At 68.5% G+C, this 115343-nt stretch carries 96 protein-coding genes (2 of these 96 running past the window's edge); 54 read left to right on the top strand and 42 right to left on the bottom strand.

What is annotated here, in order from left to right; genetic code table 11:
- Positions 1-404 carry the 5' end (the start) of a major royal jelly family protein gene (locus HLH27_RS05960; protein WP_246375519.1) on the bottom strand. Its footprint begins 736 nt before the window's first position, so the window shows 404 of its 1140 coding nt (coding positions 1-404); it begins with the start codon at positions 402-404; its stop codon lies beyond the left edge, outside the window.
- Positions 405-558: 154 nt separating this feature from the next.
- On the opposite strand from HLH27_RS05960, the gene HLH27_RS05955 reads away from it, so the two are divergent.
- Positions 559-1875, top strand: coding sequence for a DUF6056 family protein (locus HLH27_RS05955; RefSeq protein WP_182948633.1), 1317 nt, complete (start codon positions 559-561; stop codon positions 1873-1875).
- An 18-nt stretch (positions 1876-1893) separates the two neighbouring features.
- Here the strand turns inward: HLH27_RS05955 and HLH27_RS05950 are convergent, their stop codons facing one another.
- Positions 1894-3390 carry a carboxypeptidase M32 gene (locus tag HLH27_RS05950; RefSeq protein WP_182948631.1) on the bottom strand — a complete coding sequence of 499 codons (1497 nt, stop codon included), beginning with the start codon at positions 3388-3390 and terminating at the stop codon, positions 1894-1896.
- Positions 3391-3468: 78 nt separating this feature from the next.
- On the opposite strand from HLH27_RS05950, the gene HLH27_RS05945 reads away from it, so the two are divergent.
- A complete protein-coding gene (locus HLH27_RS05945) occupies positions 3469-5352 on the top strand; it encodes a tetratricopeptide repeat protein (protein WP_182948629.1) in 1884 nt (627 codons plus the stop codon).
- Between the two features lie 24 nt (positions 5353-5376).
- Here HLH27_RS05945 and HLH27_RS05940 read toward each other — a convergent pair whose 3' ends face one another.
- From HLH27_RS05940 to HLH27_RS05905, 8 genes are all read right to left on the bottom strand, one after another.
- Positions 5377-6690: an MFS transporter gene (locus tag HLH27_RS05940; protein WP_182948628.1), complete on the bottom strand. Its 1314-nt coding sequence runs from the start codon at positions 6688-6690 to the stop codon at positions 5377-5379.
- A 183-nt stretch (positions 6691-6873) separates the two neighbouring features.
- The gene (locus HLH27_RS05935; protein ID WP_182948626.1) at positions 6874-8244 is read right to left on the bottom strand and encodes an NAD-dependent succinate-semialdehyde dehydrogenase; all 1371 of its coding nucleotides are present in this window, start codon (positions 8242-8244) and stop codon (positions 6874-6876) included.
- A gap of 103 nt (positions 8245-8347) precedes the next feature.
- Positions 8348-9559 (bottom strand): chromate efflux transporter, encoded by a 1212-nt coding sequence (gene chrA / locus HLH27_RS05930; RefSeq protein WP_182948624.1) that lies wholly within the window; start codon positions 9557-9559, stop codon positions 8348-8350.
- 17 nt (positions 9560-9576) lie between these two features.
- Positions 9577-10272, bottom strand: a complete 696-nt coding sequence (locus HLH27_RS05925) for a VIT1/CCC1 transporter family protein (protein ID WP_182948623.1) — start codon at positions 10270-10272, stop codon at positions 9577-9579.
- A gap of 239 nt (positions 10273-10511) precedes the next feature.
- Positions 10512-13412, bottom strand: a complete 2901-nt coding sequence (locus tag HLH27_RS05920; RefSeq protein WP_182948621.1) for a [protein-PII] uridylyltransferase — start codon at positions 13410-13412, stop codon at positions 10512-10514.
- 214 nt (positions 13413-13626) lie between these two features.
- The gene (gene mutS, locus HLH27_RS05915; protein WP_182948619.1) at positions 13627-16281 is read right to left on the bottom strand and encodes a DNA mismatch repair protein MutS; all 2655 of its coding nucleotides are present in this window, start codon (positions 16279-16281) and stop codon (positions 13627-13629) included.
- Positions 16282-16370: 89 nt separating this feature from the next.
- Positions 16371-17939 (bottom strand): murein biosynthesis integral membrane protein MurJ, encoded by a 1569-nt coding sequence (gene murJ, locus HLH27_RS05910; protein WP_182948617.1) that lies wholly within the window; start codon positions 17937-17939, stop codon positions 16371-16373.
- Between the two features lie 84 nt (positions 17940-18023).
- A complete protein-coding gene (locus HLH27_RS05905) occupies positions 18024-18509 on the bottom strand; it encodes a glutathione peroxidase (RefSeq protein WP_182948615.1) in 486 nt (161 codons plus the stop codon).
- 171 nt (positions 18510-18680) lie between these two features.
- Here HLH27_RS05905 and HLH27_RS05900 point away from each other — a divergent pair, with 171 nt between their 5' ends.
- Positions 18681-19922 carry a NupC/NupG family nucleoside CNT transporter gene (locus HLH27_RS05900; protein WP_182948613.1) on the top strand — a complete coding sequence of 414 codons (1242 nt, stop codon included), beginning with the start codon at positions 18681-18683 and terminating at the stop codon, positions 19920-19922.
- Between the two features lie 304 nt (positions 19923-20226).
- Entirely contained in the window at positions 20227-21618 is a 1392-nt protein-coding gene (locus HLH27_RS05895; RefSeq protein WP_182948612.1) for a M20/M25/M40 family metallo-hydrolase, read from the top strand.
- 32 nt (positions 21619-21650) lie between these two features.
- Here the strand turns inward: HLH27_RS05895 and HLH27_RS05890 are convergent, their stop codons facing one another.
- The 3 genes from HLH27_RS05890 to tsaD are packed head-to-tail and all read right to left on the bottom strand — an operon-like array spanning position 21651 to position 24578.
- A complete protein-coding gene (locus HLH27_RS05890; protein ID WP_182948610.1) occupies positions 21651-22613 on the bottom strand; it encodes an NAD(P)H-dependent glycerol-3-phosphate dehydrogenase in 963 nt (320 codons plus the stop codon).
- Between the two features lie 4 nt (positions 22614-22617).
- Positions 22618-23445: a 23S rRNA (adenine(2030)-N(6))-methyltransferase RlmJ gene (locus tag HLH27_RS05885; protein ID WP_182948608.1), complete on the bottom strand. Its 828-nt coding sequence runs from the start codon at positions 23443-23445 to the stop codon at positions 22618-22620.
- Positions 23442-24578, bottom strand: coding sequence for a tRNA (adenosine(37)-N6)-threonylcarbamoyltransferase complex transferase subunit TsaD (tsaD, locus tag HLH27_RS05880; protein ID WP_408870802.1), 1137 nt, complete (start codon positions 24576-24578; stop codon positions 23442-23444). Before tsaD ends, HLH27_RS05885 begins: the two co-directional genes overlap by 4 nt.
- Before the next feature lie 71 nt (positions 24579-24649).
- Between tsaD and hemC the strand changes: the two genes are divergently transcribed.
- Both hemC and HLH27_RS05870 read left to right on the top strand, forming a co-directional pair.
- Positions 24650-25750, top strand: a complete 1101-nt coding sequence (hemC, locus tag HLH27_RS05875) for a hydroxymethylbilane synthase (protein WP_182948605.1) — start codon at positions 24650-24652, stop codon at positions 25748-25750.
- Entirely contained in the window at positions 25740-26513 is a 774-nt protein-coding gene (locus HLH27_RS05870) for a uroporphyrinogen-III synthase (protein WP_246375517.1), read from the top strand. Before hemC ends, HLH27_RS05870 begins: the two co-directional genes overlap by 11 nt.
- 43 nt (positions 26514-26556) lie before the next feature.
- On the opposite strand, the gene HLH27_RS05865 is transcribed toward HLH27_RS05870, so the two are convergent.
- Together HLH27_RS05865 and secB are read right to left on the bottom strand one after the other, a co-directional pair.
- Entirely contained in the window at positions 26557-27876 is a 1320-nt protein-coding gene (locus HLH27_RS05865) for an MFS transporter (protein WP_246375515.1), read from the bottom strand.
- 646 nt (positions 27877-28522) lie between these two features.
- The gene (secB, locus tag HLH27_RS05860; protein WP_182948601.1) at positions 28523-29041 is read right to left on the bottom strand and encodes a protein-export chaperone SecB; all 519 of its coding nucleotides are present in this window, start codon (positions 29039-29041) and stop codon (positions 28523-28525) included.
- 221 nt (positions 29042-29262) lie between these two features.
- Between secB and HLH27_RS05855 the strand changes: the two genes are divergently transcribed.
- The 5 genes from HLH27_RS05855 (at position 29263) to HLH27_RS05835 (ending at position 34260) form a co-directional block, all read left to right on the top strand.
- Positions 29263-29946, top strand: coding sequence for a Tim44/TimA family putative adaptor protein (locus HLH27_RS05855; RefSeq protein WP_182948808.1), 684 nt, complete (start codon positions 29263-29265; stop codon positions 29944-29946).
- A 69-nt stretch (positions 29947-30015) separates the two neighbouring features.
- Positions 30016-31173 (top strand): murein transglycosylase A, encoded by a 1158-nt coding sequence (gene mltA / locus HLH27_RS05850; RefSeq protein ID WP_182948599.1) that lies wholly within the window; start codon positions 30016-30018, stop codon positions 31171-31173.
- On the top strand, positions 31173-32027 hold the full coding sequence (locus HLH27_RS05845; protein ID WP_182948597.1) for a DNA-methyltransferase: 855 nt from the start codon (positions 31173-31175) through the stop codon (positions 32025-32027). The genes mltA and HLH27_RS05845 overlap by 1 nt, the downstream gene beginning before the upstream one ends.
- Positions 32028-32122: 95 nt before the next feature.
- Positions 32123-33547 (top strand): cytochrome-c peroxidase, encoded by a 1425-nt coding sequence (locus HLH27_RS05840; protein ID WP_338029850.1) that lies wholly within the window; start codon positions 32123-32125, stop codon positions 33545-33547.
- A 122-nt stretch (positions 33548-33669) separates the two neighbouring features.
- The gene (locus tag HLH27_RS05835; protein ID WP_338029849.1) at positions 33670-34260 is read left to right on the top strand and encodes a Smr/MutS family protein; all 591 of its coding nucleotides are present in this window, start codon (positions 33670-33672) and stop codon (positions 34258-34260) included.
- Between the two features lie 71 nt (positions 34261-34331).
- Here HLH27_RS05835 and HLH27_RS05830 read toward each other — a convergent pair whose 3' ends face one another.
- The gene (locus HLH27_RS05830; RefSeq protein ID WP_182948594.1) at positions 34332-35423 is read right to left on the bottom strand and encodes a hypothetical protein; all 1092 of its coding nucleotides are present in this window, start codon (positions 35421-35423) and stop codon (positions 34332-34334) included.
- A 159-nt stretch (positions 35424-35582) separates the two neighbouring features.
- On the bottom strand, positions 35583-36485 hold the full coding sequence (gene hemF, locus HLH27_RS05825) for an oxygen-dependent coproporphyrinogen oxidase (protein ID WP_182948592.1): 903 nt from the start codon (positions 36483-36485) through the stop codon (positions 35583-35585).
- A 330-nt stretch (positions 36486-36815) separates the two neighbouring features.
- Between hemF and HLH27_RS05820 the strand changes: the two genes are divergently transcribed.
- The 3 genes from HLH27_RS05820 to HLH27_RS05810 are packed head-to-tail and all read left to right on the top strand — an operon-like array spanning position 36816 to position 39740.
- Positions 36816-38054: a cytochrome b gene (locus HLH27_RS05820; protein WP_182948590.1), complete on the top strand. Its 1239-nt coding sequence runs from the start codon at positions 36816-36818 to the stop codon at positions 38052-38054.
- A gap of 59 nt (positions 38055-38113) precedes the next feature.
- Positions 38114-38833 (top strand): cytochrome c1, encoded by a 720-nt coding sequence (locus HLH27_RS05815; RefSeq protein WP_182948804.1) that lies wholly within the window; start codon positions 38114-38116, stop codon positions 38831-38833.
- Positions 38823-39740, top strand: coding sequence for an S-methyl-5'-thioadenosine phosphorylase (locus HLH27_RS05810; RefSeq protein ID WP_182948588.1), 918 nt, complete (start codon positions 38823-38825; stop codon positions 39738-39740). Before HLH27_RS05815 ends, HLH27_RS05810 begins: the two co-directional genes overlap by 11 nt.
- 89 nt (positions 39741-39829) lie before the next feature.
- On the opposite strand, the gene HLH27_RS05805 is transcribed toward HLH27_RS05810, so the two are convergent.
- Positions 39830-40498 carry a dienelactone hydrolase family protein gene (locus tag HLH27_RS05805; RefSeq protein ID WP_182948586.1) on the bottom strand — a complete coding sequence of 223 codons (669 nt, stop codon included), beginning with the start codon at positions 40496-40498 and terminating at the stop codon, positions 39830-39832.
- 45 nt (positions 40499-40543) lie between these two features.
- Between HLH27_RS05805 and HLH27_RS05800 the strand changes: the two genes are divergently transcribed.
- On the top strand, positions 40544-40744 hold the full coding sequence (locus HLH27_RS05800; protein WP_182948584.1) for a DUF4169 family protein: 201 nt from the start codon (positions 40544-40546) through the stop codon (positions 40742-40744).
- A gap of 32 nt (positions 40745-40776) precedes the next feature.
- Here HLH27_RS05800 and HLH27_RS05795 read toward each other — a convergent pair whose 3' ends face one another.
- Complete coding sequence (locus tag HLH27_RS05795; RefSeq protein ID WP_182948582.1) at positions 40777-41037, bottom strand: usg protein; 261 nt, start codon at positions 41035-41037, stop codon at positions 40777-40779.
- Here HLH27_RS05795 and HLH27_RS17205 point away from each other — a divergent pair.
- From HLH27_RS17205 to HLH27_RS05780, 4 genes are all read left to right on the top strand, one after another.
- On the top strand, positions 41036-41167 hold the full coding sequence (locus HLH27_RS17205) for a hypothetical protein (RefSeq protein WP_275943891.1): 132 nt from the start codon (positions 41036-41038) through the stop codon (positions 41165-41167). The two genes, HLH27_RS05795 and HLH27_RS17205, sit on opposite strands and share 2 nt — an antisense overlap.
- 140 nt (positions 41168-41307) lie before the next feature.
- Positions 41308-41598: a co-chaperone GroES gene (locus HLH27_RS05790; RefSeq protein WP_114726807.1), complete on the top strand. Its 291-nt coding sequence runs from the start codon at positions 41308-41310 to the stop codon at positions 41596-41598.
- A gap of 53 nt (positions 41599-41651) precedes the next feature.
- Positions 41652-43292: a chaperonin GroEL gene (groL, locus tag HLH27_RS05785; RefSeq protein WP_182948580.1), complete on the top strand. Its 1641-nt coding sequence runs from the start codon at positions 41652-41654 to the stop codon at positions 43290-43292.
- Positions 43293-43616: 324 nt separating this feature from the next.
- On the top strand, positions 43617-43820 hold the full coding sequence (locus tag HLH27_RS05780) for a cold-shock protein (RefSeq protein WP_012225746.1): 204 nt from the start codon (positions 43617-43619) through the stop codon (positions 43818-43820).
- An 8-nt stretch (positions 43821-43828) separates the two neighbouring features.
- Here HLH27_RS05780 and HLH27_RS05775 read toward each other — a convergent pair whose 3' ends face one another.
- Complete coding sequence (locus HLH27_RS05775; protein ID WP_182948578.1) at positions 43829-46783, bottom strand: ATP-dependent DNA helicase; 2955 nt, start codon at positions 46781-46783, stop codon at positions 43829-43831.
- A 108-nt stretch (positions 46784-46891) separates the two neighbouring features.
- Here HLH27_RS05775 and HLH27_RS05770 point away from each other — a divergent pair, with 108 nt between their 5' ends.
- From HLH27_RS05770 to HLH27_RS05760, 3 genes are all read left to right on the top strand, one after another.
- Entirely contained in the window at positions 46892-48514 is a 1623-nt protein-coding gene (locus HLH27_RS05770; protein WP_182948577.1) for a lysine--tRNA ligase, read from the top strand.
- A 42-nt stretch (positions 48515-48556) separates the two neighbouring features.
- Positions 48557-50620: a lysylphosphatidylglycerol synthase domain-containing protein gene (locus tag HLH27_RS05765; RefSeq protein WP_182948575.1), complete on the top strand. Its 2064-nt coding sequence runs from the start codon at positions 48557-48559 to the stop codon at positions 50618-50620.
- Between the two features lie 94 nt (positions 50621-50714).
- On the top strand, positions 50715-51446 hold the full coding sequence (locus tag HLH27_RS05760) for a MarC family protein (RefSeq protein WP_182948573.1): 732 nt from the start codon (positions 50715-50717) through the stop codon (positions 51444-51446).
- On the opposite strand, the gene HLH27_RS05755 is transcribed toward HLH27_RS05760, so the two are convergent.
- From HLH27_RS05755 to thpR, 5 genes are all read right to left on the bottom strand, one after another.
- Positions 51421-52062 carry a uracil-DNA glycosylase family protein gene (locus HLH27_RS05755; RefSeq protein WP_182948571.1) on the bottom strand — a complete coding sequence of 214 codons (642 nt, stop codon included), beginning with the start codon at positions 52060-52062 and terminating at the stop codon, positions 51421-51423. The two genes, HLH27_RS05760 and HLH27_RS05755, sit on opposite strands and share 26 nt — an antisense overlap.
- The gene (locus tag HLH27_RS05750; RefSeq protein ID WP_182948570.1) at positions 52059-52781 is read right to left on the bottom strand and encodes an NAD-dependent deacylase; all 723 of its coding nucleotides are present in this window, start codon (positions 52779-52781) and stop codon (positions 52059-52061) included. The genes HLH27_RS05755 and HLH27_RS05750 overlap by 4 nt, the downstream gene beginning before the upstream one ends.
- An 88-nt stretch (positions 52782-52869) precedes the next feature.
- Positions 52870-54267, bottom strand: a complete 1398-nt coding sequence (locus HLH27_RS05745) for a c-type cytochrome (RefSeq protein ID WP_182948568.1) — start codon at positions 54265-54267, stop codon at positions 52870-52872.
- A 57-nt stretch (positions 54268-54324) separates the two neighbouring features.
- Positions 54325-56532, bottom strand: a complete 2208-nt coding sequence (locus tag HLH27_RS05740) for a PQQ-dependent dehydrogenase, methanol/ethanol family (RefSeq protein ID WP_182948566.1) — start codon at positions 56530-56532, stop codon at positions 54325-54327.
- 361 nt (positions 56533-56893) lie between these two features.
- Positions 56894-57433 carry an RNA 2',3'-cyclic phosphodiesterase gene (thpR, locus tag HLH27_RS05735; RefSeq protein ID WP_182948564.1) on the bottom strand — a complete coding sequence of 180 codons (540 nt, stop codon included), beginning with the start codon at positions 57431-57433 and terminating at the stop codon, positions 56894-56896.
- A 188-nt stretch (positions 57434-57621) separates the two neighbouring features.
- Here thpR and HLH27_RS05730 point away from each other — a divergent pair, with 188 nt between their 5' ends.
- From HLH27_RS05730 to cyoD, 5 genes are all read left to right on the top strand, one after another.
- Positions 57622-58401 (top strand): Bax inhibitor-1/YccA family protein, encoded by a 780-nt coding sequence (locus tag HLH27_RS05730; protein WP_182948562.1) that lies wholly within the window; start codon positions 57622-57624, stop codon positions 58399-58401.
- A gap of 659 nt (positions 58402-59060) precedes the next feature.
- The gene (gene cyoA / locus HLH27_RS05725) at positions 59061-59984 is read left to right on the top strand and encodes a ubiquinol oxidase subunit II (RefSeq protein WP_182948560.1); all 924 of its coding nucleotides are present in this window, start codon (positions 59061-59063) and stop codon (positions 59982-59984) included.
- 5 nt (positions 59985-59989) lie between these two features.
- Positions 59990-61984, top strand: coding sequence for a cytochrome o ubiquinol oxidase subunit I (gene cyoB, locus HLH27_RS05720; protein WP_182948558.1), 1995 nt, complete (start codon positions 59990-59992; stop codon positions 61982-61984).
- A complete protein-coding gene (gene cyoC, locus HLH27_RS05715) occupies positions 61984-62589 on the top strand; it encodes a cytochrome o ubiquinol oxidase subunit III (RefSeq protein ID WP_182948557.1) in 606 nt (201 codons plus the stop codon). Before cyoB ends, cyoC begins: the two co-directional genes overlap by 1 nt.
- A complete protein-coding gene (cyoD, locus tag HLH27_RS05710) occupies positions 62589-62927 on the top strand; it encodes a cytochrome o ubiquinol oxidase subunit IV (RefSeq protein ID WP_182948555.1) in 339 nt (112 codons plus the stop codon). The genes cyoC and cyoD overlap by 1 nt, the downstream gene beginning before the upstream one ends.
- 135 nt (positions 62928-63062) lie before the next feature.
- On the opposite strand, the gene fdxA is transcribed toward cyoD, so the two are convergent.
- The 3 genes from fdxA to HLH27_RS05695 form a co-directional block, all read right to left on the bottom strand.
- Positions 63063-63395: a ferredoxin FdxA gene (gene fdxA, locus HLH27_RS05705; protein ID WP_012225727.1), complete on the bottom strand. Its 333-nt coding sequence runs from the start codon at positions 63393-63395 to the stop codon at positions 63063-63065.
- Between the two features lie 176 nt (positions 63396-63571).
- On the bottom strand, positions 63572-63901 hold the full coding sequence (locus tag HLH27_RS05700) for an RNA-binding S4 domain-containing protein (protein WP_182948553.1): 330 nt from the start codon (positions 63899-63901) through the stop codon (positions 63572-63574).
- Positions 63898-66543, bottom strand: coding sequence for a helicase-related protein (locus tag HLH27_RS05695; protein WP_182948551.1), 2646 nt, complete (start codon positions 66541-66543; stop codon positions 63898-63900). Before HLH27_RS05695 ends, HLH27_RS05700 begins: the two co-directional genes overlap by 4 nt.
- Before the next feature lie 133 nt (positions 66544-66676).
- Here HLH27_RS05695 and HLH27_RS05690 point away from each other — a divergent pair, with 133 nt between their 5' ends.
- The 3 genes from HLH27_RS05690 (at position 66677) to HLH27_RS05680 (ending at position 69311) form a co-directional block, all read left to right on the top strand.
- A complete protein-coding gene (locus HLH27_RS05690) occupies positions 66677-68101 on the top strand; it encodes a leucyl aminopeptidase family protein (RefSeq protein WP_182948550.1) in 1425 nt (474 codons plus the stop codon).
- A gap of 161 nt (positions 68102-68262) precedes the next feature.
- Positions 68263-68670, top strand: coding sequence for a MarR family transcriptional regulator (locus HLH27_RS05685; protein WP_182948548.1), 408 nt, complete (start codon positions 68263-68265; stop codon positions 68668-68670).
- Positions 68671-68846: 176 nt separating this feature from the next.
- Positions 68847-69311 (top strand): hypothetical protein, encoded by a 465-nt coding sequence (locus HLH27_RS05680; RefSeq protein WP_182948546.1) that lies wholly within the window; start codon positions 68847-68849, stop codon positions 69309-69311.
- 32 nt (positions 69312-69343) lie between these two features.
- Here the strand turns inward: HLH27_RS05680 and HLH27_RS05675 are convergent, their stop codons facing one another.
- The gene (locus HLH27_RS05675; RefSeq protein WP_246375512.1) at positions 69344-70396 is read right to left on the bottom strand and encodes a glycosyltransferase family 4 protein; all 1053 of its coding nucleotides are present in this window, start codon (positions 70394-70396) and stop codon (positions 69344-69346) included.
- Between the two features lie 58 nt (positions 70397-70454).
- Between HLH27_RS05675 and HLH27_RS05670 the strand changes: the two genes are divergently transcribed.
- From HLH27_RS05670 to HLH27_RS05655, 4 genes are read left to right on the top strand one after another with little or no spacing between them, the layout of a single operon-like run.
- Positions 70455-72458: a polysaccharide biosynthesis protein gene (locus HLH27_RS05670; protein ID WP_246375509.1), complete on the top strand. Its 2004-nt coding sequence runs from the start codon at positions 70455-70457 to the stop codon at positions 72456-72458.
- A complete protein-coding gene (locus HLH27_RS05665) occupies positions 72455-73600 on the top strand; it encodes a DegT/DnrJ/EryC1/StrS family aminotransferase (protein ID WP_182948542.1) in 1146 nt (381 codons plus the stop codon). Before HLH27_RS05670 ends, HLH27_RS05665 begins: the two co-directional genes overlap by 4 nt.
- 18 nt (positions 73601-73618) lie before the next feature.
- Positions 73619-74101, top strand: coding sequence for a hypothetical protein (locus tag HLH27_RS05660; RefSeq protein WP_182948540.1), 483 nt, complete (start codon positions 73619-73621; stop codon positions 74099-74101).
- On the top strand, positions 74098-74694 hold the full coding sequence (locus HLH27_RS05655) for an HAD-IA family hydrolase (protein WP_182948539.1): 597 nt from the start codon (positions 74098-74100) through the stop codon (positions 74692-74694). The genes HLH27_RS05660 and HLH27_RS05655 overlap by 4 nt, the downstream gene beginning before the upstream one ends.
- A 12-nt stretch (positions 74695-74706) precedes the next feature.
- Here HLH27_RS05655 and HLH27_RS05650 read toward each other — a convergent pair whose 3' ends face one another.
- Together HLH27_RS05650 and HLH27_RS05645 are read right to left on the bottom strand one after the other, a co-directional pair.
- On the bottom strand, positions 74707-75837 hold the full coding sequence (locus HLH27_RS05650; protein WP_182948537.1) for an AI-2E family transporter: 1131 nt from the start codon (positions 75835-75837) through the stop codon (positions 74707-74709).
- Between the two features lie 224 nt (positions 75838-76061).
- Entirely contained in the window at positions 76062-77945 is a 1884-nt protein-coding gene (locus tag HLH27_RS05645) for an ATP-binding cassette domain-containing protein (protein ID WP_182948536.1), read from the bottom strand.
- A gap of 172 nt (positions 77946-78117) precedes the next feature.
- Between HLH27_RS05645 and ndk the strand changes: the two genes are divergently transcribed.
- Positions 78118-78540: a nucleoside-diphosphate kinase gene (ndk, locus tag HLH27_RS05640; RefSeq protein WP_182948534.1), complete on the top strand. Its 423-nt coding sequence runs from the start codon at positions 78118-78120 to the stop codon at positions 78538-78540.
- Positions 78541-78581: 41 nt separating this feature from the next.
- Here the strand turns inward: ndk and purN are convergent, their stop codons facing one another.
- Entirely contained in the window at positions 78582-79220 is a 639-nt protein-coding gene (gene purN, locus HLH27_RS05635; protein WP_338029848.1) for a phosphoribosylglycinamide formyltransferase, read from the bottom strand.
- 6 nt (positions 79221-79226) lie between these two features.
- A complete protein-coding gene (gene purM / locus HLH27_RS05630) occupies positions 79227-80318 on the bottom strand; it encodes a phosphoribosylformylglycinamidine cyclo-ligase (protein WP_182948532.1) in 1092 nt (363 codons plus the stop codon).
- Between the two features lie 128 nt (positions 80319-80446).
- On the opposite strand from purM, the gene HLH27_RS05625 reads away from it, so the two are divergent.
- The 4 genes from HLH27_RS05625 (at position 80447) to HLH27_RS05610 (ending at position 85952) form a co-directional block, all read left to right on the top strand.
- On the top strand, positions 80447-81220 hold the full coding sequence (locus tag HLH27_RS05625) for a P-loop NTPase family protein (RefSeq protein ID WP_408870801.1): 774 nt from the start codon (positions 80447-80449) through the stop codon (positions 81218-81220).
- 86 nt (positions 81221-81306) lie between these two features.
- Complete coding sequence (locus HLH27_RS05620) at positions 81307-83583, top strand: RNA degradosome polyphosphate kinase (protein ID WP_182948531.1); 2277 nt, start codon at positions 81307-81309, stop codon at positions 83581-83583.
- 66 nt (positions 83584-83649) lie between these two features.
- On the top strand, positions 83650-85140 hold the full coding sequence (locus HLH27_RS05615) for a Ppx/GppA family phosphatase (protein WP_182948530.1): 1491 nt from the start codon (positions 83650-83652) through the stop codon (positions 85138-85140).
- Positions 85137-85952 (top strand): CDP-diacylglycerol diphosphatase, encoded by an 816-nt coding sequence (locus tag HLH27_RS05610; protein ID WP_182948529.1) that lies wholly within the window; start codon positions 85137-85139, stop codon positions 85950-85952. The genes HLH27_RS05615 and HLH27_RS05610 overlap by 4 nt, the downstream gene beginning before the upstream one ends.
- A gap of 15 nt (positions 85953-85967) precedes the next feature.
- On the opposite strand, the gene HLH27_RS05605 is transcribed toward HLH27_RS05610, so the two are convergent.
- The 4 genes from HLH27_RS05605 to HLH27_RS05590 form a co-directional block, all read right to left on the bottom strand.
- The gene (locus tag HLH27_RS05605; RefSeq protein ID WP_182948528.1) at positions 85968-87416 is read right to left on the bottom strand and encodes an NCS1 family nucleobase:cation symporter-1; all 1449 of its coding nucleotides are present in this window, start codon (positions 87414-87416) and stop codon (positions 85968-85970) included.
- Between the two features lie 14 nt (positions 87417-87430).
- On the bottom strand, positions 87431-88744 hold the full coding sequence (locus HLH27_RS05600) for an aspartate aminotransferase family protein (protein WP_182948527.1): 1314 nt from the start codon (positions 88742-88744) through the stop codon (positions 87431-87433).
- A gap of 147 nt (positions 88745-88891) precedes the next feature.
- A complete protein-coding gene (locus HLH27_RS05595; protein WP_182948526.1) occupies positions 88892-90160 on the bottom strand; it encodes a Zn-dependent hydrolase in 1269 nt (422 codons plus the stop codon).
- Between the two features lie 171 nt (positions 90161-90331).
- A complete protein-coding gene (locus HLH27_RS05590; RefSeq protein WP_182948524.1) occupies positions 90332-91000 on the bottom strand; it encodes a TetR/AcrR family transcriptional regulator in 669 nt (222 codons plus the stop codon).
- Positions 91001-91155: 155 nt separating this feature from the next.
- Between HLH27_RS05590 and hydA the strand changes: the two genes are divergently transcribed.
- The 14 genes from hydA (at position 91156) to uraH (ending at position 107802) form a co-directional block, all read left to right on the top strand.
- Positions 91156-92604, top strand: a complete 1449-nt coding sequence (hydA, locus tag HLH27_RS05585; protein ID WP_182948796.1) for a dihydropyrimidinase — start codon at positions 91156-91158, stop codon at positions 92602-92604.
- Positions 92605-92770: 166 nt separating this feature from the next.
- Positions 92771-94249: a xanthine dehydrogenase small subunit gene (gene xdhA, locus HLH27_RS05580; RefSeq protein ID WP_182948522.1), complete on the top strand. Its 1479-nt coding sequence runs from the start codon at positions 92771-92773 to the stop codon at positions 94247-94249.
- The gene (gene xdhB / locus HLH27_RS05575; protein ID WP_220790296.1) at positions 94242-96635 is read left to right on the top strand and encodes a xanthine dehydrogenase molybdopterin binding subunit; all 2394 of its coding nucleotides are present in this window, start codon (positions 94242-94244) and stop codon (positions 96633-96635) included. The genes xdhA and xdhB overlap by 8 nt, the downstream gene beginning before the upstream one ends.
- An 11-nt stretch (positions 96636-96646) precedes the next feature.
- Entirely contained in the window at positions 96647-97480 is an 834-nt protein-coding gene (xdhC, locus tag HLH27_RS05570; protein WP_182948520.1) for a xanthine dehydrogenase accessory protein XdhC, read from the top strand.
- Between the two features lie 10 nt (positions 97481-97490).
- The gene (locus HLH27_RS05565) at positions 97491-98462 is read left to right on the top strand and encodes a LysR family transcriptional regulator (RefSeq protein ID WP_182948518.1); all 972 of its coding nucleotides are present in this window, start codon (positions 97491-97493) and stop codon (positions 98460-98462) included.
- Positions 98463-98696: 234 nt separating this feature from the next.
- Positions 98697-100163: a SidA/IucD/PvdA family monooxygenase gene (locus HLH27_RS05560; RefSeq protein WP_182948516.1), complete on the top strand. Its 1467-nt coding sequence runs from the start codon at positions 98697-98699 to the stop codon at positions 100161-100163.
- A gap of 155 nt (positions 100164-100318) precedes the next feature.
- Positions 100319-100537, top strand: coding sequence for a DUF4089 domain-containing protein (locus tag HLH27_RS05555; RefSeq protein WP_182948514.1), 219 nt, complete (start codon positions 100319-100321; stop codon positions 100535-100537).
- A gap of 11 nt (positions 100538-100548) precedes the next feature.
- Positions 100549-101904, top strand: coding sequence for an AtzE family amidohydrolase (locus HLH27_RS05550; protein WP_182948512.1), 1356 nt, complete (start codon positions 100549-100551; stop codon positions 101902-101904).
- A 3-nt stretch (positions 101905-101907) separates the two neighbouring features.
- Positions 101908-103500, top strand: a complete 1593-nt coding sequence (locus HLH27_RS05545) for a gamma-glutamyltransferase family protein (RefSeq protein WP_182948510.1) — start codon at positions 101908-101910, stop codon at positions 103498-103500.
- Positions 103494-104792 (top strand): allantoate amidohydrolase, encoded by a 1299-nt coding sequence (locus tag HLH27_RS05540; protein ID WP_182948508.1) that lies wholly within the window; start codon positions 103494-103496, stop codon positions 104790-104792. Before HLH27_RS05545 ends, HLH27_RS05540 begins: the two co-directional genes overlap by 7 nt.
- Positions 104793-104829: 37 nt before the next feature.
- Entirely contained in the window at positions 104830-106017 is a 1188-nt protein-coding gene (locus HLH27_RS05535; protein ID WP_182948792.1) for a pyridoxal-phosphate-dependent aminotransferase family protein, read from the top strand.
- A complete protein-coding gene (gene puuE / locus HLH27_RS05530) occupies positions 106014-106919 on the top strand; it encodes an allantoinase PuuE (protein ID WP_182948506.1) in 906 nt (301 codons plus the stop codon). Before HLH27_RS05535 ends, puuE begins: the two co-directional genes overlap by 4 nt.
- Positions 106916-107452 carry a 2-oxo-4-hydroxy-4-carboxy-5-ureidoimidazoline decarboxylase gene (gene uraD / locus HLH27_RS05525; protein WP_246375507.1) on the top strand — a complete coding sequence of 179 codons (537 nt, stop codon included), beginning with the start codon at positions 106916-106918 and terminating at the stop codon, positions 107450-107452. Before puuE ends, uraD begins: the two co-directional genes overlap by 4 nt.
- Positions 107449-107802: a hydroxyisourate hydrolase gene (gene uraH, locus HLH27_RS05520; protein ID WP_182948504.1), complete on the top strand. Its 354-nt coding sequence runs from the start codon at positions 107449-107451 to the stop codon at positions 107800-107802. The genes uraD and uraH overlap by 4 nt, the downstream gene beginning before the upstream one ends.
- 64 nt (positions 107803-107866) lie before the next feature.
- Here uraH and HLH27_RS05515 read toward each other — a convergent pair whose 3' ends face one another.
- The 4 genes from HLH27_RS05515 to HLH27_RS05500 form a co-directional block, all read right to left on the bottom strand.
- Complete coding sequence (locus HLH27_RS05515) at positions 107867-108895, bottom strand: isocitrate/isopropylmalate dehydrogenase family protein (protein WP_182948502.1); 1029 nt, start codon at positions 108893-108895, stop codon at positions 107867-107869.
- 184 nt (positions 108896-109079) lie between these two features.
- The gene (locus HLH27_RS05510; RefSeq protein WP_182948500.1) at positions 109080-110855 is read right to left on the bottom strand and encodes an aminopeptidase P family protein; all 1776 of its coding nucleotides are present in this window, start codon (positions 110853-110855) and stop codon (positions 109080-109082) included.
- 62 nt (positions 110856-110917) lie between these two features.
- The gene (locus tag HLH27_RS05505) at positions 110918-111826 is read right to left on the bottom strand and encodes a 50S ribosomal protein L11 methyltransferase (RefSeq protein WP_182948498.1); all 909 of its coding nucleotides are present in this window, start codon (positions 111824-111826) and stop codon (positions 110918-110920) included.
- The gene (locus tag HLH27_RS05500) at positions 111823-114087 is read right to left on the bottom strand and encodes an ATP-dependent helicase (RefSeq protein ID WP_220790310.1); all 2265 of its coding nucleotides are present in this window, start codon (positions 114085-114087) and stop codon (positions 111823-111825) included. The genes HLH27_RS05505 and HLH27_RS05500 overlap by 4 nt, the downstream gene beginning before the upstream one ends.
- 159 nt (positions 114088-114246) lie before the next feature.
- On the opposite strand from HLH27_RS05500, the gene HLH27_RS05495 reads away from it, so the two are divergent.
- Positions 114247-114894, top strand: coding sequence for a JAB domain-containing protein (locus HLH27_RS05495; RefSeq protein WP_246375504.1), 648 nt, complete (start codon positions 114247-114249; stop codon positions 114892-114894).
- Between the two features lie 18 nt (positions 114895-114912).
- Here HLH27_RS05495 and HLH27_RS05490 read toward each other — a convergent pair whose 3' ends face one another.
- Positions 114913-115343, bottom strand: partial view of an HAD hydrolase-like protein gene (locus tag HLH27_RS05490; protein WP_182948494.1) — the 3' portion only. It continues 277 nt past the right edge of the window; 431 of the gene's 708 nt are visible here — the last part of the coding sequence; the start codon falls outside the window, past its right edge; the stop codon is at positions 114913-114915.

Genomic DNA, 115343 nt, shown 5'->3' with positions numbered 1-115343 from the left:
TCCGCGCTGTCGAAGCCGCTATCGAGCACCCACAGCGTGCCGTCTTCGACCAACTGGAGGCTTTCGGCCGACACCAGGCGCTTTTCGGGCGGGGTGGCGGGGTCGTTCCAGCCCGCATCGGGGTAGGGGTGCGTGGTGCCGTCGGCGTCGCGCAATGCCAGGGTCGGGCCCTGGGTGCCGGTGGAGGTGGGGGAGTCGAGGATCATGCGGCCGTCGGGCAGGACCACCAGGGCGGTCCAGACCTGCGTGGTCGACTGGGCGACCGCGACCAGCGGGGCGGACGGGTCGAGCGGCGGCGCCGGCTTGGCGGCCAGGGCCGGCACGGCGGCGGAGAGGATCGACGCGGCCAGCGCGGCCGGCATCACGCGGGACGGGAGGGAGAGGGTACGGAACATCGGCGCCATGTCGCCACGATCGCCCGCCGAAGGCAACCTGTCGGGCGAGAGGGGCAGGGCCCCGCATGCGGGGACGCTGGCGCGAATGGCCCGGAACGGCGCGGCCGGCGGAGGGCCTGGGGATTGCTTGACAGGGTCGGGTGTGCCGGCCAACTACGCGGTCATGAGTGCCAGACTGCGTCGCTTCCCGCTTGCCGACCGTGGTCATGCCGTGGGGTTGGGCCTGTGCTTCCTGTTCCTGGTCTGGGCGAATATCGTCACGCCGCTATGGGCCGACGATTACTGCCGCACCGCGCCGTTCAGCCTGACGAGCCCGGTCCTGCTGGCCTGGCGGGATTATTTCCAGTGGACCGGCCGGTTTTTCGCCACCGCCCTGACCTATTTCGCCCTCGCCACCCTGCCGCCATGGTGGATGATCGGGTTCGATATCCTCAACGCGCTTGTCTTCGTCGGGCTGATCGACACCGTGCTGCGTCTGGGATGGATCGCGGGCGGGAACCCCGTGAAGGCATCACGCGGTTTTCTGGCCGGTGTGACCGACATGGTCGTCGTGGGGCTTCTGGTGTGGTGGCTGCCGCGGACCATCGGGGAGGTGGCGCTGTGGAAGACCGGCGCCATCGGCTATCTGTGGCCCGTGGCCGGTGAGCTGTGGCTGCTGCGGCGGATGCTGGAGGGGCGGGCGACGGGGCGTTTCTGGATCGGGCCCTTTGCCTTCTTTATCGCGAATTTTCTGGAGCCGCTGTCGCTGGCGATGTCGGGCGTCTTCGCGCTTTACGGGGTGCGGCAGCGGCGGCAAGGGCGGCCTGTTCCGCTGGCCCTGATCGTGGGGCAGGTGCTGGGGACGATGGTGCTGCTGGGGGCGCCGGGCAATTTTGCCCGCACCCATGTCGTGGCGTCGAGTTCGGCGATGGATCGCGTTGCCGGGATTGTCAGCAACCTGGGCAGCCTGTTCGATCCCTGCTGGATCGTTGCGCTGGTGCTGATTGTGCTCTGTTTCGTGGGGCGCCCGGCGGGCGGGCGGGTGCTTGCTGCCGGGAGGGGCTGGGTCTTCCTGCCTCTCGCACTGGTCTACATGGCCACGCTGCTTGGCGTGCCGCGCGCGGCGCTTGCGGCGCGCGTGTCGTTTCCGGCCAGCATGTTTCTGGTCTGCTATGTGGCGGCGCTGTTCCTGCTGCGGCCGGTTGGCCCGGTGCGGGACCGGCTGGTCGGGGTGATGGCTGTCATGCTGGTGGGGGTGCATCTTGCGGTCTGCATCGCGGACCTGACGCGGGTGGCGGCCATCAGCCGGGCCTGGGCCGCCGACCCGCAACTGGCGCGGGGGGCGGGGAGCCACGCGGTGCTGCCGCTGGTGAAGATCGGCCGGAAGACGCTGTATGTGCGCAAGGACATCATGTTCGCGGGGCTGACGCCGAACCCCGCGCATTTCATCAATGCCTGCTACGCGCGGGCGAAGGGCGTTGCGTCGGTCGTGGCGCGGTAGGCGCTACCGTGCCGCTGCCTAGGCGCCGCAGTAGCGTTCGCGCAGATGGGTGCGATAGGCGGCGGTGGAGGGCGGGGCGCCGGTGGCGGCGGCCACGATCCCGGCGGTGGACAGGCGGCTGGCCTGGCCGTGCACATGTTCGCGCAGCCACGCGACCAGGGGCGCGAAATCGCCGTGCGCGATGCCCTGCGCGATGGCGGGATCGGCGTCGAACGCCGCCTGGCGCAGTTGCGCGGCCAGGATCGCGCCCAGCGTGTAGGTGGGGAAATAGCCCCATGCGCCCGAGGGCCAGTGGATATCCTGCAGGCAGCCCAGCCGGTCGTTGGGCACGTCCAGTCCCAGCAGGTCGCGGATGCCGGCATTGAAGGCTTCCGGCAGGTCGCGCAGGGGCAATGTGCCGTCGATCAGCGCGGTTTCCAGCTCGTAGCGGACCAGCACATGGGCGGGGTAGGTGATCTCGTCGGCATCGACGCGGATGAAGCCGGGCTTGACCTGTGTGACGGTGCGATACAGCGCGTCGGCCGACCAGCCCGGATCGGTCGCGGCCGCGCCGAACGTCTCGCGCAGCAGGGGGGCGACCCAGTCGATGAAGGGGCGGGAGCGCGCGATCTGCATTTCCATCAGCAGCGACTGGCTCTCGTGCAGGCTCATGCCCCGGGACTGGCCGACGGGCAGGGTGTGCCATGCCGCCGGCAGGCCCTGTTCGTAGAGCGCGTGCCCAGTCTCGTGCACTACGCCCATCAGGGCGGAGAGGAAATCCGCGTCGTCGTAGCGGGTGGTGATGCGCACATCGTCCTCGGCCCCGCCGCAGAACGGGTGGATGCTGACATCCAGCCGGCCGCGCGCCATGTCGAAGCCCAGCGCCGTCATGATTTGCCGGCCCAATGCCTCCTGTTGCGCCACGGGGAAGGGGCCGGTGGGGGCGACGACCGGGGGCAGGGTGGCCTGGTGGGCCTGGGCCTCGGCGATCAGGCCGGGGAGGTCGCGGCGCAATTCGGCGAAGACCGGGTCGATATCGGTGCGGCGGGTGCCGGGGTCGTACTGGTCCAGTAGCGCGTCGTAGGGCGGCAGGCCCAGTGCCGCGCCCTTGACGATGGCCAGTTCGCGCGTGCGGTCCAGCACGTCGGACAGGAGCGGCAGCAGGGCGGCGAAATCGCCATCGCGGCGGGCGGTGCGCCATGCGACCTCGCACCGCGATGCGGCGCGGGACGAGGCCTCGACCAGTTCGGCGGGGACCGAGGCGGCGTGCAGCCAGGCGCGCCGCATTTCGTGCAGGTTCGCGGCCTCCCACGAGCCGGCCGGGGCTTCCGCGCGTTCCAGCAATTCGCCGACGCGCGGGTCGGTCAGCATGTCGTGGCACAGGACGCTGAGGGTGGCGATGCTGTCGGTGCGGCTGTCGGCGGCACCGGAGGGCATCATCACATCCTTGTCCCATCCCAGGATGCCCAGCGCATTGCGGATGCGCCCGATGCGGGCGAAATGGCTGGTCAGGTCCTGGTAAGCGCTTTGTGGCATGGTCTCTCTTCTTGCGAACGGGACGGGCTGTCGCACTCTGGGCGATGGCGGGCGGCGGATGCAACCGGGACGAACGGAATGGACGGACGACAGGACAGGGTGGCCGGGGCGATGGCGAGGCTGGCGGCAGGCGACCGCGACGGCGCCGCGTCCCTGCTGCGCGCGGCGCTGGCCGACGCACCGGACGACCCGGAGATCCTGCACGGCATGGCCTGTGTCGCCCGTGCGTCGGGCCGGCCGGACCTGGCGATCGGGCTGGCGGGGCGGGCGATCGCGAGCCTGCCGGCCGCGCATTTCCATATCACCCTGGGGTGCGCGCTGCATGAGCAGGGGCATCTGGAGCCCGGCCGCGCCGCCCTGCATGTCGCGACCCTGCGCGAGCCGCGCGACGCGCGCGCCCATGCCGCCCTCGCCGCCGTGCTGGGGGAGATGGGACGCTGGAGCGAGGCCGAGGCGAGCCTGCGTGCCGCGCTGGGCCTGCGGCCGGGCGACCCCGCGCTGCTGCTGGACTGGGGGCGGGCGGCGATTATGGCCGGCGGAGCCGGGATCGCGGGGCGGCTGGTGGCGTCGGCCGGGCTGTTCGCCGCGCCGGATGCCGGGCGGCTACACGCGCTGGCGGTGCTGCTGTCGGAGCGGGGGCAGCATGGGGAGGCGGAGGGCCTCTACCGGCTGGTGCGGGATCTGTGCCCGGACCAGGGGGCGGCGTGGGCGAATCATGGTGCCGTGCTGTTTGCGCTGAACCGGCATGACGAGGCGTTGGTGGCGCTGGAGCAGGCCGACCGGTTGGCGCCGGACGTGGCCGAGACGCTGAACAATCTGGGGCTGGTGCGGATGGCGCTGGGCGATCTGCCACGGGCGGGCGAGGCGCTGGCGCGGTCGCGGCGATGCGCGCCGGAGGATGTCCGGATTGCCGTCAACGACGCGACCATCCTGGCCGAGCTGGGCGACGATGCGGCAGCCGAGGAACTGCTGCGCGGCGTGACGGCCGACCCGGTGGCGGGACGGGGCGTGGAGGGGGCGCGGGCGGAATTCAACCTGGGCACGCTGCTGCTGGCGCGGGGGGCGATGGCGGAGGGGTGGCGGCATCTGGAGGCGCGGGGGCGCCTGCTGCCCGAGAGGCGCTGGCCGGGTGTGGCAGCGTGGGATGGATCGGCGCTGCCCGGGGGGCGCCTGCTGCTGCATGCCGAGCAGGGGGTGGGCGATGCGATCCAGTTCCTGCGCTATCTCCCGGAGTGCCTGCGCCGGGTGGAAGTGGTGCTGGACCTGCCGCCGGCGCTGCATCGGCTGGTGCGGACCATGCCCGATCCGGACGGGTTGATCGCGTCGCGCTGCACGCTGTGGCCGGTCGGGACGCCGCTGCCGGGCGATGTGGCGGCCCGTTGCGGGTTGCCCAGCCTGCCGCATCTGCTGGGCATGGCGGAGGTGCCGGCCTTTGCGCCCTATCTGCTGCCATCAGTGGGTGAAGGCGATGGGCGGTTGCGGGTCGGGGTGTGCTGGGCGGGGAACCCGGCGTTTCGGTTCGACCGGAGGCGGTCGATCCCGCCGCATGTGCTTGCGCCGCTGGGGGATGTCGGGGGGCTGTGTTTCGTCAGTCTCCAGCATGGGGTCGCTGCCGGGGCGCTGCCCTTTGTCATGGAACCGGCCGCCGCGGGCGACTGGCTGGAGACCGCGCGGGTCGTCGCCGGGCTGGACCTGGTGATCACGGTCGATACCGCCATGGCGCATCTGGCGGGGGCGATGGGGCGGCCGGTCTGGCTGCTGAACCGCTTTGGGGGCGATTGGCGGTGGTCCGCCGCGTTCGACCGGGGGGCGCCGCCATGCTGGGGGAACGGGACCAGCCGGTGGTATCCGTCGCTGGAGCAGTTCAGGCAGGCCGGGCCCGAGGTGCCGGAGCGGGCATGGCAGGCGCCGGTTGCCGCGCTGCGGGCCGCGCTGGCGGGCTGGCGGCAGGGCGGCCGATGAATATCGCGATTCTGCCGGGATGTTTCATGAGGAGGCGCCGGTTTTCAGGGGCGCGGTCACTCGCGGGGCGGCATGCGTCTTCTGGAATTGCAGGGCCTGCAGACGAAGATAGCTGAACAGCCCCAGGCCGGCCATGGCCGCCATCATCCAGCCCGGGAACAGCGGATTGCCGCTGACGGCGATCAGCCAGGTGACGGCGGGTTGGGTCAGGCCGCCGAACACGGAGACGGCGGTTGCGTAGATCACGCCGAACAGGAAGGAACGGCTGTGGGGCGGCAGGGCGTCCAGCACGGTCTTCCACATGCTGCTCATGACGAAGCCCGACAGGGCGAACATGGAGATGTTCAGCGCCATCTGGCTGCCGAGGCCCGGATGGTGGATGGCGTAATGATAGACGATCGGCGACAGGGCACCCGTCAGGAGGGTCACGCCGATCACCATGCCGGTCGGGTCGGGATAGCGGGCGATGAAGGCCATGCTGGCGAGGACGCTCAGTGCGCCGAAGGCCAGGCCGGCCGTCATGGCGGCCATGCCGGTTGCCGGCGAAAGATGGAGCACCGACACCGCGTAGCTGACGCCGAAGCTGCGGAGATAGGTGGAGACGGTTCCGCTGACGATGGCGAGGAACACGAACAGGATCACCTTGCGGACCGCGCGCCGGTCCTCGGGCGAGGATGCCGGGTGGCGATGGGGGGCGATGGCGTGGCCCGCGGCAAGGCTGCGAAGGAAAAGGCCTGCCGGGACGATGACGAGTCCGAGGATGAAGGGCACCCGCCAGCCCCACGCGAACAGGGCATCGTGCGACATGGTGAGAGACAGGACAAGGCCCAGCAGGACGGCGAGCAGGCTGCCGAGCAGCTGCGTCATGTACTGAAGCGTGCCGAAGACGCCGCCGAGGCCGCCGGGGGCTGCGGAATAGAGCAGATCGGTCGCCGGTCCGACTTCGCCGCCATCGGAAAAACCCTGGAGCATGCGGGCGAAAATGATGACGATCGGGGCTGCGATGCCGATGGAGGCCGCCGGGGGTGTCGCCGCAATCAGGAACGAGCCCAGCCCCATCATGGCGAATGTCGACATCAGGGCCGCGTGCTGCCCGCGTGCCCGGGCGAAGCGCCCGACGATGACCGCGCCCAGCGGGCGCATGACGAAGCCCACGGCGAATGTCATCAGCGCGTAGAGCAGGTTCACCAGCGTGCCGGCACCGCCGGGGAAGAACGCATGGCCGATCATGGGCGCGAAGAACGCGTAGGCCATGAAATTGTAGAATTCCAGGAAATTGCCCGCGCAGGCGGCGCCGATCAGGATGCCTGCCCGGGCCCGGCCCGCATTCTGTGCCATCGCTTCGTCTTTCCGTCCTGTTCCGTGCGGCGGGGGCCCGCCTGGCCGTCAGGGCCGGGCGGGCATGCGACACGAATATGGGCGGTTTCGGAACGTTCTGGAAGCGGGCCGGACGACCCCCGCCGGTCCCTGTGGCTGCCGCGTATGGGCGGGCAGCCTGGAGGGCCGGGGGAGTGGCGGGGGTCAGGGCGTGTGAATGAGCTTGTGGTTGACGAATTCGGTGATCCCGAATTGCGACAATTCGCGGCCGTAGCCCGAATTTCCGATACCGCCGAAGGGCAGGTCGGGGGCGGAGCCGGTGATGTCGTTGACGAAGACCATGCCGGTTTCGATCTGCTCGGCCACCTTGCGGCCGCGCGCGACGTTGCGGGTATGCACCGAGCCGCCGAGCCCGTAGGCCGAATCGTTGGCCAGGGCGATGGCTTCGGCCTCGGTCCCGACGGGATAGATGGTGGCGACGGGGCCGAAGATCTCCTCATGGAAGATCGGGTTGTCGCGGGTCACGCTCGTGAGGATCGCGGCGCCCATGAAGAAGCCTTCCTGCTTCAGGCGCTTGCCGCCGGTTACGAGGGTGGCGCCATGCTTCACCGCCTTTTCGACCTGGGAGATCGCGCGTTTCATCGCGTCCTCGCTGCTCATCGGGCCGTGGGTCACGCCCTGTTGCAGCGGGTCGCCGTAGCGGAATTCGCCGATGGCCTTTTCCAGGCGGATCGTGAATTCGTCGACCAGGGAATCGTGGACGATCATCCGCTTGGCGGCGGTGCAGACCTGGCCGTTATTGGACATGCGGCCCGCGACGGCGCGCGGGATGACGTCGTCCAGGTCGGCATCGTCGAGCACGATGAAGGCATCGGCGCCGCCAAGTTCCATCGTGCTTTTCTTGAGCGCGCGGCCGGCCTGGCCGGCCACCGCGCTGCCGGCGCGCTCGCTGCCCGTCAGGGCGACGCCGCGGATTTCGGGGCGGGCGATCAGGGTCTCGGACTGGTCGTTGGTGATGAACAGGTTGGTGTAGGCGCCTGTCGGGGCCCCGGCCTCGAGGAACAGGGCCTCGAAGGTCTCGGCGCATTGCGGCACGCCGGGGGCGTGCTTCACCATCACCACATTGCCCGCCATCAGGTTGGGGGCGGCAACGCGCGCGAGCTGGTAATAGGGAAAATTCCAGGGCTCGACACAATAGATCACGCCCAGCGGCTGGCTCAGCACCGTGGCGTGGCCCTGGGCGACGTCCAGCTTCATCGGGGCGAGGAAATGTTCCGCCTTTTCGGCGTAGTAGGTCAGGATGTCGGCCGAGAGTTCGATCTCGGCAATCGCTTCGGGAAGAATCTTGCCCATTTCGATGGAAATCAGGCGCGCATGTTTTTCCTTGTCGCGGCGCAGGATGTCGGCGGCCCTGCCCACGATGGCGCGGCGTTGGGCGAAGCTGCGGTGACGCCAGTCATCCTTCCAGAGCTGATGGGCGATTTCCAGTTTTTCCTGGAGCTGTCGGTCGCTGTGCAGGTCGAAGACTTTCTCGGTCTTGCCGGTTGCCGGATTGATCGTGCGATAGGTGCTCATCGGTCGGTAATCCTACGCTGTTGCCACACACACCTTTCGATGTTGGGGCACGCGGCCCGAATAACCAGACCGTGATCGCGAAGGCGTGATCGGCTAGGGGGGATCAGGCGGGGATCGGCAGCAACAGGCCGGCCAGCGCCGAAAGCAGCACGACGGGAAGTGGCGGCGCGCGCCAGGCGACGAGGAGGACGACGCCCATGGCCACGACCGCGCAATCGGCGGACCCGTGCACGGCGCTGGTCCAGACCGGGTCGTAGAGGGCTGCGGCCAGTAGTCCCACCACGGCGGCGTTGGTGCCGCGCATTGCCGCCTGGGTCCCCGGTCGGCCGCGCAGATCGTGCCAGAAGGGCAGGGCACCCAGCAGGCAGAGAATACCGGGCAGGAAGATGGCGCAGAGCGCGATCAGGGCGCCGGCCACGCCGCCTGGCGGCATGCCGGCGATGGCGCCGAGATAGGCCGCGAAGGTGAAGAGGGGGCCGGGGACGGCCTGTGTGGCGCCGTATCCGGCCAGGAAGGCGCTGTCGGACACCCATCCGGGCGTGACGACGGCCTCGCGCAACAGGGGCAGCACGACGTGGCCGCCGCCGAACACCAGCGCGCCCGAGCGGTAGAACGCGTCGAACAGCGCGACCGGGCCGGGGGGCATGGGGATGAACGCGAAGGCCAGCAGCCCCAGGAACAACACCAAGCAGCCGATGGCCGCGCGCCGGGACTGCGGCAGGCGCAGCGTGTCGGGCGGCATCGGGCGCGGACCCTGGCACAGCAGGCGGCCCGCGATGCCGCCGGCGAGGATGGTGCCGAACTGGAAGAGGGCGCCCGGCGCGAGCAGCATCGTTACCATCGCGGCCGTGGCGATGGTGGCGCGCGTGCGATCCGGGCACAGGCTGCGCGCCATGCCCATGACGGCCTGCGCGACGATGGCCACGGTCGCGAGCTTGAGCCCGTGGAGCAGGCCGGCCCCGGAAGCGGTCGCCGCGATAGTGCCGGCGCCGTAGGAGAAGGCGACCAGCAGCGCCGCCGAGGGAAGGGTGAAGCCGATCCAGGCCGCGATGCCGCCGGCCAGCCCGCCCCGGATCAGGCCGATCCCGAAGCCGGTCTGGCTGGAGGCCGGTCCGGGGAGGAATTGCGACAGGGCGACCAGGTCGGCATAGGCCTGTTCGGTCAGCCATTGCCGGCGCTCGACGAATTCTGCCCGGAAATAGCCCAGATGGGCGATCGGGCCGCCGAAGGCGGTGCAGCCCAGCCGGAGGAAGATGCGCAGGATGGCGAATGGCGGGCTGCCCGGGGCGGCTGCCGGCGGGGTGCTAGCGCGCATGATCCGGGCCGTGGGTGCTAGACACCGAAGATCTGGCCTATGCCGCCGGTGACGATCATCGCGACGATCCCCCAGAAGGTGACCCGCAGCGTGGGGCGCAGCGGTGGCGCGCCGCCCGCGACCGCGCCGACGGCGCCCAGGCCGGCGAGGGCCAGGACGGAGACGAGGGAGACGCCCCAGGAGACATAGGGTTCCGGCGTCAGGACCGCCGCCATCACCGGCAGCAGCGCCCCGGAGAAGAAGGCCGAGGCCGAGGCGAGGGCCGCCTGGAACGGCCGGGCGGTCGTCGCCGCGGAAAGCCCGAGCTCGTCGCGGGCATGGGCGCCGAGGGCATCGTGCTTCATGAGTTCGGTCGCCACCTGGCGGGCAAGGGTCTCGTCCAGTCCCCGTTTGCGGTAGATGCCGGCCAGTTCGTCGATTTCGCCGCCCCAGTCGGTCGCCAGTTCGCGCTTTTCGCGGGCGAGGTCCGCATGTTCGGAATCGGCCTGGGAACTGACGGAGACATATTCGCCGGCGGCCATGGACAGCGCGCCCGCCACCAGCGCGGACAGGCCGGCGACCAGAATGCTGCCGCGCGCGGCATGGGAGCTGGCGACGCCGACGATCAGGCTGCCGGTCGACAGGGTGCCGTCATTGGCGCCCAGCACGGCGGCGCGCAGCCACCCGAGCTTTTCGACGGCATGGTGCTCGGTATGCTTGGGAAGTCGCGACATGAGACAGGCTGCCCTGATCGATAGAACCGGCAGCTATCTTTGATGTAAAGAATCCTTTTGTCGAAATGCATTTTTCGAGATGCATCGATGCCGGTCTTTTATTTTCATTTGCGGCCGAATGGCCGGTCTGTTCAGGTTGCTGTCAGCAATTCATGGCATGATTGCCAGTCGCCTGCCGCAGGCGCGGGGAACGGGACCGGTCTTGCCGGCCTGCCGTCGCCCCGCGACAGGACGTGCCGTCAGATGGACAGGGTTTCGACGGGCGGGACCTCGACATCGCTGGTCGCGGCTTCTTCGGCCTGGCGCAGGCCGTGGATCAGGGCCTCGCGGATTTCGGTCAGCCGGTGTTCGTCGGTGATCTTCAGGCCGAACAGGTCCTTGACGTAGAAGACGTCGACCGCGCGCACGCCGTAGGTGGTGATGTGGGCCGAGGCGATCTGGAGTTTATGGTCGCTGATGGCCTGGGTGACGTCATGCAGCAGGCCGGGCCGGTCGCGGCCGTTGACCTCGATGACCGTGTAGCTGTTCGAAGCGCGGTTATCGATCACTACCCGGGGCGGCACGTGGATCGCGCGCATGCGCCGCCCGTGGCGCATGCGGCCGATGCCGCCGATCTCGCGCGCGATATCCATCCGTCCGGACAGGGTCTGCTCGACCAGGGCGGACAGGCGGGCGAGCTGGTGGGGCTCTTCGAACGCTTCGCCGCTGGCGTCCTGGATCCAGAACGTGTCCAGCGCCATGCCGTTGATCAGCGTGTGGATGCGCGCATCGACGATCGATGCGCCGGCGATGGCCAGCGCGCCGGCGATGCGCGAGAACAGGCCGGGATGGTCGGCGGTGTAGATCGTGACCTCGGTCACGCCGCGCGTCGGCAGGGGCTGGGTTTCGACCGTCAGCGGAGAGTCGCGGCGTTCGGATTCGCGGATCAGCAGGGCGTGGCGGGCGTGGGTGTCCTGGTCGAAGGACAGCCAGTAGCTGCCATAGCCCAGGCCGAGGAAATGCTCGCTTTCCCCGGGGGTGAAACCGTCTTCCGCGAGGATCTCGCCCACCGCGTCCTTGGCGCGGGCGACGCGCACGTCGCGCTCGGTGGTGGCCAGGCCGCCTTCCAGAACCTCGGCCACGCGCATGTACAGCTCGTGCAGCAGGGTGGCCTTCCACGCGTTCCAGACGCGAGGGCTGACGGCGCGCATGTCCACGATCGTCAGCAGCAGCAGCAGGCGCAGCCGCTCGGGCGACTGGATGGTGTCGGCGAGGTCCAGGATGGTCTTCGGGTCGTCGATATCGCGCTGGAACGCCGTCTGGCTGAGCAGCAGGTGGTGGAGGACCAGCCACGAGACGGTTTCGGTTTCCTCGCCCGTCAGGCCCATTTCGGGGCAGACTTCCAGCGCGATCTCGGACCCGAGTTCGGAATGGTCGCCGCCGCGGCCCTTGGCGACGTCATGCAGCAGGATGGCCATGTACAGCGCGCGGCGGGACTGGAGATTGCGGGCCAGGTCGTAGGCCAGCGGGATTTCGTCGGCCATGGCGCCGTGTTCGATGCGGCCGAAGATGCGGATGGCCTCGATCGTGTGCTCGTCGACCGTGAAGACGTGATAGGTGTCGAACTGCATCTGGCCGACGATGCGCGACCAGTCGGGCATCAGCCGCCCCATGATCCCGGTTTCGTTCATGATGTGCAGCCAGTAGGCGTTGCCCTGCCGCCGGTCCTCGGCGGTGGCGTGGAAGCTGGGGGCTTCCTCGCGCGGGGTGCCGGCGCCGTCGGCCGCCGGGGCGGGGCGGGGGGCGCGTTCGGGCGGTGCGCCGCACAGCAGGTCGAGGAAGATCCGCGCCGCCTCGGGGTTGCCGCGCAGGCTGGCGGCCCGGCGTTCCCACCGAATCAGCTTGTGCATGGCCAGCGGGTGGATGGGCAGCTTGCGCGTGCGTGCCCATTCCAGCAGGCGCATCATCTGGATCGGCTCGGCATCGAACGAGGTGCCGCGTTCGGGCAGGATCTGGCCGTCCAGCACCGTGAAGCCCGCGTCGCGCATCGCGGCGTCGGCCTGCGGCGCGTTCGCGGTCGGGCCCAGGGCCTGGCGCATCACCGCCGGTTCCAGCACATGCGTCAGGCGCATGACCTCTCGCACCGTCAGGAAATAATGGCGCATGAAGCGCTCCACCCCGACCTGGCGGCCGTGACGGGTATAGCCCATGCGCGCGCCGACCACGGGCTGGACGTCGAAGGTCAGCCGTTCCTCGGCGCGGCCCGAGATGTAGTGCAGATGCAGCCGCACGCTCCACAGGAAGTTCCACGAGCGACGAGCCCGCTTGGCTTCCTGCTCGGTCAGCAGGCCTAGGCTGCTGAAGCCGGGAGCCAGCAGATCGGAGACATGGCGGGTGCCGAACGTGTAGCGGCACATCCAGTAGAGCGTCTGCAGGTCGCGCAGGCCGCCGCGCCCTTCCTTGACGTTGGGCTCCACCAGGTAGGGGCTGTCGCCGAAACGGTGGTGGCGGGCCGTGCGCTCCTTGCGCTTGTCGGTGATGAAGCGCGCGGCACCGGCCTCGACGCACGCGACGATGTAGCGGGCCTCGAACATCGCGAACAGCGCGTCGTCGCCCGCCAGCAGGCGCGCGTCGAGCAGGGTGGTGCGGACCGTGGTGTCGGCCTCGGCCTCGGCGATGCACTGGGGGATCGAGCGGGTGGCGTGGCCGACCTTCAGCCCCAGGTCCCACAGGAAATACAGGATATATTCGACCACGCGGCTGACATCGGCCGAGGGCTCGTCGGGCGTCAGGAACAGCAGGTCGATATCGCTGAAGGGGGCCAGCATGCCGCGCCCGTAGCCGCCGGTCGCCGCCACCGCGAGGACGGGGCGGCCGGATCCGGGCGCGAAATCAAGCGCGTGGGCCATCGTGAAATCGACCAGCGTGCGGATCATGCCGTCGGTGTAGTGCGCCAGCTGCTTGGCGGCGGAGGCGCCGTGCAGGCGATGGGCCTCGAATTCCTCGCGCACCGAGGCCTGGAACCTGGCGAGATGCCGGCGGAACAGGCCGATGGCCACATCGCGCGGGACGGCATCTCCCGTTTCCGGCGACAGGAGGGAGGCCGCGAGGCTTCGGGTCAGGTCCCTGACGGACAGGGAAGGAGAAGACAGAGTCGGCATCGCGGCGTGATCGGTTTCCTGAAAATGTTTATGGCCGGGCATGCGCCCGGCCCTGGAGGCTGCTTCAAAAGCGTCGCTGACGGCGTTTTCCGGCACTTGGGTGCGCATGGCCGGCAGGGCCATTCCGCTCCGATGCCCGATCACTACCGCCGGACGCGCGGCAGGCCGCGCTTGCGTTCACCATCGAAGCTTTCGAAGCAGCCTCCTGTCCACCCTATCCGTGGTCCAGATGCCGCGATTCTTCAAGCATCAGTTTCTTGAGAGCATAGACCATGTCCAGCGCGCTGCGCGGCGTCAAGGCATCCGGGTCGAGCTGTTCGAGCATCTGGCGGACGGCTTCGGGCACTTCGGGCTCGGCCGGATCGACCGGTTCCGGCGCCGCCGGCGCGTCGGTGGAGGCGAAGAGCGGGAGCGGGCGGGCGCCGACCGCGCGTTCTTTCTCCAGACCGGCCAGAAGCCTAGCTGCGCGGCGGACAACGGGCTCCGGCACGCCTGCCAGGCGGGCCACGTGCACGCCCCAGCTCCGGCGTGCCGAGCCCGGAACGACCTCGTGCTGGAACACGACCTGGCCCTTCCATTCGCGCACGCTCATGGTGTGGGGGGAGAGGCGGGGGAGGCTTTCGGCCAGCTCGGCCAGTTCGTGGAAATGCGTTGCGAAAATCGAGCGGCACCGCAACGTGGAATGCATGGCTTCCAGCACCGCCCAGGCGATGGCCAGGCCGTCCAGCGTCGCGGTGCCGCGGCCGATTTCGTCGACCACCACCAGCGAGCGCGGGCCGGCCTGGTTGAGGATCGCCGCCGTCTCGGTCATTTCGACCATGAAGGTGGAGCGGCCGCGCGCCAGGTCGTCCGACGCGCCGACGCGCGAGAACAGCCGGTCGACGATGCCGATCCGTGCCGCCCTGGCCGGTACCGGCAGGCCGGCCTGGGCCAGGATGACCGCCAGCGCGCCCTGGCGCAGGAAGGTCGATTTACCGGCCATGTTGGGGCCGGTCAGCAGCATGACGCGCTGGGCGGGTTCCAGCACGCAATCGTTGGGGGTGAAGCGCTCGCTGCGCGGCAGCGCGGCCTCGACCACCGGATGGCGGCAGCCGGTGAGGGTGAAGGCGGCGTCGTCGGTGACCTCGGGCCGGCACCACAGGCCGCCGGCCGCCAGGTCGGCGCAGGATTGCAGTACGTCCAGCACTGCCAGCGCATGGGCGATGGCCGGCACCGCCGGTTCGGCCAGGATGTCGCGCACCAGGGTGGCGAAGATGCCGCGTTCGCGCGCGCTTGCGCGTTCCCCGGCCTCGGCGATGCGGCGGTCCAGGGTGATCAGCTCGTCGGTCGAGAAGCGGGCGGCGCTGGCGGTGCCCTGGCGCAGGATCAGGTCGGTGCGTTCGCGCACGCGGGTCGCGGCGGCGGTGGGGATTTCGATGACGTAGCCGAGTTGCGCGTGGTGGCGGATCTTGAGGCTGGCGACCCCGAATTCCTGCGCGTAGTCGTTCTGCAGGCCGGCGATGATCCGCCGGCTGTCGTCGCGCAGGCCGCGTTCGGCGTCCAGTTCGGGGTCGAAGCCGGGGGCGATCACGCCGCCATCCTCGACCCGTGCCGGCAGGGATTCGGCCAGTGCCTGCTTCAGCCGGTCTTCCAGCGCGGTGCCGCCGCCCAGATGGCGCATGGCGTCCGCGATCAGGGCGGGGGGCGCCGCGCGGCCGTCGGCCAGGGAGGAGGCGATGCGCCGGGCGATGGACAGGCCGTCGCGCACCGCCGCCGCGTCGCGCGGCAGGCCCCGGCCCAGCGAGAGGCGGGCCAGCGCGCGGGCGATATCCGGCGTGCCCCGCAGCCCCTGGCGCAGGGCGGCGCGCACCCCGCCTTCGTCGATCAGCCACGACCAGCCATCCTGGCGCGCGGCGATCGGCGCGCAGCGGGTGAGGGGGGCGGCGATCCATTCTGCCAGCAGGCGGCTGCCGGGTGCGGTGACGGTGCGGCCGACGCTGGCCAGCAGCGTGTGCTCGGTGGTGCCGTCGCGGGTGCGCAGCAGGTCCAGGCTGGCGCGGGTGGCCGGGTCCAGGCCCAGGATGCCGCCGTTTTCATGGGCGTGGGGGTGGGCCAGGCGCGGCATCTGCCCGGCCTGGCTGCGGCGGACATAGTCCAGCGCCATCGCGGCGGCGATGGCTTCTTCGTCCGAGAAGGTGCCGAATGCGTCCAGGCTGGCGACCTCGAATGTCTCGGCCACCCGGCGGCGGGCCGTGGCGGGTGCCGGGGGCGTGGCCTCCGGCGCGCGCCTGGCGTCGAAATCGCCCAGGTCGATGCCGCCGGCGGCCAGGATCTCGGCCGGGTCCAGCCGGCCCAGCAGGTCCATCAGCCCGTCGGGCGGGACGGATGCGGTTTCGAACGCGCCGGTCGAGATATCGATCCATGCGACGCCCCAGCCACGGCCGGCCGGGGCACGGCCCGCGCCGGCCGCCACCGCCACCAGCAGGTTCTGGCGCCCGGCCTCCAGCAGTTCGTCCTCGGTCAGGGTGCCGGGGGTGACCAGGCGCACCACCGCGCGGGCCAGCGGGCCCTTGGCGACGCCCTTGCCGGGCTTGCGCGGGGGCTCCGTCTGCTCGGCCACCGCGACGCGGAAGCCCCGGCGGATCAGCCGGGCCAGGTAGGCCGAGGCGGCCGCCACCGGCACGCCGCACATCGGGATCGGCATGTCGCCATGCGTGCCGCGCGTCGTGAGCGCGATGTCGAGCGCGGCGGACGCCGCTTCGGCGTCGGAGAAGAACATCTCGTAGAAATCGCCCATGCGGAAGAACAGCAGGGCTTCGGGATGTTCGGCTTTCAGGGAAAACCATTGCGCCATGGCCGGGGTGGCGCCGTCCGGGGAAGGGAGCGTCATGCGGGCCTGTGTACAGGCCCGCGTGGCGATGTGCCAGCCGGGAAATGCGGCGCGATGGTCAAGGACGGAACCCGGTTTCGGCTCACGCTTCAGGCGGTTCGGCCGCGCCGGCGCGCCAGCCGGCCGCGCAGCATGGCCATGGCGGCGCGCAGTTCCATGACACCCAGGATCTGGAGCCCGATGCCGTAGGCCAGCATCCCGGCCGCGATCAGGACCATCAGCGCCACGATCCGCAGGGGGCCGTGGCGGACGGCGAGGGGGCCGAGGACCGTCAGGTTCAGCATCACCAGCGTCGCCGCCATGCCCAGGGCCGCGAGCAGCATCCGGGCGACCCGCGACAGGGTGGTGCGGGCGATGCGCAGCAGGCCCCGGCGGCGCAGCAGGAAGGCGAGGATCGCGACATTGACGATGGCGGCCAGGCTGCTGGCCAGCGGCGGGCCGGCATGGAGCAGCGGGTGCATCAGCAGCAGGTTGAGCACGAAATTCAGGGTGAGCGTGAACAGGCCGATCCGCACCGGTGTTGCGGTATCGCCCCTGGCGAAGAAGCCCGGGGCCAGGACCTTGATCAGCACGAAGGCGGGCAGGCCGATGGCGAAGGCGCGCAGTGACTGGGCCGACAGCATGGCATCGCGCGGAGTGAAGGCGCCGTGCTGGAACAGCGTGGCGATGATCGGGTGGGCCAGCACGATCATGCCCAGCGCGGCCGGCAGGGTCAGGACCATGGCGTAGTCGATAGCGCGGTTCTGCGCGCCGTGTGCGCCGTCATGGTCCTCGGCCGCCACATGGCGGCTGAGGACCGGCAGCAGGGTGGTGCCGGCCGCCGCCCCCAGCACGCCCAGCGGCAACTGGTTGATGCGGTCGGCGAAATAGATGAACGATACGCTGCCGGCCGGCAGGTACGAGGCGATGATGGTATCGACCAGCAGGTTGATCTGGCTGATGCCGCTGCCCAGGCAGCCGATTGCCATGCGCCGGATCAGCGTGTGAATGCGTGCCGTCAGGCGCGGCGGCAGCAGCATCAGCTGGAAGCCCGCGCGCCGGGCCGCCAGCAGCAGCAGCCCGAGCTGGACGACGCCCGATGCGGTGACGCCCCACGCGGCGGCCTGCCCGACATTGCCGGTGAGGGGCGTGAGCAGGAAGATCGCGGCGATGCCGACGACGTTGAAGGACACGTAGGCCGCCGCCGCGACGCCGAACCGGTGCAGGCCGTTGAGCACGCCCGACACCAGGGCCGCCGCGCAGATCAGCACCAGGTAGGGGAAGGTGATGCGGCTGAGCGTGACCGCCATGTGGTAGCGCTCGCCGCCTATGGGGAAGCCGGCGGCGATCACGCTGACGACCTGCGGCATGAAGATCTCGCCCAGGACCGCGATCATGGTCAGCCAGGTCAGCAGGACGCTGAACGTCTCGCTGGCGAAGCGGCGGGCCTTTTCGGTGCCGTCGGTCGTGAGCATGGCGGAGAAGAGCGGCACGAAAGCCGTGTTCAGCGCGCCCTCGCCGAAGAGCTGGCGGAACATGTTCGGCAGGCGGAAGGCGACCTGATAGGCATCCTGGATCGGGCCGGCCCCCAGGAAGGCCGCGAGCAGCTGGTCACGCACCAGGCCAAGCACGCGGCTGAGCATCGTCCAGCCGCCGACGGTTAGAAAACCCTTGAGCAAACGGGACCCTCCTGTCTTGGCCGCGCGCATACTGCACGAGGGCGCCCTTTCGGCCCAGCGTGATTCGCGCGGCGGCGCGGTGGGTCAGTGATCGAGGATCGCGCGTTCGATGGCCAGGCGCATGCGCCGCGATTCGGGCGAGGTCAGGCTGACGAACCAGTTTGCCAGCGTGCCGTCGCGGCCGATCAGGTATTTGTAGAAATTCCAGCGCGGGCGTGCCAGCACGCCGCCCTGCTGCGCCAGCCAGCGGAACAGCGGAATCGCCTCGGGGCCCCGGACATGGCTGCGGGTGGCCATGGGGAAGGTGACGCTGTAATTGCGGGCGCAGAAGGTGGCGATCTGCTGGGCGCTGCCGGGTTCCTGGTTGCCGAAATCGTTCGACGGCACGCCGATCACGGTCAGGTCGCTGCCGCGATAGAACGACCAGAGCGCCTGAAGCCCCTCGAACTGGGGGGTGAAGCCGCATTGCGACGCGGTGTTCACGATCAGCACCGGCTTGCCGCGCAGGGCGCCGAGGTCGATCGTGCCGCCTTCCAGGGCCGGCAGGGTAAAATCGTACGCGGTCGTCATGGGAGCCGATTCGATCTGTTGCGGTCTGTAACGGGGTGGGAGCCTAGAGCAGTTTCCTCCGCCGCACGAGTAGGCATGGCCGGCGCCATCCGCCACTCTGGACAGCACATCGTGCAGAGCACAGTGTCGTTTCGGTTTTGGGTCGTTACGGTTTTGGATTGGTAGGGTGGAATGGCGGTCCTGCATGGAATTCTCGGGCTGGCCTGCCTGATTGCGCTGGCGGTGGCCTTTTCGGCGGACCGGCGGGGGATCCGCCCCAGGATCGTGCTGGCCGCCGTGGCCATGCAGGTGGCGCTGGGCGGGCTGATCCTGTTCGTGCCGCCGGGGCGGGTGGCGCTGCATGTGATCTCGGGTGCCGTCGATACCGTGCTGGGCTATGGCGCGCAGGGCAGCGCCTTCCTGTTCGGCCCGCTGGTCGGCCCGCGCATGGACACGCTGTTTCCCGGCGGGGGCTTTATCTTCGCGCTCCGGATCCTGCCGCAGATCGCCTATATCTCGGCGCTGATCGCGATCCTGTACTATTACCGCATCATGCAGCATCTGGCGCGGCTGCTGGGCGGGGTGCTGCGGCGGGTGCTCGGGACCTCGATGATCGAATCCTTTTCCGCCGTCACGACGATCTTTCTCGGCCAGAGCGAGATGCCGGTGGCGCTGCGGCCCTATGTGCCGCTGCTGACGCGCGAGGAACTGTTTGCCGTCATGTGCAGCGGCACCGCATCGGTCGCCGGGTCGGTGCTGGTGGGCTATGCCGGGCTGGGCGTGCCGATGGATTACCTGTTGGCGGCGTCGGTGATGGCGATTCCGGGCGGGCTGCTGTTTGCCAAGATCCTGATGCCGTCGCGGGCGCAGACGCGTGTCTCGGGCCTCGACCTGGAATTCGGCCACGAGCATCCGGTCAATGTCTTCGAGGCCATCGCCATCGGTACCGCCAGCGGCGTCGGCGTTGCGGTTGCCGTGGGCGGGATGCTGATCGCGTTCATCGGGCTGATCGCGCTGGCCAACGGGCTGATCCATGGGCTGGGCGGCTGGCTGGGGCTGGGCGACCTGTCGCTGGAGACGATCTTCGGCGTGATCTTCGCCCCGCTGGCGTGGCTGATCGGGGTGCCGTGGCATGAAAGCGGCATGGTCGGCGCGATCATGGGGCAGAAGCTGGTGTTCAACGAATTCGTGGCCTATGTCGCGCTGGCGCCGCATTTCCATGACGCGACGCTCGACCCGCGTGCGCTGGCGATTGCCTCCTTCGCCTTGTGCGGGTTTGCCAATCTGTCCTCTGTCGGCATCCTGATCGCGGGCTTCGGCAGCATTGCCCCCGAGCGGCGGGGGGAGGTGGCCAGCATGGGCGTGCGCGCGGTGTTTGCCGGATCGCTGTCGAATTTCGCGAGTGCCACCATTGCCGGCATGTTCATCGGGTAGGGTCCCCGGTGGGGGATATGCGGGAAATATCGATAATTTGATATGAGCCCGGTTGGCGAGGTGGCGGCGGGCAAGCGGTAAGCTATTGTCGATATGTGGCTTTTCATCCAAGGTCGGGGGAATTGTTACGTGGCGATAACTTTCGAGGCTGATTCCATTGTTCCTGCGCACGCTCTTCCGGCCTGAAAACGGCGATTGTTCCATTCGGCGGATCGATACGATTTCATCCCATGGCGTGCCGGTCGCGCATCGGCGCCGATTCCTGAAAGAGGGTGCTGCTTCCGGCTTTTTCGGGACCTGCGGCGTGTATGGGCCTGTGCTGGGGATTGCCCTTGCGGTGGGTGCCGTGGGGCAGGCCTGGTCGGCGCCGGTCGGCGACCGCCATGCGGTGGAGGCGTCGCTGGCGCTGGCGGAAAAGGCGATTGCGCTGCGCTCGGTCGCCGGACCCGGCAACCAGACGCCGCAGGTGGCGCAATTGTTTCGGGACGCGCTGATCGCGGGCGGGTTCGCGGCCTCCGATATCGCGATCACGCCCGTGGGGGACACGGCGTATCTGATCGCGCGCTGGCCGGGGAGCGACCCGTCGCTCAAGCCGCTGGTGATTTCGGGGCATATGGATGTCGTCGAGGCGAAGGCCGGGGACTGGACGCACGATCCGTTCAAGGCGGTCATCCAGAAGGGGTTCCTGCTGGGGCGCGGCGCGACGGACATGAAGCTGGACGACGCCATTGCGATCGAGGCGCTGATCGGGCTGAAGCGCGCGGGATACAGGCCCCGGCGTGACGTCATCATCGAATTTTCCGGCGACGAGGAAACGGCGATGGCGACGGGTGCCATCATCGCGGACAAGCTGTCGGGCGCCGAGCTGGTGCTGAACGTGGATGGCGCGAACGGCGTCATCGACGAGAAGACCGGCAAGCCCGATTATTTCGCCTGGGAAGGCGGCGAGAAGACCTATGCCGACTACCAGATGGTCGTCACCAACCCCGGCGGCCATTCCTCGGAGCCCAGCCCGCTGAATGCAATCGACGAGATGGCGGCGGACCTGCTGCGTATCCAGCATTATCGCTTCCGGCCCGAGATCAACGATCTGAGCCGGGGGTATTTCCTGGGTGCGGCGCAATGGGAGTCGGCGTCGATCGGGGCGGCAATGCGGGCCTTTGCCGCCGAGCCGACGAATGAGGGTGCCATCGAGACCCTGTCCGCCGACCCGTCATTCGTCGGGCGTATCGGCACCACCTGCGTCGTGACCGAGATCAATGGCGGCCATGCCCTCAATGCCCTGCCGCAGCGGGTGACGGCCGATATCAACTGCCGGATCTTTCCCGGCCATCCGCGTGCCGAAATCCTGAACGAACTGCGGCAGGCGGCGGCCGATCCGGCTCTGACGATCACGGATGTGACGGAAGGGTCGGTCGAGACGCCGGCATCGCCCATGCGTGAGGATGTGGTCCGGGCCATCGAGCATGCCGTGCATGGTGCCTATCCGGGCGTGGCCGTTTTTCCGTCACTGGGATCGGGTGCCAGCGACAGCATGTGGTTCCGCTCCCACGGGGTGCCGAGCTATGCCGTCAGCCCGCTCTTCATCAAGAATTCGGATTCCTTCATGCATGGGCTGAACGAGCGGACGCCCGTCTCCAGCGTGGGGCCGGCCCTGGATATCGTTGCGGTGCTGGTGACGGATCTTTCGCGCTAGGCCGGCGGGCCTGCCGGGGCGCGGGGCGGGGATTATTCGATCCCGACCGGGCGGCTGAGCAGGCGGTCGCGGGCTTCGCCCAGGCCGATATCGCCCGCCAGCAGCAGCGACATTGTTTCGATGACCGGTACGGCGATGCCGTGGGTGCGGGCGAGGGCGAGGAGGGCGGGGGCGGTGGCGACCCCTTCGGCGACGGTGGTGCGGCTGCCCAGGATCGCGGCCAGCGATTCGCCCCGGCCCAGCGCCAGGCCGAGGCTGAAATTGCGCGACGACGGGCCGGTGCAGGTCAGGATGAGGTCGCCCACCCCCGCCAGGCCCGACAGGGTGCCAGCGCGGCCGCCCAGCCCCAGGGCCAGGCGGCCGAGTTCGGCAAGGCCGCGCGTGATCAGCGAGGCACGGGCGTTTTCGCCCAGGCCCGCGCCGATGGTGGCGCCGGCCGCGATGGCGATGACGTTCTTCGCCGCCCCGCCGACCTGTACGCCGATTGCGTCGTCGCTGGCATAGAGGCGGAAGGTCGCCGTGGTCAGGTGATCGGCCAGGGTGCGGGCCAGCGACAGGTCGGCGCAGGCCAGCACGGCGGCGGTGGGCAGGCCCTGTGCCACCTCATGCGCGAAATTGGGGCCGGAGAGCACCGCGCGCGGCAGGTCGGGATGGCGGTCCGCGATGACCTGCAACGGCAGTGCCAGCGTGTCGCGCTCCACGCCCTTGCAGCAGGCGATCATGGGGCCGGCGGCAGGGATGTGCGCCAGCACGGCGCGCAGATGCTGCATCGGCACCGCCAGCAGCACCGCGTCGGCTTGGGTGGGCATCGCGTCGGTCACCGTGATCGCCTCGGGCAGGGCGATGGCGGGCAGGCGGGGCAGGGTGCGGGTGTCGGTCAGGGTCTGGGGGTGACGGGCCCACAGATGGACCTGCGCCCCGGCGCGGGCGGCCTGGACTGCGAGGGCGATGCCCCAGGCGCCGGCCCCGATGACGGCGATGCGTGCGGCTGCCATGGTCCTATTCCTCCACGATGCGCGTGACGCTCGCCTCTCCCGTGCCGTCGGGGGAGAGATGGGTCAGGGCGCGCAGGGCCGGAAGGGCGGCTTCGGCGAAGCCGAAGGGGGGATTGATCACCACCAGCCCGCATCCGTTGAGGCGCGCGGGGTCGAGCGGCGGGCGCAGGGTGAGTTCCAGCGCCACGATGTCGCGAATCCCCGAATCGCGCAGCGAATCGAGGAAGGCGCGGACGGGCGCGCGGTGCTTGATCGGATACCAGCCCGCGAGGATGCCGGCGGCGAATCTGCGGTGCGCCGTGGCCAGCCCTTCGACCAGGCGGGCGAATTCGTCGGGTTGTTCGAACGGCGGGTCGATCAGCACCAGGCCGCGTCTGGCCTCGCGCGGCGGCAGCAGGGCGCCCAGGGCGGCGTAGCCGTCGCGGGCGTGGATCGAGACCTGGCTGTTGCCGGCGAACAGGCGCCGCAGCATCCGGCTGTCCTCGGGGTGCAGTTCGCAGCATACCAGCCGGTCCTGCGGCCGCAGCATCATCGCCGCGATCAGGGGAGAGCCGGGATAGATTGCGGGTGCGCCGGCCTGGCGCACCAGGTCCAGATAGGCCGGCGGCAGGTCGGCCGGCGGAGCGTCGAGCAGGCGGCCGATCCCGCCCTGCCATTCCATGGTGCGGGTGGCCTGATCGCCGCCCAGATCGTAGCGCCCGATACCGGCATGGGTATCCAGCACCGAAAAGGCCGCCGGCTTGCGGGCCAGCGCCTGGAGCAGCAGCACCAGCAGCGCGTGCTTCATGCAGTCGGCGAAATTGCCGGCGTGGAAGGCGTGACGGTAGTTCATGCGGCGCTCGCGTCGAATCGTGCCGCCATCTGGTCCAGCGGCCAGCGCGGGCGGGGCAGCAGGGCGAGATCGTCCACCGGCGGCAGGCCCAATGCGTGGCGGGCGCGCATCGTCTCGATGGCCGCCCAGCCCACCATCACCGCATTGTCGGTGCACAGGCGCAGCGGCGGGGCGGCGAAGGGCAGGCCGCGCGCCCGGGCCAGCGCATCGAGCCGCGCGCGCAGGGCGCCGTTGGCGGCGACGCCGCCGGCCGCGACCAGCAGGGTGGCGTCCGGCATCATGTCCAGCGCGTGTGCGACGCGGTCGGCCACGATATCGGCCACCGCGTTCTGGAAGCTGGCGGCGATGCCGGCGGCGACCGGGCGGGGCAGGGCGCCATTGTCGTAGGGCGCGAGTTTCTGCGCCACGGCGGTTTTGAGGCCGGAGAACGAGAAGTCGCAGCCCGGGCGGCCGTGCAGCGGGCGGGGCAGCGGCCAGGGTGCGGGGTCACCCTCGCGCGCCAGGGCTTCGACCGCAGGGCCGCCGGGCCAGCCCAGGCCGAGCATCTTCGCCACCTTGTCGAAGGCCTCGCCGGCGGCGTCGTCGATCGTGCCGCCCAGCTTGCGATAGCGGCCCACGCCCTCGACGGCGATACATTGGCAATGGCCGCCCGAGACCAGCAGCAGCAGGTACGGGAACGGGGCGCCGCCGGGCACCAGGCCGGGCAGGCGCGCGGTCAGGGCGTGGGCCTCGATATGGTTCACGGCGACGAACGGCCGGCCCAGCGCCACCGCGAGCCCCTTGCCGACGCCGGCCCCCACGATCAGCCCGCCGATCAGGCCCGGGCCGGTGCTGGCGGCGACGGCGCCCAGGGCCTCGGCCGGCAATCCGGCGGCGTCGAGCGTGCGGCGTACCTGGCCGGGCAGCGCCGCCAGATGGGCGCGGGCCGCGATTTCGGGCACCACGCCGCCGAAGGGGATGTGCCCGGACTGGGACAGCACGGTTTCGGCCAGGATGGTGCCGTCAGGCGCCAGGATGGCGCAGGCGGTGTCGTCGCAGGACGATTCGATCGCCAGAACAGGCGCCAGGACAGGGGTCTGGGCCGCCGATTCGGCCGGCGCCGGGGCGCCGAGGGGGGGAGAAGACATGATCATTGCGCAAAAGACAGTTCCGTCGGGCGTTATGTCATCTTTTCTTCGGGGCGTCGCGGTAATAGAGACAGCGGATGGTTTTCGCTCCGTCCTCCGTCTCTGACGGGTCCGCCGCCCGGGCTTCGGCCTTGCAAAAGATCGCGGCCGAGGCCGCCGCGCGCCAGAAGCAGGGCGTGCTGCGCCCGGCCCTGCCGCATCGCCGCCAGCTGCCGCTGCGTGTGGGCACGCGGGCGTCGCCGCTGGCGCTGGTGCAGACGCGGGCCTTCCTGACCATGCTGACGCGTTTCTGCCCCGTGCTGCGCGACATGGGGGCGTTCCAGGAGCACCAGATCAGCACCACGGGCGACCAGGTGCAGAACCGCCGGCTGGCGGAAATCGGCGGCAAGGGGCTGTTCGCCAAGGAAATCCATGACGCGCTGTCGGACGGGCGGATCGATTTCGCGGTCCATAGCCTGAAGGACCTGGAAACCACGCTGCCGCCCGGGCTGGTGCTGGCCTGCACCCTGCGGCGCGAGGATGCGCGCGACGTACTGATATTGCGCCCCGGCGAGGGCCGGCCGGAGACGGTGGACCCGGCGGCGCCGTTCGACGCCCTGCCGCGCGACGCGCTGGTCGGCTGCGCGTCGGTGCGGCGGCAGGCCCAGATGCTGCACCAGCGGCCCGACCTGCGCTTCGGCCTGCTGCGGGGCAATGTGCAGACGCGGCTGGACAAGCTGGCGGCGGGGCAGTGCGATGCCACCCTGCTGGCGCTGGCCGGCCTGCGCCGGCTGGGCATGGGCGACCGCGCGGATATCATTCTCGACCCCGAGATCATGGTGCCGGCGGCCGGCCAGGGGATCGTGGGCGTGACGGTGCGCGAGAGCGACCTGGAACTGCGCGAGCTGCTGGCGGCGATCGAGGATTACGAGGCGCGGGCCGTTTCCACCGCCGAGCGCGCCCTGCTGGCGGAGCTGGACGGATCGTGCCGCACGCCGATCGGCGGCTATGCCCGCCTGATCGACGATGCACAGGGGGGCGGGCCGGTGCTGCGCCTGACCGGGCTGGTGGCGCGGGAGGACGGGTCGTTCCTGCTGCGGCGCGTCGTGACCGGCGCGCCGGCCGATGCCGAGCGGATGGGGCGCGAACTGGGCCACAGCCTGCGCGCCGACAGCCCCGCGGATATTTTTGCGCCCTGATCTGCCGACCGACCCGCCATCCGGCGGGTTGCGACCGGCGGTGCTGGTCACCCGGCCCGAACCGGGCCTGAGCGAAACCATGGCGGCCGTGACGGCGCTGGGCTGGCATGCCGTGGCGCTGCCGGCCTTGCGTGCCGAGACGATCCTGCGCGCGGCGCTGCCGGTGCGGGGGGTGCAGGCGATCCTGGTCACGAGCGGGCAGGCCGTTACCGCGCTGGCCGGGCGGGTGCCGGCGGACATGCCGGTTCTGGCGGTCGGTGCGGCCACGGCACGCCGTGCGCGTGCGGCGGGCTTCGTGCATGTGACGGCGGCGGAGGGCACGGCCGAGGCGTTGGCCGACCTGGTGCGGGCGGAATGGCGGCCTTCGGCGGGTGCGCTGCTGCTGGCGACGGCGCCGGGATATGGGATGGATCTGGTGACGGCTTTGCGCGGGGGTGGCTTCAGGGTCGTCCGGCGGTGCGTGTATCGCATCCGGCCCGGGATGCCGGCCCCGGAGGCCTTGCGGGCGATGATCGGGCCGGGCGGGGTGGACGCTGCCCTGTTCTTCTCGGCCGAGACCGCGCGCCAGTTCCTGCGGCATCTGCCGCGCGACGTGCGGGAGGGGCTGCGGAGCGCGCGGGCCATCGCGATTTCCGACAGGGCGGCCGGGATTCTCGGCGCGGCGCCCTGGCGGGAGATCGTCCGGGCCGCCACCCCAGACCAGGCCGCGATGCTCGACCTGCTGGGGGTGGCGGGGGAGGCGGAAGGGTCCGCCGCCCGGTAGTGGCACCCGGCTGCCTGTGGTGCGGCCGGGTGCGTGCCCTGCCTCAGTGGAAGGCGGCGGCGCCTTCGTGCAGGTTTTCGCCCCGGGCGCGGGCCTGCTGCATGTATTTGCGCGCATGTTCCGGAATCGAGAGGGACAGCGTCAGCACGCCGGCAAAGACATAGAGGCCGGAGAAGATCCAGATGATCCCCTCGATCCCATGCCAGGACTGGAACCAGGTGACGATGGCCGGCCCGACCCAGGTGCTGGCGCCAGCGCCGAGGCCCAGGGCCGACAATGCCGCAGCCTTCTCTTTCGGGCAGATCTGCGGGACCAGGCCGGAGAGAGGGACGAAGGCCGCGATGGTCGCGCCGTAGAAGATGCCCACCAGTGCCGCGACAAGGAAATTGCCGTGATAGGCCAGGGGCACATAATAGAAGGCCGGGACCGAGATCGCGGCGCCGAGGCAGCCTGCGACCGAGACCACCGTCCGATGGCCCAGCCGGTCGGCCAGCATGCCCGACATCAGGTTGAACAGGATGTTGCTGAGGAACACGATCGAGAGCAGCACCAGCCACTGCGACAGGGTGAAGCCGACCACCTTGGTGAAGAAGGCGGGCATGATCACCAGGAACGCATATTCGGACGAGGTGTTGATGGTCCGGATGATCATCGCCATGAACGTCTTGGGCTCGCGCCACAGGATGGAGATCGAGCCGAAGAAGATGCCGCGCACCGAGACGTCGGGCGGTGCCAGGCGGCTGGCGCCACGCGGTTCGTGCGTCATCAGCAGCGCGACGCAGCCGCCCGCGACCACCAGCACCAGTGACAGCCAGAAGGTCGGCACCTCGCCGACCATGGGGATGGTGGCGCTGGCGAAGAGCGAGCCCAGGGTGGGCAGGCCGCCGGAGAAGGCGAACCAGAACCAGCCGGCGGCCGACCCGAGCTGGCGCGGCGGCGTGGCGGCCGCGATCCAGACCAGGAACCCGTAGGCGAACAGCGGATAGCCCAGGCCGCGCAGCGTATAGGCGGCCAGCATGACCATGTAATTGCCGGTCATGATGCCGGCCATCAGGAAGACGACCTCGAAGACGGCCCAGATTGCCAGGCCGATCCACATGACGCGCTTGGGCCCCCACAGATCCGACAGCGGACCCGACAGCCAGGACGAAATGGACACGGCGACGCCGTAGATGGTGAACAGGAAGGCTACGTCGCGCGACGAGACGCCGTGATTTTCGAGATAGGGGGCCAGGTAGCCGGCCTCGACCCCATCGCCGACCATGAACAGGAGCAACCCGACGAAGCCCCACAGCAGGGGGCGGGGGATGCCGATCCGTTCGACGAGGGAAGGGCGGGGCAGCAGAATATCTGTCTGCGTCAAGGGGAGAGTCTCCTCTTTAACAGGCAGCCAACATAACGGTGAGGGGCTTCGCCTCATTACGAAGCATCGATGCAAGCTGCGTTCGAAATCGCGATGCGGCGTGCGCAGGGTCGATTCCGAAATCATCATGTAGGGATGCGCGTCCAGGACGCGGAAATCGCCAATTTCGTGGCGAAATCTCGGTGTGCGACAATATATCGCGTGGGACGGTTTCTATTGTCGAAATATTCTGAATAGTTCAGAATAAAGTAAAACCGGAATTGATTCCCCGTTCGCGCAGGCTGTGCGCAAACGTTACTCCTTTTTCTCCTGCTATGAATTTCGTGTTCGCACAATATAATAAATATACGAAGATTTGAAGGAAAAATATCATAAAAATGGATAAATTTTGGCAAATATATGTTGGCGGTGTGATGAATTATTCAGCAAATAAATATCATGTACGATAAATTATTTTGCAAATGCAGGTATGATTTTTATAAATTCTGGCATGATTTTTTACTATATTGTTTGATGCCTGTTTAGATAAAAAAATATATGTTCTTGGTCTGCCCGGGCGGGGCGGCCCTGGGCCAAAAACAGAAAGGCCCGCACGAGGCGGGCCTTTCCAGTCGATAACCGATTGTTTGGAAACGGTTGTTCGGGTTCAGGCGTTGCCGGCCGTCTGGGGGAAGCTGGCGCGCTTGGCCTGCCACAGGGCAACGAAATCGATCGGCTGGAGCACCACGGGCGGGAAACCGCCATCGCGCGTGACTTCGCTGATGATGTTGCGCACATAGGGGAAGATCAGGCGCGGCACTTCGACCAGCAGGATCGGCTCGACCAGGTCGTCGGGCGCGTTGCCCAGCGTCACCACCGCGGCATAGGCCAGTTCGGCCACGAACACCGTGCGGCCGGTGGGGCCGCCTTCCTTTTCCGGCGCTTCCACGGCTTCGGTCTTGATCGACACCACGACCTCGAAAACCGGCTGCTCGGGCGGCAGGCGGCTGGCCTGGACGTCGATGTTCACCGAGATCTGGGGGTTGGCGCGCAGGGTCGCGAAAATCTCGGCGCCGGAGGGAACTTCGAACGACAGATCCTTGATATACTGCACATTGATGGCCAGCGGCAGCGCCGGCGGGGCATTCTGGCTTCCGTCGGCGGGGAGCTGAGTCGTATCTGACATGAACGAAGATTTCCTTGCGGGCAATAAGGCGGATACCGGATATCGCCGGTAGCATGGTCCGCGACGTTCGCCAACCTCGACGAATTGCCGGGGCGGAAATTCCTCCCGCTTCGGATCGGCCTGCCGCATTGTGTCGGCGGGGTGCGTTGCCTATGTGTTAGGGCATCATAGAGGGATCGCGCTGCCGGCAGGCCCGGCGCGCCTTTCGGTTAGGCTTGGTGATGGATTTTTCGTTCAGTCATTTTCCCTTCGACTTGGTGCTGTTCGGGCTGATCGCTGCGTTTCTCGCGCTGCGGCTGCGCAGCATCCTGGGGACGCGGGTGGGGGTCGGGCCCGCATCGCCCGCCGCGCCCCCGGTGCCCCGTCCCGGCCCGGTGATCGAAGGCCGCGCCGAGCCGCCGGCCGCGCTGACCGATTATGACGTGCCGGCCCCCGAGACCCGGGTAGGGCAGGTGCTGGGCGCCATCGCGGCCCAGGAGCGCGATTTCGTGCCGGCGCAGTTCCTGCGCGGGGTCGAGGTGTCGTTCCGCCAGGTGGTCCAGGCCTTTGCCGCCGGCGATCGGACCATGCTGCGCGAGCGCCTGACCGCCGAGGCCTTCGCTGCCTTCGATGCCGCGATCCAGTCGCGCGAGCAGGCGGGCGAGACCCAGAAGAGCGAGGTCCGAGCCATTGCCGGTCTGGCGATCGTCGATGCCGCCATCGACCAGATGGCCGGCGCGCCGCGGGCGCGGATCGATGTCCGCATCGTCTCGGACCAGATCAGCCTGACGCTGGACAAGGACGGGCATCCGGTCGCGGGCACCGATGCCGTGACCGAGTTTTCGGACCTGTGGACGTTCGAGCGCCTGCTGGGCGTGTCGATCGGCGGCGCCGCGTGGCGTCTGGCGGCCAGTCGCAGCGCCTGAGCGAACCCCTCCGGCGGCGGTGGCCGCCCCCCCCTGCCTATCCATTGAAGAGCAAGTCTGGCCGTTTCCTTGAGCTATTTCCGCCTGTCCATCGTCGCGCGGGGCGTTTGCGCCGCCGCAATCCTTCTGCTGTCCGCCTGCGCCGAAACCGGGCAGGACGAGCGCCACCCCGTCGCTTTTTCGACCCTTGCGGGCTGGGGGCCGGATGAGGCCGCGCGCGCCCTGCCGGTGTTCATGGAGGAATGCCGCCATCTGGGCCGCCTGCCGGCCGAGGCGACGCTCGGCACCGAAAGCGGGCCGGGGGCGCATGTCGCCGACTGGCTGCCCGCCTGCCGGGCCGCGACCGAGGTGCCCGTCGATGACGATGCGGCGCCGCAGCGCTTTTTCGAGATATGGTTCCAGCCGGTGCTGATGTCGTCGTCGGCGCTGTTCACCGGCTATTACGAGCCGGAGATCCGGGGCGCGCTGTCGCGCGGCGGTATCTACCAGACGCCGGTCTATCGCGTGCCCGACGACCTGACCCGGGCGCGGGCGACCGATGGGCGCATGGTCTCCGGCCACTGGCAGGGCGGGCAGTTCGTGCCCTACTGGTCGCGGGCGCAGATCGATGCGGGGGCGCTGGCCGGGCGGAACCTGGAATTGCTGTGGGTTGCCGACCCGGCGGACCTGTTCTTCCTCCAGATCCAGGGCTCGGGCCGGGTGCGGCTGCCCACCGGGCAGATCGTGCGGCTGGGCTTCGGCGGCAAGAACGGGCAGCCCTATGTGCCGCTGGGCCGCGTGCTGGTACAGAAGGGCGAGATGAGCGAGGATGCCCTCAGCATGCAGTCGATCCGCGCCTGGCTGACGGCGCACCCCGAGCAGGCCCGGGCGGTGATGGAAGAGAATCCGAACTACGTGTTCTTCAACGCGCTGGACGATGTGCCGGCCAGCCAGGGTGCGCCCGGCGCGATGGGCGTGCCGCTGGAGCCGGGCCGGTCGGCGGCGGTGGATCGCGGCGTGATTCCGCTGGGAACGCCGGTCTGGGTCGAGACGACATTGCCCGCGCCGTCGAACCAGGCATGGCACCGGCTGGTCTATGCGCAGGATATCGGCACCGACATCAAGGGCCCGGCGCGCGCCGACCTGTTCCTGGGCTGGGGCGACGAGGCCGAGCAGACGGCCGGCGCGATGCGCCAGCGGGGCCGGATGGTCGCCCTGATGCCCCGCCCCGTCGTCACCCGACCCTGATGGCGCCGCGCAGCGGGTCTGCAACCGGCACGCGCCCCCCGCGCGCGGTGCGCCAGGCGATCGGGCCGCACCTGCTGGTGCGGAACGACTGCCTGCGCGAACTGCGCCGGATGGAGGCGGATTCGGTCGATGTCGTCGTGACCTCGCCGCCCTACAATATCGGGCTAGGCTACCGGACCTATCGCGACCGCATGTCGGAAACGCAGTATCTGGACTGGATGATGGCGGTGGCGCGCGAGCTGCATCGGGTGATGCGGCCGGATGGCTCGTTCTTCCTGAATATCGCGGGGTCGTCGGCGCAGCCTTGGCTGCCGTTCGAGCTGGCCGTGCGGCTGCGCGAGATTTTCCACCTGCAGAACCATATCAGCTGGATCAAGTCGATTTCGGTCCATGACGACACGTATGGGCATTTCAAGCCGGTCAACAGCGCGCGCTACCTGCATCGCAATCACGAGCATCTGTTCCATCTGACGCGCTCGGGCACGGTGGAACTCAGTCGCCTCGATATCGGTGTGCCGTACAAGGACAAGTCGAATATCGCGCGGCGCGGGCATGAGCAGGACAGGCGCTGCCGGGGAGATACCTGGTTCATCCCCTATGAAACGGTGCGCGACAAGGCGCAGAAATTCAATCATCCGGGGACGTTTCCGGTCCAGTTGCCGCGCATGTGCATCCGCCTGCATGGGCGGCCGGATGCGCTGGTGCTGGACCCGTTCATGGGCACGGGAACCACGCTGGTGGCCGCGCAGGCGGAAGGCGCGCGCGGCGTGGGGATCGAACTGGATGCCGCCTATGTAAAAGTGGCGCGGGAACGGCTGAAACTGGCCATGGAACAGGACAAACCGCCCGTTTGATCGAGCCAATCAATCGTTTTTATTAAAAATATGATTTTGACAGATGTTTTGTGTTTCCGGCACACCCGTCCTGAGACGATAGAGGAGGGGTGGACGTGTCGGTACGCAAGGCAATAGTTTCGGTCGCGGTTATGGGGATTGTCGCGTATGGCGGCGTGGTGGGTTATCTGACCCATTTCGACCATGAAACGGCCCCGACGCTGGATACGCATTCGCCGACGCTAGCGGACCCGGTGGCCGCGGCGGCCTTCGCGGCGATTCGCGAGGCGCGATGCGATTATTGCCACGCGCGCAATGTCGAACTGCCCTTCTATTTCCATGTGCCGGTCGCCAACCAGCTGATGCAGCGCGACGTGGACCAGGGGCTGCGTCATTTCCGGATCGAACCGGTGATCGAGGCCTTCCAGACCGGTGCGGTTCCCTCCGAGGAGCAATTGGCGCGGATCGAGGAAGTGGTTCGCCAGAACCGCATGCCGCCGACGCTGTATCTGCTGATGCATTGGCATGCCCATCTGTCGCAGGCGCAGCGTGATGCGCTGCTGGACTGGGTGGCCGCCGAGCGGCGCGCGCATTATGCGACGCCGGGTGTTGCCGCGCGCTTTGCCGCCGAACCGGTCCAGCCCGTGCCCGACAGCGTGCCCGTGGATGCGGCCAAGGTGGCCCTGGGCCAGCGGCTGTTCTTCGACAAGCAATTGTCGGGTGACGGTACGCTGAACTGCGCCAGCTGCCATGCGCTGGATCATGGCGGCGTGGACGGGCGCGTGACGGCGCTGGGGATCGGTGGCCAGCATGGGCCGATCAATGTGCCGACCGTCTATGACGCGGTGTTCAACAAGAGCCAGTTCTGGAACGGCCGCGCCGCCACGCTGGCCGAGCAGGCGGCCGGCCCGGTCATGAACCCGCTGGAAATGGGATCGCACGACTGGACGCTGGTGGCCGACAAGGTGAAGCAGGATCCGACCTATGTCTCGGCCTTTCATGATGCGTTCGGCTCGGACGATATCGACAAGGACCGGATGACCGCCGCCATCGCGGAGTATGAAAAGACGCTGATCACGCCCGGTAGCCGTTTCGACCGCTACCTGAAGGGCGACGAGCAGGCCCTGAATGCCCAGGAAAAGAACGGGTATGCGCTGTTCAAGAGCGTCGGCTGCTCGGGTTGCCATACCGGGGCGTCGCTGGGTGGCCAGGCGTTCGAGGTGATGGGGCTGGAAGGCGATTATTTCGCGGCGCGCGGCGGGGCCGTGACCGATGCCGACAAGGGGCGCTACACCGTCACGCAGTCGCCGGACGACATGGAGCGTTTCAAGGTGCCGAACCTGCGCAATATCGCGCTGACCGCCCCCTATTTCCATGATGGCAGCGTCAAGACGCTGGAAGACGCGGTGCGGCTGATGGCGCGCTACCAGACGCCCGATCATGCGATGTCCGATCATGATATCGCCGATATCGTGGCCTTCCTGCGGACCCTGACCGGCACTTACCAGGGGCAGCCCCTGGGCGGTACCCCGGCGCCCTGACGCGCCATCCTCCTGGCAGTGCGCGTCCGGGCTTCGATCCGGGCGCGACCTGTTTTAAGATCGGGGGCATCGGGGCGATGGGCGGCATGGGGTCGTCCGCCGGCGGGCGGAGGAGAACAGGGGTGCGCCGTCGACGGGTCCTCGGGGAAGACGAACAGGCGCTGTGGACGGCCTTCGTGCGCGGTATCAAGCCGCTGGCCGCCAGGGCCGCGCGGCCGGCGCCCGTGGTCGCCGCGCCGTCAGTGCCGCCGGCCGCAGCCCCAGCGGCCGAGCGACGCGATCGCGCCGCGCCGCCTGCGGCCATGGTGCCGCAATCCGACATGCTGCGTCCGGCCCGGCCGGGTTTTACGCTGGTCCGGTCGCGGGCCGAGGTCGCGATCGGCCAGCGCGGGCCGGGGCTGGACGATACGAGCTGGCGGACGCTGGTCAGCGGCAAGCTGCGCCCGTCGCGGACGCTCGACCTGCACGGGCAGAATGCGCATGCGGCCTTCCAGCGCCTGCATTCTTTTCTGATCCAGGCGCGGTCGGACAATCTGCGCTGCGTGGAAGTCATCACCGGGCTGGGCTCGGGCCGCGAGGGCGGGGTCCTGCGGCGGGAGCTGCCCTTCTGGCTGGGGCGGCCGGACCTGCGGCCGCTGATCCTGGCGGTGGTGCATCCCCATGCCGCCAATCAGGGGTCGGTGCGTATCCTGCTGCGTCGGGGACGAGGTTGACTCGCTCGACAGGCCGACATTGCAAAGAGCCTCCGAGAGCGGGCCGGAACCGGCACGTTCGGGACGGTTTCCTATCCTAATCGCCATTCCGGCGTGTGAATGGCCAGCCAGCGGCGCAGCATCAGGACGGCCGAGATTTCGCCGGTCATGTCGTGGAGGTAGCGGCCGCAATCCGGCCCGGTGACGAGGGCACGGCCGGCATCGGCCTTCAGCGTGTCGAACGCGCCCTGGGTGCCGGCGACGCCGACCGCGTGGCGCCAGCCGGCGACCTGCGCCGGCGGGGTCAGCATCGGCAGCATGAGCCCGATATCGAGCGAGGCGGCGGAGGCGACGACCTTCCAGGCCTCGTAGAGCAGGCCGGTGGGGGCGCGGCCGCGTTCCTGGGTGAAGCGTTCGGCGAAGCTTTGCACCGGCCGGCCATGCACGGTCGCGCGCACGGTGTCGCCCAGCGTGAACAGGGGCACGGCGCCGCTGGGTTCCAGCGGTGCCAGCAGGGCGTCGAGTGCCTGGGGGGGCATCGGGTCGGAGATCTGGACCACGTCCACCTTGCCGTCGCGCAGGGCATCCAGGGCTTCCTGCGGGGTGGCGATGCCCGTGACGGGGATCGGCCGGAAGCCGAACATCGCCATGGCCATCACGGTGGCGAGTTCGAGCCCGTGGTCGCTGGATACTGCCACGCGGATCGGCCGGTCGCGCACCAGGTCGCGCAGGGTACGATGCAGGTCGGCCCGGCCGACCACGATGGGCGAGACCAGGCTGAGCATCAGCGGGACCCAGCGGCCGAAATCGTAATGGGCGCGCGGATCGCCGGTCAGCGAGGCCACCAGCGCCGCGCCGGGCACCAGCAGGGCGGTTGCGCCGTCCGGCACCGTCTGGGTGTCGAACTGGTTGGCGCCGGTCACGCCGTCCAGCCCGCTGGTCAGGTGCGTGTCCAGCGGGGCGGGGGCCCCGAGCCCCTGTGCCAGTGCCGGGGCCAGCACGGTGCTCCAGCGGCCCGCCGCACTTTCGGCGTTGCCGGCGACCAGCAGGGTGGGGTCGACGATGGTGCCGCCGGCCGGGGCGATGGCGGCGATGTGCGTCAGGGAACCGGCATGGGCGGCGGGAATGCCGGCGAGTGCGGAGAAACCCGCCAAGGCAAGAAACTGGCGGCGGCGCATGCGCATCTAGGCCCGACCGGGCCGGTGGTCAGAACAAGGGCGGGGTCGGGTCGCGGGCAAAGGCGGCATCTCCACGGCAGGGGACATTCCAGCGCCTGTCTTGCGCTGGAATGCGGCGAGTCTATGGCAGGTGCCGGGGCGGCCCACGGCGGCGAAGGCGCGACTTTACGGCCAGTGGACCTCGGGGGGAAGACTCATCAGGATCGCTTCGGTATTCCCGCCGGTCTTCAGGCCGAACAGGGTGCCGCGATCGTGGATGAGGTTGAATTCCACGTAGCGGCCGCGCCGGACCAGTTGCGCGCGGCGTTCCTCCTCGGTCCAGCGTTCGTTCATCCGGTGGCGGACGATGGCGGGATAGGTTTCGAGGAAGGCCAGGCCGACATCGCGGGTGAAGGCGAAATCGGCTGCCACGTCGCCGGTGTTCAGCCGGTCGTAGAAGATGCCGCCCAGGCCGCGTGGCTCGTTGCGGTGGGGCAGGAAGAAATAGCGGTCGCACCATTCCTTGAAGCGGGGGTAGTAGGCCGGGTCGTGCGCGTCGCAGGCGGCGCGGAAGCCGGCGTGGAAGCGCATCGCGTCTTCCTGTGCCTCCGCACTGTCGGGGAACATCGGCGTCAGGTCGCCGCCGCCGCCGAACCAGCCCTGGGTGGTGACGATCATCCGCGTGTTGAAATGGGCGGCGGGAACGCGCGGATTGCACATGTGGGCCACCAGGCTGATGCCGGTGGCGAAGAAGCGCGGGTCCTCGGCGGCGCCGGGGATGGTGGCGCGGAATTCGGGGCTGAAGGTGCCTTCGACGGTCGAGACGTTGACGCCCACCTTCTCGAACACCCGGCCGCGCATCAGGCTGATCACCCCGCCGCCGCCCGGTGTGCCGTCGTCGTTCACACGGTCCCACGGCGTGCGGACGAAGGCTCCGGGGGCCTCGCGGCCGGGCAGGGTCTGCACGTCGCCGGCATCCCGCTCGATTTGTTCGAAGGCGGCGCAGATCCGGTCGCGCAGCGTTTCGAACCAGGCGCGGGCCTCCTGCTTCAGCTGGTCGTGGGGGATGGGCGCGCGGGTCTCTGTCATGCTCGGGTCATCTTCTGCGTCGAACGGGTCGTCTGGATAGGCGGATGCGATAAGAGGCTTTTGAAACAGCCGCTGGGGAGTCTGATCGGAAATGTGGGCTGGTGAGCGAGAGCGCCGCAAAGCGGCACGCCCGTCGTGTGTTTCCGAGCACCGGAGCGGAGCGGCCTTGATGGCCGTGAGCACCGGAGCGCAGGAAACGCGCGTCGGATCGCCACCAGCGCGCATTTACGGTCAGACTCCTAGGGGTGCCTGTTCGTGGGGGTAATTGCAAGAAGGGGCACCGGGCCGTTATGGAAGGCGGGCGCCGCAGGGGCGCAGGATTGAGGACCGATGACGGACGCTGGTTCCCGCGACAGGCCGGATGAACAGGAGAAGGCGGGGCTGGTGCCTTGGCTGGATGCGCGCCTGCCGGTGGTCTCGGCCTTTCGCCGGGAATATGTCGACTACCGGACGCCGCGCAACCTGAACGGGCTGTGGAATTTCGGCGCGATCCTGACGGTCGTGCTGCTGGTGATGCTGGCCACCGGCATCTTCCTTGCGGTCAACTACACGCCGACCGCCGCCGGGGCGTTTGCGTCGATCGAGGCGATCGATCGCCAGTTGCCCAGCGGGTGGCTGCTGCGGTCGATCCATGTCACGGGCGCCAGCATGTTCCTGGCCGCGCTGTATATCCATCTGTTTCGCGGCCTCTATTACGGGTCCTACAAGGCGCCGCGCGAAGTGCTGTGGCTGACCGGGCTGGTGCTGCTGGCGATGGTGATGCTGACCGCCTTTGCCGGGTATGTGCTGCCCTGGGGGCAGATGTCGTACTGGGGCGCCGATGTCGCGGGCAAGGCGGTCGATGCGATTCCGGGCGTGGGGCCGTGGCTGGAACATTTCCTCCAGGGGGGCGATGCGCCGGGGGATGTGTCGCTGCACCGCTTCTTCATCCTGCACATGGTGCTGGCCTTCGCGGTGCTGGGCGTGGTGGGCATCCATGTCGCGGCGCTGCATGTGACCGGCTCGAACAATCCGCTGGGGATCGAGCCCAGGGGGGCGGGGGATACGCTGCCCTTCCATCCTTATTATACGAGCAAGGATGCGCTGGGCCTGATCCTGTTCGCGCTGCTGTTTGCCGTGGTGGTGTTCTTCCTGCCGGATGTGGTGTTCGAGGCCGAGAATTTCCGGCCGGCCAACCCGCTGCATACGCCGGCGGATATCGAGCCCGAATGGTATTTCCTGCCGTTCTACGGAATATTGCAGTCGGTTCCGTCGAAATTCGGGGGGCTTCTGGCTTCGGTCGGGGCGATCCTGGTACTGTTCCTGGTGCCGTGGCTGGATCGTTCGCCGATCCGCTCGGCGCGGTTCCGGCCGCTCTATCGGGCCTGCATGGGGGTGCTGGTCGTCTGCTTCGTCCTGCTGGGCTTTGTCGGCCGCCATCATGCGCAGGGGGGGTGGATGATCGCGGGACGGATCGCCGTGGTCTATTATTTCGCGCATTTCCTGGTCCTGCTGCCGCTGTCTGCCCGGACCGAGCGCGGGATCGTGCTGCCGGACGGCATTGCCGGCGCCGGGAGGCGCGGGGCGTGAGGGGCGGGGTGATCCTGCGGTTTGTCGCCCTCCTGGGGCTGGCGGCGCCGCTGTGCGACATGTCGCGGGCCGCAGCGCAGGCGGGGCCGCATGACCGGGTGCCGCATCAGGCCTGGAGTTTCGAGGGGCCGCTGGGGCGGTTCGACCTGTCGGCCGTCCAGCGCGGCTATGCGGTCTATGCCCAGGTCTGTTCGGCCTGCCACGGCATGAAATCCATGACCTATGGCGATCTGGCGGCGACCGGGCTGACCATGGAGCAGGTCGGCCGGATCGCGGCCACGCAGCAGGTGCCGGGCGGGGTGGATGCGCAGGGCGACCCGGTGACGCGCGCGGCGACGCCGGCCGACCATTTCCGCGACCCGTTCGCCAACCCGGCGGCGGCCGCGGCGGCCAATAACGGGGTGGCGCCGCCCGACCAGTCGCGGCTGGCGCTGGTCTATCCCGGTGGGCCGGACCGGATCTATGCGGTGCTGACCGGCTATCGGGAGCCTCCGGCGGCGTATCGGCCGAGCCATGCCGGCGCGGTCTACAACCCCTATGCCAGCGGCCGGGAAATCGCGATGCCGCCGCCGTTGCGCGACGGGCAGGTTGTCTATACCGACGGCACGCCCGCCACCACGGCGCAGGAGGCGCGTGACGTCACGACCTTCCTGGCGTGGGTGGCGCAGCCTCATCTGGAAGCGCGCCACCGGCTGGGTGCGCAGGTGGTGCTGTATCTTCTTTTTCTTGCCGTCCTGGCGTTCCTTCTGAAACGGAGACTCTGGTCCGATGTCCACTGAAACCGCCCCCCTTTCGTCTGCGCAGGACGCCGTCGAACCCGTGATCGGCCTGATCGGCGGATCGGGCCTGTACGATATCGACGGGCTGGAGGAGAAGGAGTGGCGCACGGTCGAGACCCCGTGGGGCCTGCCGTCCGACCAGTTGCTGTTCGGCCGGCTGGACGGCGTGCGCTGCGTGTTCCTGCCGCGTCACGGGCGAGGGCACCCGATCCCGCCGTCGCGCCTGAACTACCGCGCCAATATCGCGGCGCTGAAGATGTCGGGCGTGACCGACATCGTGTCGCTGTCCGCCGTGGGGTCGCTGAAGGAGGAACTGCCGCCGGGGCATTTCGTCATCATCGACCAATTCATCGACCGTTCCTTCGCGCGGGAGAAGAGCTTCTTCGACACGGGCTGCGTTGCCCATGTGTCGGTGGCCGACCCGCTGTGCCCGCGCATCGGCGACGTGCTGGAAGAGGCGGCGCGGGAGCTGAAGCTGGATGTGACGCGGGGCGGGACCTACCTGGTGATGGAAGGCCCGCAATTCTCGACCAAGGCCGAGAGCAATCTCTATCGCTCCTGGGGCTGCTCGGTCGTCGGCATGACCAACATGCCGGAGGCCAAGTTGGCGCGCGAGGCGGAGATCTGTTACGCGACCGTTGCGATGGTGACGGATTACGATTGCTGGCACCCTGACCATGACAGCGTGACGGTCGATGCCGTGGTCAAGGTCATGCTGTCGAATGCCGACCGGGCCCGGGCGCTGGTCAAGTCCGTGATCCCGACCCTGGGCCGCCCGCGCGGGCTGTGCCCGGCCGGGTGCGACCGGGCGCTGGAGCATGCGCTGATCACCGCGCCGGAGAAGCGCGACCCGGCCCTGCTGGCGAAGCTGGAGACCATTGCCGGCCGCGTGCTCTCGCGCGGCTGATCCTGCCCGGGGGCGCCGGGGCGATGGGCCCGGCGCCCCCCGGGGGGGGGCGGGGCCTCGCGCCCCCCCGCCCCCGGATGAGGGCCTGGTCAGAGCAGCCGGTCGAAGAAGGCCAGGCTGCGGGTCCGGGCCAGGGCGGCGGCCGGCGCGTTGAAGCTGCCGCGCTCCGAACAGCCGAACCCGTGCCCGGCATCGGGATAGGTGTAGATCGCCAGATCGGGATGGGCGGCGCGGATGGCGGCGATATCGGAGAGCGGGATCGCGCTGTCGGTCTCGCCGAAATGCAGCTCCACCGGGCAGTGCGGTTGCAGGGTGCGCTCGGCGGCGATCCCGCCGCCGTACCAGCCGATAGCCGCCCCGAAATCGTCGGTCCGGCAGGCGGCCTGCCAGGCGATCGTGCCGCCCCAGCAATAGCCGATGATGCCGGTATGCGCGGGCTCCCGCCTCAGCGCATGGGCAGCGGCGACGATGTCGCGCAGCGTGGCTTCGGGCGGGATCGCGGCACGCAGGTCCAGGCCTTTCTGCACGCCCTCCTGATCGTAGGCCAGTTCCACGCCGCGTTGGGCGCGGTCGAACAGGGCGGGGGCAATGACGCGGTATCCTTCGGCGGCGAAACCGTCGGCGACGGTGCGGATATGGTGATTGACGCCGAAGATCTCCTGCACGACCACCAGCGCGCGGGGAGCGTTGGCGGGGCCGGCGGTATAGGCGGAGAGCGTGTGGCCGTCGGAGGCGGTCAGGGTGATGGTCTGGTTCATGGACGGGTCCTTTTCTGTCCGGACGATGGCCGGTAGAGTGGGCCCATGGCTGAGATCGTCAACCTGCGACAGGCGCGCAAGCGCCGGGCCCGTGCGGACCAGGCCGCCGTCGCGGCCGCGAACCGTGCCCTGCATGGCAGGACGGCGGCCGAGCGCGATCGTGACCGGCAGGAGGCCGAGCGGGCCCGGCGCACGCTGGACGGCGCGCAGCTTTCCGCCGGGCCCGAACGGGACGGGCAGGGCTGACGCGGTCCTTGCGGGCCGTCAAGGCCGTGCAGTCAATGTAACGTGAGACACGCCGTGGCGTGGCGCAGGGCGGGGGGCGCGATCAGGGCCTGCTGCGCCACGCGGACCGAGTGCAGCTTGCCCTCCAGCGACCGGGTCCAGAAATCGAGGAACCGGCGGAGTTGCGGATAGGACGGCGCCAGATCGAGTTCCTGCCAGATATAGGTCTGGAGCAGGGTGGGGTGGTCGGGCAGGCGATAGAGGATCTCGGCGGTCGTCAGGCGATAGTCATTGAGCTGGAGCCGCAAAGACATGGACACCTCGCTGGATCGACGGTTGTGGGCACGGCGCCAGCCTGCGGGATCGGTCATGGGGATTTCAAGAAAAATTCTTTATTCCCAGAAACTTGGCAGTCGTCGAAAGAAAGTGCTGCCAAAACGTTGACATGGGCGGGGTGGGCACCTACCTGTTTGTTGGCACTCTCGCCAGGAGAGTGCTAAAGCGACGCGGCTCTGGCGCGCGTGCCAACCCGGTGGCGTTGCTTATTCAAGGGCGTTACCTTTTTTGACGTGGAGCGATCCATAATGACGAATTTTCGGCCCCTGCATGACCGTGTGGTCGTCCGTCGCCTGACCGGCGAAGAGAAGACGGCTGGCGGCATCATCATCCCCGACACCGCGAAGGAAAAGCCGATGGAGGGCGAGGTTATCTCGGTCGGCCCCGGCGCGCGGAACGAGCAGGGACAGATCGTCGCCCTCGATGTCAAGGCGGGCGACAAGGTGCTGTTCGGCAAATGGTCGGGCACCGAGGTCAAGATCAATGGCGAGGAGCTGCTGATCATGAAGGAAAGCGACATCATGGGCGTGATCGCCTGACGTCCTTCCTCTTTCCTTTCTGATCGACAAGTTTCCTACAGGAGAATTCTGAAATGGCAGCCAAGGACGTAAAGTTCGGCGGTGACGCACGCCAGCGCATGCTGCGGGGCGTGGACATTCTGGCCGATGCGGTGAAGGTGACACTGGGGCCGAAGGGCCGCAACGTCGTGCTCGACAAGAGCTTCGGCGCGCCGCGCATCACGAAGGACGGTGTGTCGGTCGCCAAGGAAATCGAGCTGGCCGACAAGTTCGAGAACATGGGCGCCCAGATGGTGCGCGAAGTGGCCTCGAAGACCAACGACGTGGCCGGCGACGGCACGACGACCGCGACGGTGCTGGCCCAGTCCATCATCCGCGAGGGTGCCAAGGCCGTGGCCGCGGGCATGAACCCGATGGACCTGAAGCGCGGCATCGACAAGGCCGTTGCGGCGGTCATCGAAGAGCTGAAGAAGAACACCAAGAAGATCACGACCCCGGCCGAAACGGCGCAGGTCGGCACGATCTCGGCCAACGGTGAGCATGAGATCGGCGAGATGATCTCGCAGGCCATGCAGAAGGTCGGCAGCGAGGGCGTCATCACGGTGGAAGAGGCCAAGGGCCTGCACACCGAGCTGGACGTCGTCGAGGGCATGCAGTTCGATCGCGGTTATATCTCTCCGTATTTCATCACGAATGCCGAGAAGATGGTCGCCGATCTGGATAACCCCTACATCCTGATCCACGAGAAGAAGCTGTCGTCGCTGCAGCCGATGCTGCCGCTGCTCGAGAGCGTCGTGCAGTCCGGCCGTCCGCTGCTGATCCTGGCCGAGGATGTCGATGGCGAGGCGCTGGCGACCCTGGTCGTCAACAAGCTGCGTGGCGGCCTGAAGATCGCCGCCGTCAAGGCGCCGGGCTTCGGCGATCGTCGCAAGGCGATGCTGGAAGACATCGCGATCCTGACCGGTGGCCAGGTGATCAGCGAAGATCTGGGCATCAAGCTGGAAACCGTGACCCTGCCGATGCTGGGCCGCGCGAAGAAGGTCCGGATCGAGAAGGAAAACACCACGATCGTCGAGGGCGCCGGTTCGTCCGACGACATCAAGGGTCGTTGCGCGCAGATCCGTGCGCAGATCGAGGAGACCTCCTCGGACTACGATCGCGAGAAGCTCCAGGAGCGTCTGGCGAAGCTGGCCGGTGGCGTTGCCGTTATCCGCGTCGGCGGTTCGACCGAGGTCGAGGTGAAGGAGCGCAAGGACCGCGTCGACGACGCGCTGCATGCGACCCGCGCCGCCGTCGAGGAAGGCATCGTTCCGGGTGGTGGCACCGCGCTTGCGCGTGCGTCGACCGCGCTGAGCCACCTGCATTTCCACAATGACGACCAGCGCGTCGGTGCGGAGATCATCCGCAAGGCCCTGCAGTCGCCGCTGCGCCAGATCGCCCACAATGCGGGCGAGGACGGTGCGGTGATCGCCGGCAAGGTGCTGGAAGTCAGCGACTACAACTATGGCTTCGACGCCCAGATCGGCGACTACAAGGATCTGGTCGCGGCCGGTATCATCGACCCGACCAAGGTCGTTCGTACCGCGCTGCAGGATGCGGCGTCGGTTGCCGGCCTGCTGATCACCACCGAGGCGATGGTGGCCGAGCGTCCGGAAAAGAAGGCCCCGCCGGCACCCGGTGGCGGCATGGGCGGCATGGGCGACATGGATTTCTGAGATCCATCAGCCTTTCCGGCCCGGGCCCCGTGCCCGGGCCGGAAGCTGCCTTGTCCGGCAGGAAAGGAGCCGTCCGTTCGCGGGCGGCTTTTTTTTGTCCGGAACTCCGGATTCGGGTGGGGCGGGACCGTCATGGCCGCAGCGCGACATGCTCGTTTTTTAGAATTTCCGATGTTCGGATGGTTTGACAAACCGGCAGGGTTCGTGCGCCCATAACCGCATCTGGATCGATGCTGATCGTCGACGGGGTGGCCTGTCGGGTATCGCGTGTCGGGCAGACATCGGTCGAGCGGCATAATGCCGGCAACAAGGGACGAAGTGACTATGGCGACGGGTACCGTGAAGTGGTTCAACGCAACCAAGGGTTTTGGCTTCATCATGCCCGAGGACGGTGGCAAGGATGTGTTCGTGCACATCACCGCCGTTCAGGCGGCGGGCCTGCGGGGGCTGAATGAGAACCAGCGCGTCAGCTATGACGTCGTGACCGAGCGCGGCAAGGCGGCGGCGTCGAACCTCAAGCCGCTCTGACGGCGCGCTTACGGGACGGGGGGCCGCGCGTGCTCCCCGTCCGTCGAGGCGCGCAGGAACGCTTCCAGTTCCCGCGCGGTCTCGGCAAGGCCGGCCCGGCGGACGGCGACGCCGTCGGGGAAGGCCGACATCAGCCTTGATGGCGCCCGGCGGTCGAGCAGCACGAATGCGCCCCGGTCGCCGGTGCTGCGAATCAGCCGGCCGAAGGCCTGGCGCAGCCGCAGCCGGGCGATCCGGTCGTCATATTCGCCCGGCGCCCCGTGGGACAGATGCGTGCGGCGCTCGCGATGCAGGATATCGGGGCGGGGCCATGGCACGCGCTCGAACACCACCAGACGCAGCGACCGGCCGGGCACGTCCACCCCGTCGCGCATCGCATCCGTGCCCAGCAGGCAGGAATCGGTTTCCGAACGGAAGATATCGACCAGGGTGGCATTATCCATGCCGTCGACATGCTGGGCGTAGAGCGGGATGCCTGCCTCGTCCAGCGGCTGCGACAGCCGGCGGTGCACAGCGCGCAGGCGGGAAATCGCGGTGAACAGGCCCAGCCCCCCGCCGCCGGCGGCCAGGAACAGCGTGCGGTAGGCCGCGGCCAGCGCGCCGATATCGTCATGGGCCACATCGGTCACGATGAAGGCGCGGCTCTGGTGCCGGTAGTCGAACGGGCTGGCCAGCGCGGCCCGCAGGGCGGGCGAGGGCAGGTGGCTGGCGCCGGTCCGGGCCTCGGCAGCTTCCCACGCGCGTTCGGCCTCTTCCGGGTCGCCCTTGCCGTTTTCGTCGCGCAGGGTCGCGGAGGTGATCAGGACCCCGTGCGCGGGCGCCGCCAGGACGGTGGCGAAGGGGATGGTCGGGTCCAGCCAGTGGCGGTGGAGGCCGACATCCTGCTCGCCGGGGCGTTGGCCTTCGCGCCGGTCCATGCGGATGAAATCGACATATTGCGGGGCGCCGAGTTGCGTGTCGTCGCGGGTTTCGCCCAGCGCGCGCAGCATGGCGCTCCATCCGTCGACGCGGCTGAGGGCGCGGCGGCGCATCGTGCGCACCGCGGCTTCGATCCGTTCGCGGGTGGCGGGGTCGAGGTCGCCCGATTCGTCGTCCAGCCGTTCCAGCAGCCGGTCGACCAGGGTGCGCAGGGCGACCGACAGCCGGTCGAACGCCCGCGCCAGCGTGGTTGCGGCCGGCGGTACGGTCTCGGCCAGCGGGTGCAGGTCGCATTCGATGGAGCCCGGCATGCCGGGCTGGGCCTGGTGGCCGGCAGGGCTGCGCGCCAGGACCTGGCAGGCCAGCAGGTGCAGGAACTGCTCGCACGGGTTGGGCAGGGTGTCGCGGGGGGGAGTGGGGGCCTCCGGGGTTGCCGGGTCCTCGCCGGGCGGCGACGGCATGGCGGCCCGCAGCATGCCGGCCAGGCGGCCGGACCAGCCGGGCGCGGGCAGGGCGTGGGCCGCCTGCAGGACGGCGTCGAGCGGGGATTCCAGCCTGGCGTCGCCGACGACCAGATCGTCCAGGCGGCGTTTCAGGCCCCGGGCGCGGGATCGCGCGCCTTCGGCACCCAGAAGCCAGCGGCGCAGCTCCGCCGCTTCCAGCCCCGACAGTTCGACGGAAAAGGCGCTGTCGGCGGCGTCCATCACATGATGGCCTTCGTCGAACACGTAGCGCGTGGGGATATTGTCCTCGTCCGAGGCGGCGTCGCCGCCCATGGCGTGCCAGGCGGCCTGCGTCATCACCAGCGCATGGTTGGCGATGACCAGGTCGGCCTGCCGGGCACGGCGGATCGAATGTTCGACGAAGCAGCGCTGATAATGGGGGCAGGCACCGTGGATGCATTCGCCCCGGCGGTCCGCCACGCCCGCCAGCGTGCCGCGCCCGAACAGGTCGCCGAACCAGCCGGGCAGGTCGCCGCCCATCAGGTCGCCATCGGCGGTGACGCCGGCCCAGCGGGCCAGCAGCGACAGCGCGACGATCCCGCCCGAGGGGCCGCCCCGGTTGCCGGCCACGTTCACGGCCTCTTCCATGTTCAGCAGGCACAGATAGTTCTCGCGCCCCTTGCGCAGCACCACATGCTGCCGCCGGATCGCGGGATCGGGGTGGAGGCGGGCCAGTTCGCCCTCGATCTGGCGTTGCAGGTGCCGGGTATAGGTGCTGATCCAGACCGGGCCGCCATTGCGTTCCGCCCACAGGCTGGCGGGCGCGACATAGCCCAGGGTCTTGCCGGTGCCGGTTCCGGCTTCGGCCAGGACCAGGTGCGGGTCGCCCCGTGCGAGGCGGGGGGCGAAGGCGGCACTGGCGGCGCCGGCGAAATCGGCCTGGCCGGCGCGGCTTTCCGCATCCGTGCCCAGCATCTCGGCCAGTCGGCGCCGCGCGTCGGCCACCGGCACCGGCAGGCTGGAGGGGGCGGGGCGGGGGGCAGTTTCCTCCCATTTCGGCAGGCGGCGCCAGACGCGGATGGCATCGCCCGGTTGCAGGGCCTCCGCCGGCAGCCTGTGGGGGACGGTCAGGGCGGCCAGCACGCTGGGGGCCCAGGCCCAGCCGGCATGGTCCATCCGCGCTGCCAGCGCGGCCATTTCCTCGCCCGCCGGGGTGGGGCGCAGGGCGGCGATGTGGTCGAGCAGGATATCGGCGAGATCGGGCAGCAGGTCGGCTTCCGCCGCGCCGATCCTGGCCTCGTCCAGTCCCAGGGCCAATGCCAAGCCCCGCGCCGTGGGCGGCACGGTTCGGCCGGGCATGGCGAACAGGAAGAGTTCCAGCAGGTCCAGCCATGGTGTCGGCTGGGGCAGGGGCGGAAGGCCCAGCCGGCGCGCGGTCAGCGGCGCGTGGACGACCATGGGGGGCGGCATGTCCCGCAGCAGGCGTGCCGCGTCCTCGCCCGGTACGGCCAGGAGTTCGCCGTCCGGGGTCAGCAGCGAGCAGGTGCCGTGGCGCGCCACGAGGGCGGGCGGGAGGTCCGGAGAGGGGGGCGGTGTGGCCATCAAGGGAACATATAGGGGACAAATCGCCGCCTGTCGCCCATCCGGCACACAGATGATATATGCTATGGATTGACCCATCAGGTTTCAGTTCATAGCTTCCGGCGCATCATGTCCGATCAGAACCGTCTCGATCCCGCTTTCCTGCCCAAGGCCTGGCCGTTCGAAGAGGCGGCCAAGCTGGCTGCCCATGTCGAACGCAAGGCCCTGCCGGCCGATGCGCCCGCCCTGCTGGAAACCGGCTACGGCCCGTCGGGCCTGCCGCATATCGGCACGTTCGGCGAGGTCGCGCGGACCTCGTGGGTCAGGCAGGCCTATACGCGCCTGACGGGCCGGCCGACGCGGCTGCTGGCTTTTTCCGACGACATGGATGCGCTGCGCAAGGTGCCGGACAATGTGCCGAACGGCGACATGCTGCGCCAGCATCTGGGCAAGCCGCTGTCGCGCATTCCCGACCCGTTCGGCACGCACGAATCGTTTGCGGCCCACAATAATGCGCGGCTGCGCTCGTTCCTGGACGGATTCGGCTTCGAATACGAATTCGCGTCTTCCACCGACTATTATACCAGCGGCCGGTTCGACGCTGCGCTGCGCCGGGTGCTGGAGGTGCATGACGAGATCGTGGCCGTCATCGCCCCGACGCTTGGCCCCGATCGGCGGGCGACCTATTCCCCCGTCCTGCCGGTTCATCCGCGTACCGGGCTGGTGATGCAGGTGCGCATGGACGGGATCGACCCCGTGGCGGGGACGGTGCGCTGGACCGACGAGGATGGCGAGACGTTCGAAACCCCGGTGACGGGCGGCCATGCGAAGATGCAGTGGAAGGCCGACTGGGCCATGCGCTGGTTCGCGCTTGGCGTGGATTACGAAATGTCGGGCAAGGACCTGATCGATAGCGTGAAGCTGTCGGGCAAGATCTGCCGCATCCTGGGCGGCGAGCCACCGGCCGGGCTGACCTATGAGCTGTTTCTGGACGAGAACGGCCAGAAGATCTCCAAGTCCAAGGGCAACGGCATTTCGGTCGAGGAATGGCTGCGCTATGCCCCCGCGGAGAGCCTGGGCCAGTACATGTTCAATGCGCCCCAGCGGGCGAAGCGCCTGTTCTTCGACGTCATTCCCAAGGCGGCGGACGAATACCTGGCCAATGTCGCGCGGGCGCAGACGCTGGCGGCCGACGATCCGGCGCTGCCGGCCAATCCGGCGTGGTTCATCCATGCCGGGCGGATCGACGACAGCGCGGGCAGCCCGCTGACCTTCGCCATGCTGCTCAACCTGGCGAGTGCCGCGAATGCGGATACGCCCGACGTGCTGTGGAAGTTCATCCATCGCTACGACGCGGCGGCGTCGCCCGAAACCTGCCCGATGCTGGCGCGGCTGGTGGACCACGCGATCGTCTATTACGCGGATTTCGTGCGGCCTTCGAAGACCTATCGGGAGCCGGACACGCGCGAACGCGCGGCCCTGGCCGATCTGGCGGAGATGCTGCGCGGGCTGGATGCCGGGACGGTGGACCCCGACACGTTGCAGAACCTGGTCTTCGAGATCGGCAAGCGCCATGGGTTCGAGCCGCTGCGCACCTGGTTCGGCTGCCTGTACGAGGTCCTTCTGGGCCAGAAGGAGGGACCGCGATTTGGCATTTTCATCGGGCTGTACGGGGTGGCGGAAACCGTGGCGCTGATTGAGGCGGCGCTGCTTCGGGCGTCGGCCGGGGCCGCATCTGTCGTCGCCGGTTGACGCACCGGCGATGATTTCTGCCATGGCCGGGTTCGCTCTCTCATGGTTCTGAATTGTTCCCTGCCGCCGGAGGGGCCGCCGCCACCGGCACCGGGCTGGCGGCGCCTGCTGCGGCATCTTCCCCATGTCATGGGCCTGGGCCTGATGATCGCGGCGATCGTCGTGGTCCAGCACGAGGTGCGGGACCTGCATTGGGACGATATCCGGGCGGCGCTGGGGACGATACCGGCCACGACCATGATGCTGGGGATCGGCTGCACGGTCCTGTCCTATTTCATCCTGTCCTTCTACGACTGCCTGGCGGTGGTGCAGGTCGGCCATCGGCTTTCGTTCCGCAAGGCGGCCTTTGCCTCGTTCTGTTCCTATGTCCTGTCGCATAATCTCGGCTTTGCCGCGATTTCGGGGGCAGCGGTGCGCTTTCGGCTGTATGGCAACTGGGGGCTGGGGCCGTTCGATATCGCGCAGATCATCGCGTTCTGTTCCGCGACCTATCTGCTGGGGGCGGGGGCGCTGATCGGTGCCGTCCTGCTGCTGGAGCCCGGCGCGATCCCGGTCGTCGGGGCGCATCTGCCGCATCTGGTCCTGGCGGGGATCGGGCTTCTGCTGTGGGCGGGGGTTGCGGTCTATATCCTGCTGGGACTGTGGCTGACGCAGGTGCGCATCTGCCGCTGGACCATCGTGCTGCCCCGGCCGGGCATGGCGTTTGCCCAGATGCTGGTTGCCGCCGCCGAGGTCGCCGCTACGGCCGGGATCGCCTATATCTTCCTGCCGCCTGGGATCGGGCTGGGATATGGCGTGTTCCTGGCCATCTATATCGCGTCCTATACCGCCGGCCTGGTGGCCAGCGTGCCGGGGGGGCTGGGCGTGTTCGACGGCGCGATGATGCTCGCGCTGGGGGCGTATCTGCCGCCGTCGCAGATCGTCAGCACCATTCTGGTCTTCCGGCTGTTCTACTACATCATCCCGCTCTTTCTCGCCGGGCTGATGTTCGCGGGGCATGAGCTGTTCCTGCGCGGCGATGCCGCCCTGGCGCGCAAGACGGCGCCCCAGGCGCCCCGGCGGGGGCGGCGCGAGGTTCGGCCCAGCCATGTGATCCGCGAGAGCGAGGCCGATTTCTCTGTCGTCGTGGCGACGGGGGCGGTGTCGATCTGCGGGGCGCTGCTGGTCGCGCTGACGATCCTGGACCCCGCATCGTGGAGCAATGCCGGCGGCCTGCATCATCTGGTGGGCGTGGCGGGCGATTACCTGCTGTCCCTGATCGGGGTGGCGCTGATCGGCCTGGCCGTCGGCCTGTCGCAGCGCGTGACCCTGGCCTGGAAGCTGACGCTGGGCCTGCTGGTCGGTGCCGCCGCGCTGACGCTGCTGCGCGGGGCGTCGCTGGCCGTGCCGGGGATCCTGGGGCTGGTGGCAGTGCTGATCGCGCCCTTCCGCAGTTCCTATTACCGGCACGCGCGGATCCTGAGCGAGCCGCTGTCGTTCCGCACCGGGCTGTCGCTGGTGCTGCTGATCGGCTGCGTGCTGGTGCTGGTCTGTTCGGGGCCGCAGGACGAGGTCGGCGGAAGCTGGTGGGAAGTGATGCTGTTTACGGCGTCGCATGGGGTCGTGCAATGGACCATGGGGCTGGCGGTCGTGCTGGGCATGGTCATGATCGGCCGGCTGGTGCGTCCGGGCCAGATTGCGGTGCGGCCCTGGGACAGCGTGGGGGAGGCCGAATATCGAGCGCTGGACCATGCGGTGGACGATCTGGGGCCGATGCCGCCCGCCGGGCTGATCCCCGGTGAGGCCGGGCAGGCCCTGCTGCCGTTTCTGCGGACGGAGAATTTCCTGATCGGGCTGGGCGATCCGGCCGGGGCGTCGGCCGATTGTGCGTCGGCCGTCTGGTGGCTGCGGGACCTGGCGGTGCAGGAGCGGCGGCAGCCGGCCTTCTGGCAGGTCGGGGCTTCGATGCTGGATGTCTATAACGATCTGGGCCTGACATCGTGGCCGCTGGCGGAAGAAGCCGGGGACGAGCTGTATCTGTGCTGCGTGCCGCAGAGCGTGCCGCAGGTCGTCGCCGCGATGGGGGCTGATGGTTCCGTGACTGCGATCCGGCCGAACGGGACTTGACTGTCGGGCCGGTCTGGGAAAGACGATAAGAGCTTTCGACTGGCGGCGACTGGTCGGGCATTGCCGCAAGATCGCTCCTTTGGAATGCGTTCCGATGTCCCCAGGCCTTCATGCCATTCCTTCCCTCGACTGGAAGAATGCGCTTTCTGTATTCAGCGATACTTTCCTGCTTGCCTTTCCGGCCCTGTTCTCGATCGTCAATCCGATCGGGGCGTCGCTGATCTTCTCGCAGGTGACGGCCGGGCGGGAGCGGGGCGAAACCCTGGCGCTGGCCCGGACCGTCGCGTTCTATTCGGCGGGGCTGCTGATTGCCTCGATCTGGGCCGGCAGCGCGATTCTCGCCTTTTTCGGCATTACGGTGGATTCGCTGCGGATTGCCGGCGGGCTGGTGGTGGCCGTGCGTGCCTGGGCGCTGCTTCAGGCGCCCGAGGAAGCCGCGGCCCGCAAGGAAAAACAGGCCATGCAGGGCGGGCGGACCGTGACCGTGCCGAACTGGATGGAAATGGCCTTCTTCCCGATGACCATGCCGTTCACGGTCGGTCCCGGCTCGATCGCGGTCGCCATTGCCCTGAGTGCCTCGCGGCCGGCATCGCCGGCGTGGCTGGTCTTCTACCTGGCTGTCTCGGCCGCCGCGATCGTGGTGGCGGGGACGGTCTGGCTGGCTTATGCCTATGCCGAGCGGCTGGTCGTGATGCTGGGTGTGACCGGCGCGCGGATCGTCTCGCGGCTGGCCGCGCTGATCCTGCTGTGTATCGGCGTGCAGATCCTCTCTGCCGGGATCGAGGGGCTGGTGGTCACGATCATGCGGGCGGCGGCGGCGTCCTGACCGTTTCGGCTTTCCGCGCAGGCTCCAGCAAAGGGGCGATGGCGGCACGGAGCGCCGGCAGGACTTCCGCCGCGAACCAGGGGGTGCGGCGTTCCCATGCGCCGGTCCGCCACGAGGGATGGGGCAGCGGGAAATAGCGCGGCAGATAGGCCCGGAAGTCCCGCACCCGGTCTTCCACCCGGCCCGGCCCCAGGACCGCTGCCTGGGCGTAGGACCCGACCAGCAGGGTCAGGGCGATGTCGGGCATGGCGGCCAGCAGCCGTGCCCGCCAGAGCGGCGCGCATTCGGGGCGGGGCGGCCGGTCGCCACCCTTTGGAAGGCGCCCCGGATAGCACAGGCCCATCGGCAGGATGGCGATCCGCGTGGAATCATAGAAGGTCTCGCGATCGATCCCCAGCCAGCCCCGTAGCCGGTCGCCGGAAGCGTCGTTGAACGAGATCCCGGTTTCATGAACCCGCGTGCCGGGGGCCTGGCTGGCGATCAGCAGGCGCGCGGTGGTCGAGACATGCAGGACCGGCCGGGGGCCCAGCGGCAGGCTGGCGGCGCAGAGCCGGCAGGCGCGTACTTCCGCCACCAGTGCGGCGAGGTCGTCCGCTGCCCCGTTTCGTTCGGTCATGATCCCAGGATTTCGGCCACCCAGCGGGGAACCATCCGGGTTGCCGGCCCGACCAGCGTGCGATCGAACAGGGTCGGGATGGCCGGGGCTTCCAGATTGATGTCCAGCGTGTCGGCATGGTCGCGGACCTGGGCCACGAAGCCGGCTGCCGGGTAGACCGTGCCGGAAGTGCCGATGGTCACGAACCGGTCGCAGGCGGCCAGGGCGGCATCGATGCGCGCCATATGCATCGGAATTTCGCCGAACCAGACGATATCGGGCCGCAGGGTAGGGTGCCGGCAGGCCGGGCATGGGGTCTGGGGCAGGCAGTCCCCCTGGCATTCGGGCGTGGCGCCGCAGGACATGCAGCGGACCCGCCGCAATTCGCCATGCATATGCACCACATTGCGGCTGCCTGCGCGCTCGTGCAGGTCGTCGATATTCTGCGTGACGATCAGGAGTTCGCCGTCCCAGCTTCCGTCGCGGGCGGCCTGTTCCAGCTCCGCCAGGGCGCGATGGGCGGCGTTGGGTTCGACACCCGCCAGTTCCGCCCGGCGCCCGTTATAGAAGCGGCTGACCAGCATCGGGTCCCTCAGGAAGCCTTCCGGGGTGCAGACATCGTCGATGTTATGGCGGCTCCACAGGCCATCGGCGTCGCGAAACGTCTCCAGCCCCGATTCCTTGCTGATGCCGGCGCCGGTCAGGACAACGATACGCTCTGCTGGGGGATGCTGGGTCATCCGCCCTTTATGCCCGATGGCGGCGCATAAAAAAACCGCCGCGGGGAGGCCCCGCGGCGGCTGCATGGAAACCTGGCTGGCCGGGCGATTACTGCGCCTGGTCCACCCCGGCATGGGTCTGCGGTGCGAAGGTCCAGCCCGCGCCGTAGGGCTGCGGGTGTAGCAGCGGCCAGCCGCTGGTCGGCGCGCCGAAGCCGCCGCCGGCAACCGGGGCACCGGTGTCGCGCAGCTTGGCGACATCGGCCGCCGTCACGTTCGCCGACGCATGGTTGCCCCAGCCGGTACGGATGAAGTTGACCACGTCCGCGATCTGCTGGGCCGACAGGGTCTTGCCATAGCCCGGCATGGCCACGGCCGAAGGCGCCCAGTTGGTCGGCGGCAGCACGCCGCCATGGACGACCACGTTGACCAGCGAGGTCGGGTTTTCCGTCACCACGACCGGGTTGCCGGCCAGCGGCGGGAACATGCGGGCCACGCCGCCGCCGTCATTGCGATGGCAGATGGCGCATTCACGCAGATAGACGTCGGCACCCGGCGACGACGCGGTCTTGCCCGCGTTCAGCATGTCGGCGGTCGAGGCCTCGTACGTGTAGCTGCCCTGGGCCGGGGGAACCGGCGGCAGGCTCTTCAGGTACTTGGCCATCGCGCGCAGGTCGTCGTCGGTGAAATACTGGGTGCTCCAGCCCACCACGTCGGCCATGCCGCCGAACACGGCGGAATGATCGATACGACCTGTCTTGAGGAAGTAGTACAGGTCGTCCTCGGACCAGCTGCCGATGCCGACCACCGGGTCGTTACGCAGGCTCGGGGCCACCCAGTTGTCGATCGGGGCACCGCCGGCCAGGAAGACCGCGCCGCCGGTGGCGTCGAGGGCCTTTTCCTGCATCGCGAAGCCGCGCGGCGTATGGCAGGCGCCGCAATGGCCCGGACCGGTGACCAGATATTCACCGCGCGCCACCACCGGATCGGTGCCGGCAGCCGGCTTGAACTCGGCAGGGGCCGGGGCGAAGAGGGTGCGCCAGATGGCCAGCGGCCAGCGCATGGACATCGGCCACGAGATCTCGTTGGCCTTGTTGGGCTGCGCCACCGGCTTCACGCCATGCATGAAATATGCATAGAGCGCGCGCATGTCGTCCTGCGTCATGCGCGAGAAGGCCGGGTAGGGCATGGCCGGATACAGGGTCGAGCCGTCCTTGCGGATGCCGTGGCGCACCGCCTGGTCGAATTCCTCGAAACTGTAGCCGCCGATTCCGTTGGAATCGGGTGTGATGTTGGTCGAGTAGATCGTCCCGATCGGGCTCTTGATCTCCAGACCACCGGCGTAGGCCTGCCCGTGCAGGGCAGTGTGGCAGGCCACGCAGTCACCCAGGCGGGCGACATACGCACCCTTGTCGATCAGCGCCTGATCCGGCGCCTGAGCCATTGCGGCCGTGGCAAGGAGGCTGAACGCCGCCGTGCCGATCGCAACCTTAAGCCTGTTGAGCATTCTGTTCACCATGCGTCGCGTTGATGCAAAAAAAACGGAAGATCGAGCGGAAGGGTCTCATTGAGCGGGAATGCCTTCCGCGTTCTTCCGGGCATCAACCTCCCTCTGGTAGGTTTCGTTGGCGCGCTTCAGCAGGAACTGCCGGATGTCCTCGATCTGCTCATGCGACATCGAGGAATCGAAGCGGTCCATGCCGTAGGCCGTCAGCGCGCCGCGGCCGACCACGTTGTAGAATGCATCCTGGTGGCGGATCGCGCCGGACCAGCGCAGATCGGGCAGGACGCCGCCGGCTTCGCCATTGTCGCCATGGCAGGCCGCGCAATAGGTCTGGAATTCGAAATAGCCGTTATCGGTCCGCTTTTCGTCGAATTCGGCGGGCGGCTTGACCGGCAGGTAGCCCTTGTCGTTCTGCGGCGGCAGCTTGGCGTTGCCGTCCAGCGAGAAGGCGACGACGCGGGAGTGGTTGACCGTCCAGCCGCTGGTGCGCGCGATGCCGCCCAGGAAGAACGGATAGATGCCGCCCCAGCCCACTTCGACCGCGACATACTGCTTGCCGTTCGCCAGGTAGGTCACCGGCGGGGCGATGATGCCGCTCTGGGCCGCGAAGCTGAACAGGTCGTTGCCGTTGGTGGCGTCGTAGGCGTGGAATTCGCCGTTCGCCAGGCCCTGGAACAGAAGGTCGCCGCCGGTGGCCACGATGCCGCCGTTCCACGGGCCCTTGTGATCGACGCGGAAGGCTTCCTGCTGCTTGATCGGGTCCCAGGCCACGATCCAGCCCTTCAGGTCCTTGATGAACGCGTCCTTGGCGTCCTGCTTGTCCGGAAGGCCGACCTTGTTCATGTCCAGGCCGAGATTCCAGCTGTCCGGATGCGCCTTGAAGCCGCCGACCTGGTTGGAATACAGGAACGGAACCTGCTGGGCCGGGATGTAGACCAGGCCGGTGCGGGGGCTGAAGGCCATCGCCGCGAAATTGTGGCCGCCCAGGTCGCCCGGGATGCCGTACCAGTCCTTGCCCGTCATCGTGTAGAGCGCTTCGGGGTTATAGAGCGGACGGCCGGTCTTGGGATCCAGGCCGCTGGCCCAGTTCACGTAGACATAGTTCTTGCCCGACAGGAACTCGCCGGTCTTCGCGTCGATGACGTAGAAGAAGCCGTTCTTGGGCGCGTGGACGATGACGTGCCGCATCTGGCCGTTGATCGGCAGGTCGAGCGTCATGATCTGCTGGACCGAGGTGAAGTCCCACTGGTCCATCGGCGTTTCCTGGAAGTGCCAGACATATTCGCCGGTGTCGGGCTTGATCGCGACGATGCTGCCCAGGAAGAAATTGTCGCCCTTGCCTTCGGAGCGGAACTTGTAGTTCCACGGCGAGCCGTTGCCCACGCCCAGATAGACCAGGTCGGTCACGGGATCGTAGACGATCGAATCCCACACGGTGCCGCCGCCGCCCTGCTTGGTCCAGGCGCCCGTCGGACTCCAGGTCTGGTAGGCCTTGTTCATCAGCACGCTGTCCGAGGCCGCGTTGTCGGGCTTGTTCTCGGGGTTCGGCACCGTGAAGAAGCGCCAGTCCAGCTTGCCCGTCTCGGCGTCGAAGGCGGAGACGAAGCCGCGCGCGCCGAATTCGGAGCCGCCATTGCCGATGATCACCCGGCCGCGGGCGATGCGCGGCGCGCCGTCGACCGTGTAGGAACGCTGGTTGCCGAGCGCGCCGCCGGTGGGGATGGTGTTGACGCTCCAGACCAGCTTGCCGGTCTTGGCGTCCAGCGCGATCAGGCGGCCGTCGAACGTGCCGAAATAGACCTTGCCGTTCCAGTATGCCGCGCCGCGGTTGACGGTGTCGCAGCAGCCCTTGTCGGCGATGTTGCCGGGCACGCGCGGGTCGTAGGCCCACAGCAGCTTGCCGGTGGCCGCATCGAGGGCCTTCATCTTGCTCCAGTTCGTCGTGGCGTACATGACGCCGTTGACGACCAGCGGCGTGCCTTCCTGGCCGCGATTGGTATCCAGATCGTAATACCAGGCCAGCTTGAGGTTGCCGACATTGGAGCGGTTGATCTGGTCGAGCGGGCTGTAGCGCTGCTCGGAATACGTGCGGCCGTATGTCATCCAGTCGCCCGGATGGTCATCGGCATGGATGATCGCCTCTCCCGTATCGCCTGAACCTGGGTCAGCCGCAACGGCGGCGTAGCCGCACAGAGTGACGGCGCATATCGTTCCGGCGGCAAGCGTTCCTCGCAGAGAACGTCCTTTCCGGAAAGCAGCTCGCATCATGTCCGATGTCCTCGTGACAATAAAAAAATAATCCCGACAGCCCCGGTCCCGGACCGGGAAGAATCAGGCCCAATGCGACCATACTGACGCTGCAAATCCAGTCTTCTGACGATTTTGTGTTCGCTGGATTAAGGAGCCGGACCAGCAGGGGGCCATCGATGCTCGTGGAACCCGCCATGCAACAGCATGATATGTCTCATTATATTGATTTCGCGTCTTTTTCCGGAACGCAGATCAGGTATGCGTGATGAATGCCCGGCCCGTGGGCGAAACATTAATATGCATTAATATAATTAAATATATTCATTATATGGATCAACGGCGTTCATAGTTTTGTGAATGAACACGATTCGGAATCCGGTCATCCGTCCAGATCGTACTCGGCCAGGCTTTCGTAGACCGGTTGGTCGGGACCGCGATGGGATCGGAAGAGGGTCAGGCGCGGGACCGCGACCGCCGGCAGGGGCAGGGCGGACCAGCGGGCCAGCCAGGGGGCCAGCAGGTCGGGCGACGGCGCGGCGATCGTGCCGATCGTGACATGGGGGACGAAGCGCCTGCGTTCGATCGCCAGGCCAGCGGCGCGGCGCATGGCGGTGTCCACCTTGCGGTGCAGGTGCAGCAGCGCGGGGCTGCGCGCGATCCCGATCCACAGGGTCTGCCGGCCGTCCTGCTCGAAGATGCCGGGTGCTTCGGGCTGGAGGAGAACGGCCGGGGCGCGGAGCGCCGACAGGGCGATGTCGATATCCTCCAGCCGGTCGCGGCCGGTGACGTCGCCCAGAAAGCGAAGCGTGACGTGATAGGTGGCGGGATCGGCCCAGCGCACGCCGGCCAGGCTGCCGCGCATGGCCCCGATTGCGTCGCGGAGCGGGGATGCGACATCGAGGGCGATGAAGAGTCTCACTGTCGTGCCTCGCGCATGGAAGGTTTTCGCGATGTCGTCCGTTGCCTTATAATATACCGGTCGCGGTGGGGCGGCCCTTTTATGGAAAAGTCATCCGGAAGCGAGACGATTTTCCTTGAAATGTCGCCGGCGCCTCCCACATCACAGCTATGTTGCGTCCGGAATTGCCCGGACAAAGGAAGGATGTCATGGCTTTCAGCCCGGATTTTCGAACAATGTCCCGACCCGCAGGCACCGGGGTCGGCGCTGGAGCCATCGACCAGGGGCTGCGGGCCTATATGCTCCGGGTCTATAACTGGATGGCGTCGGGGCTGGTGCTGACGGGGGTGGTGGCCTACCTGGTTGCCAATACCAGCCTGCGCGCCGCGTTCTTCGCCGCCGTGATGACGCCCAATGGCGTGGCCGTGCGGCCGACCGGACTGGGCATGCTGGCGATGATCGCGCCGCTGGGCTTCGTGCTGGTCATGTCGCTGGGCGTGAACCGTCTTTCGCGCCAGGCGGTGCAGATGCTGTTCTGGCTGTTCTGCTGCGTCATGGGCGCCAGCCTGTCCAGCATCCTGCTGACCTTCACCGGCGTTTCGGTCGTGCGCGTGTTCTTCGTCACCGCCGGCACGTTCTCGGCCATGTCGATCTGGGGATATGTGACCCGTACCGACCTGACGCGCTTCGGCTCATTCCTTATCATGGGCCTGTTCGGGCTGGTGATCGCGGGGCTGGTGAACATGTTCCTGCACAGCTCCATGCTCTATATGCTGTACAGCGTCGTGGGCGTGTTCATCTTCATCGGCCTGACCGCGTTCGACACGCAGCGGATCAAGATGACCTATCAGCAGGTTGCCTATTATGACGGGCCGGACGGCGCGGCCAAGCGGGCGGTCTACGACGCGCTGGCGCTGTACCTGAACTTCATCAACCTGTTCCAGTTCCTGCTGCAGTTCATGGGTGTGCGCAGCAACCAGGATAACTGAAGGCGCTCGAATCGCCTTTGCGTGCCATGGTGCCTGAACCGGGCCCCGCCTTGCGGCGGGGCCTTTTTTCATGCGCCGCTGCCGGGCGCCGAAAAATCGGGCGATGCTGGCGAATGACGTGGAAATCCGGCCAAAATAAGACTTATTCTTCCATGGAAAGAGTGCGATGACGCGGATGTGATGTCAGGCATACCGCGTTAAAGTATTGAAATAGAACGAATTAGTTCCCCTGAATTGTCCCCTGTGAAATAATCGGAAACATTATGTGAAGGCTTGCTTGTAGGGTCCTTCCAGTCGGATAAGGCGGTAAGAGAACTATGAACGAAAGGATAGCTGCGCAGACAGGACGCTCGAGGCACGCGGCGGCACGTGAGGCCCAGTCCGGCTCGGCGGGATGGAAAAGATGCTTGACCATTCCGATCCTTGATCAAGATCAAGGCCAAAAGGCCGGCGGATACTCATGACGGGATCGATCCGGCGAAGGCCTCCTATTCCAAGAGGGAGGTAGACGGCGGTTTGATATCAACGGATGTAACATACGGCGAGAGACCCGCACCGGGATTCGCGGCAGACGTGAGACATGGCCGTTGTTGCTTTGGGGGCCCGTGAACGAAGCGCGCATATGAGCAAGGGTGATGTCGAAACCAACGAGGCGTGAGATGAAGAAAAAAATCTTGCCAAGATTATCGAGTTTATTGTGTTTGTCCTCAGCGTTCCTCTTGGCGGGATGTGACTGGGCACTGCTCGATCCGAAGGGTACCATCGGTGCCCAGGAGAAGAGCCTGATCCTGACCTCGACCTATGCGATGCTGCTTGTGGTCATACCGGTCATCGTTCTGACGCTGCTGTTCGCGTGGCAGTATCGCCATTCGAACACGAGTGCCGAATACCTGCCGAAATGGTCGCACTCGAACAAGATCGAAGTGGTGATCTGGGTGGTTCCGTCCCTGATCATTCTCTTCCTGGCAGTCCTGACCTACCAGACCTGTCATTCGCTCGACCCGTACCGTCCGCTCGAGGAAGAAGCCAGCGTGAAGCCGATTCACGTCGAGGTCGTCGCGCTGGACTGGAAGTGGCTGTTCATCTACCCCGACGAGGGGATTGCCACGGTCAACCAGCTGGCCTTTCCGGTGAATACGCCGGTCGACTTCCGGATCACGTCCGACGCGGTGATGAACTCGTTCTTCATTCCGCAGCTTGGCTCGCAGATCTATGCCATGGCCGGCATGCAGACGCAGCTGCATCTGGTGGCCAACACGGCCGGCAATTATCTGGGCGAGTCCGCGAACTTCAGCGGTCGCGGCTTCTCCGACATGCGCTTCCGCGCGCTGGCGCTGAGCAACGACGACTACACCGCCTGGGTGCAGAAGGTGAAGGCGGCGTCCGAGCAGCTCGACAATTCGAACTATCCCAAGCTGGCCGCGCCCAGCGAGGCGAACCCGGTCGAGTATTTCTCGCATGCCGAACCCGGTCTCTTCGACCAGATCGTGGCCAAGTACAACAATGGCATGGTCATGGATAAGAGCACGGGCAAGATGTTGCATGTGCAGTCCGCAATGTCCGACATGAATATGAAGGAATAGGACCGATGTTAGGAAAATTAAGCTGGTCGGATATTCCGATCGATGTGCCTATCCTTGTCGGCACCTTTGCCGGTGCGGCGATCGCCGGCCTGGCGGTGCTGGGGCTCATCACCTATTACGGCAAGTGGGGCTATCTCTGGAAAGAGTGGTTCACTTCGGTAGACCACAAGCGCCTGGGCGTGATGTATATCGTCCTGGCCCTGGTCGCCCTGTTCCGTGGCTTCGCGGACGCCATCATGATGCGCTCGCAGCTCGCGCTGGCCTATGCCGGCAATCCGGGCTACCTGCCGCCGCATCACTACGACCAGATCTTCTCGGCCCACGGCACCATCATGATCTTCTTCATGGCGATGGCGTTCATGACCGGGCTGATGAACGTGATCGTGCCGCTGCAGATCGGCGCGCGCGACGTGGCCTTCCCCTTCCTGAACTCGCTCAGCTTCTGGATGACGACGATCAGCTTCGTGCTGATCAACATCTCGCTGTTCATCGGTGAGTTCTCGCAGTGCGGCTGGCTGGCGTATCCGCCCCTGTCCGAGCAGCAGTTCAGCCCCGGTGTCGGTGTCGACTACTATATCTGGGCAGTCCAGCTTTCGGGTGTCGGCACGCTGCTGACCGGCGTGAACTTCTTCACCACCATCGTGAAGATGCGCGCGCCCGGCATGACGTTCATGAAGATGCCGGTGTTCACCTGGACCATCTTCTGCACGAGCGTGCTGATCATGCTGTCCTTCCCGATCCTGACCGTGGCCCTGGGCCTGCTGGGCTTGGACCGTTACCTCGGCATGCACTTCTTCACCAATGACGGCGGCGGCAACCAGATGCTGTACCTGAGCGTCATCTGGGGCTGGGGACATCCGGAGGTCTACATCCTGGTTCTGCCCGCCTTCGGTGCGTTCTCGGAAATCACGCAGACCTTCTCGCGCAAGCCGCTGTTCGGCTACAACACCATGGTCTATGCGACCTGCTCGATCATGGTCCTGTCGATGGTCGTGTGGCTGCACCATTTCTTCACCATGGGTGCGGGTGCCAACGTCAACACGTTCTTCGGCATCATGACGATGATCATCGCCATTCCGACCGGCGTGAAGATCTTCAACTGGCTGTTCACCATGTATAAGGGCCGCGTCGAGTTCCACGCGACCATGTACTGGGTGATCGGCTTCATGATCACCTTTACCATCGGTGGCATGACCGGCGTCATGCTGGCCATCCCGGCCGCCGACTTCGTCCTGCACAACTCGCTGTTCGTTATCGCCCACTTCCACAACGTCATCATCGGCGGCGTGTATTTCGGCTATGTCGCGGCGATGAACTTCTGGTTCCCCAAGGCTTTCGGCTTCAAGCTGAACGAGGCGTGGGGTAAGCGGGCGTTCTGGCTGTGGTTCGTCGGCTTCTACTTCGCGTTCATGCCGCTCTATGTCCTGGGCTTCGAGGGCATGACCCGTCGCATGAACCATTACGACAACCCGGAATGGTATCCGTGGCTGCTGGTCGCCGAAGCCGGCGCCGTGATGATCGCCCTGGGCATCGTCTGCCAGCTGACGCAGATCTATGTCTCGATCCGCGACCGTAACCTGGCCGAGAACCGCGACCTGACGGGCGATCCGTGGAACGCGCGCACGCTGGAATGGTCGACCTCGTCGCCCCCGCCGTTCTACAACTTCGCGGTTGTTCCGGTGGTGCATGACCTGGATGCGTTCGCCCACGACAAGGAGGCCGGCATCGATACCCGTGCCGCCGGTTCGACCTATCAGCCGATCCATATGCCGAAGAACACGGCCGCGGGCTTCTTCGTCGGCATGTTCAGCCTGATCCTCGGTTTCGCCGCTGTGTGGTGGATCTGGTGGCTGGCGGCCGTCGGCCTGATCGGTGTCATCGCGACCGTGATCGCGCGGAGCAGCAACAACGATGTCGACTACTATGTGCCGGCGTCCGAGGTTGCCCGTATCGAGAACGAGCATACCCGTAACCTTCTGGCGGCACAGGCGGCGGAATAATGGCGCACGATATCACTGCTGATGCGGCCCACGCCCACGAGGAACACCACGAATCTCCCGTGGTGTTCGGGTTCTGGCTGTATCTGATGACCGACTGCATCATCTTCGGAACGCTGTTCGCGGTGTTCGCTGTGATGCGCAACCAGTTTGCCGGTGGTCCCACCGGCAAGGACGTCTTCGAACTGAACGGGGTCGGGATCGAGACAGCCTTGCTGCTGCTCAGCTCGATCACCTACGGTTTCGGCATGATCAGCGCGCACCAGAACAAGCTGGGCGCGCTGCGGGGCTGGCTTGGGGTGACGTTCATCCTGGGCCTGGGCTTCCTGTTCATGGAGCTCCGTGAGTTCTCGCACATGATTGCGGAAGGCAATGGACCGGATCGCAGCGCGTTCCTGTCCGCCTTTTTCACCCTGGTCGGGACCCACGGTCTGCACGTGACCTGCGGCCTGCTGTGGATGGCGGTCCTGATCGTCCAGACGGGTGGAAAGACCGTCCTGTCCGAGCGCATGACGAACAAGCTGACCTGCCTCAGCCTGTTCTGGCACTTCCTGGACATCGTCTGGATCTGTGTCTTCACCTTTGTCTATCTGATGAGTGTGATCTGATGGCTGACGCGCATGCGCATACGGACCATTCGGGAGCGAGCCACGGAAGCGTAGGGTCTTACCTTACCGGGTTCGTCATCTCTGTCCTGCTGACGGTTGCCGCCTTCGGCATCGTGATGGCTCACAGCTTCTCGCCCTCCGGGACGATTGCTGCCATTGCGATCCTGGCCGCGGTGCAGATCGTGGTTCATCTGGTGTTCTTCCTCCACATGAACACGTCTTCCGAGCAGCGCTGGAATGTGATGGCATTCGTCTTCACCGTCCTGACGGTCTTCATCCTGATCGTCGGCACGCTGTTCATCATGCACGACACCTCGATCAACATGATGTCGCGCTGATATCCGCCTAACCGGGTGCCGCAAGGCTCCCGGACCGGATGGATGCCAGACATGAAAAAGGCCGGTGAGGGAAACCTCACCGGCCTTTTTCATGTCCGTGTCGAAGCGGCGGGGACGCCGCTTCGACCAGGGGGATCAGTCCTTGTGCGGCTCGGGCGACAGCAGGTCCTTCTTGCCGGGCTTGTCCTTCCATTCCTCGGCATCGGCGGGGGCTGTGCCCTTGCGGGTGATGTTGGGCCATTTCGCGGAGTAGCTGGCATTGATCTCGGCCCATGCGGCAGCGCGGTCGTCGCTGTCGGGGACGATGGCCTCGGCCGGGCATTCCGGCTCGCACACGCCGCAATCGATGCACTCGTCGGGGTTGATGACCAGGAAGTTCTCGCCGGCGTAGAAGCAATCGACCGGGCACACCTCGACACAGTCCATGAACTTGCAGCGGATGCAGTTTTCGGTGACCACGTAGGTCATCGTTCATCTCCGATTATCTGTAGCTGCGATAACGTCGCGATCGACGACATCATCAGCCTTGGGCCTGCGAGGTGCCGCCAACGGGAGCCTCGCCTATGATGGGCGCTGGTATGAAAGTCTTTTGAAGCCATGGCAAGTCAAAGACGCCATGCTGCCTTGTCGGGACGCGACCGGGATCATTCCACGGAGGACAGGGCCCGTTCGGGCACGATCTCGTAGAGCAGGCGTGCGGCGGCCGCCGGCCCGCGCCGCTGCGCCAGCGCCACGATCCGCAGCACCATCACGCCGTCGTCGGACGGCGAGGGCAGGGTCAGGACGTCGCCCGGGCGCACCAGCGCATGGGCCTTTTCCGTACGCTGCCGGTTGATCCGCACCAGGCCGGCCTGGGCCATGCGGGCGCAATCGGGCCGGTGGCGGGCAAAGCGCGCGCACCACAGCCAGATATCGAGCCGCTGGGTCGCCGGCTGGGTCGCGGCGGGATCGGGCGCCGAGCGGTCGCGGCTCATCGGCGCGGGTATTTCAGCACGGCCAGCGCCGCGAACGGGCCGTCCGGGACGGGATAGGGCCTGGGGGTGGCGATGGGCCGCGCGGGGGCAGGGGGCTGGCCCTTGGCCGGCCTGGCGCGGTGGATCGGGGCCTCGTGCGGTGGGGGCGGATTCCGTCGCTTCTGGCGGCGCCGGGCATCCTGCGTCACCGCCAGCATCGCCGGTGCGGCCGGGCCGTATTCGCTGGCCCCCAGCGGGCGCGCGGCGCGGACGGGGATATCCAGGGCCTTCAGGATCGCCGCCACCATTTCCGGCCGGACGCCCAGGCGCGACGGCAGGCCGTCGGGCAGGGGGACCGGGCCGTTGCGGGCCCGCCAGCGCAGTTCGCCCGAGAGTTTCTCGGCAATGTCCAGACGCAGGCGCACCGGGCCGGCGGCGATCCAGCCCAGTTGCGCCAGGATGGCGTCATGCGGGCCGTCGGCCGGGACCGAGACCGCGCCGGCCGGCGGCAGGTCGGGCAGCTTGCGCCCGGCGCGGGCGGCCAGCAGGATCGCGCGTAGGTGCATGGCATGAGGGCGCAGCAGCGAGGGCATCAGCACCGCATGCCGCCCGATGCGCACGCCCAGCGCCTTGAGGCGGGTGCGCAGGGCAGGGGGCATGGATAGGCTGTCGGCCACCACGCCGCCCTGTTCCTCCAGCCGGTGCAGCAGGCCGCGCAGCGTCGGGTCGGCTTCCACGGCGGCGCGGGCGGCGAACAGGGGGGCCATTGCCTCGTGCACCTGCCGGTCCAGCCATTGGGCCAGGTGGGCGCGGATGCGTTCCTTCTGCGCGCCGTCGAGGAAGGAATTGTCCAGCACGTCGATCCGTGGCCGCAGCAGGTGGTCGCCGCCGCGCAGGCGGGCGATGGTGCCGCCGTCCCATTCCACGAACCGCCCGTCGGCCGAGAAGGCGAAGGCATCGTCGGGGGCCTGGGTGAGGGTCTGGACCCGGCGGGGGATCTCGGTCCGCAGGGCGCGGCGGGCGGCGCGCAGCAGCAGGCGCTGGTCGGGCAGGGCGCCGGTGGAATCCGCCACCAGGTCCAGGCCCGCCACCCGGCCCACCGGATGGCCTTCCACCACCACCTCGCCCTGGGCGGTGACGGCGGACAGCAGGTCTTCCTCGGCCGATTCATCGAGCCGGCGGATCAGGGAGGCGGCGCGACGATCGACGAAGCGGGCAGTCAGGCGTTCGTGCAGGGCGTCGGACAACTGGTCCTCGACCGCGCGGGTGCGGTCCTGCCACTGGGTGGCGTTGCGTACCCAATCGCGCCGGGCGGCGATATAGGCGCAGACGCGGATGCCCGAGAGCCGGTGCATCAGGGAATCGATATCGCCGTCGGTGCGGGTGAAGCCCGCGATCTGTGCGTCCATCCAGGATTCGGGGACATGCCCGTCGCGCATCACATGGGTGAAGATGCGGGCGCAGAGCCTGGTATGGCTTTCGTCGCCCAGCTTGCGGAAATCGGGGATCTGGCAGGCCTCCCACAACAGCCGGGTGGCGCGGGAGGAGCGGACGAGGGCGCGGATCTCGGGCACCGCCGCCAGGCTGCCGAGGGTCAGGACATCGGTGGCCTCGTTGCCGGCGGTCAGCCCCACCATGGGCGGGGCGCGGTTGAGGCTGGCCAGTAGGGCCTCGGGGCCGGAGAAATCGAGGTCGCTGTTGCGCCAGAACAGGCGCTCGATCGGGTCGAAACGGTGGGTTTCGACGGCTTCGACCACTTCCTCGGGCAGGGGCGGGCAGGTGCCGGCGGTGCCGAACGTGCCGTCGCGCATGCCCCGGCCGGCCCGGCCGGCGATCTGGGCGATTTCGGCGGGGTGGAGGCGCCGGGCCCGCATGCCGTCGAACTTGGACAGGCCGGCGAAGGCGACATGGTTGACGTCCATGTTCAGGCCCATGCCGATGGCGTCGGTGGCGACCAGGTAATCGACCTCGCGTTCCTGATACAGCGCCACCTGTGCGTTGCGCGTGCGCGGGGAGAGCTGGCCCATGACGACGGCGCAGCCGCCGCGCCGGCGGCGGATCAACTCGGCGATCGCATAGACCTCGGTCGCCGAGAAGGCGACGATGGCGGAACGGGGGGGCAGGCGCGTGAGCTTGCAGGCGCCGAGATGGGTGAGGCTGGAGAGGCGCGGCCTGGTGTCGATCTCGATCCCCGGGACCAGGCGGCGCAGCAGCGGGCGGATCGTCTCCGCGCCCAGGAACATGGTTTCCACCATGCCGCGCGCGTGCAGCAGCCGGTCGGTGAAGATATGGCCCCGGTCGGGATCGGCGCAGAGCTGGATTTCGTCGACCGCGACGAATTCCGCGCGCTGGTCCAGCGGCATGGCCTCGACGGTGCAGGAAAACCAGCGGGCGTTGGGCGGGACGATCTTTTCCTCGCCCGTGATCAGGGCGACGGCGCCGGCGCCCTTGGCGGCGACCATGCGCTCGTAATTCTCGCGGGCCAGCAGGCGGAGGGGAAAGCCGATGATGCCGCTGGAATGGGCCAGCAGGCGCTCCAGGGCCAAGTGCGTCTTGCCTGTGTTGGTCGGACCGAGGACGGCCCTGATTCGCCTGGCATGCGCAGGGTGGAAAGCGTGTCGCGCGGCACTGGGGGACCCGGCCCCCGGGGATGCACCCATCATGGTGCCATGCTCAGATGACATCGGATGGATTGCAAGCAAAACCCGCGTCAGGATCGTAGAATACATGCGCGACCGGTTGCGTTGGCCGCCCGCAGGACGCACGCTGGCGCTGTTCGGATCGCGGAGGTCGCTGATGTCCATGGAAGAATTCCCCTGCCTGTTGCCGTCCACGCGGGGGCGACGCAGCGGCGTGCGCGTGATCCATGCGATCACCGAGGCCGATCTGGCGACCCTGGCGGAACGAGTCGGTGAATCCGGCGCCGTGTTCCTGCGCGAGTCGGGTTTTCGGGGCTTGGCCGGGGAGCTGGGGCTGGTGCCGGGCAAGGACGGCGTGGCGGCGGCGGTGCTGGGCGTGCGCGCGGGGGCGGACCCGTTCCAGTTCGGGACCCTGGCCGCCGGCCTGCCGCCCGGTGCGTGGAAGATCGCGCTGCCCGAGGGCATTGCCCCCGACATCGCGGTCCTGGGCTTCTGCCTGGGGGCCTATCGCATGCCTGCCTTCGGCCGGGCCGCGCCGGCGGAGCGGGACATCGCGCGCCTGGTCGTGCCCGCCGGCGGTGCCGCCGGGGCGGAGGTCGCGCACGCGATCCGGCTGGGGCGGGACCTGATCAACGCGCCCCCCAACCTGATGGGGCCGGCCGAACTGGCCGATGCCGCCCTGACCCTGCTGGAGCCGCTGGGCGCACGGGTGGAGGTCGTGAAGGGACGGAAGCTGGCGCGGGCCTATCCCACCGTCGCGCATGTCGGTGTCGGGTCGGCGCGTGCGCCCAAGGTGGTGGTGGCCCGGTGGGAGGGGAGCCGGGCCGGGGCGAAGGCCCCGCTGCTGTCGCTGGTGGGCAAGGGCGTGTGCTTCGATACCGGCGGCTACGACATCAAGCCGGCGGCCGGGATGCTGCGCATGAAGAAGGACATGGGCGGCGCCGCCGTGATGCTGGCCCTGGCCCGGCTGGTGATGACGCGGGACCTGCCCATCCGCCTGGAACTGCGGCTGGGATGTGTCGAGAACAGTATCTCGGGCACCGCGATGCGGCCCTCGGACGTGGTGGTCACGCGGTCGGGCCAGACGGTGGAGATCGGCAATACCGATGCCGAGGGCCGGCTGGTGCTGTGCGACCTGCTGACCGAGGCGGGCGAGGCGAATCCGGACCTGCTGATCGATGCGGCCACGCTGACCGGCGCTGCCCGGGTGGCGCTGGGGCCGGACCTGCCGGCCCTGTTCAGCAATGACGACCGGGTGGCGCAGGCGATCCTGGAGGCCGGGGACGGGTGTGCCGACCCGCTGTGGCGGCTGCCGCTGTGGGACGATTATGCCTCGTGGCTGCGGAGTCCGGTGGCCGACATGAACAATGTGTCGGCAAAACCCATGGCCGGATCGCTGACTGCGGCGCTGTTTTTAAAAAAATTCATCAAAACAGGCGTGCGCTGGGCACATATCGATCTGTATGCATGGAACGATCATTACCGTTCCGGACGGCCGGAAGGGGGGGAAATCCCGGTTTTGCGTGCATTGTACGCAGCTTTGTTGCCGATCCTTCATGCAAGGGACAGCTCGCAATCGTGAAATAATGACAAGGATCGAACTATCCTGGTTTCTCGGGCTTATATCTGCCGCATTCTGAAACTATATACGTTTCTGGAATGACCGTCGGACCCTGAGCGGGAACGCTGACGGCAAAACATTTAGGGGGCGTTGCCGACCCCTCGGGAAAGGCTTTTTTTACTATGGCTCAGAACTCATCGACCACCGACCAGCTGGTCAACACCCTGCGCGACACCATCGTTGCCATGGTGCGCCGTGACGGGCCCGATCTGTCGGCCCGCCAGCTTGGCGTCTTCCTCACCTGCTATCTCGAGGAAGGGGCGCATACCGTTCGTGGCCTGGCCGCGGCGCTGAACGTGTCCAAGCCCGCCATCACCCGTGCCCTCGACCGGCTGGGCGAGCTGGACCTGGCCCGTCGCAAGGTGGACCCGATGGATCGCCGTTCGGTCCTGGTCCAGCGCACGCTGAAGGGTTCGGCCTATCTGCGCGAGCTGCGCTCGATCATGGGCGAGGCCGCCGGCGTGCCGGCGACTGGCCGCACGGCCAAGATCGTGCGCGAAGAGCGCGCGCCGCGCCGCGCCGCCGGCTGATTGCGGCGGGACGGCTGCCCGTCCGGGCAGCCGTCATTTCATTCTGGAAGACGACAGGCCGATCGGACGAATTGGCGGGGCCGTGCGCGACCGATGGTCCGCACGCACGGGCTCGTGCCGCCGATTCCACGCGGGCGTCAATTCAGCCGATCGGGACAGACCGTAGGAGAAAGATCATGCATATGGCATCGCGTATCGCTGCCGTGGCCGTTCTTGCCGTTCCGTTTCTGGCGACGTCCCTTCCTGGCCCGGTGACGGCCCGTGCGGCCGACGATTTGGGCGCACCCGTGGGCCATATCCGGCTGGAGGCCAAATCCGCCGATGTCGGGGTCGGCTGGACGTGGGGCACCGGGAAACTGACCTTCGGGCACCATACCTATCATTTCACCATCAAGGGCGGGTCGATCGCCGCTGTCGGCTATTCGAAGATCGAAGGCACCGGCACCGTCTATAACCTGAAGAACCTGCACGATTTCGACGGCACCTATGTTGCCGGCAACGGCGAGGCGACGCTGGGCAACGGCGTGGGCGGCAGCCTGCTGCACAACGGCAACGGCGTGACGATCAAGATCGATACCATCTCGAAGGGCGCGCGGCTGGCCGGTGCCGCCCAGGGGCTGGAACTGACGCTGACCCACTGACGGGTCTTTCGGCCGTCGGCCCGGTTCGCCGCTCAGGTGATCCGGGTCGGTGGCCGCGTGCGCCGTTCGACGAAGGCGCTCCAGGCCAGTTGCGGCAGCAGGACCGCCAGCAGGGCCGCGACGAGCGCGACGATGCCGTGCAGGGCGGCATAGGCCGCCATCCCGCCCCACAGGACGAACGCCCAGTGGATGAGGGCGACGGCGACGGGCGGGAGGCCGCCCTGGGTCGCGCGTTGATAGAGATGCTCGCGATGGCCCTCCATCAGCCGGGCACCGTTCCGCCAGCGCCGGACGAGCGTATACAGGACATCGTAGATCAGGCCGGCTGCCAGTATGGGAACGACGTACCAGGCGGAGGTGCCGGCATGGGGGTGGTCCGCGCAGGCCAGTGCGAATGTGCCGACCAGCAGCCCGCAGGGCTGGCTGCCGACATCGCCCATGAAGATCCGGGCCGACGGGAAATTGAACGGCAGGAAGCCGGCCAGCGCCGCCGCCAGAAGCAGGGCCATGACGCCCACGGCGGTATCGGGCGCCAGGGTCCCGATCACGAGACAGGCCAGCATGACGGAACCGGAGACCAGCCCGTTCAGCCCATCCATGAAATTGACCGCGTTGGTCGTGAATACCAGGGTGAGCACCGCAAGCCCGAACCATGCCGGCGCGGCCAGGGCGGCTGGCAGCATGGCGGACAGGGCCGGGGCGACCGGCAGCGTGACGGCCACCAGGACCGACGCCGCGACCTGTGCCCCCAGCTTCAGGAGCGGGGACCATTGGTAGAGATCGTCCAGCCAGGAGATCGCGCCCAGCAGGACCGTCGCGGCCAGCAGGGTGGCCGTCTGCGGGTCCAGCGGCGGCAGGCCATGCAGCATGCGCCCGACGGGCACCGCCAGCACGAAGGCCGCGACGATGCCGATGCCGCCGCCCTTGGGCGTGGGCCGGGTGTGGGAACTGCGATGTCCGGGATGGTCCATGACGCCCAGGCGGATCGTTGCCGCCACCATCAGGCCGGCGGCGATCCAGGTGGCGAGCAGCAGGAACGGGAAGGCCAGGGCCGGGTAGAGGGTGGTCACGACCGGATGCAGCAATGTTTTGTCGTCATGGCTTCTTCTAGCATGGAATGGGCTGGGCTATATGGGCGGGATAATGGCTTCGCAACGCCCTGACCCCGTCGACGACCCTGGTGAACCCGACGTCGGGCGGCGTCCGGTCAACCGAATCGCCGTCAATGTGATGCTGGATGGCGGCCTGGCCGCGCTGTCGGCGCCGCTGGCCCGCTGGCTGGCCGACCCGGGGGGCGGCCTGCTGCATCCGCTATGGTTCATCGCCGGCGGGGCGATCACGCTGGTGATCAGCAGCCTGCCGTTTCGCGTCCAGCAGCAATATTGGCGTTTTTCCGGGGTGGACGACCTGCTGGGAATCGCCGGGGCTTCGGCGGCGAGCGCGATTCTGTTCTCGCTGGGCCTGTATGTGACGGGCTTTCCGATTCCGACGCCGGCCTTTCCGTTCATCCATGCGCTGGTGCTGCTGGTGTCGCTGGGCGGAGTGCGGATCGTCTACCGCCTGTCGTGCCGGCATTCGACGCGGCGTTATCCGTCGGCGCAGGTGGTGCTGATCGGGTCCGACCAGTCCGTCGACCTGTTCATCCGCGCCATCGAGCGGGCGCCGCATCCGGCGTTCCGGGTCGTGGGCATCATGACCGGGGGGCGGCGGCAGACGGGGCGCAGGATCCACGGCGTGCCCATTCTGGGCCATGTGCGGCGGATGGACGACATTCTGGACCGGTCGCGCGGCGGCAGCGACTGGCCGGACCTGCTGATCGTGACCGAGGCCGAATTCCGGGGTGAGGAGCTGGCGCGAGTCCTGACATCCGCCGAGCAGCGCGGCCTGTCCGTGCAACGTTCCCCCGACCTGACCGACCTGACCCCGGCCTCGCGGCTGGAATTGCGGCCGATCGCGATCGAGGAACTGCTGAACCGCCCGCAGATCGACCTGGACCGGGACGGGATGGCGGCCCTGCTGGGTGGCCGCACGATCCTGGTGACGGGGGCCGGCGGGTCGATCGGGTCGGAACTGGCGCGGCAGATCGCGGGGTATGGGCCGAGGCATCTGCTGCTGCTGGACCATGGGGAATTCGCGCTGTGGCAGATCGACCTGGAACTGTCCGAGCGCGCGCCGGCGATCCGGCGCGAGGCGATCCTGGCCGATATCCGCGATCGGGACCGGATGGAGGAGATCTGTGCCCTCTATCGGCCGGAACTGGTCTTTCATGCCGCCGCGCTGAAGCATGTGCCGATGGTCGAGGCCAATCCGTGCGAGGGGGTGCTGACCAATGTCATCGGCACCCGCGTGGTCGCCGATGCGGCGGCGCGCAACGGGGCCCTGGCGCTGGTCATGGTGTCGACCGACAAGGCGGTGAACCCTTCCAGCCTGATGGGGGCCTCGAAGCGCGCGGCCGAGATGTATTGCCAGGCGCTGGATGTCGAGGCCCGGAGCGGTGCGGGCAATGCCATGCGCTGCGTGACCGTGCGGTTCGGCAACGTGCTGGGGTCGACCGGATCGGTCGTGCCGCTGTTTCGCCGCCAGCTGGAGCGGGGCGGCCCGCTGACCGTGACGCACCCCGACATGCAGCGTTATTTCATGACGGTGTCGGAGGCCGTGGGGTTGGTCCTGCAGGCCAGCGTGCGCGGCACGATTCGCGGCGAGGCGGAAAGCGGGACCGACACGCTGCTGCGCAATGGCGGGATCTTCGTGCTCGACATGGGCAAGCCGGTCAGGATCGTCGACCTGGCGCGGCAGATGATCCGTCTGGCGGGCCTGCGCCCGCAGATCGACGTGCCGATCCATTTTACCGGGCTGCGGCCGGGCGAAAAGCTCTTCGAGGAACTGTTCCACGGGCGCGAGGCCCCGGCCGAGACCGATCATCCGGGCCTGCGCATGGCGACGCCGCGTATTGTCGACCGTCATGCGGTGGGGCTGGTCATCGACCGGCTGGCCGCGGCCTGCCACCGGGGCGACGCGCAGGCCGTCCTTGCGCTGATCAGGGGTCTCGTTCCCGAATTCGCCCATAACCCGACGGGCGACCTGCACGATATGATGGCGGAACCGACCGTGGAATCGACCGACGCCGAAAGGACGATGCATTCATGACTGCCCCGCTTTCCGAAAGCCTTCCGCCCATCGCGTTTCTCGACCTGCCGGCGCAGCAGGCGCGGCTGGGCGATGCGATCCGGCGGCGGGTCGATACCGTGATGGCGCATTGCCGGTTCGTGATGGGCCCCGAGGTCGCGGAACTGGAGCAGGCGCTGGCGGCCTATGCCGGCGCGGCCGAGTGCGTGGGCGTGTCCTCGGGCACCGATGCGATCCAGATCGTCATGATGGCCGAGGAAATCGGGCGGGGGGATGCGGTCTTCCTGCCCGCCTTTACCTACACGGCGACGGCGGAGGTGCCGCTGCTGCTGAATGCGACTCCGGTATTCGTCGATGTCGACCCCCGGACTTTCCAGATCGACCCGGCCAGCCTGGAACGGCGGATTGCCGAAGTGCGCGCCGCCGGGCTGCTGCGCCCGCGCGCGATCGTGGGGGTCGATCTGTTCGGGCAGCCGGCGCCGTGGGCCGCGCTGCGCGCGATCGCGAAGCGCGAGGGGCTGTTCCTGATGGACGATTGCGCCCAGTCGTTCGGCGGGGCGCTGGCGGGGCGCAAGCTGGGGCGCGAGGCCACGGCGACGACCCTGTCCTTCTTCCCGTCCAAGCCGCTGGGGGGGTATGGCGATGGCGGTGCGATCCTGACCGACGACCCCGAGCGGGCGGACCTCTATCGCTCGCTGCGCACCCATGGCGAGGGCAAGACGCGCTATGAAGTGCTGCGTACCGGCATGAACGGGCGGCTGGATACGATCCAGGCGGCGGTCCTGCTGGCGAAGCTGGAGGCGTTCGACGACGAGTTGGCCCGGCGCGAGGAGATTGCGCGGGCTTATGATTCGGGGCTGGAAGGGGCGGTCGTCACGCCCGCGCGGGTGGCGGGCTCGCAGAGCGCATGGGCGGTCTACGCCGTCTTGACCGAAGGCGAATCGGCCCGTGCCGCGTTGCAGGAGCGGCTGAAGGCGCAGGGTGTGCCTTCGGCGATCTATTATCCGCGGCCGCTCCACCTTCAGCCCGCATATCAGGACCACCATGACGGAACGGCGTTGCCTGTTGCCGAAGATCTGGCTTGCCGTATTCTGGCCCTGCCGATCCACCCGGAACTGACGGATGCGGAGGTTGCGCGCATTATTGCCGCCGTTCGCGGATAAACGAGAAAGACATCAGGTATGAGACGGGAAACAGCATTGCTTCTGGGCTTCCTGACGGTCACGGTCGGGACATCGGCCGTGCTGTGGTCCTTCGCGATGCCCAATTTCAAGCCCCTGGCCATTCCCGAAATGACGAATGGCGTGATCAGCGTGGGGCCGATGCGCCAGCAGCGCGCGCTGTCGGCGGCGGAAATCCATACGCTCAACGACTGGCTGCAACATCATCGCACCGTCTGGGGGCCGCTGGGGCAGACGCCGCCTTCGTCGGGCGATGCCACCATCACCCTGACGGCGAACCGGCCGGCGGGGCCGGACGGCAAGCCCGTTCCCTACAGCATGACGCTGTGGACCGGGATCAGCGCCGCCGACTGGAACACCACCGTGTTCCTGGAGGATCGGCCGGGTGCCGTGATCCGCGTCCATCAGTTTTCCGAAGCCGATTTCGCGCCGCTGCGCCAGCTTGTGGACCAGCACCCGTACGAGCGGACCGCCTTTCCGTGATCGCCGTTCCGTCCGGCACGGCGGCGCTGATCTTCGATTGCGACGGGACGCTGGTCGATACGCTGCCACTTTATCTGCGGGGCTGGCTGGCGGCGTTGCAGTCGGAGGCGGCGCATGAGGTGGCGCCGGAATGGTTCCACGGCCGGGGCGGCCTGTCGGAGCATATGGTGCTGGACCTGATGGAAGCGGAGCTGGGGCGGGTGCTCGACCGCCCTGCCATCGTCCGGGCCGCGCGGCGGAACGTGCTGTCGGCGATGGCCGACCTGCGGGAAATCGCGGTGGTGGCGGACCTTGCCCGCCGGTATCGCGGCACGCTGCCGATGGCCGTGGCCTCGAGCGGTTCGCGGGAGATCGTGACGGCGTCACTGACCCGGACGGGGCTGCTGGAGCTGTTCGATACGATCGTGACCATCGACGACGTGGCGCGGCCCAAGCCGGCGCCCGACCTGTTTCTGGAGGCCGCGCGGCGGCTGGGTGCGGCGCCCGAGTGCTGCCTGGTGCTGGAAGACAGTGCCGAAGGGCTGGCGGCGGCGAACCATGCCGGCATGCTGAGGGTAGATATCCGCCCCTATATCCGCCCCGCTACCCCCTGAATGTGACGGGTTTCAGACCCGGTCGGACTCGTCCAGCGGCGGGGTGGCCTTGTCCATTACCGCCAGCAGGGCGGCCGTGAGTGGCGAGGCCAGGATCAGGCCCGGCAGGCCGAGAATGGTGCCGAACACGGTCTGCGACAGGATGGTCACGCCCGGCGGCATCTTGACCGCATGGCGCTGGATCAGCGGCGCCATGACATTGCCCTCGAAGAACTGGATGGCGGTGTAGAGCGCCAGCACCAACAGCCCCTCGCGCGTGCCGACCGACAGGCCCAGCAGGATGGCCGGGATCGCGCCGATGAAGGCGCCGATATAGGGGATGAAATTGGCCAGCCCCGCGACGACGCCCAGCGCCAGGGCCAGCGGCACGCCGATGAACCACAGGCCGATTGCCGACAGCATGCCGACGACGAACATGTCCAGCGCCTGTCCGGCGGTCCAGGCCCACAGGGTGCGCCCCGCCACCAGCAGCAGCTTGCGTGCCGTCGGGCGGAGCGCGGTGGGGAACAGGCGCAGCAGGCCGTTGGCGTAGAGGGCGGGAGACAGGGCGAAATACAGGCCGGCGATCAGGATGACCGCCAGCGTGCCGACGGCGCCGAAGGCCGAGGACAGGACGCCGGTCATGGAGCCGGCGATGCGCGAGCCCATGCCGTCGCCCCCGCCGCCGGTCTGGTTGCCGCCCAGTGTCTGGGGCAGGTGGTCCAGCAGGGTGCGCCCGATCTCGCTGGTGCCCAGTTGCGCCCGCACCGTATAGGCCTGCGTGGTCAGTGCAATGCGCAGTCGGGTTGCCTGTTCGGCGATGGTGGGGCCGCTGCTCCAGATCAGGCCGGCGAAGGCGGCCAGCAGGATCACGACGACCAGGGTCAGTGCCAGCCAGTAGGGCAGCCGGATCCAGCGCTGGGCCAGGACCGCCAGGTTGTGGAGGATGACCGCCAGCAGCGTGGCGGCGAACACGACCATCAGCACGGGGCCGAGGAGCCAGATCGACAGGATGCCGGTGGTCAGCAGGATCGTCCGCTGGAGCAGGGCGTGGATCCTGCCCAGTTGCACGGCGCGCGGATCGGTGACGGGCGCTTCGTGCCGGGAGTCCCGCTTTTCGGCCTGGGGGGCTGGTTTGGAGTCGGTCACGGCGATGGGGGGCATGGCGTTTCCGCTTTGTGGTCGGCTGGCGGCCTGCCTTTGGAATGCGCTGCGATTCCGGAGATCGGCGGGCCGCTGGATGAGGGATTCAACGCATGTCGACGATGAAGGGGATGGTTCGCATATCCGTCCGCCCGCGTCGATGTCGGCTTGGGGGTCGACCGGGCAGACGGCAATACTGGCAACGCCCGGGTGAACGAAAGGATACCGGACGGGCCGCTTTCCGGTCAGTCCTGGGTTGCGGCTTCCTCGATCGCGGCTTCGGCCAGCAGCCATTCTTCCTCGGCCGCCGCCTCTTCGCGCCCGATGGCGGCAAGGCGGGTGTTGATGGCCGTTACGTCTTCTGCGCTGCCGGTGGCGTAAAGCGCGGGGTCGGCCAGGCGGGTTTCCAGCCGGGCGCGTTCTGCCGCCAGCTTGCCGATGCGGGCCTCGGCGTCGCGGGCCTTCCTGCGCAGGGGGGCGACGGCCTTGCGGGCTTCGGCGCGGTCGCGCCTGTCCTCGCGTCTGGGGGCCGCGGGAAAGGTTGCCGGGCGGCTGGCGGCGCGGGCGCGTTCGGACAGCCAGACGCGATATTCGGCCATGTCGCCGTCGAAGGGGCGGACGGTGCCGTCGCCCACCAGCCACAGCCGGTCGGCGACCAGCTCGACCAGATGCGGGTCGTGGCTGATCAGCAGCACAGCGCCCTCGAATTCGGCCAGGGCGCGGATCAGGGCCTCGCGCGCATCCAGGTCCAGATGGTTGGTCGGTTCGTCCAGGATCAGCAGGTGCGGGGCGTCGCGGGTGGCCAGGGCCAGCAGCAGCCGGGCCTTCTCGCCGCCCGAAAGGTCGCGCGTGATCGTGTCCGCGCGGTCGGCATCCAGCCCGAAGCGGGCGAGCTGGGCCCGCACGGCGGTCGGGGGCGCCTTGGGCATGGCGCGGGCCATGTGGGCGACGGGGGTTTCGTCCGGCACCAGTTCCTCGGCCTGGTGCTGCGCGAAATAGCCGACCCGCAGGCGCGGATTGTGGCTGGCCGTGCCCGATAGCGGGGCCAGGCGGCCGGCGATGAGCTTGGCGAAGGTCGATTTGCCGTTGCCGTTGGCGCCGAGCAGGGCGACCCGGTCTTCCATGTCCAGCCGCAGGGACAGGTTGGAGAGGATCGGCTTGCCGTCATAGCCCACCGACACGCGGTCCAGCGTCAGCATCGGCGGCGGCAGGGGCGTGGGTTCGGGGAAGGCGAAGCGGGTGGGGGTGTCCTCGATCACCGCTTCGATCACCGGCAGCTTTTCCAGCGCCTTTACGCGGGCCTGGGCCTGTCGGGCCTTGGTGGCCTTGGCGCGGAAGCGGTCGACGAAGGATTGCATGTGGGCGCGCTGGGCGGCGATGCGCTCGGCGGCGCGGGCCTGTTGCAGGGCCTGCTCGGTGCGGATGCGGACGAATTCGTCATAGCCGCCGGGGGTCAGCGACAGGCGGCGCTGGTCGAGATGGGCGATGGCGTCGACCGAGCGGTCCAGCAATCCGCGATCGTGGCTGACGATCAGCGCCGCGCCGGAAAAGCGGGCCAGCCAGCTTTCCAGCCAGATCGTGGCTTCGAGGTCGAGATGGTTGGTCGGCTCGTCCAGCAGCAGCAGGTCGGGGTTGAGGAACAGGGCGGTGGCGAGCGCCACGCGCATGCGCCAGCCGCCCGAGAAATCGGAGACCGGGCGGGCCTGCGCGGCGGCGTCGAAGCCCAGGCCCGACAGGATGGTGGCGGCGCGCGCGGGGGCGCTGTCGGCGCCGATGGCGCGCAGGCGCTCGTGAATGTCGGCCAGGCGCGTGGGGTCGGTCGTCCGTTCCGACTCTGCCAGCAGCGTCGTGCGTTCGAGATCGCCGGCCAGCACGGTGTCCAGCAGGTTGGCGTCACCCGAGGGGGCTTCCTGCCGGATGCGGGCCATGCGGGCGCGCGACGAGAGGGTGATGGTGCCGCCGTCGGGCGCGATGTCGCCGGCGATGGCGGCCAGCAGGGTGGATTTGCCGGCGCCGTTGCGCCCGACCAGGCCGATCTTGCGCCCCGGATCGACGCTCAGCGATGCCCCGTCCAGCAGGGTGCGCCCCGCGATGCGGAGGGTCAGGTCGGTGATGACGAGCAGACTCACGGGGGCGGGCTCCGGAAATTTGGCGGTATGCCCGGCGGGGCGGGCAGGATTCGTGACGCTGTACCTACCAGTCCTGCCCAATATGCTCTAGATGGCGCGCGTAAGGGGCGCCGGTCCGGTGTGGGCAGGGGGTCCCGGTCATGCAATTCGACCAAGAAGAAGGAGCCATCCCATGGCGACCGAACGTACCCTGTCGATCATCAAGCCGGACGCGACCCGGCGCAACCTGACCGGTAAGATCAATGCCGTGTTCGAAGATGCCGGCCTGCGGATCGTGGCGCAGAAGCGCGTCCAGCTGACCGAGGCGGTCGCCGGCGCGTTCTATGCCGTCCACAAGGACCGTCCGTTCTACGGCGACCTGGTGTCGTTCATGATCTCGGGCCCGGTCGTGGTCCAGGTTCTGGAAGGCGAGAACGCCGTCCTGAAGCATCGCGACGTCATGGGCGCCACCGACCCGAAGAAGGCCGCCCCCGGCACCGTGCGCGCCGAGTTCGCCGAGAGCATCGAGGCGAATTCGGTCCATGGTTCGGACAGCCTGGAAAACGCGAACAACGAGATCGCGTTCTTCTTCGCGCAGACCGAAATCCTGCCCTGATCGGCAGGGGCGGGCACCCTGGGGTGCCCGCCATCGGCTGGTCAGACGACCAGCAGCGACCCGCCGTCATCCACGGGTGACGACGGTTCGGGCCGCAGCAGCCTGCGCAGCGCGGCCGGATACAGGCGATGTTCCTGTTCCAGAACGCGTGCGGCCAGATGGTCGGGCGTGTCGCCGGCATGGACCGGCACGGCCGCCTGGCCCAGGATCGGGCCGTCATCCATTACTTCCGTCACCAGATGCACCGTGCAGCCATGCAGCTTCACGCCGGCTTCCAGCGCGCGTTCGTGCGTGTGCAGGCCGGGGAAGGCGGGCAGCAGGCTGGGGTGGATGTTGAGCATCCGCCCGGCCCAGGCTTCGGTCAGGAAGGGTGTCAGCAGGCGCATGTAGCCGGCCAGGCAGACCAGCTTGACGCCGGCCGCGCGCAGGGTGGCGTCTACCGCGCGTTCATGCGCCGCGCGATCCTTGCCGAAGGGGCGGTGGTCGATTGCCTCGGCCCGCAGGCCTGCCGCGCGGGCGACGTCCAGGCCCGGGGCGTCGGGCCTGTTGCTGAGGACCATGACGATGCGCGCCGGGAAATCCGGCGCGGCACAGGCATCGATCAGCGCGCGCATGTTGCTGCCGCGCCCGCTGATCAGGATTGCGATCGGGCAGCGATCGTCCCGCGAAACTGTGCTCACCGAGGTTCAGCCGGCGAAGTCGGGGCGGGTGGTGAAGCGCAGGCCGGCCGGGGTGCCGGCGGTCGAGGCTTCCAGCCGGCCGATCACGACCGGGGTCTCGCCCGCCGCGCGCAGGGCGGCCAGTGCCGCGTCGGCGTCGCGGGCGACCAGGACCATGCCGATGCCGCAATTGAAGACTTTCAGCATCTCGTCGGCATCGACCTGCCCGGTTTGCGCCAGCCAGCGGAAGACCGGGGGGATCTGCCACGCAGCGCCGTCGATCACCGCCGTCAGCCCCGCCGGCAGCACGCGCGGCAGGTTGCCCGGCAGGCCGCCGCCGGTGATGTGCGCGGCGCCCTGGATCAGCCCCTGCCGGTGCAGGTCCAGCACCTGCCTTACGTACAGGCGCGTGGGCGTCATCAGCGCCTGGGCCAGGGTCTGGCCCTCGGCGAAGGGGCAGGGGGCGTTCCAGTCCAGCCCGCTGCGCGTGACGATGGAGCGGACCAGCGAGAAGCCGTTGGAATGCACGCCGCTGGCCGAGAGCCCGATCAGCGTGTCGCCGGCGGCAATTCCGGCGGGCAGCAGCGCCGAACGCTCGGCCGCGCCGACCGAGAAGCCGGCGAGGTCGTAATGGCCGGGGGCATACATGCCCGGCATCTCGGCGGTTTCGCCGCCCACCAGCGCGCAGCCCGACTCGGCGCAGCCCTGGGCTATGCCGCGCACCACCTTGGCCGCGTCTTCGACCGCCAGCCGGCCGGTGGCGAAATAATCGAGGAAGAACAGGGGCTCGGCGCCCTGGACCACCAGGTCGTTCACGCACATCGCCACCAGGTCGATGCCGACGGTTTCGTGCAGGCCGCTTTCGATGGCAATCATCAGCTTGGTGCCGACGCCGTCGGTGCAGGAGACGAGGACCGGATCGGTGAAACCCGCGGCCTTCAGGTCGAACAGGGCACCGAATCCGCCCAGGCCCCCCATGGTGCCGGGGCGGTCCGTCGCCTTCGCCGCCGGCTTGATGGCATCGACCAGCGCGTCGCCGGCTTCGATGTCCACGCCTGCGTCGCGGTAGGTGGCGCCGGCGGCGGGCGGGGCCGAGGAAGAAGAGGGGGCGGAGGTCATGTGTCGGGCCTTCGTCGTCGCCGCGCCCCTTCCGTCTTCCTGCCGCAACGGCGGGGGTCGAAGAATGGGGCGAGGTAGGGTAAACGCTCTGGGTTCCTTTACGGCAGGCGAAGGCGGCACGCAAAGCAGTGGTTGAACAGGCGGTGCAGAATCCGGGCGAACAGGCGTCGATGGGCGGGGCGGACCAGCTTGCGTTGCCCTTTGGGCATCGCAGTCGCTTCGCCCGGGCCGATTTCGTCGCGGCCGGGTCGAACGGGGCGGCGCGGGCCTGGCTGCTGGGGGCGAACCCATGGCCCGAGCACCGGATGGCGCTGTGGGGCCCGGCCGGCGCCGGCAAGACCCACCTGCTGGAGATCTGGGCGCAGGAGCAGGGCGCCGTGCTGCTGCGCGGCGCCGAGGTGACGGGTGCGACGCTGGGCGCATTGCGCGACGGGCCGGCGGAGACGTTCCGGGCCGTGGCGGTGGACGATGCTGACCGCGCGGAGGACCAGCAGGCGATCCTGCATCTGCTGAACGCGGCGCGTGAGCAGCGGATCGCGCTGGTGATGGCCGCCCGCCTGCCGCCCGCGCGCTGGCCGGTGGCCCTGCCGGACCTGGCCAGCCGGCTGCGCGCGACGATGGCGATCGAACTGCGCCAGCCCGAGGATGCGCTGCTGCGCATCCTGCTACTGCGCCATCTGGCGGACCGGCAGATCGTGGTCAGCCAGCCGGTGACCGAATGGCTGCTGCGCCGCCTGCCGCGCACCGCCTCGGCCATTCGCGATGCCGCGATCCGGCTGGACCAGGCCGGGCTGGCGGCCGGGCGGCGCGTGACCCGGGCGCTGGCGGTGTCGGCACTGCATGACCTGCTGGACCATGAGGAGGTACCCGCCGACCGGATGGCGGACCTGCCGGCGCGCTAGGAAAGTTCATACGCCACTGCGTTGGCATTGCGGGCCGTTCCGCCTAGCTTGGCGAAACGAAGGCGGATTTGTGGCAGGAGATTGGATTGACCAGACCGACGGGGAAAACGCCCGCGCGCCGGACATCCGGACGGACGGCCGGCAAGCGCACCGGCGTGGCCGCGACACGGCGGCGGCTGGCGCCACCCGAGCAGACCCCCCCGCCGCCGGCGGTGGACATGCATTCGCCCGCCCGGTTCATCAACCGCGAACTCTCCTGGCTCGATTTCAACCAGCGCGTGGTGGAGGAGGCGGATAATCCGCGCAATCCGCTGCTGGAACGGCTGCGTTTCCTGTCGATCAGCGCCGGGAACCTGGACGAATTCTACTCGGTCCGTGTCGCGGGCCTGGTGGGGCAGGTGCGCGAGGGGCTGCTGAGCATGTCGCCCGACGGGCTGACCCCGGCGCAGCAGCTTGCCGCCGTGCGTACCCGCACCGCCCGGCTGCTGCGCGAGCAGCAGCGGATCTGGAAGGATCTGCGCGGCCTGCTGGCCGAAGCCGGGATCGTGGTCTGCGGGCTGGACCATATCACCGAGGCCGACCGCGAATGGCTGGACGGGTGCTTCATGGACCGGGTTTTTCCCGTCCTGACGCCGCTGGCGATCGACCCGGCGCACCCGTTGCCGTTCATCCCGCATATGGGGCTGGCCCTGTCGCTGCGGCTGATGAGCATGGAGACCGGGCGCTTCGTCATGAGCGCCATGATCCTGCTGCCGGCGCAGATCGACCGGTTCATCCGGCTGCCGGCCAGCCTGTCGCCGCCCGGCGTCGCGCGGTTCATCATGCTGGAAAACATGATCGCGCTGTGCATCGACCGGCTGTTCCCCGGCATGATGGCGGGCGACTGGGGCGTGCTGCGGGTGATCCGCGATACCGACGTGGAGTTCGAGGACGAGGCCGAGGATCTGGTCCGCTCCTACGAGAGCGCGCTGAAGCGGCGGCGGCGTGGGGTGGTGATCCATCTGGATATCGATTCGCGCATGCCGCCCGACCTGGGGCAGGCGGTGGCCAACGACCTGAACGTGCCGCCCGACGAGATCGAGATCCAGCCCGGGCTGATTGGCGTGGTGGACCTGAAGCAGCTGATCGTGGACGACCGGCCCGAATTGCTGTTTCCGCCCTATACGCCGCGCTTTCCCGAGCGGGTGATCGATTTCGGGGGCGACTGCTTCGCCGCCATCCGCGCCAAGGACATGATCGTCCATCATCCGTTCGAGAGTTTCGACGTGGTGGTGCAGTTTCTGCGCCAGGCCGCCCAGGACCCGGCGGTGGTCGCGATCAAGCAGACGCTGTACCGGACCTCGCGCGACAGCCCCATCGTCAAGGCGCTGATCGAGGCGGCCGAGGCCGGGAAATCGGTCACCGCGATGGTGGAATTGCGTGCCCGGTTCGACGAGGAAGCCAATATCCGTCTGGCGCGGGCGCTGGAGGCCGCGGGCGCGCAGGTCGTGTTCGGCTTCGCCGACCTCAAGACCCATGCCAAGCTCAGCCTGGTCGTGCGGCGCGAAGGGGGGACGCTGCGGTCCTACGCCCATTTCGGGACCGGGAATTATCACCCGATCACGGCGCGGATCTATACCGACCTGTCCTTCTTTACCTGCGACCCGGAACTGGCGCGGGATTCGGCGCGGCTGTTCAACTACATGACCGGCTATGCCATGCCGGCGCGGATGGAGGCCATCGCCTTCTCGCCCGTGACGATCCGCCGCACGCTGGAAGAGCTGATCCAGGCCGAGATCGAGCATGTGCGGGCCGGGCGGCCGGGGCAGATCTGGCTGAAGATGAATTCGCTGGTCGACCCGGACCTGATCGACCGCCTCTATCGCGCATCGTGCGCCGGGGTGCGGATCATGGCCGTGGTGCGGGGCATCTGCTGCCTGCGGCCGGGGGTGGCGGGACTGTCGGAGAATATCCGCGTCAAGTCCATCGTGGGGCGCTTTCTGGAACACGCGCGGATCTTCGCCTTCGGCGACGGGCACCGGCTGCCGTCGCGCTATGCGAAAGTCTATATTTCCTCGGCCGACTGGATGGTGCGGAACATGGACTGGCGGGTGGAAAGCATGGTACCGATGCGCGACCCTACGGTGCATGCGCAGGTCCTGGACCAGATCATGGTCACGGACCTGAAGGACAACCTGCAGTCCTGGATCTTGCAGCAGAACGGTGTGTGGCGGCGGCTCGAGCCCGGTGCCAGGCCATTTTCGGCCCATGATTATTTCATGACCAATCCTTCGCTTTCGGGGCGGGGGAGTGCCGTGCAGGACAGCGCCGTTCGGGTCAGCACGCCGTTGCCGCGGCATCAGGACCGGATTCTCGATGATTGAGGGTTTCAGTGAAGGTTTCAGCATGACGCAGCTTTCGCCTGTCGCAGCCCGCATGTGCCGGGCCCGATGATCCGGGTTCCGCATCGCCGCTCGGCCGTGGTCGACCTGGGGTCGAACTCTGTCCGGCTGGTCGTGTTCGACGGTATTTCGCGGAATCCGATTCCGATCTTCAATGAAAAGGCGGTGCTGCGCCTGGGGCGGGGGCTGAATGCCACCGGGCGGCTGAACGAGGAAGGCGTGGGCCTGGCGATGCAGGTCATGGACCGGTTCCATGCCATTGCCCGGGGCATGGACGCCGACCCGTTCGAGATCCTGGCCACCGCCGCCGTGCGCGATGCGAGCAACGGGTCGGAATTCGTTGCCGCCCTGCGGGCGCGCATGCCTGGCGTGCCCATCCGCATTCTCTCGGGCGAGGAAGAGGCCGATTATTCGGCGACCGGCGTGCTGTGCGGCCTGCCCGAGGCCGATGGGCTGGTGGCCGATATCGGCGGCGGGTCGCTGGAGCTGATCCGCCTGTCGGCCGGGCGCAAGCTGGATGCCTGCACCCTTCGGCTGGGGGTGATCCGGCTGAACGACCGGGCCGAGGGGGACCCGCAGAAGGCGCGGGCCATTGCCGACGCCGACATCGCGCAGGTCGGGTGGCTGGACGATGTGGTGGGCCGACCGCTCTATCTGGTCGGCGGGGCCTTTCGCGCGCTGGCGCGCCTGCAGATTGCCCGGACCAATTATCCGCTGAATATCGTGCATCTCTTTACCCTGTCGGGCGAGGGCGCGCGGGACATGACCGACTGGGTCGTCAACACGCCGCGCCGCGTGCTGGAGCGCGTGCCCGGCGCGCCGCGCAAGCGGCTGGAGGATGCGCCCTTCGCCGCCATCGTGTTGCGCCGGCTGCTGCGGCGGCTGCAACCGTCCAGCGTGATCTTCTGTGTCGATGGGCTGCGCGAGGGGTGGTACATGCGCCGGGTCGCGGCGTCGGTCGCCGCACTGGACCCGCAGGAGGCGGTAGCGCGGGAAATGTGCCGGCGGCTGGGGCGGAGCGAGACCCTGCCGGACCAGCTGATGAACTGGACCGCGCCGCTGTTTGCCGGCGAGAGCACGCCCCAGCGTCGCCTGCGCCGCGCCGCCTGCCTGCTGTCCGATATCGGGTCCTACGATCATCCGGAATATCGGGCCGAGCAGACCTATCTGCGCGTGCTGCGGATGCAGGGCGTGGGGTTCGACCATCAGGCGCGGGCCTTCGTCGCGCTGACGCTGGCGGTGCGCTACGAGGCCGAACTGGGGCACGATTTCCTCCAGCCCTCGCGCCTGCTGCTGACGGCCGAGGATTTCCAGCGGGCGCTGGTGCTGGGGCTGGTGCTGCGCCTGGCCTATACGGTCTGCGGCAGCACCGAAGAGTTGCTCGACGGGACATGGGTCAAGCTGTCGGCCGATGAGGTTACGCTGCATCTGGCCCGGGGGCGGGGCGTGGTGCGCGGCGAGAGCGTGCGGCGGCGGCTGGACCGGCTGGCCGAGGCGCTGGCGCTGCCCGCCCGCATCGAGGAGGCCGGTACGGCATGAGGCATCGTGTGCTGGCGTGCCTTGTTTTCCCTGCCGTTGCGGCGGGTGTGCTGTTTGCGACGGCCCGGGCCAGCGGGCCGCCGCGGCACGATCGCGATCCGAACGTATTGTGGAACATCGTGCATGGGCGCTGCGTGCCCAACCAGCTTGGCGAGAATTCGCCCGCGCCCTGCGACGCGGTCGATCCGGCCCGTGGCTATGCGGTGCTGAAGGATCGGGACGGGGTTGCGCAATATCTGGTGATTCCGACCGACCGGGTCGTGGGCATGGAAGACCCGTCGCTGCTGCGCGCCGGTGCGCCGGATTATTTTGGCGCGGCGTGGCACCAGGTCGACCGCGCGCTGGCGCGGCTGGGCCATACCATGCCGCGCGAGACGATGGCCCTGGCCATCAATTCGCAATATGGGCGCTCGCAGAACCAACTGCATATTCACGTCGATTGCCTGGCGCCCGAAATCCGCGTGGCGCTGCATTGGGCGCGCCCGCAGATTGGTGCCGGCTGGACGCCGCTGGATCTGGCGGGCCATCGCTACCGGGCCACCCGCATCGATGGCAAGGACCTGGATGGCGCCTATCCGTTCCGGCGGCTGGCGGCGTCGCTGGCCGATCCGGCGCGGGAGATGGGGGCACATACGCTGGTGGTGGTGGGCACGATCTGGCCCGGCGGGCGCCCCGGCTTCATCCTGCTGGACGACAGGGTGAAGCCCGTGTCGGGCGACCGGGCCTCGGGCGAGGAATTGCAGGACCATAGCTGCCGGATCGGGCATTTCGAGCCCGGGCGCGCGATCCGGGAAGCGTCCTACCCGCCCTGAGGCGGGGAGGACGGGTCACGCGCCGGAGGGGGAGATGCTCTCGCTTGCCTGCGGGTTCGGCCGGCGTGGGGACAGCGCCAGATAGACGCCGGCGCCGGCTGCGACGCCGACGAACCAGGAGAGTGCGCTCAGGCTGGCCAGCGCGGGCAGGAACTGGCCGGCCGAGGCCAGCACACCGCCGGCGGCGAATGCCGTCAGGGCCGGGGGGTTCCAGCCGTCGCGCCCATCGTAGCGGCCGCCGCGGCGATAGAGGGACGGCACGTCCAGTACCTGGCGGCGCACCAGGTAGAAATCGGCCAGCATGATCCCGGTGACGGGCCCCAGCAGGCCGCCGACCAGGTTGAGCACCTGATAGATGCTCGCCGCGTCGTCGAACCACAGCCACGGCATGAAGAACACGCCCAGCACCAGGACCAGGGAGGAGGCGCGGTCGAAATTCAGCCGGCGCGGCATCAGGTTCATCAAGTCGTAGGCGGCGGGCATGATGTTGGCCACGACATTGACCGACAGGGTGGCCAGCACCAGCGTCGCCCCGCCCAGCACCGTGACGACCGGATGATTGAGCGTCAGCAGCAGTTCGACCGGGTTCCATATCGGGCGGCCGAACAGGATCATGGTGGCCGAGGTCGTGATGATGCCCATGGGGGTGAAGACCAGCGCCGTGACAGGCAGGCCGATCGCCTGGCCGATCACCTGGTCGCGCTCGGACCGGACGAAGCGCGACAGGTCGGGAATGTTGACCGCGAAGGTGGCCCAGATGCCGATCATACCGGTTACGCCCATGGCGAAGGCGGACCAGAAGGCGGTGCCGTGCAGGCGCGAGGGCTGGGCGAACAGCGGACCCGGCCCGTGGCCGACCCGCAGGGCCCAGATGGTGGCCAGCAGCCCGACGGCAATGACCAGCGGGCCGGCGACCAGTTCGAAATTGCGGATACGGTGCACGCCGTGGCCGGCGATCCAGGCGTGCAGCACCCAGATCAACGCCATGGCCAGCCACATATGCACCCGCATGCCCAGGAACGAGGCGGTCAGGCCGCCCCAGCCGCCGATGAGGGTGGAGAGGATGGCATCGACCGCCTGGGCGGCGGCATAGGATTGCACCGAGAACCAGAAGATGGCGCAGAAACCGCGCAGCAGCACCGGAAGCTGCGCGCCCGACGGGCCGAAGGCGGAGCGGATCAGCACGCAGAACGGAATGCCGTATCGCGTCCCGGCCCGTGCGTTGAACCACATGGCCAGGAACAGGACGATATAGGCGACCGCCACGACGCCCAGGCATTCCCACGCCGAGAACCCCAGGGCCATCAGCCCCGCCGCGGCCTCGTAGACCACGATATTGTGGACCATGCCCATCCACACCGTGGCCATGTTCAGCCATGTCCAGTCCCGCCGCGCGGGCGGGACGGGGGCAAGGTCCGCGTTGTACAGGCCTGGATCGTATCCGGCGGGGGTTGGGTCTGCCATGCTGGGCCGGTCTCTTAATCGACCGTGCGGAGGATGTCGGCGAGCGTGCCGAACAGCTGGTCGATTTCCGATTTCTGGATGATCAGCGGCGGCGAGATGGCCAGCACGTCGCCGGTGTAGCGGATCAGCACGCCCTTGTGAAATGCGCGGTCGAAGATCTCGTAGGCGCGGGCGCCCGGTGCGCCGGGGCGGGGGCTGAGTTCGATGCCCGCGACCATGCCGACATTGCGGATGTCGATGACGTTGGGCAGGCCGCGCAGGGCGTGGGCGGCTTCCTCGAAATAGGGGGCGATGTCGCCCGCGCGCTCGAACAGGTTTTCCTCGGCGTAGGTGTCGAGGGTCGCGAGCGACGCGGCGCAGGCGACCGGGTGGCCGGAATAGGTGTAGCCGTGCGGCAGTTCGATCCCGGCTTCGGGGCCGTTCATGAAGGCTTCGTAGACATGGTCGCGCGCGATGGCGGCGCCCATGGGGATGGTGCCGTTGGTGATGCCCTTGGCACAGGTCAGGATATCGGGCACGACGCCGAATTTCTCGGACGCGAAGGGCGTGCCGCCCATGCGGCCGAAACCGGTGATGACCTCGTCGAAGATCAGCAGGATGCCGTATTTGTCGCAGATCTCGCGCAGGCGCTTGAGGTAGCCGACGGGGGGCGGCAGCACGCCGGTCGACCCCGCCATGGGCTCGACCATCACGGCGGCGATGGTCGACGGGTCGTGCAGGGCGACGATCCGTTCCAGATTGTCGGCCAGTTCCGCGCCATAGGGGGGCAGGCCCTTGCTGAACGCGTTGCGTTCCAGGTCCAACGTGTGGGGCAGATGGTCGACCCCGGCCAGCAGTGTGCCGTACAGCTTGCGGTTGCCGGAGATGCCGCCCACCGAGATGCCGCCGAAGCCCACGCCGTGATAGCCGCGCTCGCGCCCGATCAGGCGGGTGCGGGCGCCTTCGCCGCGTACGCGGTGGTAGGCGATGGCGATCTTGAGCGCCGTATCGGCGGCTTCGGACCCGGAATTGCAGAAGAAGACGTGGTTGAGGTCGCCCGGCGCCAGGGCCGCGATGCGGTCGGCGGCCTGGAAGGCCAGCGGGTGGCCCATCTGGAAGGTGGGGGCGAAATCCAGCGTCGCGATCGCCTTCTGTACCGCCTGGGTGATGCGGGGGCGGTTATGGCCCGCATTCACGCACCACAGGCCGGCGCAGCCGTCCATGACCTGCCGCCCGTCCTCGGACGTGTAATACATGCCATCGGCCGCGACCAGCATGCGCGGCGTCCGGCGGAACTGCCGGTTGGCCGTGAACGGCATCCAGAACGCGTCGTGATTGGTAGGCGACATCGCGCGAGGCTCCTGAGATCGAACATGCGGACCCGCCCGGTGGGGAATGACCGTGACGGCTTCGCAACCATCGGAGGATGGAACAGGCCGCGCCGCCGGGCTAGATGATTTCTTGCCCGGCAGGCTGCCGATTTTTCGGCCGGGCTGTCAGGCGTCCAGCCTGATGTCCGCGTCCAGCACCGCGCGCAGCAGCACGTTGGCGCCGGCGGCGACGTCGCCCGGCTCGGCGCTTTCGGCCTCGTTATGGCTCAGCCCGCCCGCGCAGGGGACGAAGACCATGGTCGTGGGGGCGACGCGGGCCATGTAGGCGGCATCGTGCCCGGCGCCCGAGACGATGTCGCGGGCCGGATAGCCGAAGGAATCGGTCGCCGCGCGGACCGATGCGATGCAGGCCGGATCGAAATGCACGGCCGGCGAGTCCCACACGCGCGCCATCTCCAGCCCGATTCCGGCGTCGGTCACGATCTGCTCGATCCGCGCGCGCAGGTCGGCTTCCATTGCCGCGACCACCGCATCGTCCGGGTGGCGCAGGTCGATGCTGAAGAAGACCTCGCCGGGGACGACGTTGCGGCTGTTGGGCCGGTTTTCCAGCAGTCCGACCGTGCCGACCGCGTTGGGCCCGTGGGCCAGGGCGACGGCGCTGACGGCCTCGATGATGCGCGCCGCCGCCAGCAGGGCGTCGGCCCGCATGGTCATGGGCGTGGTGCCGGCGTGGGAATCGCGGCCCGTCAGAGTCAGCTCGTACCACCGCATGCCCTGCACGCCGGTGACGATGCCGATGGTCTTGCCCTCGGCCTCCAGGATCGGGCCCTGTTCGATATGCAGTTCGAAATAGGCCGCGACCGGGTGGTCGCCGCACGGTGCCTCGCCCCGATAGCCGATTGCCGCCAGGGCGTCGCCGAAGCGGATGCCGTCGCGGTCGGTCTTGTCCAGGGCCTCCTGCTCGGTGAACACGCCGGCGAAGACGCCGGAGGCGAGCATGGCGGGGGCGAAGCGGGCGCCTTCCTCGTTCGTCCAGTTGATCAGTTCGATCGGGTGGCGGGTTTCGAAGCCCGAGGCATGCAGGGCGCGCAGCACCGCCAGCCCGCCCAGCACGCCCACGATGCCGTCGAACTTGCCGCCGGTCGGCTGGGTGTCGAGATGGCTGCCCATGGTGATGGGCGGCAGGGTAGCGTCGCGCCCGGGGCGGCGAGCGAACTGGTTGCCCATCGAATCGTGGGTGACGGTGCAGCCCAGAGCGGTGCAGGCGGCGGCGAACCAGGCGCGTACCTGGCGGTCTTCCTCCGTCAGGGTCAGGCGCCGGACGCCGCCCTTGGGCGTGCCGCCGATCCGCGCGGTTTCCAGGATGTCGGTCCACAGCGCCGTGCCGTCTACCGTGATGTTGCCGCCGGCCTGAAGGACGCCCGAACTGCTCATGTCTGCTCTCCCGCAATGCGATCCGCGCCGCGTTACCGGCGGGCCCGTGCCTGGACGGACGGTGCCGGGCGGATCGTGTCGTCAGATAACCGTACGATCGATGCGATACCGCGAATGTCGTCGTGGGACGTTATCGATATTCATAACCTGATATAAGCATATGGCTGAATATCAGGTCGTTTCTATCCCGTTCAGGACCAGCGCGATGATCGTGGTCGCTGCGTCGTCGTACTCTTTCTCCGCCAGGGTGGCCTTGCCCAGTACCGCGCAGACCTGGGCGCTCATGTCGGCATAGGTCTGGGTCATGGCCCAGATGCAGAACATGAGGTGCGCGCCGTTGATCGGCCGCATCTGCCCGGCGCGCTGCCAGGCGCGGAAGACGTCTTCCAGCGTCTGGACGTGCTGGCGCAGCGCGGTGTTGAAATAGCCCTGGATGTTCGGTGCGCCCTGCAGGACCTCGTGCGCGAAGATGCGCGAGGCGTCTGGCCGTTCGCGCGAGAAGGCGATTTTCGCACGGACATAGCCTTCCAGCGCCGCCCGGGGGGTGGCGTCAGGGTGGATCCAGACCGTTGCGTCGCCCAGCCAGTTGTCGAGGATGTTTTCCAGCACCGCGCGGTACAGATCCTCCTTGGTGCCGAAATAATAATGGATATTGGCCTTGGGCAGGCCGGCCGCGGCGGCGATGGCGGCCATGCTGGCCCCCTTGTAGCCGTCGCGGCCGAATTCGCGCTCGGCGGCCCGCAGGATCTGCCCGGTGCTGGCGCGGCGGGGGGCGCCGGCCGGCCGGTCGTGGATCGTCGTCAGGGTCAGGGAGGGGGAAAGGGCGCTGGAACGGGTCATGCTGCAAGTTTTAGGCTTTGCGCGCGGCGCGCAAGTCGGAAAACGTTACATGGATTGTTACAGAGCGGTACCATTCCCGATCCCGTCGCCGGCTGGCATGCTGCGTGCATGGCGGCATGATGCCTGGGTCCGATATCGTAGGTGGAGAAGAGGCGATGCTTCTGGTGCGGGGCGGAACGGTGGTGACGGCGGACTGCACGCGGCGGGCCGATGTGCTGTGCGACGATTCGGGGCGGATCGCCGCCGTGGGGCCGGCGCTGGAGGCGCCGACCGGCTGCGCGGTCGTGGATGCGGGCGGGCTGCTGGTGATGCCCGGCGGGATCGACCCGCATACCCATATGGAAATGCCCTTCATGGGTTCGGTGGCCAGCGACGATTTCCAGACCGGGACCGAGGCCGGGGTGGCGGGGGGTACCACCACCATCATCGATTTCGTCATTCCCGAACGCGGCGGCGCGCTGCTGGCGGCGTGGAAGGACTGGCGGGCCAAGGCGGAAAAGGCGGTGGCCGACTATTCCTTCCACGTCGCCGTGACCCATTGGGACGAGCAGGTCCATGCCGACATGGGCACGCTGGCGCGGGAATGCGGGGTTAATTCCTTCAAGCATTTCATGGCCTACAAGGGCGCGCTGATGGTCGATGACGGGGTGCTGCTGCGCTCGATCGGCCGCGCGCTGGAACTGGGTGCCCTGTGCAACGTGCATGCCGAGAACGGGGATGCGGTTGCCTTTCTCCAGCAGGACCTGCTGCGGCGCGGGCTGGCCGGGCCGGCGTCGCACCCGCTCTCGCGCCCGCCCACCGTGGAGGGAGAGGCCGCGCAGCGGGTGATCGCCATTGCCGGGCTGCTGGGGGCGCCGGTCTATATCGTGCATGTCTCGACCGAGGAGGCCGCGTCGGCCATCGCGGCGGCCCGCGCGCGGGGGCAGCGCGTGTATGGCGAGGTGCTGGCCCAGCATCTGGTGATCGACGACAGCGTGTATGCCGACCCGGACTGGCTGGGTGCCGCGCGCCATGTCATGAGCCCGCCCTTCCGCCCCAGGCACCACCAGAAGGCGCTGTGGGCGGGGCTGGCATCGGGCCAGTTGCAGACGACGGCGACCGACCATTGCTGCTTCTGCGCAGGGCAGAAGGCGCAGGGGCGCGACGATTTCACGAAGATCCCCAACGGCACGCCGGGAATCGAGGACCGGATGAGCGTGCTGTGGCACCATGGCGTGCGGACCGGGCGCCTGACGCCGCAGGAATTCGTGGCCGTGACCTCGGCCAATACCGCGAAGATCTTCAATATCCATCCGCGCAAGGGCGCGATCATGGAAGGGGCCGATGCGGACCTGGTCCTGTGGGATGCCGAAGCCAGCCGCACCGTCTCGGCCGCCACCCATCACCAGAATGTGGACTACAACCTGTATGAGGGGATGACCCTGACCGGGCTGGCGCGGCACACGATCAGCGCGGGGCGTCTGGTGTGGTCCGATGGCGATCTGCGCACGGTGCGGGGTGCCGGGCGGTATGTCGAACGCCCGTGCTTCGGTCCCGACATGGCGGCCCAGGCGCGGCGCAACGAGATGCTGGGCGGGGCTGGCGTGGATGGGCCGGCGCCATGATGCGCGAGCGTTTCTTTCGGGGGACGTTTCAGGCCATAAATCAGGCGGGATCGGGTCACCTCGGGGGAGGCGATGCGGCCCGCGTTCCGGTTGTCTGTCCTGCGGGGGGTGGGCAGCCAGGACATTTGCCCCCTGGGGCGTGTCTCTTGCTCGACGGAACCGAACCATGCGCGACCATATCCGCTTTTATCTGGGCGATACGCTCTGCGACCTGTCGGCCGTCCCGCCGACCCTGACAGTCCTGGACTGGCTGCGGGAGCATCGGGGGCGGACCGGCACCAAGGAGGGCTGCAACGAGGGCGATTGCGGCGCCTGTACCGTGCTGGTCGTCCGGCTGGAGGATGGTGCGCTGGTCTGGCGGGCGGTGAATGCCTGCATCCAGTTCGTGGCGATGCTGGACGGGGCCCAGCTGTTTACGGTCGAGGATCTGCGCGCGGCGGATGGTACGATGCACCCGGTCCAGCAGGCGATGGTGGATCTGCATGGTTCGCAATGCGGCTTCTGCACGCCGGGATTCGTGATGTCGATGGTCGCCTATCGCAAGGCGCCGGGGGCGGTGGCCGAGGACGGGCCGATCGACGACGCGCTGGCGGGCAATCTGTGCCGCTGTACCGGCTATGCCCCGATCGTGCGGGCCATGAAGCGGGCCATGGCGGCGGGGCCCGACCGGTTCGACGGCGTGGCGGACGCGATTGCGGACCGGCTGGCGGCGCTGCGCGACGGGCGGACGGTGCGCCTGGGCACGCCCGAGGGGCGGCTGACGATTCCCGCCGATTCGGACGCGCTGGCCGCGACATTGGCCGAGGACCCGGAGGCCACGATCGTCGCCGGTGCCACCGATGTCGGGCTGTGGGTCACGAAGGGGCTGCGCGTGCTGCCGCATGTCGTCTTCATCGGGCGGATAGCCGACCTGCGGGGGGTGGAGCGCACGGCGGGGGGGCTGCGGATCGGCGCTGCCGTTACCTATGGCGAGGCCCGGGCCGCTTTGGCGGACCTGCTGCCCGATGCCGGGGAGGTGGTAAGGCGCCTGGGATCGACGCAGGTGCGCAATGCCGGCACGGTCTGCGGCAACATCGCCAATGGCTCGCCCATCGGTGACGGGCCGCCGGTAATGATCGCGGCCGGGGCGATGCTGCATCTGCGGCGGGGCGATGTGCGCCGGACGCTGAAGCTGGAGGATTATTTCCTGGCCTATGGGCGGCAGGACCGCCAGCCGGGGGAATTCGTCGAGGCTGTGAGCGTGCCGGTTCCGGCGGCCGGGACCGTCTTCCGCGCCTACAAGATTTCCAAGCGGTTCGACCAGGATATCTCGGCGCTTCTGGGGGCCTTTGCCCTGACGCTGGACGGCGAGGGGCGGATCGGCGAGGCGCGGATCGCCTTTGGCGGCATGGCTGCCACCCCCTGCCGCGCCCGCGCGACCGAGGACGCGCTGCGGGGGCGGGTCTGGGACGAGGCGACCCTGGACGCCGCGCGGGCGGCCATCGCCACCGATTTTGCGCCGATTTCCGACATGCGGGCCAGCGACTGGTATCGGCGCACCGTTGCCGCCAACCTGCTGACGCGCCTGTTTGCCGAGACCGCGCCGGGCGTTGCGCGCGCCGAGACCCGGCTGGCCGGGCGTGGGCGGGAGGTTGCCCATGTCTGACGTCGCGATCGATCGGGCGGCCGGGGATCGAGCCGTGCCGGGCAGTGAGGCGGGTGTCGCCGGTGGAGCGTCGCAGAGCCTGCGGCATGAGAGTGCCGCGATGCACGTCTCGGGCTCCGCCGCCTATATCGACGACATGCCGGAGCCGAAGGGTTTGCTGCATGTGGTGCCGGGCCTGAGCACCCGCGCCCATGCCCGGATCGTGTCGATGGACCTGGAGGCCGTGCGGGCCGCGCCCGGGGTGGTGCGGGTGCTGACGGCGGCCGACATTCCCGGCCATAACCAGGTCAGCCCGGTGGGGAAGAACGACGAGCCGCTGCTGGCGTCGGACATCGTGTCGTTCCACGGCCAGCCGATCTTCGCTGTCGTGGCCGAGACGCGGGGGCAGGGCCGCCGGGCGGCGCGGCTGGCGCGGATCGTCTACGAGGACCTGCCCGCCGTGCTGGATATCGACCAGGCACGGGCCGCCGGGGGCGCGCTGGTGTGGCGCGCGCTGACCATGCGGCGCGGCGATGTGGACCGGGGGCTGGCGGCGTCGCCGCGCCTTGTGTCGGGGCGCATCGTGATGGGCGGGCAGGAGCATTTCTACCTCGAAGGGCAGGCGGCGCTGGCGCAGCCGGGCGAGGAGGGGGAGATACGGGTCTGGTCCTCCACCCAGCATCCGACCGAGACCCAGCATATGGTGGCACATGTGCTGGACCGGCCCAGCAACCTGGTGACGACCGAGGTCCGGCGCATGGGCGGCGGGTTCGGCGGCAAGGAGACGCAGGCCAACGGGCCGGCCTGCCTGGCGGCGCTGGCGGCGGAACTGACCGGGCGCGCGGCCAAGATGCGGCTGGACCGCGACGACGACATGATGATGACGGGCAAGCGTCATGATTTCGCGGTCGACTACACGGTGGGCTTCGACGATGACGGGCGCATCGGGGCCGTGGACATGGTGCTGGCGGCGCGGTGCGGCTGGTCGGCCGACCTGTCGGGCCCCGTGACCGACCGGGCGCTGTTTCATGCCGACAATGCCTATTACTATCCCGATGTGCGGCTGCGCTCGGAGCCGCTGAAGACCAATACGCAGTCCAATACCGCCTATCGCGGCTTCGGCGGGCCGCAGGGCATCGTGGCGGCCGAGCGGGTGATCGAGGAGATTGCCTTCGCCACCGGGCTGGACCCGCTGGATGTGCGGCTGCGCAATGTCTACGGCACCGGCACGCGCGACCTGACGCCGTACCATATGACGGTCGAGGATTCGATCGCGGCGGAGATCATGACGGAGCTGGCCGAAGGCTGTGCCTATCGCGCGCGCCGGGCCGCGATCCGTGCCGGCAATGAAGACAGCCCGCATATACGGCGGGGCATTGCGCTGACGCCGGTGAAGTTCGGTATTTCCTTTACCGCCACCCATTACAACCAGGCCGGCGCCCTGGTGCATGTCTATACCGACGGGTCGGTGCAGGTGAACCATGGCGGCACCGAGATGGGGCAGGGGCTGCACACCAAGATGGTGCAGATCGCGATGCGGGAATTCGGCCTACCGGCCGACCGGGTCCGCATTACCGCCACCACCACGGGCAAGGTGCCCAATACCTCGGCCACCGCGGCGTCGAGCGGCGCGGACCTGAACGGCATGGCGGTGCTGGATGCCGTGCGCCGGATCAGGGAACGGCTGGTGACGTTTGCCGCCGGGCACTGGGGGGTCGGCGAGGCCGAGATCCATTTCCGGGCCGACGGGGTGCATGTCGGGGCGACGGTCGTGCCGTTCGGCGAGCTGACGCGCGCGGCCTATCTGGCGCGTGTGTCGATGTCTTCCAGCGGGTTCTACAAGACGCCGAAGATCTCGTGGAATCCGGATACCGGGCGGGGGCGGCCGTTCTTTTATTTCGCCTATGGCGCCGCGTGTGCCGAGGTCGCCGTGGACCTGCTGACGGGCGAGATGCGGATCGAGCGCGTGGATATCCTGCACGATGCCGGGCAGTCGCTGAACCCGGCGATCGATATCGGGCAGGTCGAGGGGGCCTTTGTGCAGGGGGCCGGATGGCTGACCACCGAGGAACTGGTATGGGACGAGAACGGCCGGCTGCGCACCCATGCGCCCAGCACCTACAAGATCCCGGCCTGTTCCGACCGGCCGGGCATCTTCAACGTCGCCTTGCTGGAGCATGCGCCCAACCGAGAGGAGACGATCTTTCGCTCCAAGGCGGTGGGCGAGCCGCCCTTCGTGCATGGGGTGGCGGTGCTGCATGCGATTTCCGACGCGCTGGCCAGCCTGGACGGGTACCGGTCATGCCCCGGGCTGGATGCGCCCGCGACGCCCGAGGCGATCCTGCGCGCGGCCGAACGGATGCGCGCCCGCGCCGCCGCGCGGGCCGGCGCGGCTTCCGTGGCCTGACAGGTGGGACCATGGACAGCATCATCACCGCGCTGGCGGGGTGGCGGCGGGCCGGCTGGCCTGTCGTGCGCGTCAGCATCCGCGCGGCCGTGGGGTCCACCCCGCGCGAGGCCGGGTCGTTCATGCTCGTCGCGCCGGACGCGCTGGCCGGGACCATCGGCGGGGGACGGCTGGAATGGGAGTGCGTGGCGCGTGCGCGCGCGCTGCTGGCCGGGACCGGCGAGGGTGGGGAGCTGGAGATTCCGCTGGGACCCGAGCTGGGCCAGTGTTGCGGCGGCAGGGTGCGGGTGCGGATCGAGCGCGCGGACGAGGCGATGCTGGATGCGATCGTGCGCGAGGCCGAGGCCGCATGGGCGGGGCGCCCGCATCTGCTGCTGTTCGGGGCCGGGCATGTCGGGCGGGCGCTGGCCCGGACGCTGGCGCCGCTGCCATTGCGCCTGACCTGGATCGATGCGCGGGCCGACGAATTCGGCCTGGTGCCCGAAGGGGTTGCGGTGCGGATTACCGAAGACTGGGAGCGCGCGCTGGCCGCCGCCCCGGCCGGTTCGGGCATCCTGGTTCTGACCCCCAGCCACAGGCTGGATGCGCTGATCGTGGGGGCGGCGCTGGAGCGGGGCGATTTCCGCTATGTCGGGCTGATCGGGTCGAAGACGAAACGCCGGGGGTTCGAGGCAGGCTTTCGGGCCGTGGGGCTGGGGGTCGAGCGGATTGCGACCCTGGTCTGCCCGATCGGGGACCGGGGCATCCGCGACAAGCGGCCGGAAATCATCGCCGCCCTGGTGGCGGCGGAAATCGTCGAGCGCCTGCTGCATGGCGAGGATGCGATGTCGGAGCGGCAGGCATGAGGAACAGGATATGAGGGGACCGGCCCGAAGCCAGCACATGATGCGGCTGCACGCGCGCTGTATCCTGTATTTCAACGCGGTGCGCGACCATGGCTCGATCCGCGAGGCGGCGCGGCAGCTCAATGTCACGCCCTCGGCCCTGACGCGGCAGATCGCCCAGATGGAGGACGAGATCGGGGCGCCGCTGTTCGACCGGCTGCCCGGCGGCATGGTGCTGACCGCGGTGGGCGAGATCGTGGCCCGCCATATCGTCACCGTCATGCAGGATGCCGTGCGCACCGACGAGCAGATCGCGGCGCTGGCCGGGATGCGGGGCGGGCGCATCAGCCTGATGACGGTCGAGGGCATTGCCGGCGACCTGATGGCCCGGCTGCTGACGCGCATGACGCGCACCTGGCCGGGGATCGACCTCCAGGCGGATACAGGGTCGCCCGCGCGGATCGTGGCTGCCCTGAGCGGCGGCACAACCGATCTGGGCATCGCCTTTTCGCTGGATGCGCCGGACGATCTGCGCCGGGTGGCGGTGGCGCGCTTTCCGGTGGGGGTGGTGATGCCGGCCGACCATCCGCTGGCGGGCCGGCGCAGCGTGCGAATCGAGGAATGCCTGGACTATCGCCTGATCCTGCCGAGCGAATCGCTCTCGCTCCATCAGGTCATGGACCCGATGCTGCATCCGTGGCGCGACCGGCTGGACGTGGTGCTGGAAACCGGCTCGATCGAGCTGACCAACCGCATGGTCGCCGCCGGGGTGGGGCTGGCGTTCCAGTCCCGGCTGGCGCTGGAATTCGATATCAGCCGGGGGGCGCTGGCGCATGTGCCGCTGGATGACCCCAGGGCCATGACCGATCTGGGCGTGTATGTCCGCGAGGCGCGCTGGCTGCCCCCGGCGCTGGAGCGGCTGATCGTCGAAGTGCGGGACGCGCTGCGGGAACAGGAAGAGGCGGCCCGGATTCAGGGGCAGGAGATTCTGGCTGTAAAATAGATAAAGTTTGAAAATCAGTACGTTGGGCGCGTGTGTTGCGCGTGGCTTCAGGATGGTCTGTTGCTGAATGGGCAACGGATTGGTCAATTTATTCTACTGGACGAAACACCACCCGATCCGGTTAGTTTCGGTGTCGTGATGGTGCGGGTTGGGGAACCTGGGTCCGTGTCGGGGGACACGGACCCACACCATTCGAGATGGACCTGTCCGACCAGCGAAGCGAAGGAGGCGCGGATGGCCGCCGGTAACGATCATTATCAGCCGGGTAGCAAGCCGGAAGACGGTCTCGCGGCGCTGGACGCGCGGGTCTGGCGGGATCTGGCCGTTATCGACTATCCGCGCCACGACTGGACGCCGCGCCTGACGCGCAACGGCGAGCCGGTGCTGGATGTCGCCATCGTCGGCGCGGGCCAGGGCGGGCTGGCCACGGCCTTTGCGCTGAAGCGCGGCAATATCAGCAATGTCCGGATCTTCGACCGCGCGCCGCGCGGCGGCGAGGGGCCGTGGATCACCTTTGCCCGCATGATCACGTTGCGGACGCCGAAATACGTGACCGGCCCCGACCTGGGGATTCCCGGCCTGACGCCGCGTGCCTGGTACGAAGCCCGCTATGGCGCCGAGGCGTGGGAGAAACTGGACAAGATCCCGCGTGGCGACTGGCAGGCCTATCTGGACTGGTATCGCGCCGTGCTCGACCTGCCGGTCGAGAATGACCGGTCGTTCGCGCATGTGGCGTGGGAAGACGGGCTGCTGCGCCTGACCTTTCTGGATGCCGACGGGCGGGAGCACCGGCATCTGGCGCGCAAGCTGGTCCTGGCGACCGGGATCGACGGCGGCGGCCAGTGGCATGTGCCCGCGTTCATCCGCGAGGCCCTGCCGCGCGAACGCTATGCGCATACGTCGGAGCCCATCGATTTCGCCGCGCTGCGCGGCAAGCGGATCGGCGTGCTGGGGGCGGGGGCGTCGGCCTTCGACAATGCGGCGACGGCGCTGGAGGAAGGCGCGGCCTCGGTCGCGCTGTGCCTGCGCCGGCGGGCCATTCCTTCGGTCAACCCGTATCGCTGGATGGAGAATGCCGGGTTCCTGGCCCATTTCTCCGCGCTGTCCGATACGCTGCGCTGGCGGTTCATGCGCCATATCTACGAGCTGAACCAGCCGCCGCCGCAGGATACGTTCTGGCGCTGCCGGCGCCACCCGACCTTCAGCTACCATACCGGCTGCGGCTGGACCGGGGCGCGGATGGAGGGCGAGGACATCGTCGTCCAGACGCCGGGCGGCGAGATGCGGTTCGATTTCGTGATCATCGGCACCGGCTTTGCCGTCGACATGGCGCTGCGGCCGGAAACCGCGTCCTTTGCCGGGTCGGTGGCGCTGTGGCGCGATCGCTTCACGCCGCCCGAGGGCGAGGACAGCGCCGTGCTGTCGGCCCATCCATATCTGGGCGACGCCTATCAGTTCCTGCCGCGCGACTTGGCCGATCCGCTGGCGCCGATGCTGGCGAACATCCATAATTTCACCTTCAGCGCGACGCCCAGCATGGGCCTGTCGGGGGCGTCGATCAGCGGCATGCGCTTCGGGGTGGAGCGGCTGGCGCGGGGGCTGGGGCGCGACCTCTTCGTGGCCGACGGCGCGTGGCATCTCGATCAGTTGCTCAATTACGTCACGCCGGAACTGGTCAGCCTCAATCCTCCGGATGCATGATCCGGGGACGCTGTGTGAAAATCGGCCTGCCGGGTGACGGCGGCGTGACGCGCGGGATCGGCGCGCCGGGTCGTCGGCAGGACGGGTTTGCAGACAGTCTCTGAATGATCCTGCCGGCGTGGCGGCACGGCAGGCCAAGGGAGGAAGACAAGCCCATGAGCGAACATCCTGAGAGCAGCGCGCCGCGCGTGCCCGACGCGGCGCCCGATGAGGCGGTTATCGTCGCGACGGCGCGCGATATCGGCCTGGGCGTCGATGCGTCCTGCCTGCCGGGCGTGGTGGCCAACCGGGCGCTGCTGCGGCGCTATGCCGATCTGGTCCATGGGTTCGCCCTGCCGGATACGTGCGAGCCGGCCTTCGAATACCGCCCATGACCGCCCCCGCCATGACCGATCCGTTTGATGCGCTGGCCATCGCCGCCGATATCCGCGAGGGACGGCGCAGCGCCGTTTCCGTGATGAGCGCCACGATCGCCGCGATCGAGGTCCGCGATACATCCATCAACAGCGTGACCCGCATCTTCGGGCCCCGCGCGGTGGCCGAGGCCGAGCGGATCGACCGCCGCCTGGCCGCCGGCGACGATCCGGGGCCGCTGGCCGGCGTGCCGTTCGGGGTGAAGGATTTGTTCGACGTGGCCGGCGAGGTGACGACGGCCGGGTCGGTGGTGCTGCGGGAATCGCCGCCCGCGACGCATGATGCCGCCGTCGTCGCGCGCCTGCGCGCGGCGGGCGCGATCCCGGTTGCCAGCCTGAACATGGACGAATTCGCCTATGGGTTCGCCACCGACAATGCCCATTACGGGATTACCCGCAATCCGCACGATACGGCGCGACTGGCCGGCGGATCGTCGGGCGGGTCGGCCGCCGCCGTGGCGGCGGGGCTGCTGCCGCTGACATTGGGGTCGGACACCAACGGCTCGATCCGTGTTCCTGCATCATTATGCGGGGTGTGGGGGCTGAAACCCACCTTCGGCAGTGTGCCGCGCGAGGGGGCCTATCCCTTTGCCGCCAGCCTGGATGTGGTGGGGCCGTTTGCGGGTACGCTGGATGGCCTGCGCGTGGCGTACGAGGTCATGGCCGGCGGCCCGATGGCCGGGCTGCCGGCGGTCGCGGACCTGCGGGTTGCGCGGCTGGGCGGCTGGTTCGGCGCGAACATGTCCGACACGCTGGCCGGGGCGATCGATGCCGTGGCCGCGCATCTGGGGGGGCTGGAGACGGTGGAACTGCCCGAGGTCGCGCGGGCGCGTGCGGCCTCGTTCCTGATCACGGCGGCCGAGGGGGGGACGCTGCATCTGCCGCGCCTGCGCCGGCATGCGCTGCGCTACGACCCGGCGACCCGCGACCGGCTGATTGCCGGCGCGCTGCTGCCCGCCGCCACGCTGGTGCAGGCGCATCGTTTCCGCAACTGGTTCCGCGCGCAGGTGCATGCGCTGTTCCGTTCGGCGGATGTGCTGATCGCGCCCGCGACGGTGGGCGAGGCGCCGCCGATCGACCAGCCGACCATCATGGTGGACGGGCAGCCTGTCTCGGCACGGGCGAATCTGGGCCTTTATACCCAGCCGCTCAGCCTGGCGGGCCTGCCGATCCTCAGTGCGCCGCTGGTGGGGACCGGCGGCCTGCCGCTGGGCCTGCAACTGATCGCGGCGCCGGGGCGGGAAGCCGCGTTGTTCGCCCTTGCCGGCGCGCTGGCGCAGGCGGGGCTGGTCGGCAGGGTGCCACTGCCCGCATCGAAGGAACGTTAAGCCATGCTGAACACTCCCCGTTCCCTCCGCGGGATGGTGACGTCGCCCCATCATCTGGCCAGCCAGGCCGGGCTGGACGTGCTGCGCGACGGCGGCACGGCGATCGAGGCGGTGGTGGCGACGGCGGCGGCGCTGGCCGTCGTCTATCCGCACATGACCGGCATCGGCGGCGATGCGTTCTGGCTGGTGATGTGGCCCGATGGCCGGACCGAGACGATCGATGCCTGCGGGGCGGCGGCACGGCGCGCCGACCTGGAATTTTATCGCGCCGCCGGGTGCGATACGATTCCCTGGCGGGGGCCGCTGGCGGCCAACACCGTGGCCGGCACGGTATCCGGCTGGGAACTCGCCCTGGAATGGAGCCACGCGATGCAGCCCGGGCTGGGCCTGCACCGGCTGCTGCGCGATGCGATCTATTACGCCGAGCAGGGGGTGCCGATTACCGAGGGCGGTGCGGCGCTGACGGCCGCCAAGATGGACGAGCTGGCGGCGATCCCGGGTTTCCGCCAGGTTTTCCTGCCCGGCGGCCATGCGCCCAAGGCGGGTGACATCCTGCATAACCAGGCCTTGGCGCATACGCTGCGCCGGCTGGCGGGGGACGGGCTGGATTCCTTCTATCGCGGTGCGCTGGCGCGGGACCTGGCCGAGGATCTGCGCCAGTTGGGCAGCCCGCTGGACCTGGCGGACCTGAATACCCACCATGCCCAGGCGCGGCCGCCGCTGCATGTCGATATCGCCGGGGCGCGGCTGTTCAACATGGCGCCGCCGACGCAGGGCGTGGCGTCGCTGCTGATCCTGGCGCTGTTCGACCGGTTGCGGGCCGACGAGGTGGACGGGTTCGATTATTTCCACGGGCTGGTCGAGGCCACGAAACAGGCTTTCCGTTATCGCGACACGCATGTGGGCGACCCGGCCTTCATGTCGGTCGCGGCGCAGGAGGTGCTGGACGACGCGATGGCGCTGGATCGCATGGCGCTGGAAATCGACCCCGAGGTTGCCGCGCCCTGGCCGCATCCGTCGCAGGCCGGGGATACGGTGTGGATGGGGGCGGTCGATGCCGACGGCGTCGCTGTCAGCATGATCCAGAGCGTCTATTTCGAATACGGGTCGGGTGTGGTCCTGCCGCGCAGCGGGATCGTGTGGCAGAATCGCGGGGCCAGCTTCCGGCTGGCCGAGCAGGGGTGGAACGCGCTGCGGCCGGGGCGCAAGCCGTTCCATACGCTCAACCCGGCCGGGGCGCGGTTCGCCGACGGGCGCACCATGGTCTACGGCACCATGGGCGGCGAAGGGCAGCCCCAGACCCAGGCGGCGCTCTTTACCCGCTATGCCCGCTATGGCGTGCCGTTGCAGCAGGCGGTGACGGCGCCGCGCTGGCTGCTGGGCCGCACCTGGGGCGAGAGCAGCACCAGCCTGAAATACGAGGACCGGTTCGCGCCCGAGGTGATCGCGCGGATGGCGGCGGCGGGGCATGTGCTGGAACCCATGCCGGCCTTTACTTCCACGATGGGGCATGCCGGGGCGCTGGTGCTGCATCCGTCGGGCCTGATCGAGGGGGCGACCGATCCGCGCAGCGACGGCATGGTGGCGGCATGGTGAGGAGCCCGACGCGCGAGGCGGCGTCGGGCCCGCGCGCGGTCGCGCGGTGCGACGATCTGGGGGCGGTTCCCTATTCCGATTCCGCCGAGCATCTGTTCCGCCCATATCTGGGGTCGGCGCATGCGGCGACGCTGGACCGGATTGCCGCATGGATGACCGAAGCGGGGATGACGGCGCGGGTCGATGCCGCCGGCAATATCGTCGCCCGCTACGAAGGGCGGCACCCGGACGCGCCGGCGCTGATGATCGGATCGCACGTCGACAGCGTGCGGGATGCCGGGCGCTATGACGGCATGCTGGGCGTGATGCTGGGGATCGAGACGGTCGCGTGGTTTGCCGAGCGCGGCCATCGCTTTCCGTTTGCGATCGAGGTGATCGGGTTCGGGGACGAGGAAGGATCGCGCTTTCCGGTCTCGATGCTGACCAGCCGGGCCGTGGCCGGGGTGCTGGGCGACCAGGACCTGGCTCTGGCGGACGCCGAGGGTGTGGGCCTGGCGGAGGCGCTGGAGGGGTTCGGCCTGGACGTGGCGCGTCTGGCCGATGCCGGGCGGGCGCGGGAGGATATCCTGGCCTATGTCGAGGCCCATATCGAGCAGGGGCCGGTGCTGGAGGCGGAGGGCCATGCGCTGGGCGTCGTCAGCGCCATTGCGGCCCAGTATCGCTTTCGTGCCGAGGTGACGGGTGTGGCGGGCCATGCCGGCACCATGGCGATGCGCCTGCGCCATGACGCGCTGGCCGCCGCCGCCGAGATGGTGCTGGCGGTGGAGCGGATCGGCGGCGCGGGGCCCGAGGACCTGGTGGCCACGGTCGGGCGGATGGAGGTCGGGCCGGGGGTGCCGAACGTGGTGCCCGGCACGGTGCGCTTCAGCATCGATATCCGTGCCGGCGTGGGGGCGGTGCGCGACCGTGCAGCGGACGCAATCCGGGCGGCGCTGGCGGAGATCGCCGCCCGGCGGGGCGTGGGGCTGGACCTGGCACTGCAACAGGACCTGCCGGCGACGCCGTGCGATGCCGGATTGAGCGGGTTGCTGGCCGACGCGGTGCGCGACGTGACCGGCGCCGCGCCGCGCATGCTGGTCAGTGGGGCGGGGCACGATGCGATGGTGATGGCGCATCTGGCGCCGGTCGCGATGCTGTTCCTGCGCTGTCGCGGCGGGGTCAGCCATCATCCTGCCGAGGCGGTGGACGTGGACGATGTCCAGAAGGCGCTGGAGGCGATGACGGATTTCGTCACCCGTTTCGAGCAGGCATGGTCGGGAGCCGGGACGGCCCTGACGGAAGAGGAGAGATAGGGTGTTCGGACAGATCGACCCGCCGCACCGGCTGCTGATGGGGCCAGGTCCGGTGAATGTGCATCCGCGCGTGCTGCGTGCGATGTCGGCGGACATGCTGGGTCAGTTCGACCCGGAGATGACGGCCTACATGAACGAGACGATGGCGCTGTATCGCCGCGTGTTCATGACGGAGAACCGGTGGACCTTCCTGGTGGACGGCACGGCGCGGGCGGGGATCGAGGCGGCCCTGGTGTCGCTGGTCGAGCCCGGCGCGCGGCTGCTGGTGATCCAGGCCGGGCGGTTCGGGCTGCTGCTGTCGGAAATCGGGCAGCGGATCGGCGCAGAGATCCGCACGCTGGACATTCCCTGGGGCGAGGTGGCGAGCCTGGAGCAGATCGAGGCGGCGATCGTCGCCCACCGCCCGCAGGTGTTCGCGGCGATCCACGGCGATACCTCGACCACCATGGCGCAGCCGCTGGCGGGTGTCGGCGAGGTCTGCCGGCGCCATGGCGTGCTGTCCTATGTCGACGCCACGGCCACGCTGGGCGGCATGGCGGTGGCGACCGATGCGTGGGGCGTGGATGTGGTGACGGGCGGCCTGCAGAAATGCATGGGCGGGCCGCCGGGTTCGGCGCCGATCACGATTTCCGACCGGGCGGCGGCGCATATCATGAAGCGCCGGCATGTCGAGGCGGGCATTCGCGGCGAGGATCCGGACGAAGGGCCCGGGGCGCTGATCCGGTCGAATTATTTCGATCTGGCGATGGTCATGGAATATTGGTCGGAGAAGCGGCTGAACCACCATACCGAGGCGACCAGCATGCTCTACGCGGCACGCGAGGCGGCGCGGGTGATGGTGGAAGAGGGGCTGGAGGCGCGTTTCGCCCGGCATCGCGCGGCGGGTGCCGCGATGGGCGCCGGGCTGCGGGCGATGGGGCTGACCTTGTATGGCCAGGATGCCCACCGCATGACCAACGTGACCGGCGTGTATATTCCCGGCGGGGTGGATGGCGAGCGGGTGCGGGCGCGGATGCGCGGCGAATTCGAGATCGAGATCGGCACCGCGTTCGGGCCGCTGGCGGGGAAGATCTGGCGGATCGGTGCGATGGGCTACAACGCGATGCAGCACAAGGTGCTGATCACGCTCGGCGCGCTGGAGGCCGTCCTGCGGGCCGAGGGGTACGCGCCGCCGGCGGGGGCGGCCATCGATGCCGCGCGTGCGGTGTACGAGGCAGCGCGATGAGTGTGCCTTATCCCCGCGACCTGGTCGGCTATGCCGGCAATCCGCCCGACCCGCGCTGGCCCGGCCAGGCGCGGATCGCCGTGCAGTTCGTGATCAATTACGAGGAAGGGGCCGAGAATTCGGTCCTGCATGGCGACGCGGGGTCCGAGGCCTTTCTGTCCGAGATGGTCGGCGCGCGCTCGGTGCCGGGCGCGCGGGCGATGGCGATGGAGAGCCTGTACGAATACGGGTCGCGCGCCGGGTTCTGGCGCCTGCGCCGGCTGTTCGTGGAACGGAACCTGCCCGTGACCGTGTTCGGGGTGGCCGCCGCGATGGCCCGCAACCCGGAAGCGGTGGAGGCGATGCTGGATGCAGACTGGGAAATCGCCAGCCATGGCCTGCGCTGGATCGATTACCAGGATGTTCCCGAGGCGCTGGAGCGCGCGCATATCCGCGATTGCATCTTGCTGCATACCCAACTGACCGGGTCGCGTCCGCTGGGCTGGTACCAGGGCCGGACCAGCCCGAACACCGCCCGCCTGGTCGCCGAGGAGGGCGGGTTTGTCTACGACGCCGATTCCTATGCCGACGACCTGCCTTATTACGATCGCCGCCATGGGCGGCCGCAGCTGATCGTGCCCTATACGCTGGATGTGAACGACATGCGCTATGTGGCGCTGAACGGCTTCACCGAGGGCGAGCAGTTCTTCCGCTATCTGCGCGATACGTTCGACACATTGTACGAGGAAGGCGAGGGCACGCCCCGGATGATGTCGGTCGGGCTGCATTGCCGCATCGCCGGCCGGCCAGGACGGGCCCGCGCGGTGGCCCGTTTCCTGGACCATGTCCTGGCCCATGAGCGGGTCTGGGTGGCGACGCGCCTCGATATCGCCCGTCACTGGCTGGAGGTCCATCCCGCATGAATGCCGCCATGCAGCGCGTGAACGAGATGGAGCCCGCGCGGTTCGTCGAACGGTTCGGCGCGCTTTACGAACATTCGCCCTGGGTGGCGGAGCGCGCGGCGCCCCTGCGCCCGTTCGCGGAGCCCGGCGCCATGCTGGCGGCCATGAACGGCGTGCTGGAGCGGGCGACGACGGAGGAGAAGCTGGCCCTGGTGCGGGCCCACCCCGAACTGGCGCGCCGGGCCGGGCTGGACCCCGACCTGACCCGGGCCTCGCAGGCCGAGCAGGCTTCGGCGGGGCTGGACCGGCTGACGCCGGAGGAATATGCGCGGTTCAACAGCCTGAATGACGGCTATGCCGCGCGGTTCGGTATGCCGTTCGTGATCTGTGTCCGCCTGTCGGACAAGGCGCTGATCCTGTCGGAGATGGAGCGGCGGCTGGCCCTGACGCCGGCGCAGGAGCTGGACACTGCGATTGCCGAGATCGGGAAGATCGCGGCCCTGCGGCTGACCGATGCGCTGGCGGTGCTGGCGCGTGAGGAGCAGGCATCATGAGCACCTTGTCCAGCCATGTTCTCGACCTGGTATCGGGCCGGCCGGCGGCGGGCATGGAGATCGCGCTGTGGTCGGGGGAGGTGTGCCTGTTCCGGGGGCGGACGAACGGTGACGGACGATGCCCCGATCTGGCGGGGGCGGGGGAATTGTCGCCGGGGGCCTATCGGCTGGAATTCGCCGTGGCTGCCTATTTCCGGACGCAGGGGGTGGCGATGAGCGACCCGCCGTTTCTGGATGTGGTGCCGATCGCCTTCGGGATCGCGGCGCCTGCGGCGGATGGCGTGGGCGGCCATTATCATGTGCCGCTGCTGGTCTCGCCCTACGGGTTTTCGACCTACCGGGGGAGCTGAAAAAAAACGCCCCGCCGAAGCGGGGCGCGGGCCCGCCGGTTCCCGAAGGGACCGGCGGCCTGGATCAGACCAGGTGCTGCTTCAGCGCGGCGGTGAATTCGCGCGTGCCGGACTTGCCGCCCAGATCGCGGGTCAGCAGTTCGGGCTTTTTGATCACGGCGCGGATGCCGCTTTCGATACGGGCCGACAGGTCGTCGCGGCCGATATGCTCCAGCATCATGTTCGCGGCGAGCAGCAGGGCCAGCGGGTTGGCCAGGTTCTTGCCGGCGATGTCGGGAGCCGAGCCGTGGACTGCCTCGAACACCGCGGCCTTCTCGCCGATATTGGCGCCCGGGGCCATGCCCAGACCGCCGACCAGGCCGGCCGTCAGGTCGGACAGGATGTCGCCGAACAGGTTGGTGGTGACGATGACGTCATACTGCCACGGGTCGATGACCAGCTGCATGGCGCACGCATCGACGATACGCTCGTTGCATTCCACGCGGCCTTCATATTCCTTCGCGACCTTGCGGCCTTCTTCCAGGAACAGGCCGGTCAGCAGCTTCAGGATGTTGGCCTTGTGGACCAGCGTCACCTTCTTGCGGCCATGCTTGACGGCATATTCGAACGCGAAGCGGACGATGCGGTTACATTCGGCGCGCGAGTTGTAGCCAGCGCCGGTCGCGATCCCGTGCGGGTCGTCGCCCACCGGAATGTAGCTTTCCATCGCCGCGTAATACCCTTCCAGGTTCTCGCGGACCAGGACCAGGTCGATCTTGTCGAACCGGGCGCCGGGGACGAACGTGCGCGTCGGGCGCAGGTTGGCATACAGCCCGAATTCCTGGCGCAGGGTCACGTTGATGGACTTGAAGCCGCCGCCGACGGGGGTGGTCAGCGGGCTCTTCAGGGCCAGGCCGGTGCGGCGGATGCTGTCGATCGTCTGCGGGGGCAGCGGATTGCCGGTCGCGTCAACCGCCGCCATACCCGCGAGCTGCTTGTCCCAGGCGAACGGCGCGCCAACCGCGTCCAGGATTTCGGTCACGGCATCCATGATTTCCGGGCCGATCCCATCGCCGGGGATCAGGGTAGCCGGAATGGTCTTTTCAGCGGACATTGTCGAACGTCTCCCTCTGTGCTTTGCCAGGCCCGACCTGCCGACCGTGCGTTCGCGAGGCGGGGCAGCCGGGCCGGAACCCGTATGGTCCTAGGCCTGTGGCAGACGGGTGACAATTGCACTCGCCCCCATCGCCGGGGCTTTCGCGGTCACATTATCTGGCGCTGTCCGGCGAGGTTTCGCGCTATTCCGCCATGATCGGGGCACACGCGGCGTCGAGCCATGCGCGGGCGTCGGCATCCAGTTGCGGCGCGACGATATCAAAAACGCGTGCATGGTACGTATCCAGCCACGCCGCCTCTTCGCGCGTCAGCAGGGAGGGGTCGATCAGCCGCCGGTCGAACGGTGCCAAGGTCAGAGTCTCGAACGCCAGGAAGCTGCGTCCGGCCTCGGCCGGGGTCGGATGGACCAGCAGCAGGTTCTCCAGCCGGATGCCGAAGGCGCCGGGGCGGTAATAGCCGGGCTCGTCGGACAGGATCATGCCCGCCGCGACGGCCACCGGGCGGTGAACCGGCGAGATCGCGCACGGTCCCTCGTGCACCGACAGGTAGCTGCCGATTCCGTGGCCGGTGCCGTGGTCGTAATCCAGCCCGTCCTGCCACAGCGCGTAGCGCGCCAGCGCGTCCAGCGCATGGCCCGTCGTGCCCACCGGAAAGCGTGCCCGCGCCAGGGCGATATGGCCCTTCAGCACGCGGGTGAAGGGGCCGCGCACGCTGTCGGGCCCCGGGCCCTTGCCGGTCCACAGCGTGCGGGTGACGTCGGTGGTGCCGAACGGATACTGGCCGCCGCTGTCGATCAGGTAGACTTCATCCGCGCCGATCGTGCGGGCGGATTCCGGGGTCACGCGGTAATGGATCACCGCCCCATGAGGGCCGGCGCCCGAGATGGCGGGGAAGCTTTCCTCGCGATAATCGGGGCAGAGGGCGCGAAACGCGTCCAGCCGGGTCGCGGCCTGCAATTCGTCCTGTCCGACGCCCTGGGTGTCGACCCAGTGCAGGAAGCGGCACAGCGCGACGCCGTCGATCACATGCGCCTTGCGCGCGCCTTCCTGCTCCACCGCGTTCTTGCACGCACGCGGCAGCGCGCACGGGTCGGTGGCGCGGCTGATGGTGGCGCCGGCTTTTTCCAGCGTCTGGATGAACCAGATCGCGGTGCCGACCGGGTCGACGCGCACCGTCTGGCCGGCCAGGGCCGCCAGCGCCGCGTCCAGGCCGGACGGCGGCAGGATACGGACCTGCGGGCCCAGCCAGTGGGCAGTGTCGGGCGGCACCCGCGCCGGGTCGACGAACAGGTCCACCCGCGCATCGGCGTGCAGGATGGCGAAGGCCAGGCAGGCAGGTGTGTAGGGGACGTCGTTGCCGCGAATGTTCAGCAGCCAGGCGATCGATGTCGGGTCGCCCACGATCGCCGCGTCCTGGCCGTCGGTGCGCAGGATAGCGGCCATGCGTTCCCGCTTGTCGGCACTGTCCTCGCCCGCGAAGGACAGGGGGTGGGGCAGGCAGGGGGTGCCGGGGGCGGCGGGCTGGTCGGTCCAGATCTGGTCCACCGGGTTGGCCGCCAGCGGCACCATGTCCAGACCGCGGGCGAGGAACGGCTGCAACCCGGCCTCGCCCACCAGGCGCGGGTCGTAGCCGATCCGCAATCCGCGCCCGCCCTGCGCGGCCAGCCATTCCGCCGGCGGCGTGTCGCGCAGATGCAGGCGGGCCCATGCGGTGCTGTCGACCTGCTGGTCCATCTGCGTAATGTACCGCCCGTCGGAGAACACCGCCGCCGGGCCGTCGCGCAGCACCACCGCCATGCCGGCGCTGCCGGTAAAGCCGCTCAGCCAGGCCAGGCGCTCGGCGTAGGGGGCGACATATTCGCCCAGATGCTCGTCGCCGCGCAGCAGGACGAAGCCGTCGACATCCATTTCTTCCAGCACGCGCCGCAGCGCGGGAAGGCGGGCTGGGATCTCTGGCATGTCTCTCGTCCTTTTGCTTTGAAAACAGGATATTCTGGTAATTACTGCGTGTGATGGGTGAGCTATCGCGACCCGTCGGGGCGGCGCAGGATGAGGGTCGACCAGTCGCCTTCCGTCAACTGCCGTTCCAGGACCAGGCCCTGCCGCCGGTGGGCGGCAACCACCATCCGGGCCTGGCTGTTCAGCAGTCCGGCCAGGATGGCGGTGCCGCCGGGGGCCAGGTGTGCCGCAAGGTCCTTCGCCATCAGGCAGAGCGGCCGGGCCAGGATGTTGGCGAAGATCAGGTCGAACGGGGCATGGCGCTTCAGCCCCGGCGTGCGCCAGCCATTGCCCAGCCGGGCGCTGACCAGCGTGGACAGGCCGTTCAGCGCGGCATTCTGCCGGGTGGTGCGGACCGACCACGGATCGATATCCACCGCCAGCACCGGGCGGTGCAGCAGGGCGGCGGCGGCCATGGCCAGGATGCCCGAGCCGCAACCCATGTCCAGGATCCGGTGCGGGCGGCGATGGGCCACCTGTTCCAGCGCGCGCAGGCAGCCCCGCGTCGATCCGTGCTCGCCCGAGCCGAAGGCCATGCCGGCATCGAGCGAGATCGCGATGCGACGGGATTGGGACGGGCCTTCCAGATGGGTTCCGCGTACCACGAAACGCTGCCCGACATCCTGTTCGGGGAAGGATTCGTAGGTGCGGGCCAGCCAGCCCTCGGCCTCGGTCCGTGTGCGTTCCAGATCGGCCGCATGGCCGGTAACGGCGGCGGCGAGGGCCAGGGCGGCCGTCAGTTCGGTTTCGCCGAAGCCCACATCGCGCACGCCCTCGACCCGCCACAGGATCTGGGTATCGTCGACTTCGAAGATCCCGATCGTGGAGCAGACGACCGACAAGGCGTCCTCGTACGCCATGACGGCGTCGGCGGGGACGGTGACGGCAATGGTTTCCAGTTCCGTCGCGTGGCGACGGGTCAGACTTGTCATGGTGCTTTCTCGACAAAACTGTCCAGGAGACGTTTCGGTCCGGCCTTGTCGAAGGCGACTTCCAGCCGGTTGCCCTCGACGGACGACACCGTTCCGTATCCGAATTTCTGATGAAAGACCCGCGTGCCGACCGCCATCGCCGCCTTGGCGGGGGCGGTGGCCGCATCGCCCGTGTCGGCCGCGCGCGGCCGGCGCGCGGTGATGGGGAAGGCACTGGAGAAGGCGGGGGCCTGGCCGAAGCCGCGGCTGCGGGCCTGGCTGGCGGCGCCGGTCGTGGTGACGTGCTCGGCCGGCAGTTCCTCGATGAAGCGGCTGGGCATGGCCGACTGCCAGTTGCCGTAGATGCGGCGGCTGGCGGCGTGGCTGATGATGGCCCGGTACCGTGCCCGCGTGATGCCGACATAGGCGAGGCGCCGTTCTTCCTCCAGCCCCTTCAGCCCGCCTTCGTCCAGTGTGCGCTGCGAGGGAAACACGCCTTCTTCCCAGCCCGGCAGGAACACGGTGTCGAATTCCAGCCCCTTCGCGCCGTGCAGGGTCATGATGCTCAGGCGCTCGGTGCCGGCGGCTTCCTCGTTTTCCATCACCAGGGCGACATGTTCCAGGAAATGGCCCAGGCTTTCGAAATCGGCCAGGGCGCGGACCAGTTCCTTCAGATTGTCCAGCCGGCCCGGGGCCTCGATCGAGGTATCGGCCTTCCACATGTCGATATAGCCGCTTTCCTCCAGCAGCGTATCGATGACCACGACATGGCCCTCGCGCGGCAGGGCCTCGCGCGCCCGCTCCAGGCAGGCGAGCAGGGCGGCCAGGCTGTCGCGGGCCTTTCCCTTGACCTCGCCGCGTTCCAGCATGGTGCCGATCGCGGCCGTCAGCGGGATGCCGCCGTCGCGGGCGGCCTGATGGAATTTCTGCATCGCGACGGCGCCGATGCCGCGCCGGGGCACGTTGATGATGCGTTCGAGCGCCAGATCGTCCGCCGGCTGGTTCAACACCCGCATATAGGCCAGTGCGTCGCGGATTTCCGCGCGTTCGTAGAAGCGCAGGCCGCCCACGACCCGGTAGGGCAGGCCCAGCGCGATCAGCCGTTCCTCGAACGCGCGGGTCTGGAAGCCGGCGCGGACCAGGATCGCGATTTCGGACATGCGGTGGCCGCCGGCGCGCAGGCGCTCGACTTCCTCGCCCACCAGCCGGGCCTCGTCGTCGGAATCCCAGACCGAGGCCACGCGTACCTTTTCGCCCGAGGCATCGTCGCGGCCGGGGCGCAGGGTCTTGCCCAGCCTGCCGTCATTATGCGCGATCAGGCCCGAGGCGGCGCCGAGGATCTGGGCGGTGGAGCGGTAATTGCGTTCCAGCCGGACGATGGCGGCGCCGGGGAAGTCGCGCTCGAAACGCAGGATGTTTTCCACCTCTGCGCCGCGCCAGGAATAGATCGACTGGTCGTCGTCGCCCACGCAGCAGATATTGGCCTGCTGCCCTTCGCGCTGGGCCAGCAGGCGCAGCCACAGATACTGGATGGTGTTGGTATCCTGGTATTCGTCGACCAGGATATAGCGGAACAGCCGGTGATACTGCGCCAGCACGTCGGGCCTGGTGCGCAGGATCTCGGTGACATGCAGCATCAGGTCGCCGAAATCGCAGGCATTGAGCTGCACCAGCCGCGCCTGGTAGCTGGCATAGATCGCCCGGCACTGGCCATTGGCGAAATCGCAATCCTCGGCCGGGGTGACGCGTTCGGGCGTCAGCCCGCGATCTTTCCAGCGCTGGATCACGCCCAGGATGCCCTGCGGGGGCCAGCGCTTGGTGTCGAGGCGCAACGGCTCGATCACCTGCTTGAGCAGGCGGAGCTGGTCGTCGGTATCGAGGATGGTGAAGCCCGAGCCGAGCCCCACATATTCGGCGTGGCGGCGCAGCATGCGCGCGCACAGGGCATGGAACGTGCCCAGCCACAGCCCTTCGACCGGTTCGCCCAGCAGCGTGCCGATGCGCTCGCGCATTTCGCGCGCTGCCTTGTTGGTAAAGGTCACGGCCAGGATCTGGTAAGGCCGCGCGCGGCCCGACAGCAGGATATGGGCGAAGCGGGTGGTCAGGACGCGCGTCTTGCCCGTCCCGGCGCCGGCAAGGACCAGCAGCGGGCCGTCGGTCGTCTCGATCGCCATCCGCTGTTCGGGATTGAGGCGCTGGAGATAATCCGGAGCGTCGGGGGTGGGGGCTGGGGTCTGGTTCACGGTTTCCGTATAGGGCGTCGCGGGACTATGACCAAGCATTGCGACCACGCATTGCGGACTCATTCCCGCGCCGGAGGACGGGTTCATCGGACAGGGGAGACAGGCAGCGTCATGACGCGGGCGGGCAGGGACGGCGGAAAGGGCGCGGGGCAGGCGGTTCCTTTCAGGGAAACCGGGCCGGCCGGGCATCGGGCGCGGATGCGCGCCCGGGTCCTGACATCCGGTGCCGCGTCGCTTGCGGATTACGAGATCATCGAGATGCTGCTGTTCGTCGGCGTGCCGAGGCGGGACACCAAGCCGCTGGCCAAGGCGCTGCTGAACCGATTCGGCAGCCTGGGCGCGCTGCTGTCGGCCACGCCCGACTGCCTGCGGGAGGCGGGCCTGTCGGGCCGGTCGGCGGCGGTGCTGGGCCTGCCGGGGGCCGTGGCCGACTGCCTGTCGCGCCCCGATCCGCTGACCCGCACCCCGATGCGGGACTGGGATGCCGTGCTGGCCTATTGCGACACGCAATTGGCCGATGCGCCGGCGGGCCAGTTGCGTGTTCTCTTCCTCGACAGCATCAACCACATCATTGCCGACGAGGCGGTGGACGAGAGCGGAGAGGGCGGCGCGCCCGAGCTGACCCAGCGCCATATCCTGCTGCGGGCGCTCGACCTGCACGCCACCGCTCTGGTCGGCATCCGCATCGTCCCGTCATGGCCGCCGCCGGTGGCGATGATCGAGGGGGACGCGGTGCTGATGCAGGCCATTTCCTACCACGCGCAGAATCTGTCCCTGACGGTGCAGGACCATGTGTTCCTGCGGCGCGGCCAGTGGCTCAGCCTGCGTCAGCAGCGCCGTTTGTAAGGGCGGGGCCCCGAGGGGTTACTCCGCCGCCGGATGGATATGCGCCGCCGACAACTGGCCCCGGATCGCCGCCATCAGCTCGCCGGGGTCGGTGACCAGCGCGTCCGCCCCGGCCTCGGTCAGTTCTTCCTCGCCGCCATAGCCCCACAGCACGCCCAGGCCCCGGATATGGTTGGCGTGCGCCCCGCTGATATCGAACCGGCGATCGCCGACCATGACGGCGCGGTTTCGGGCGATCTGGTGTTCCTCCAGCAACTGCGCGATCAGTTCCGGCTTTTCCGCGCCGGTGTCGTCGGGCCGGGCGCCGTACAGGGCCGTGAAATAAGGGGTCAGCTCCCGCAGTTCGAGGATCGCGCGCGCCAGGTGAACCGGCTTGGAGGTGGCCAGGAACAGCCGGGCGCCCGAGGCCGTCACGGCCTCGATCACCTCGCGCATGCCGGGGAAGACCG

The organism is Gluconacetobacter takamatsuzukensis, assembly GCF_014174275.1.
Lineage (GTDB): Bacteria > Pseudomonadota > Alphaproteobacteria > Acetobacterales > Acetobacteraceae > Gluconacetobacter > Gluconacetobacter takamatsuzukensis.
This window is presented reverse-complemented; position numbering and strand designations above follow the sequence as displayed.

Excerpts from the sequence above, each read along its gene's own strand:
- HLH27_RS05810 (WP_182948588.1), top strand. The coding sequence starts at position 38,823 with ATGTCCACTGAAACCGCCCCCCTTTCGTCTGCGCAGGACGCCGTCGAA.
- tsaD (WP_408870802.1), bottom strand. The coding sequence starts at position 24,578 with ATGATCATGTCTTCTCCCCCCCTCGGCGCCCCGGCGCCGGCCGAATCG.
- HLH27_RS05890 (WP_182948610.1), bottom strand. The coding sequence starts at position 22,613 with ATGGCAGCCGCACGCATCGCCGTCATCGGGGCCGGCGCCTGGGGCATC.
- HLH27_RS05755 (WP_182948571.1), bottom strand. The coding sequence starts at position 52,062 with ATGACCGAACGAAACGGGGCAGCGGACGACCTCGCCGCACTGGTGGCG.
- HLH27_RS05935 (WP_182948626.1), bottom strand. The coding sequence starts at position 8,244 with ATGAGCACCTATCGCACGATCAATCCGGCAACCGGCAAGACCGAGAAA.
- HLH27_RS05775 (WP_182948578.1), bottom strand. The coding sequence starts at position 46,783 with ATGGCCACACCGCCCCCCTCTCCGGACCTCCCGCCCGCCCTCGTGGCG.
- mutS (WP_182948619.1), bottom strand. The coding sequence starts at position 16,281 with ATGACGCTCCCTTCCCCGGACGGCGCCACCCCGGCCATGGCGCAATGG.
- HLH27_RS05515 (WP_182948502.1), bottom strand. The coding sequence starts at position 108,895 with ATGTCCGCTGAAAAGACCATTCCGGCTACCCTGATCCCCGGCGATGGG.
- HLH27_RS05855 (WP_182948808.1), top strand. The coding sequence starts at position 29,263 with ATGGATTTTTCGTTCAGTCATTTTCCCTTCGACTTGGTGCTGTTCGGG.
- secB (WP_182948601.1), bottom strand. The coding sequence starts at position 29,041 with ATGTCAGATACGACTCAGCTCCCCGCCGACGGAAGCCAGAATGCCCCG.
- HLH27_RS05555 (WP_182948514.1), top strand. The coding sequence starts at position 100,319 with ATGAGCGAACATCCTGAGAGCAGCGCGCCGCGCGTGCCCGACGCGGCG.
- HLH27_RS05800 (WP_182948584.1), top strand. The coding sequence starts at position 40,544 with ATGGCTGAGATCGTCAACCTGCGACAGGCGCGCAAGCGCCGGGCCCGT.
- xdhB (WP_220790296.1), top strand. The coding sequence starts at position 94,242 with ATGTCTGACGTCGCGATCGATCGGGCGGCCGGGGATCGAGCCGTGCCG.
- HLH27_RS05685 (WP_182948548.1), top strand. The coding sequence starts at position 68,263 with ATGGCTCAGAACTCATCGACCACCGACCAGCTGGTCAACACCCTGCGC.
- HLH27_RS05885 (WP_182948608.1), bottom strand. The coding sequence starts at position 23,445 with ATGAACTACCGTCACGCCTTCCACGCCGGCAATTTCGCCGACTGCATG.
- HLH27_RS05505 (WP_182948498.1), bottom strand. The coding sequence starts at position 111,826 with ATGACAAGTCTGACCCGTCGCCACGCGACGGAACTGGAAACCATTGCC.
- HLH27_RS05805 (WP_182948586.1), bottom strand. The coding sequence starts at position 40,498 with ATGAACCAGACCATCACCCTGACCGCCTCCGACGGCCACACGCTCTCC.
- HLH27_RS05665 (WP_182948542.1), top strand. The coding sequence starts at position 72,455 with ATGACTGCCCCGCTTTCCGAAAGCCTTCCGCCCATCGCGTTTCTCGAC.
- HLH27_RS05950 (WP_182948631.1), bottom strand. The coding sequence starts at position 3,390 with ATGCCACAAAGCGCTTACCAGGACCTGACCAGCCATTTCGCCCGCATC.
- HLH27_RS05615 (WP_182948530.1), top strand. The coding sequence starts at position 83,650 with ATGATCCGGGTTCCGCATCGCCGCTCGGCCGTGGTCGACCTGGGGTCG.
- ndk (WP_182948534.1), top strand. The coding sequence starts at position 78,118 with ATGGCGACCGAACGTACCCTGTCGATCATCAAGCCGGACGCGACCCGG.
- cyoD (WP_182948555.1), top strand. The coding sequence starts at position 62,589 with ATGGCTGACGCGCATGCGCATACGGACCATTCGGGAGCGAGCCACGGA.
- HLH27_RS05830 (WP_182948594.1), bottom strand. The coding sequence starts at position 35,423 with ATGCGCATGCGCCGCCGCCAGTTTCTTGCCTTGGCGGGTTTCTCCGCA.
- HLH27_RS05540 (WP_182948508.1), top strand. The coding sequence starts at position 103,494 with ATGGTGAGGAGCCCGACGCGCGAGGCGGCGTCGGGCCCGCGCGCGGTC.
- HLH27_RS05660 (WP_182948540.1), top strand. The coding sequence starts at position 73,619 with ATGAGACGGGAAACAGCATTGCTTCTGGGCTTCCTGACGGTCACGGTC.
- HLH27_RS05670 (WP_246375509.1), top strand. The coding sequence starts at position 70,455 with ATGGCTTCGCAACGCCCTGACCCCGTCGACGACCCTGGTGAACCCGAC.
- fdxA (WP_012225727.1), bottom strand. The coding sequence starts at position 63,395 with ATGACCTACGTGGTCACCGAAAACTGCATCCGCTGCAAGTTCATGGAC.
- HLH27_RS05610 (WP_182948529.1), top strand. The coding sequence starts at position 85,137 with ATGAGGCATCGTGTGCTGGCGTGCCTTGTTTTCCCTGCCGTTGCGGCG.
- HLH27_RS05745 (WP_182948568.1), bottom strand. The coding sequence starts at position 54,267 with ATGCTCAACAGGCTTAAGGTTGCGATCGGCACGGCGGCGTTCAGCCTC.
- HLH27_RS05955 (WP_182948633.1), top strand. The coding sequence starts at position 559 with ATGAGTGCCAGACTGCGTCGCTTCCCGCTTGCCGACCGTGGTCATGCC.
- HLH27_RS05740 (WP_182948566.1), bottom strand. The coding sequence starts at position 56,532 with ATGATGCGAGCTGCTTTCCGGAAAGGACGTTCTCTGCGAGGAACGCTT.
- hydA (WP_182948796.1), top strand. The coding sequence starts at position 91,156 with ATGCTTCTGGTGCGGGGCGGAACGGTGGTGACGGCGGACTGCACGCGG.
- HLH27_RS05500 (WP_220790310.1), bottom strand. The coding sequence starts at position 114,087 with ATGCTTGGTCATAGTCCCGCGACGCCCTATACGGAAACCGTGAACCAG.
- HLH27_RS17205 (WP_275943891.1), top strand. The coding sequence starts at position 41,036 with ATGGACACCTCGCTGGATCGACGGTTGTGGGCACGGCGCCAGCCTGCG.
- chrA (WP_182948624.1), bottom strand. The coding sequence starts at position 9,559 with ATGCGCGCTAGCACCCCGCCGGCAGCCGCCCCGGGCAGCCCGCCATTC.
- hemF (WP_182948592.1), bottom strand. The coding sequence starts at position 36,485 with ATGACAGAGACCCGCGCGCCCATCCCCCACGACCAGCTGAAGCAGGAG.
- HLH27_RS05900 (WP_182948613.1), top strand. The coding sequence starts at position 18,681 with ATGGCGGTCCTGCATGGAATTCTCGGGCTGGCCTGCCTGATTGCGCTG.
- HLH27_RS05680 (WP_182948546.1), top strand. The coding sequence starts at position 68,847 with ATGCATATGGCATCGCGTATCGCTGCCGTGGCCGTTCTTGCCGTTCCG.
- HLH27_RS05845 (WP_182948597.1), top strand. The coding sequence starts at position 31,173 with ATGGCGCCGCGCAGCGGGTCTGCAACCGGCACGCGCCCCCCGCGCGCG.
- HLH27_RS05730 (WP_182948562.1), top strand. The coding sequence starts at position 57,622 with ATGGCTTTCAGCCCGGATTTTCGAACAATGTCCCGACCCGCAGGCACC.
- HLH27_RS05790 (WP_114726807.1), top strand. The coding sequence starts at position 41,308 with ATGACGAATTTTCGGCCCCTGCATGACCGTGTGGTCGTCCGTCGCCTG.
- HLH27_RS05535 (WP_182948792.1), top strand. The coding sequence starts at position 104,830 with ATGGGGCCAGGTCCGGTGAATGTGCATCCGCGCGTGCTGCGTGCGATG.
- uraD (WP_246375507.1), top strand. The coding sequence starts at position 106,916 with ATGAATGCCGCCATGCAGCGCGTGAACGAGATGGAGCCCGCGCGGTTC.
- HLH27_RS05600 (WP_182948527.1), bottom strand. The coding sequence starts at position 88,744 with ATGTCGCCTACCAATCACGACGCGTTCTGGATGCCGTTCACGGCCAAC.
- HLH27_RS05650 (WP_182948537.1), bottom strand. The coding sequence starts at position 75,837 with ATGCCCCCCATCGCCGTGACCGACTCCAAACCAGCCCCCCAGGCCGAA.
- cyoC (WP_182948557.1), top strand. The coding sequence starts at position 61,984 with ATGGCGCACGATATCACTGCTGATGCGGCCCACGCCCACGAGGAACAC.
- HLH27_RS05780 (WP_012225746.1), top strand. The coding sequence starts at position 43,617 with ATGGCGACGGGTACCGTGAAGTGGTTCAACGCAACCAAGGGTTTTGGC.
- puuE (WP_182948506.1), top strand. The coding sequence starts at position 106,014 with ATGAGTGTGCCTTATCCCCGCGACCTGGTCGGCTATGCCGGCAATCCG.
- groL (WP_182948580.1), top strand. The coding sequence starts at position 41,652 with ATGGCAGCCAAGGACGTAAAGTTCGGCGGTGACGCACGCCAGCGCATG.
- HLH27_RS05820 (WP_182948590.1), top strand. The coding sequence starts at position 36,816 with ATGACGGACGCTGGTTCCCGCGACAGGCCGGATGAACAGGAGAAGGCG.
- HLH27_RS05765 (WP_182948575.1), top strand. The coding sequence starts at position 48,557 with ATGGTTCTGAATTGTTCCCTGCCGCCGGAGGGGCCGCCGCCACCGGCA.
- HLH27_RS05510 (WP_182948500.1), bottom strand. The coding sequence starts at position 110,855 with ATGCCAGAGATCCCAGCCCGCCTTCCCGCGCTGCGGCGCGTGCTGGAA.
- HLH27_RS05605 (WP_182948528.1), bottom strand. The coding sequence starts at position 87,416 with ATGGCAGACCCAACCCCCGCCGGATACGATCCAGGCCTGTACAACGCG.
- HLH27_RS05560 (WP_182948516.1), top strand. The coding sequence starts at position 98,697 with ATGGCCGCCGGTAACGATCATTATCAGCCGGGTAGCAAGCCGGAAGAC.
- HLH27_RS05905 (WP_182948615.1), bottom strand. The coding sequence starts at position 18,509 with ATGACGACCGCGTACGATTTTACCCTGCCGGCCCTGGAAGGCGGCACG.
- HLH27_RS05770 (WP_182948577.1), top strand. The coding sequence starts at position 46,892 with ATGTCCGATCAGAACCGTCTCGATCCCGCTTTCCTGCCCAAGGCCTGG.
- cyoA (WP_182948560.1), top strand. The coding sequence starts at position 59,061 with ATGAAGAAAAAAATCTTGCCAAGATTATCGAGTTTATTGTGTTTGTCC.
- hemC (WP_182948605.1), top strand. The coding sequence starts at position 24,650 with ATGGTTTTCGCTCCGTCCTCCGTCTCTGACGGGTCCGCCGCCCGGGCT.
- HLH27_RS05760 (WP_182948573.1), top strand. The coding sequence starts at position 50,715 with ATGTCCCCAGGCCTTCATGCCATTCCTTCCCTCGACTGGAAGAATGCG.
- cyoB (WP_182948558.1), top strand. The coding sequence starts at position 59,990 with ATGTTAGGAAAATTAAGCTGGTCGGATATTCCGATCGATGTGCCTATC.
- HLH27_RS05920 (WP_182948621.1), bottom strand. The coding sequence starts at position 13,412 with ATGCCGACTCTGTCTTCTCCTTCCCTGTCCGTCAGGGACCTGACCCGA.
- HLH27_RS05940 (WP_182948628.1), bottom strand. The coding sequence starts at position 6,690 with ATGGCACAGAATGCGGGCCGGGCCCGGGCAGGCATCCTGATCGGCGCC.
- HLH27_RS05695 (WP_182948551.1), bottom strand. The coding sequence starts at position 66,543 with ATGATGGGTGCATCCCCGGGGGCCGGGTCCCCCAGTGCCGCGCGACAC.
- HLH27_RS05750 (WP_182948570.1), bottom strand. The coding sequence starts at position 52,781 with ATGACCCAGCATCCCCCAGCAGAGCGTATCGTTGTCCTGACCGGCGCC.
- xdhA (WP_182948522.1), top strand. The coding sequence starts at position 92,771 with ATGCGCGACCATATCCGCTTTTATCTGGGCGATACGCTCTGCGACCTG.
- HLH27_RS05945 (WP_182948629.1), top strand. The coding sequence starts at position 3,469 with ATGGACGGACGACAGGACAGGGTGGCCGGGGCGATGGCGAGGCTGGCG.
- HLH27_RS05700 (WP_182948553.1), bottom strand. The coding sequence starts at position 63,901 with ATGAGCCGCGACCGCTCGGCGCCCGATCCCGCCGCGACCCAGCCGGCG.
- HLH27_RS05495 (WP_246375504.1), top strand. The coding sequence starts at position 114,247 with ATGCGCGCCCGGGTCCTGACATCCGGTGCCGCGTCGCTTGCGGATTAC.
- HLH27_RS05590 (WP_182948524.1), bottom strand. The coding sequence starts at position 91,000 with ATGACCCGTTCCAGCGCCCTTTCCCCCTCCCTGACCCTGACGACGATC.
- HLH27_RS05815 (WP_182948804.1), top strand. The coding sequence starts at position 38,114 with ATGTCGCGGGCCGCAGCGCAGGCGGGGCCGCATGACCGGGTGCCGCAT.
- xdhC (WP_182948520.1), top strand. The coding sequence starts at position 96,647 with ATGGACAGCATCATCACCGCGCTGGCGGGGTGGCGGCGGGCCGGCTGG.
- HLH27_RS05595 (WP_182948526.1), bottom strand. The coding sequence starts at position 90,160 with ATGAGCAGTTCGGGCGTCCTTCAGGCCGGCGGCAACATCACGGTAGAC.
- HLH27_RS05795 (WP_182948582.1), bottom strand. The coding sequence starts at position 41,037 with ATGTCTTTGCGGCTCCAGCTCAATGACTATCGCCTGACGACCGCCGAG.
- HLH27_RS05565 (WP_182948518.1), top strand. The coding sequence starts at position 97,491 with ATGAGGGGACCGGCCCGAAGCCAGCACATGATGCGGCTGCACGCGCGC.
- HLH27_RS05545 (WP_182948510.1), top strand. The coding sequence starts at position 101,908 with ATGCTGAACACTCCCCGTTCCCTCCGCGGGATGGTGACGTCGCCCCAT.
- HLH27_RS05690 (WP_182948550.1), top strand. The coding sequence starts at position 66,677 with ATGTCCATGGAAGAATTCCCCTGCCTGTTGCCGTCCACGCGGGGGCGA.
- uraH (WP_182948504.1), top strand. The coding sequence starts at position 107,449 with ATGAGCACCTTGTCCAGCCATGTTCTCGACCTGGTATCGGGCCGGCCG.
- HLH27_RS05925 (WP_182948623.1), bottom strand. The coding sequence starts at position 10,272 with ATGTCGCGACTTCCCAAGCATACCGAGCACCATGCCGTCGAAAAGCTC.
- HLH27_RS05550 (WP_182948512.1), top strand. The coding sequence starts at position 100,549 with ATGACCGATCCGTTTGATGCGCTGGCCATCGCCGCCGATATCCGCGAG.
- purM (WP_182948532.1), bottom strand. The coding sequence starts at position 80,318 with ATGACCTCCGCCCCCTCTTCTTCCTCGGCCCCGCCCGCCGCCGGCGCC.